Below are 115,343 nucleotides of genomic sequence, written 5' to 3'. Positions count from 1 at the left end.
ACCGCCCGGTGCTCGAACGCCGACCGCGTCGCCGCCAACGACCAGCCCACATCGGCCGCACCCAACCCCGGACGCGCCGACACCCACTCCCGCAGCCGCCCGGCCTGCGCCGACAACGCCTCAGCCGTACGCCCCGACACCACCCACGCACCCGCACCCTCAAGAGCCCCGGCCGCTCCGGGACCGGCCTCGGCAGGCTCCCCGGCCTCGCCGGACTCCACCGGCGTAGCTTCCTCCAGGATCACGTGGGCGTTGGTGCCGCTGATGCCGAACGCCGAAACCCCCGCCCGGCGCGGGTGTTCGCCCACCGGCCACGGCACCGACTCCGTCAGCAACCGCACCTCCCCCGCCGACCAGTCCACATGCGACGACGCCACATCAGCATGCAACGTCCGCGGCAGCTGACCATGCTGGAGTGCCAGCACCATCTTGATGACACCGGCAACGCCGGCCGCGGCCTGGGTGTGACCGATGTTGGACTTCACCGACCCCAGCCACAGCGGCCGCCCCTCCGAACGCTCCTGGCCATAGGTGGCCAGCAGCGCCTGAGCCTCAATCGGGTCACCAAGCGTGGTCCCGGTGCCATGGGCCTCGACCACATCCACGTCCCCCGGCGCCAACCGCGCATTGGCCAACGCCGCACGAATCACCCGCTGCTGCGACGGACCGTTCGGCGCCGAAAGACCATTCGACGCACCATCCTGATTCACCGCCGTACCACGAACAACAGCCAGCACCCGATGCCCGTTACGCCGCGCATCCGACAGCCGCTCCACCACCAGAACACCGGCACCCTCAGCCCAACCCGTACCGTCCGCATCCTCCGAAAACGCCCGACACCGGCCATCAGCCGACAACCCCTGCTGCCGGGAAAACTCCACGAAAGAGGACGGCGTAGCCATTACGGTCACACCTCCGGCCAGGGCCATCGAGCACTCTCCGGAACGCACCGACTGCGCGGCGAGGTTGAGCGCCACCAGCGACGACGAACACGCCGTGTCCACCGTCACCGCCGGACCCTCCAGACCGAGCACGTAGGACACCCGGCCGGACAGGACGCTGGTCGCGTTCCCAGTCATCAGGTGGCCCTCGACGCCGGAGCCGCCTTCCCCAGCCGCTGCAGAGACTCCAAGGCCGTACCCGGTAGTGAAGCCGCCGGCGAAGACGCCGGTCGGGCTGCCGCGCAGGGACGACGGGTCGATACCGGCGCGCTCCAGCGCCTCCCAGGACGTCTCCAGCATCAACCGCTGCTGGGGGTCCATGGCCAGCGCCTCACGCGGACTGATCCCGAAGAACCCCGCATCGAACTCGGCCGCCCTCTGAAGGAAGGCGCCCTGAGCGACGTACGAGGTGTTCTCGCGCTCACCGTCCGGGTCGTAGATGCCCTCCAGGTCCCAACCGCGGTCGGTGGGGAAGCCGCCCACCGCGTCGCCGCCGGAGGACAGCAGCTCCCAGAACTCCTCGGGCGTGCTCGCGCCGCCAGGGAAGCGGCAGGCCATACCGACGATCGCCAGCGGCTCATCCGCAGCGGTGGTCGTGCCGTCCACTGCAGCCGGAGTAGCGGCAGTCGCGGTGTGGGCGGCGGTGTCCGGATGGTCGTCGATCAGTTCGCCGCGCAGGAAGGCGGCCAGCGCGGTCGGGGTGGGGTGGTCGAAGACCAGGGTGGCCGGCAGCCGCAGCCCGGTCGCCGCATTGAGACGGTTACGCAGCTCGACCGAAGTCAGCGAATCGAAACCCAGGTCCTTGAACGCCTGCCGCGCCTGCACCCCGTCCGCCGAATCGTGCCCGAGCACAACAGCAGCCTCGGCGCGGACCACGCCGGTCAGCACCCGGTCCTGCTCCGAGCGGGACAGCCCCGCAACCCGAGCGGCCAGTTCACCCTCCACCGACACCAAGGCCGGCGTACGGCCGGAAGCTGCGGACAGCTCCCGGATCTCAGGAAGGTCCCGCACCAACGGCCGCTTCAGCATCCCCGTGGCGCCGGCACCGGATGCCAGCTGAGCCCAGTCCACCTCCATCACCGTCACCACGGCATCCGGACCATCCAACGCCTCACCCAACGCCCGCACAGCCAACTGCGGATCCATCGGCGGCATCGGCATCCGACGCATCCGAGACCGAATAACCTCGCTCGACTCGCCCAGCCCGCCACCGCCCCACAGGCCCCAGGCCACCGCCAGACCGGCCAGCCCACGACCGCGCCGGTTCTCCGCCAGCGCGTCCAGGAAGGCATTGGCCGCCGCATAGTTACCCTGCCCCGGCCCACCGAGGGTGGAGGCGGCCGAGGAGAACAGTACGAACGCGTCCAGATCCAGGTCCGCGGTCAGCTCGTCCAGCAGCACCGCACCGTGCGCCTTCACCCCCAGCACGCTCTCCAGCCGCGCCGTGTCGAGGCGGTCCACCACACCGTCATCCAACACACCCGCGGTATGCATCACCGAAGAGAGCCGGGGACCGCTCGCATCGATCCGGCCCAGCATCCCGGCCAAGCCGTCCCGTTCGCTGACATCACAAGCAACGATCTCCACGGCGGAACCGGCCGCCGCGAGTTCGGCCGCCAGCGCGGCCGCGCCCACAGCCGCCGGGCCCGAACGGCTGGTCAGCACCAAACGCTCGGCACCCCGAGCGGCCAGCCACTGCGAGACATGCCCGGCAATGGCACCGGTACCACCGGTGAGCAGTACGGTTCCCCGCGGCGACCAGCTCTCGCGCACACCACGGCCCGAGACATGCGCAAGCCTGCGACCCAGGATTCCGGCCGCCCGAATGGCAACCTCGTTCTCACCGCAGCCGGCCAGCACCGCCACCAGCCACGCACCGGAACGCTCATCGAGCACCTCCGGCAGATCAACCAGACCACCCCAACGCTCCGGATGCTCCAGCGCAACCACCCGACCCAGGCCCCAGACCTGCGCCTGCACCGGACGGGACAGCGCCTCGCCTCGCCCGGCCGCGACCGCACCGCGCGTGGCCACCCACAGCGGCGCCTCGACCCCGGCATCACCGAGAGCCTGCACCAAGCCCAAAGTGACGGCCAGGCCGCCGGGCACCACCGGGTGGTCCGGCAGCGGCGTCTCGTCCAGCGCCAGCAACGACAGCACACCGGACACGGCCGACACATCCACCGCACCCGCCAGCAATACCGCAAGCTCAGCCCGGTCCGCCGTCCCAGCCGGAATCTCAACCACGACGGCCTCGGCACCCCGGGCGCTCAGCGTTTCGATGCAGTCCTGTGCCAGGTCCGCCGCAGCCGATTCCACGGGGACGACGACCAGCCACGTACCGGACAGCAGCCGGACATCCGGCTCGGCAATGGCCGACCAGCCCGTGCGATAACGCCAACCGGCAGTGGTCGAACGATCCCGTTCGCGACGCCGCCACGACGCCAGCGCCGGCAGCACCTCATTGAACGGACGCCCGCCCTCCAAGGCCAGCGTGTCACCCAGCCCGGACAGGTCTCCGTCCTCGACGGCCGCCCAGAACGCCGCCTCCGCGTCAGAGCTGGACCCGGCGGAACCGGCGGTCGTGGGACCGGGCATCGGCAGGACCAGCATGCCCTCCGGCCAGTACCGGCGACGCCGGAATGCGTACGTCGGCAGCTCCACCTGCTCGCCGACGGGCAGCACCGAGGACCAGTTCACCGACACGCCAGCGACGAACGCTTCGGCGAGCGAGGTCAGCAGGCGCTCGGCGCCGCCGCCGTCACGGCGGAGCGTTCCGCACACGGCAGCAGGCTCTCCACCCGTCTCCTGGGCCAGGTCCACGAGGGTGTCGTTCATCGCGCCCATCAGCACCGGATGCGGCGTCACCTCGACGAACACCTGATGACCACGACCCGCCAGCACCCGCACCGCGCGGTCGTAATGCACCGTCGCCCGCAGGCTGCGGAACCAGTACCCGGCGTCCAGCTCCTCACCGGTCAGGGTCTCGCCGGTCATCGCGGAGACCATCGGGACCCGGCCCCGGCGCGGGGAGACCTCAGCCAGGACGGTGGTGATCTCTTCCTCCAGCCGGTCCACCTGAGCCGAATGCGAGGCATAGTCGACCGCGACCATGCGGGCCCGGGCGCCCGCCGCCTCGAACTCCGCCTTCAGCTCCTCTAGGGCCTCCGGTTCGCCGGACACCACGGTGGCCGAGGGGCCGTTGACCGCCGCCAGCGCGGCACGCTCCCCGAAGCGGTCCAGGCGCTCCTGGACCTCCGATGCCGGACGGCTCACCGACAGCATCCCGCCCGCGCCCGCCAGCACCTTCAGCGCACGCGACCGCAACGCCACCACACGCGCGCCGTCCTCAAGCGACAGCATTCCGGCCACCGTGGCAGCGGCGATTTCTCCCTGCGAGTGGCCGACGACGGCTTCCGGGGCGACACCGGCCGCCTCCCAGACAGCAGCGAGGGAGACCATCACCGCCCACAGCGCGGGCTGGACGACATCCGCCGCCTCCAACGCGGGGGCACCTTCCGATCCCGCCAGGACATCGGTCAGCGACCAGTCCACATACGGGGCCAACGCCGCCGCACACTCCGCCAGCCGCGCCGCGAACACCGGGGAGGTACGCGCCAGCTCCTGTCCCATGCCCAGCCACTGCGAACCTTGACCAGCGAAGGCAAACACCGGACGGGCATTGGAGCGGGCCACGCCCGAAACGAGCGAGCCCGAGGGCACAGCGGACGTCAGGTCCCCAAGCCCCGCCAGCACCTGCTCCCGATCCCCACCCACGACCACCGCACGATGCTCGAAGACCGACCGCGTAGCCGCCAACGACCACGCCACATCAACCGGCCGAAGAGCCGGACGAAGCGACACCCACTCCCGCAACCGCCCCGCCTGCGCAGCCAACGCCTCAGCAGTCCGCCCAGACAGCACCCACGCACCGGCACCAGTAACCACCGGGGCTACCGGGGCTACCGGAACCACCGGTTCCCCGGACTCCTCGACAGCTCCGGCCTCCTCCGCTGCGGGAGCCTCCTCCAGAATGAGATGGGCGTTGGTGCCGCTCATGCCGAACGCCGAGACAGCAGCCCGCCGCACCCGGCCCCCATCGGACGACCAAGGCACCGGCTCGGTGAGCAGCCGCACCGCACCGGCTGACCAGTCCACGTGCGAGGACGGCACCTCGGCGTACAGAGTCTGCGGCAGCCGCTCATGCTGCAGCGCCAGCACCATCTTGATCACACCCGCCACACCGGCAGCAGCCTGAGTGTGACCGATGTTGGACTTCACCGACCCCAGCCACAACGGGCCACCCTGACCACGCTCCTGACCGTACGTCGCCAGCAGTGCCTGCGCCTCGATCGGGTCACCGAGCGTGGTCCCGGTGCCATGAGCCTCGACCACATCCACGTCCCCCGGCGCCAACCGCGCATTGGCCAACGCCGCACGAATCACCCGCTGCTGCGACGGACCGTTCGGCGCAGTCAGACCATTCGACGCACCGTCCTGATTGACCGCACTGCCCCGCAGCACCGCCAGCACCTTGTGCCCGTTACGGCGGGCATCGGACAGCCGCTCCACCACGACCATGCCAGCACCCTCGGCCCAGCCCGTACCGTCCGCATCCTCCGAGAACGCCCGGCAGCGGCCATCGGCAGACAGGCCCTGCTGACGGGAGAAGTCGATGAACGTACCCGGCGTCGCCATCACTGTCGCTCCGCCAGCCAGCGCCAGCGAGCACTCGCCCGACCGTACGGCCTGCGCCGCCAGATGAAGCGCCACCAACGACGACGAACACGCCGTGTCCACCGTCACCGCCGGACCCTCAAGACCCAGCACATACGACACCCGACCGGACAGAACACTCGTCGCATTCCCCGTCAGCGAATGCCCCTCGGCACCAGAATCCCCCTGATTGGCGAGCGACAGCCCAAGCCCATACCCCGAGGTGAAACCACCGGCGAACACACCGGTGGCACTCTCCTTCAGCGACGCCGGATCGATGCCGGCACGCTCCAGCGCCTCCCAGGACGTCTCCAGCAACAGCCGCTGCTGCGGATCCATCGCCAACGCCTCACGCGGACTGATCCCGAAGAACCCCGCATCGAACTCAGCCGCCTCCCGCAGGAACGCACCCTGCGCAACATACGACGTCCCCTCGCGCTCCCCCTCCGGGTCGTACACACTCTCCAAGTCCCAGCCACGGTCGGCCGGGAAGTCACCCACGCCGTCGCCACCGGAAGCAAGGAACTCCCAGAACTCCTCCGGACTGCCCACTCCACCGGGGAATCGGCACGCCATCCCGACGATCGCCAGCGGCTCATCCGCAGGCGCCGCCACCACGGTGATCACCGGAGCGGCCGTGCCCTTTTGCTGCCCGGTCAGTTCGTCGCGCAGGAAGGCAGCCAGTGCCAGCGGGGTGGGGTAATCGAAGACCAGAGTCGACGGCAGCCGCAATCCGGTCGCCGCGTTCAGGCGGTTACGCAGCTCGACCGCAGTCAGCGAATCGAACCCGAGGTCCTTGAACGCCCGACGGTCCTCGACCACATCAGTCGTGCCGTACCCCAGCACCACCGCAGCCTCGCCGCGCACCACGTCGGTGAGCATCCGCTCCTGCTCCGAACGGTCCAGCCCAGCCAGCTGACGGGCCAGCTCACCTTCCGCAGGCGCTACGGTGACCGTGTTCCCCGCCGCCGCGAGCAGCTGACGAATCTCAGGCAGGTCCCGCACCAACGGCCGCTTCAGCATCCCCGTGGCACCGGCGTCGGATGCCAGCTGCGGCCAGTCCACGTCCATGACGGCGACTGCGGCATCCGGGCCCTGCAACGCCTCGGACAGCGCGCGGACCGCGAGTTGCGGGTCCATCGGCGGCATGGGCATCTTCCGCATCCGGGAGCGGACCGCCTCGTTGGACTCGGCCATGCCTCCGCCGGCCCACGGGCCCCAGGCCACCGCCAGCGCGTTCAGTCCACGGGCGCGCCGGTTCTCCGCCAGCGCGTCCAGGAAGGCGTTGGCTGCCGCGTAGTTGCCCTGCCCCGGGCCGCCCAGGGTGGCAGCCGCAGCGGAGAACAGTACGAAAGCGTCCAGGTCCAGGTCCGCGGTCAGCTCGTCCAGCAGCATCGCGCCGCGCACCTTGACTGCCAGCACCGACTGCAGGCGGGAGACCGAGAGCCGGTCCAGCACACCGTCGTCCAGCACACCCGCGGTGTGCATCACCGAGGACAGCTCCGGACCACTGCGGCCGATCCAGCCCAGCAGAGCCTCCAGCGGGCGGCGTTCGCTGACGTCACAGGAGAGCACGTCCACGTGGACACCCGCGACGGCCAGCTCCGCGACCTGTGTCGCGACATCGGCTGCTGCCGGACCGGAACGGCCGGCCAACACCAGGCGCTCCGCACCCCGGCCGGCCAGCCACTGCGAGACATGCCCGGCAATGGCACCGGTACCGCCGGTGACCAGTACGGTCCCCCGCGGCGACCAGCTCTCGCGCACACCACGGCCCGAGACATGCGCGAGCCTGCGACCCAGGATTCCGGACGGCCGCAGAGCCACCTCGTTCTCACCGCAACCGGCCAGCACCGCCACCAGCCGCGCACCGGACCGCTCATCGAGCGTCTCCGGCAGATCGACCAGACCACCCCAACGCTCCGGGTGCTCCAGACCGGTCACCCGGCCCAGGCCCCACACCTGCGCTTGCACCGGACGGGACAGGACCTCTTCCGCACCGGCCGCCACCGCACCGGACGTCGCCACCCACAACGGCGCCTCAACCCCGGCATCACCGAGAGCCTGCACCAAGCCCAGGGTGGCAGCCAGACCGGCAGGCACCGCCGGGTGATCCGACAGCGGAGTCTCGTCCAGCGCCAGCAGCGACAGCACACCAGACACGGCCGACACATCCGCCGCACCCATCAGCAACGCGGCCAGTTCAGCCCGGTCCGCCGCCCCAACCGGGATATCAATTACCACGGCCTCGGCACCCCGGGCACTCAGCGCCTCGATGCAGCCCTGCACCAGCTCCGCCGCAGCCGACTCCGCCGGGACGGCAACCAGCCACGTACCGGACAGCACACGAGCGTCGGGCTCGGCCACGACTGCCCAGGTGGTGCGGTAGCGCCAGTCGGCAGTCAGGGAGCGCTCCAGATCGCGTCGCCGCCAGGAGGCCAGTGCCGGCAGCACCTCGCTGAACGGCCGGTCGCCGTCCACGTCCAGCGTCTCGGCGAGCCGGGTAAGGTCCTCTCCCTCGACGGCCGCCCAGAACTCGGCCTCCGCCTCGGTGCCCGCGGTGATCCGATTCGCGCCACCGGCTGTCGGGGGCATCAGCGAGACGATCCCCTCGGGCCAGTAGCGCTGGTGCCGGAAGGCGTACGTGGGCAGCTCCACCTGCTCACCGACCGGCAGCACACGCCTCCAGTCCACCGGCGCACCGTGGACGAAAGCACGGGCCAGACCGGTCACCGGGTCCGTGGCGCCGTCCTCGGTGCGCCGCTGAAGTGCGACAAACGCCGCCTCCGCACCGTCCACGCCGGCCACCGCATCGGGCCCCAGCGAGGAAAGCGAACCGTCCGGGCCCACTTCCAGGAAGACCGAGACGCCCTCCCGCGCGAGGGTGGCCACCGCGTCCGCGAACCGGACGGCCTGGCGGGTCTGCGCAGGCCAGTAACCGGCCTGCGGGTCGGACACCAGCTCACCGGTGAGGGCGCCCGCCCACATCACCTCAGGCCGGTGATAGACCAGCCCCTGCGCCACACCATCAAGCTCGTCCAGGACCGGGTCCATGGCTGGGGAGTGGAAGGCGTGCGAGACCCGCAGGCGCCGTACTCGGAAACCCCGGTCCCGCCACAGCTCCACCACCGCATCGACTGCCTCGGCCGCACCCGAGATCACCACCGACTCGGGGCCGTTGACCGCCGCGACAGCCACCTCACCCGACACCGCAGCCGACACCTCGTCGAACGAGGCGACGACCGCCGCTTCCGCTGCGTTGATCGCCGCCATCGCCCCACCCCGGGGCAGCTCCTGCATCAACCGGGCACGAGCCGCCACCAGCGCACAGGCATCCGACAACGACAACACCCCCGCCACATGAGCAGCGGCCACCTCGCCCACCGAATGACCCACCACCGCATCCGGCACCACACCAGCAGCCTTCAGCACCGCCGCCAGAGCCACCTCGAAGGCGAACAGACCAGCCTGCGCATACAGCGTCTGATCCGCCAGCCCAGCGTCCACCCCCTCCGCACCCAAAACCACGTCTCGCAGACGCACCCCGGCCCCGAGTTCCAGCTCCAGCAGCCCGCACACCCGGTCAAAGACCTCGGCGAACACCGCACTGCCCGCATACAGACCACGGCCCATACCCGCCCACTGCGCACCCTGACCCGCAAAAATCAGACCCACCCGGACATCGGGCCGAGCCACCCCCGACATCACCACAGGCGAGGACGTACCGGCCGCCAGGCTGTGCACGCCATCGAGAAGGGCATCACGTTCCGTACCAAGCACCACCGCCCGGTGCTCGAACGCCGAACGCGTCGCCGCCAACGACCAGCCCACATCGGCCGACCGCAGTTCCGGACGGGCCGACACCCACTCCCGCAGCCGCCCGGCCTGCGCCGACAACGCCTCAGCCGTACGCCCCGACACCACCCACGCACCAGCACCCGCCAGTACCGGCGCCACATCCGCCACCGATCCGGCCGTCCCGGTCGACTCGGCCGCTCCGGGACCGCCCCCGGCAGACTCACCAGCCTCGCCGGACTCCACCGGCGGCGCCTCCTCCAGGATCACGTGGGCGTTGGTCCCGCTGATACCGAACGCCGACACCCCCGCCCGACGCGGACGCTCCCCCACCGGCCACGGCACCGACTCCGTCAGCAACCGCACTTCACCCGCCGACCAGTCCACATGCGACGACGCCACATCAGCATGCAACGTCCGCGGCAACTGACCGTGCTGGAGTGCCAGCACCATCTTGATCACACCCGCCACACCCGCAGCAGCCTGGGTGTGACCGATGTTGGACTTCACCGACCCCAGCCACAGCGGCCGCCCCTCCGGACGCTCCTGGCCGTAGGTGGCCAGCAGCGCCTGGGCCTCGATGGGGTCGCCGAGCGTGGTGCCGGTGCCGTGCGCCTCCACCACGTCCACCTCGGACGCCGAAAGACCCGCACTGGCCAGCGCCGCCCGGATGACGCGCTGCTGGGACGGGCCGTTGGGCGCCGAGAGGCCGTTCGACGCGCCGTCCTGGTTGACCGCACTGCCCCGCAGCACCGCCAGCACCTTGTGGCCATTGCGCCGCGCGTCCGACAGCCGCTCCACCACCAGCATGCCGACGCCCTCGGCCCAACCCGTACCGTCCGCATCCTCCGAGAACGCCCGGCACCGGCCATCCGCCGACAGACCCTGCTGACGGGAGAACTCCACGAACGTCCCCGGGGAGACCAGCACCGTGACACCACCGGCCAGGGCCAGCGAGCACTCTCCCAGCCGCAGTGCCTGAACAGCCAGGTGGAGTGCGACCAACGACGAGGAACAGGCGGTGTCCACCGTGACCGCCGGGCCCTCCAGGCCCAGGGCGTACGACAGCCGGCCGGAGAGCACGCTGGTCGCGTTGCCGGTCATCAGGTGGCCCTCGACACCGGAGCCGCCCTCACCGGCTGCCCAGGAGAGTCCGATGCCGTATCCGGAGGCGAAACCGCCGGCGAAGACACCGGTGGCGCTCTCCTTCAGGGATGCCGGGTCGATGCCGGCACGCTCCAGCGCCTCCCAGGCCGACTCCAGCAGCAGGCGCTGCTGCGGGTCCATGGCCAGCGCCTCACGCGGGCTGATCCCGAAGAACCCGGCATCGAACTCGGTTGCCCCCTGCAGGAAGGCACCTTGGGCGACGTACGAGGTGTTCTCACGCTCACCGTCCGGGTCGTAGATGCCCTCCAGATCCCAGCCACGGTCGGTCGGGAAACCACCCACCGCGTCACCACCGGAGGCCAGCAGCTTCCAGAAGTCCTCCGGGCTGCCCGCGCCACCGGGGAAGCGGCACCCCATGCCCACGATCGCCACCGGCTCCGCCGCCTGCTCCTGCACCTCGCGCAGCCGGGCGCGGGCGTCCTGGGCGTCCGCGATGGCTCGCTTGAGGTAGCTACGAAGCTTGTTTTCGTCGGACACGGTCGGCTCCTTGCAATGATGTTTCAGCAGAGTCAGGGGTGGTCCGCCCCGCGTGGGACGGGGCGGACCGGTTCGGGCCGGGGGCCGTCAGGGCCGGGCGGGTGTCATTCGAGTCCGTCGACGAGGGCGAACAGCTCTTCGTCGGAGGCGGCGTCGATGTCGGCTGTCTGTCGCTTCCTGCCCTGGTCGGCGGCCTGTTCGCCGATGGTGTCCAGCAGTCGGCGCAGTCGGCTGGTGGCCTCCTCCCGCACCGGGTCGTCCACCGGCCCGGAGCGCAGGGCGGCCTCCAGCCTGTCGAGTTCGGCGAGGAGCGGTACCGCTGCCGTCTCTTGAGGGGCGAGCTCGGTGCGCAGCCAGCCGGCGAGCGCGGTCGGGGTGGGGTGGTCGAAGACCAGGGTGGCCGGCAGCCGCAGCCCGGTTGCCGCATTGAGACGGTTGCGCAGTTCGACGGCGGTGAGTGAGTCGAAGCCCAGGTCCTTGAAGGCCTGCCGGGCCTGCACTCCGTCTGCCGAATCGTGCCCCAGTACGGCGGCGGCCTCGGCGCGAACCACGTCGGTCAGAATCCGGTCCTGCTCCGAGCGGCCCGCCCCGGCCAGCCGGGCGGCAAGTTCGCCCCTGCTGTCGCTGCGGGTGACGCTGCCTGCGGCGGCCCGCTCCGCGGCCAGTCGGCGGATCTCCGGAATGTCCCGGACCAGCGGCAGATCCAGCTCGTCCGCCGAACCCGGTGCCGAGCCCAGTTGCTGCCAGTCGAAGTCCATCACCGTCACGGTCGGCTCCGGGCCGTCCAGCGATTCGCCCAGCGCCCGGACGGCGAGCTGGGGGTCCATCGGCGGCATCGGGAGCCGGCGCATCCGGGAGCGGATGGCTTCGTTGGATTCGCCGAGGCCGCCACCGCCCCACAGGCCCCAGGCCACCGCCAGACCGGCCAGTCCGCGGGCCCGGCGGTTCTCCGCCAGCGCGTCCAAGTAGGCGTTGGCGGCTGCGTAGTTGCCCTGGCCCGGGCCGCCGAGGGTGGAGGCGGCCGAGGAGAACAGTACGAACGCGTCCAGGTCCAGGTCCGCGGTCAGCTCGTCCAGCAGCGCCGCGCCATGCGCCTTCACGCTCAACACACTCTCCAGCCGCGGGGTGGTGAGGCGGTCCAGCACACCGTCGTCCAGCACGCCCGCGGTGTGCATCACCGAGGACAGCTCCGGACCATTGCGGCCGATCCAGCCCAGCAGAGCCTCCAGCGGGCGGCGTTCGCTGACGTCACAGGAGAGCACGTCCACGTGGACGCCCGCGGCGGCCAGCTCCGCAGCCCGAGCCGCGACATCGGCTGCTGCCGGGCCGGAACGGCCCACCAGCACCAGACGCTCGGCACCCCGGCCAACCAGCCACTGCGAGACATGCCCGGCAATGGCACCGGTACCGCCGGTGACCAGTACGGTTCCCCGCGGCGACCAAGGTGTGCGGGGGCTGCGGCGCGGCACCCGCGACATCCGCCGGCCCAGGGTCCCGGCCGTCCGGATCGCGACCTCGTTCTCCTTGCAGCCGGCCAGTACCGCCGCCAGCCGTGCGCCGGACCGCTCGTCGAGCACCTCCGGCAGATCAACCAGACCACCCCAACGCTCGGGGTGCTCCAGCGCAACCACCCGGCCCAGGCCCCAGACCTGCGCCTGCACCGGACGGGACAGCGCCTCGCCGCGGCCGGCCGCGACCGCACCACGCGTGGCGATCCACAGCGGTGCCTCGATCTCGGCGTCGCCGAGAGCCTGCACCAGACCCAGGGTGGCAGCCAGTCCGGCGTTCACGACCGGACGGTCCGGCAGCGGCGTGTCGTCCAGCGCCAGCAACGACAGCACACCGGAGACGGCCGACGGGTCCGCCGCACCGGTCAGCGATGCCACGAGCTCGGCCCGGCCCACGGTACCGGCCGGTACCTCGATCACCAGGGTCTCGGCGCCACGGGCGCTCAGCGCGGCCGCGCACTGCTGCGCCGCACCGCCGTCAGCCCCGGCCGCAGCCACCATCAGCCACGTACCGGACAGCACACGAGCGTCAGGCTCGGCGATGGCCGACCAGCCCGTGCGATAACGCCAACCGGCAGTGGTCGAACGATCCCGTTCGCGACGCCGCCACGACGCCAACGCCGGCAGCACCTCATTGAACGGACGCCCGCCCTCCAGAGCCAGCGCGTCACCCAGCCCGGACAGGTCTCCGTCCTCGACGGCCGCCCAGAACGCCGCCTCCGCGTCAGAGCTGGACCCGGCGGAACCGGCGGTCGTGGGACCGGGCATCGGCAGGACCAGCATGCCCTCCGGCCAGTACCGGCGACGCCGGAACGCGTAGGTGGGCAGCTCCACCTGCTCGCCGACGGGCAGCACCGTCTGCCAGTCAACCGGTGCGCCATTGACGAACGCCTCGGCCAGGGAAATGAGCAGGCGCTCGGCGCCGCCGTCGTCACGGCGGAGCGTTCCGCATACGGCGGCAGGCTCTCCACCCGTCTCCTGGGCCAGGTCCACGAGGGTGTCGTTCATCGCACCCATCAGCACCGGATGCGGCGTCACCTCGACGAACACCTGATGACCACGACCCGCCAGCACCCGCACCGCGCGGTCGTAATGCACCGTCGCCCGCAGACTGCGGAACCAGTACCCGGCGTCCAGCTCCTCACCGGTCAGGGTCTCACCGGTCATCGCGGACACCATCGGGACGCGGCCCCGGCGCGGGGAGACCCCGGCCAGGACAGAAGTGATCTCCTCCTCCAGCCGGTCCACCTGAGCCGAATGCGAGGCGTAATCCACCGCCACCATCCGGGCCCGGGCGCCCGCCGCCTCGAACTCCGCCTTCAGCTCCTCCAAAGCCTCCGGCTCGCCGGACACCACAGTGGACGAGGGGCCGTTGACCGCCGCCAGCGCGGCACGCTCCCCGAACCGGTCCAGACGTTCCTGGACCTCAGCCGCCGGACGGCTGACGGACAGCATCCCGCCCGCACCCGCCAGCACCTTCAACGCACGCGACCGCAACGCCACCACACGCGCACCGTCTTGAAGCGACAGCATTCCGGCCACCGTGGCAGCGGCGATTTCTCCCTGCGAGTGGCCGACGACGGCTTCCGGGGCGACACCGGCGGCCTCCCAGACAGCGGCGAGGGACACCATCACCGCCCACAGCGCGGGCTGGACGACATCCGCCACCTCCAACGCGGGGGAACCTTCCGTTCCCGCGAGGACATCGGTCAGTGACCAGTCCACATACGGGGCCAACGCCGCCGCACACTCCGCCAGCCGCGCCGCGAACACCGGCGAAGCCTCAGCCAGCTCCCGGCCCATCCCGGCCCACTGCGAACCCTGGCCGGCGAAAGCGAACACCGGACGGGCGCTGGAGCGGGCCATGCCGGACACCACCGACCCAGCCGGAACACCCGACGCCAGGCTCTCCACCCCACCGAGCAATTCGGCACGGCCCGTACCCACCACGACGGCCCGGTGCTCGAAGACCGAACGGCCGGCAGCCAGCGACCAGGCCACATCGGCCGATGCCAGCTCCGGACGCAACGCCGTCCACTCCCGCAGCCGGCCTGCCTGCGCCGACAACGCATCAGCACTCCGCCCGGACACCACCCAAGCGCTGGCGCCGATAACCACCGGGGCCACCGGTTCCCCGGAGTCCTCGACGGCTTCGGCGTGCTGTGCTGCGGGGGCCTCTTCCAGGATGAGGTGGGCGTTGGTGCCGCTCATGCCGAACGCCGAGACAGCAGCCCGCCGCACCCGGCCCCCATCAGACGACCAAGGCACCGGCTCGGTGAGCAGCCGCACCGCACCGGCCTCCCAGTCCACGTGCGAGGACGGCACCTCGGCATGGAGAGTCCGCGGCAGCTGCTCATGCTGGAGGGCCAGCACCATCTTGATCACACCGGCAACGCCGGCCGCGGCCTGAGTGTGACCGATGTTGGACTTCACCGACCCCAGCCAGAGCGCATCCCGCTCACCACGGTCCCGGCCATAGGTCGCCAGCAGCGCCTGCGCCTCGATCGGGTCACCCAACGTCGTACCGGTCCCGTGCGCCTCCACCACATCCACCTCGGCAGCGGACAGCCGGGCGTTGGCCAACGCCGCACGAATCACCCGCTGCTGCGACGGACCATTGGGGGCAGTCAGACCATTCGATGCACCGTCCTGGTTGACCGCGCTGCCCCGCAGCACCGCCAGCACCTTGTGCCCATTGCGGCGGGCGTCGGACAGCCGCTCCACCACGACCATGCCGGCACCCTCGGCCCAGCCCGTACCGTCCGCGTCCTCCGAGAACGCCCGGCAGCGGCCGTCAGCCGACAGGCCCTGCTGACGGGAGAAGTCGATGAACGTACCCGGCGTCGCCATCACCGTCGCTCCGCCCGCCAACGCCAGCGAGCACTCCCCCGACCGCACCGCCTGCGCCGCCAGATGAAGCGCCACCAACGACGACGAACACGCCGTGTCCACCGTCACCGCCGGACCCTCAAGACCCAGCACATACGACACCCGCCCGGACAGAACACTCGTCGCATTCCCCGTCAGCACATGCCCCTCGGCGCCAGAGTCGTCCTGACTCAGGGATACGCCGAGCCCATAGCCGGAGGTGAAACCGCCGGCGAAGACACCAGTGGCACTCTCCTTCAGGGACGCCGGATCGATGCCGGCACGCTCCAGCGCCTCCCAGGACGTCTCCAGCAACAGCCGCTGCTGCGGATCCATCGCCAGCGCCTCACGCGGACTGATCCCGAAGAACCCCGCATCGAACTCAGCCGCCTCCCGCAGGAACGCACCCTGGGCGACGTACGACGTCCCCTCGCGCTCCCCCTCCGGGTCGTACACACTCTCCAAGTCCCAGCCACGGTCGGCCGGGAAGTCACCCACGCCGTCGCCACCGGAAGCAAGGAACTCCCAGAACTCCTCCGGATTACTCACCCCGCCAGGGAAGCGGCACGCCATACCAACGATCGCCAGCGGCTCATCCGCAGGCGCCGCCACCACTGTGACTGCCGGAACGCCAGAGGTGTCAGGATCCCCACCGGTCAGCTCGCCACGCAGGAAAGCGGCCAGTGCCAGCGGAGTGGGGTAATCGAAGACCAGAGTTGACGGCAGCCGCAACCCGGTCACCGCGTTGAGGCGGTTGCGCAGTTCGACGGCGGTGAGTGAGTCGAAGCCCAGATCCTTGAACGCCCGACGGTCCTCCACCGCATCGGCCGAGCCGTACCCCAGCACCACCGCAGCCTCGCCGCGCACCACGTCGGTGAGCATCCGCTCCTGCTCCGAACGGTCCAGCCCGGCCAGCTGGCGGGCCAACTCGCCCTCGACATGTACGGCGGTGGCTGAACCGCTACCGGCCGCGGCCATGTCTCGAATCTCGGGCAGGTCCCGCACCAACGGCCGCTTCAACAGTTCCACGGCCCCCGGACCGGAAGCCAGCTGCGGCCAGTCCACATCCATGACGGCAACGACGGCATCCGGGCCCTGCAACGCCTCGGACAGCGCACGGACCGCAAGCCGCGGATCCATCGGCGGCATCGCACCCCGCTCAACCCGCGCCCGCACCGCACCACTCGACGCAGCCATACCACCACCGGCCCACGGCCCCCACGCCACCGCCAGGCCCGCCAGCCCACGACCACGCCGCTCCTCCGCCAACGCATCCAGAAAAGCATTGGCCGCCGCATAGTTACCCTGCCCCGAACCACCCAAAGTGGCAGCCGCAGCAGAGAACAGTACGAACGCATCCAGGTCCAGGCCCGCAGTCAGCTCATCCAGCAGCACCGCACCCTGCACCTTCACCCCCAGCACAGTCTCCAACCGCGCAGTGTCGAGGCGGTCCACCACACCGTCATCCAGCACACCCGCGGTATGCATCACCGAAGAGAGCCGGGGACCGCTCACATCGATCCGACTCAGCAGCCCGGCCAGGCCGGCCCGTTCGCTGACATCACAAGCAACGATCTCCACGGCGGAACCGGCCGCCGCGAGTTCGGCCGCCAGCGCGGCCACACCCTCCGCCGCAGGACCCGAACGGCTGGTCAGCACCAAACGCTCCGCACCCCGGCCAGCCAGCCACCGCGAGACATGCCCGGCAATCGCACCGGTCCCACCGGTGACCAGCACAGCCCCCCGCGGCGACCAGCTCTCCCGCACACCACGGCCCGAAACATGCGCAAGCCTACGGCCCAGGATCCCGGCCGCCCGGATGGCAACCTCGTTCTCACCGCAACCGGCCAGCACCGCCACCAGCCGCGCACCGGAACGCTCATCGAGCACCTCCGGCAGATCAACCAGACCACCCCAACGCTCCGGATGCTCCAGACCGACGACCCGGCCCAGACCCCACACCTGCGCCTGCACCGGACGGGCCAGCATCTCACCACGGCCGGCAGCAACCGCACCGGACGTCGCCACCCACAACGGCGCCTCAACCCCGGCATCACCAAGCGCCTGCACCAAGCCCAAAGTGACGGCCAGGCCGCCGGGCACCACCGGGTGGTCCGGCAGCGGCGTCTCGTCCAGCGCCAGCAACGACAGCACACCGGACACGGCCGGCACATCCACCGCACCCGTCAGCAACGCCGCCAGCTCGGCCCGGTCCACCGCCCCAGCCGGAACCTCGACCACCACAGCCTCAGCACCACGGGCCGTCAATGCCGCCACACACTGATGCCGCAGCTCCTCCGCACAACCAGCCGGCGCAAGCAGCACCCAAGCCCCGGAAAGCACACCAGCATCCGGCTCGGCAACCGGCGACCAAACGGTCCGGTAACGCCAGTCAGCAGTAGCCGAACGATCCAGCTCACGCCGCCGCCAAGACGCCAACGCCGGCAACACCGCACCCAGCTGACCCTCATCCTCCAAAGCCAGCGTCTCCGCGACCCGCCGCAAATCACCGCCCTCAACAGCCGCCCAGAACCCAGCCTCCGCCTCGGAGCCAGACCCGGCAACCGTCGCGACCGCCGATGGCATGAGCGGGAGAACACCCTCGGGCCAGTAGCGCTGGTGCCGGAAGGCGTACGTGGGCAGCTCGACCTGCTCACCGGCGGGCAGCATCGACGCCCAGTTGACCGGGGCACCGTTGACGAAAGCACGGGCCAGACCTGACAACAGGGCCGCAGCACCTTCGTCATCACGCCGCTGAAGTGCGACAAACGCCGCCTCCGCACCGTCCACGCCGGCCACCGCATCCGGGCCGAGGGAGGAGAGCGAACCGTCCGGGCCAACTTCCAGGAAGACCGAGACGCCCTCCCGCGCGAGGGTGGCCACCGCGTCCGCGAACCGCACGGTCTGGCGGGTCTGCGCGGGCCAGTAACCGGCCTGCGGATCGGACACCAGGTCACCGGTGAGGGCACCGGCCCACATCACCTCCGGGCGACGGAACTCCAATCCCTCGGCAACGGTACGGAGCTCGTCCAGGACCGGGTCCATCGCCGGGGAGTGGAAGGCGTGTGAGACCCGCAGGCGCCGTACTCGGCAACCCCGTCCCCGCCACAGCTCCACCACCGCATCGACCGCCTCGGCCACACCCGAGATCACCACCGACTCGGGGCCGTTGACCGCCGCGACAGCCACCTCACCCGACACCGCAGCCGACACCTCGTCGAACGAGGCGACGACCGCCGCTTCCGCTGCGTTGATCGCCGCCATCGCCCCACCCCGGGGCAGCTTCTGCATCAACCGGGCCCGGGCCGCCACCAGCGCACAGGCATCCGACAGCGACAGCACGCCCGCCACGTGGGCCGCGGCCACCTCACCCACCGAATGGCCCACCACCGCATCCGGCACCACACCAGCAGCCTTCAGCACCGCCGCCAGAGCCACCTCGAAGGCAAACAGACCAGCCTGCGCATACAACGTCTGATCCGCGAGCTCCGCCCCGTTGCCGTCCAGGACCACGTCCCGCAGGCGTACCCCGGCCCCGAGTTCCAGCTCCAGCAGCCCGCACACCCGGTCAAAGATCTCGGCGAACACCGCACTGCCCGCATACAGGCCACGGCCCATACCCGCCCACTGCGCACCCTGCCCCGCGAAGACCAGACCCACCCGGGCATCGGGCCGGGCCAGCCCCGACACCACCTCGGGCGAGGACGTACCGGCGGCCAGCTTGTGCAGACCGGACAGCAGCGCGTCGCGCTCCGTACCGAGCACCACGGCCCGGTGCTCGAACGCCGACCGCGTCGCCGCCAACGACCAGCCCACATCGGCCGACCGCAGTTCCGGACGGGCGTTCATCCACTCCCGCAGCCGCCCAGCCTGCGCCGACAACGCCTCAGCCGTACGCCCCGACACCACCCACGCACCCGCACCCTCAAGAGCGACAACCGGCTCCCGACCGGCACTTTCGCTCCGCGCCTCGATCGCGGGGGCCTCCTCCAGGATCACGTGCGCGTTGGTCCCGCTGATACCGAACGCCGAAACCCCCGCCCGGCGCGGACGCTCCCCCACCGGCCACGGCACCGACTCCGTCAGCAACCGCACCTCCCCCGCCGACCAGTCCACATGCGACGACGCCACATCAGCATGCAACGTCCGCGGCAGCTGACCGTGCTGGAGTGCCAGCACCATCTTGATCACACCCGCCACACCCGCAGCAGCCTGAGTGTGACCGATGTTGGACTTCACCGACCCCAGCCACAACGCATCCCGCTCACCACGATCCCGGCCATACGTCGCCAACAACGCCTGAGCCTCAATCGGGTCACCCAACGTCGTGCCAGTACCGTGCGCCTCCACCACATCCACGTCCCCCGGCGCCAACCGCGCATTGGCCAACGCCGCACGAATCACCCGCTGCTGCGACGGACCGTTCGGCGCCGAAAGACCATTCGACGCACCATCCTGATTCACCGCCGTACCACGAACAACAGCCAGCACCCGATGCCCGTTACGCCGCGCATCCGACAGCCGCTCCACCACCAGGACACCGGCACCCTCAGCCCAACCCGTACCGTCCGCATCCTCCGAAAACGCCCGACACCGGCCATCCGCCGACAACCCCTGCTGCCGGGAAAACTCCACGAAGGAGAAGGGGGTGGCCATTACGGTCACACCTCCGGCCAGGGCCATCGAGCATTCCCCGGAACGCAACGCCTGAGCCGCCAGGTTGAGCGCCACCAGCGACGACGAACACGCCGTGTCCACCGTCACCGCCGGACCCTCCAGGCCCAGGGCGTAGGAGACCCGGCCGGACAGGACGCTGGTGGAGTTGCCGGTCATCAGGTGACCCTCGACGCCGGAGCCGTCCTGGCCGGTGAGCGCCATGCCGATGGCGTAGCCGGAGCCGAAGCCGCCGGCGAACACGCCGGTCGGGCTGCCGCGCAGGGACGACGGGTCGATACCGGCGCGCTCCAACGCCTCCCAGGACGTCTCCAACATCAACCGCTGCTGCGGATCCATCGCCAGCGCCTCACGCGGGCTGATCCCGAAGAACCCCGCATCGAACTCGGCCGCCCCCCGCAGGAAGGCGCCGGAGTCGGTGTAGGAGGTCCCGGTGCCGTGCCGGTCCGGGTCGAAGAAGCCGTCCAGGTCCCAGCCGCGGTCGGTGGGGAAGCCGCCCACCGCGTCGCCGCCGGAAGACAGCAGCTCCCAGAACTCCTCGGGCGTGCTCGCGCCGCCAGGGAAGCGGCAGGCCATACCGACGATCGCCAGCGGCTCGTCCGCAGCGGGGACGGCGGAGACCGGCGCAGTGGCTGCGGTCTGTGACACCTGCCCGGTCAGTTCGCCGTGCAGGAAAGCGGCCAGCGCGACCGGAGTCGGGTGGTCGAAGACCAGGGTGGCCGGCAGCCGCAGCCCGGTCGCCGCATTCAGCTGGTTACGCAGCTCGACCGAGGTCAGCGAATCGAAGCCCAGGTCCCTGAAGGCCTGACGGGCCTGCACCTCGTCCGCCGAGTCGTGCCCCAGTACGGCGGCGGCCTCGGCTCGGACCACATCGGTCAGGATCCGGTCCTGCTCCGAGCGGCTCAGCCCGGCCAGCCGGGCGGCGAGTTCACCCTCGGCGCGGAAGGCCGGGCCGGTGCTGTTGTTGTCGGCGCGGGCGGCGGCCAGCCGCCGGATCTCCGGCATGTCCCGGACCAGCGGCATCTCCAGGACGTGCGCCGTACCCGGCGCCGCGCCCAGCTGCTGCGGGTCGAAGTCCATCACCGTCACCGCGGCGTCCGGGCCGTCCATGGCCTCGATCAGAGCTTCCACCGCAAGCTGGGGGTCCATCGGCGGCATCGCGGTCCGGCGCATCCGGGAGCGGATGGCCTCGTTGGACTGCGCCAGGCCGGCGCCGCCCCACAGACCCCAGGCCACCGTCAGGCCGGCCAGTCCGCGGGCCCGGCGGTTCTCCGCCAGCGCGTCCAGGTAGGCGTTGGCGGCTGCGTAGTTGCCCTGGCCCGGGCCTCCGAGGGTGGAGGCAGCCGAGGAGAACAGCACGAACGCGTCCAAGTCCAGGTCCGCGGTCAGCTCGTCGAGGAGCGTCGCGGCGTGGGCCTTCACCTCCAGAACGGGCGCCAACCGGGCCACCGAGAGTCGGTCCACGACGCCGTCGTCCAGAACGGCGGCCGTGTGCAGTACGGAGGAGAGCCGGGGACCGCTTGCGTCGATCCGGCCCAGCAGTCCGGCCAGCCGGGGCCGTTCGCTGACGTCGCAAGCGACGATCTCCACGGCGGAACCGGCCGCCGCGAGTTCGGCCGCCAGCGCGGCCGCGCCCTCAGCCGCCGGGCCCGAACGGCTGGTCAGCACCAGGCGTTCGGCGCCCCGTCCGGCCAGTCGCCGCGCGACGTGTCCGGCGATCGCCCCGGTTCCACCGGTGATCAGCACAGTACCGCGAGGCGTCCAGCCCTTTTCCGGGCCGTTGCTGTGCGGGACGCTCGACAGCCGGCGGCCCAGGATTCCGGCCCGCCGGACGGCGACCTCGTTCTCACCGCAACCGGCCAGCACCGCCACCAGCCGCGCACCGGACCGCTCATCGAGCACCTCCGGCAGATCAACCAGACCACCCCAACGCTCGGGATGCTCCAGCGCAACCACCCGGCCCAGGCCCCAGACCTGCGCCTGCACCGGACGGGTCAGCGCCTCGCCTCGCCCGGCCGCGACCGCACCACGCGTGGCCACCCACAGCGGCGCCTCGATCCCGGCGTCACCGAGAGCCTGCACCAGACCCAGGGTGGCAGCCAGTCCGGCGTTCACGACCGGACGGTCCGGCAGCGGCGTCTCGTCCAGCGCCACCAACGACAGCACACCAGACACGGCCGACACATCCACCGCACCCGTCAGCAATGCCGCAAGCTCCGCCCGATCCACCGTCCCAGCCGGAACCTCGACCACCACGGCCCCCGCACCACGGGCGTTCAGCGCCTCGATGCAGTCCTGTGCCAGGTCCGCCGCAGCCGACTCCGCCGGGACGGCAACCAGCCACGTACCGGACAGCAGCCGGACATCCGGCTCGGCAATGGCCGACCAACCCGTGCGATAACGCCAACCGGCAGTGGTCGAACGATCCCGTTCGCGACGCCGCCACGACGCCAACGCCGGCAGCACCTCATTGAACGGACGCCCGCCTTCCAAGGCCAGCGCGTCACCCAGCCCGGACAGGTCACCCCCTTCGACAGCCGCCCAGAACGCCGTCTCCGCATCAGTGCTCACGCTGTCCCCGGCAGCGGCAAGCGAGCCGCCCGTCGGCAGCGCCAGCATGCCCTCCGGCCAGTACCGGCGACGCCGGAACGCGTAGGTGGGCAGCTCGACCCGCTCACCGACGGGCAACACCGACGCCCAGTTCACCGACGCCCCGTTGACGAAGGCCTCCGCCAGCGACGCCACCAGACGATCCGCACCGCCGTCGTCACGCCGCAGCGTCCCGCAGACAGCTCCCGGCTCTGCCCCCGGGCCGGCCTCCTGGGCCAGGTCCACAAGGGTGTCGTGCATCGCACCCATCAGCACCGGATGCGGCGTCACCTCGATGAACACCTGGTGACCACGACTCGCCAGCACCCGCACCGCACGGTCGTAATGCACCGTCGCCCGCAGGCTGCGGTACCAGTACCCGGCGTCCAGCTCCTCACCGGTCAGGGTCTCACCGGTCATCGCGGAGACCATCGGGACCCGGCCCCGGCGCGGGGAGACCTCAGCCAGGACGGTGGTGATCTCCTCCTCCAGCCGGTCCACCTGAGCTGAGTGCGAGGCATAGTCGACCGCGACCATGCGGGCCCGGGCACCCGCCGCCTCGAACTCCGCCTTCAACTCCTCCAGGGCCTTCGGTTCGCCCGAGACGACAGTGGCCGAGGGGCCGTTGACCGCCGCCAGAGACAGCCGGACGCCGAACCGGGCCAGACGCTCCTCAACCTCAGCCGCCGGACGACTCACCGACAGCATCCCGCCCGCACCCGCCAGCACCTTCAACGCACGCGACCGCAACGCCACCACACGCGCGCCGTCCTGAAGCGACAGCATCCCGGCGACCGTCGCAGCGGCGATTTCTCCCTGCGAGTGGCCCACCACCGCATCCGGGGCGACACCGGCCGCCTCCCAGACAGCAGCGAGCGACACCATCACCGCCCACAACGCAGGCTGAACGACATCCGCCGCCTCCAACGCGGGGGCACCTTCCGCACCCGCCAGGACATCGGTCAGCGACCAGTCCACATACGGCTCCAACGCCGCCGCACACTCCGCCAGCCGCGCCGCGAACACCGGCGAAACCTCAGCCAGCTCCCGCCCCATCCCCACCCACTGCGAACCCTGACCCGCGAAGGCAAACACCGGACGGACATTCGATCGGGCCGTACCGGCGACCAACGCACCCGAGGGCACGCCAGATGCCAAGCCCCCAAGCCCCGCCAGCACCTGCTCCCGATCCCCGCCAACGACCACCGCACGATGCTCGAAGACCGACCGCGTAGCCGCCAACGACCACGCCACATCAACCGGCCGAAGAGCCGGACGAAGCGACACCCACTCCCGCAACCGCCCCGCCTGCGCAGCCAACGCCTCAGCAGTCCGCCCAGACAACACCCACGCACCGGCACCAGTAACCACCGGGGCTACCGGAACCACCGGTTCCCCGGACTCCTCGACAGCTCCGGCCTCCTCCGCTGCGGGAGCCTCCTCCAGAATGAGGTGGGCATTGGTACCGCTGATGCCGAAGGAGGAGATGCCCGCGCGGCGTACCCGGTCGCCGTCGGACGGCCAGGGCACCGGCTCGGTGAGCAGCCGCACCTCACCCGCCGACCAGTCCACGTGCGTGGACGGTTCCTCGGCGTACAGAGTCTGCGGCAGCCGCTCATGCTGGAGCGCCAGCACCATCTTGATCACACCAGCAACACCGGCCGCGGCCTGGGTATGACCGATGTTGGACTTCACCGACCCCAGCAGCAGCGAGCCGCGATCGCCGCGGTCCTGGCCGTAGGTGGCCAGCAGCGCCTGGGCCTCGATGGGGTCACCGAGCGTGGTCCCGGTGCCGTGCGCCTCCACCGCGTCGATGTCGGCGGTGGTCAGGCCGGAGTTGGCGAGTGCGGCGCGGATGACGCGCTGCTGCGAGGGCCCGTTGGGGGCGGTCAGGCCGTTCGAGGCGCCGTCCTGGTTGATGGCGGAGCCGCGGAGCACGGCGAGCACCGGGTGTCCGTTGCGGCGGGCGTCACTCAGACGTTCCACCACGAGCATGCCGGCGCCCTCAGCCATGCCCATGCCGTCGGCCTGGTCGGAGAACGCCTTGGAGCGGCCGTCCGCGGCCAGGCCCCGGGCGTGGGAGAACGCCAGGAAGCCGTCCGGGCTGGCCATGATCGTGACGCCGCCGGCCAGGGCCAGCGAGCACTCCCCGGTGCGCAGGGCCTGGGCGGCCAGGTGGAGCGCGACCAGCGAGGAGGAACAGGCGGTGTCCACCGTGACCGCCGGGCCCTCCAGGCCCAGGGTGTAGGAGACCCGGCCGGACAGCACGCTGGCGGCGTTGCCGGTCATCAGGTGGGCGCCGAGGTTCTCCAGTTCTTCCTCGTCGGTGACGCTGACGGCGAGGTAGGAGGAACCGTAGCCGCCGACGAAGGCGCCGGTGCTGCTGCTGCGCAGGGTCGCCGGGTCGATGCCGGCGCGTTCCAGTGCCTCCCAGGACGTCTCCAGCAACAGGCGCTGCTGCGGGTCCATGGCGAGGGCTTCGCGGGGGCTGATGCCGAAGAAGCCGGCGTCGAAGGCACCTGCGTCCTGCAGGAACCCGCCCACCTGTGTGTACGAGGTACCGGCGTGCTCGATGTCGGGGTCGTAGAGCGCTTCGAGGTCCCAGCCGCGGTCGGTGGGGAAGGTGGACAGGCCGTCGGTGCCGTCGGCGAGCATCTGCCACAGCTGTTCGGGGCTGGTCACCCCGCCCGGGAAGCGGCAGGCCATGCCGACGATGGCGATCGGCTCGTCCGCGGTGTACGCGAAGGTGGACTGCGGGGCGGCGGGGGCCGCGCCCTGCGGCAGGTCGTCGGTCAGCTGCTCGTGCAGCAGCCGGGCCAGAGCCGTCGGGTTGGGGTGGTCGAAGACCAGGGTGGACGGCAGCCGCAGCCCGGTCGCCGCGTTGAGGCGGTTACGGAACTCGACGGCGATCAGCGAGTCGAAGCCCAGGTCGGTGAAGGGCCGACCGGCTTCGATGGCGTCGCCCGAGGGGTGCCCCAGTACGGCGGCCGCGTGGCTGCGGACGAGATCGAGCAGGAGCCGGTCGCGTTCCGGGCCCAGCTGCGCGGCCAGGTGTGCGCGCAGTTGGTGGGAGGTACCGGCGCCGGGTGCGGCGGCGGAGGCGGCGGCGGCCGAGGTGACGGCGGCCCGGCGCGGGGCGAGGTCGTCGGCCAACTCCGTCCAGAGGGCGGGGATGCCGGTGGCGGCTGCCTGGGCCCGCAGCGCGGCCTTGTTCAGCCGGGCCGGGACGAGGAGCGCCTCGGTCCGTTCGAGGGCCAGGTCCAGCAACGTCAGACCCTGGTGCTCGTCGAGGGCGGTGAGGCCGGAGCCGGTCATCCGGCGCAGCATCACCTCGTCGAGGTCGCGGCCGATGCCGGCCTGCGGCATCCACGGGCCCCAAGCCAGTGCGGTACCGGCCAGGCCGGCGGCCCGCCGGTGGCCGGCCAAAGTGTCCAGGAAGGCGTTGGCCGCCGCGTAGTTGCCCTGACCCGCGCCGCCGAAGGCAGCGGCCACCGAGGAGAACAGGACGAAGTGGTCCAGGTCCAGGTGCCGGGTGAGCTCGTGCAGGTGCCAGGCGGCGTCCGCCTTGGGGCGCAGGACGGCGGCCAGCTGCTCGGCGCTGAGGGAGCCGATCAGGCCGTCGTCGATGACGCCGGCGGTGTGCACGACGGAGCGCAGCGGGCGGTCGGCGGGGATCGTGTCCAGGACGCCGGCCAGGGCGTCCCGGTCGGCCGCGTCGCAGGCGATCACCCGGACGTCAGCGCCGTGGGCGGCTATCCGGGCGGCCAGGGCGGCGGCGCCGGGGGCGGCCGGACCGGAACGGCTGAGCAGCAGGGTCTCGCTGGCTCTGCCGGTGGCGGCCAGGTGCCGGGCGACGACCCCGCCCAGGGTTCCGGTGCCGCCGGTCACCAGTACGGTGCGCGGGTGCGCCGCGGCGGGTGCGGGGGCTGGTGCGGTGCGGTCGGTGATGACGGGGCGGACCATACGCCGGGCGTAGCCGCTCTGTTGCCGTACGGCCAGTTCCGGTTCGCCGGTGGCCAGTGCGGCGGGCAGCGCGGCGGTGTCGTCGGCGCTGCCGTCCGCGGGGAGGTCGGCCAGCACGAAGCGGTCGGGGTTCTCCGTCTGGGCAGAGCGCAGCAGGCCCCAGAGGGCGCCCGCGGCCGGGTCCGCCACCTGCTCGCCGGGGAGCACCGGTACGCCGCCCCGGGTCACCAGGACGAGCTTGGCCGCCTCCAGCTCGGGGGTGGCGAGCCAGTCCTGCGCGAGGGTCAGGGCTTCGGTGGTGACCTGGCGGGCGGCCTCGGCGATGCCTTGGGCGTCCGTCCCGGCGGGTCCGCTGTGTGTGGTGGTGCCGCTGAGGCAGGCGAGCACGGTGCTCGGTACGGTCCCGCCCGCGACGACGGCAGCCACGAGTTCGGCGATTCCGGCATAGCCGCGCACCGGTGTACCGGCGGCGGTCAGCTGCTCGGCCACGGCGAAGCGGTCGGCGCCGATCAGCGCCCACGGCCCGTCCGGGGCCTGGGCCGGGGCCGGCCCCTGGGCCTGGGCCTGAGCCGGGGCCTGCGGGGAGTTGGGGGAGCCGCTGCGGTGCAGCGGAAGCCATTCCACGGTGAACAGGGCGTCGCGGGTCCACGCGTCGTCGCTCTGGAGCTGGTCGGCGGAGAGCGGCCGGGTCCGCACCGATTCCACCGAGACCACCATCGCTCCGGTGGGGTCGGCGGCAGTCAGTGCCAGGGTGTCGTCGGGGTTCCGGCGCAGCCTGACGCGCAGTACGGACGCGCCGGCAGCGTGCAGTTCCACGCCGCTCCAGGCGTGCGGCAGGCGGATCCGGTCGGGTCCGTCGTCCGTGTCCCGCCCCTGGGCCTGCCCGGCCACGCGGTCGGCGAGCAGGGCCGCGTCGAGCAGCACCGGGTGCAGAGCGTACGGGTCGGCGGCGCCGGCGTCCGACGGCAGTGCCACCTCGGCGAAGATGTCCGCGCCGCGCTGCCAGACAGCCCGCAGTCCCTGCTGGGCGGGGCCGTAGACGTCGGCCAGCTGGACGGTGTAGAGGTCGTCGATGTCCAGTGCCCGGGCGTTGCGCGGCGGCCAGGCGGTGAGGTCGGCCGGCGTCCGGACCGCGTCCGGTGCGGGGGTGCGGGCCGGGGCGACGACGGCGGTGGCGTGCCGGACCCAGCTGTGTTCCTCCTCCGAGCGGTCCGGGCGGGCGAAGACGTCCACCTGGCGGTGGCCGTCCTCGTCGCCCTCGCCGACGACCACCTGGAGCTGCATCCCGGGGCCTTCGGCGGGCAGCACCAGCGGCTCGTGCAGGGCGAGTTCGGTCAGCAGCGGGCAGCCTGCCTGGTGGCCCGCGCTGACGACCAGCTCCACGAAGCCGGTGCCGGGCAGCAACGTCACGCCGCCGACCGTGTGGTCGGCCAGCCAGGTCTGGTTGTGTGCGGACAGTCGTCCGGTGCACACCAGCTGGTCCTCACCGGCCAGCTCGACGACGGCGCGCAGCATGGGGTGGCCCACTGCTTGCAGGCCCAGCTCGGCGGGGTCGCCGGCGCCCGGCTTCACCGTGCCGGGCAGCGCCATCATGCCCTTGGGCCAGTACCGCTGGTGCCGGAAGGCGTACGTGGGCAGCTCGACCTGCTCACCGGCGGGCAGCACACACGTCCAGTCCACCGGCGCACCGTGGACGAAGGCGCGGGCCAGACCGGCCTCCAGGTCGGTGGCGCCGTCCTCGGTGCGCCGCTGGAGGGGGACGAAGGCGGGCTCGGTGACCTCCACGTCGGCCACCGCGTCCGGGCCGAGCGAGGAGAGTGAACCGTCCGGGCCCACTTCGAGGAAGACGGAGATGCCTTCCGCCGCGAGGGTAGCTACTGCGTCGGCGAAGCGCACGGTCTGGCGGGTCTGCGCGGGCCAGTAGTCCGCCTGCGGGTCGGACACCAGGTCACCGGTGAGGGCACCGGCCCACATCACCTCCGGGCGACGGAACTCCAACCCCTCCGCAACGGTACGGAGCTCATCCAGGACCGGGTCCATTGCCGGGGAGTGGAAGGCGTGTGAGACCCGCAGGCGCCGTACTCGGCAGCCTCGGTCCCGCCACAGCTCCACCACCGCATCGACCGCCTCGGCCGCACCCGAGATCACCACGGATTCGGGCCATTGACCGCCGCGACAGCCACCTCACCCGACACCGCAGCCGACACCTCGTCGAACGAGGCGACGACCGCTGCTTCCGCTGCGTTGATCGCCGCCATCGCCCCACCCCGGGGCAGCTCCTGCATCAGCCGGGCACGGGCCGCCACCAGCGCACAGGCCTCCGACAGCGACAACACCCCAGCCACATGAGCAGCAGCCACCTCACCCACCGAATGGCCCACCACCGCATCCGGCACCACACCAGCAGCCTTCAGCACCGCCGCCAGAGCCACCTCGAAAGCGAACAGACCCGCCTGCGCATACAGCGTCTGATCCGCCAGCCCAGCAGCGGAACCGTCACCGTCGCCGTCCAGGACGACATCCCGCAGACGTACCTCGGCCCCCAGTTCCAGCTCCAGCAGCCCGCACACCCGGTCAAAGACCTCGGCGAACACCGCACTGTTCGCGTACAGGCCACGACCCATACCCGCCCACTGCGCACCCTGACCAGCGAAAATCAGACCCACCCGGACATCAGACCGGGCCACCCCCGACACCACCACAGGCGACGGAACACCGGCCGCCAGGTCTGCCACTGCAGACAGCAGTTCCTCGCGCTCCGAACCAAGCACCACAGCGCGGTGCTCGAACGCCGACCGCGTAGCCGCCAACGACCAGCCCACATCAGCCGCACCCAGACCCGGACGCGCCGACACCCACTCCCGCAACCGTCCAGCCTGCGCCGACAACGCCTCAGCCGTACGGCCAGACACCAGCCAGGCGCCGGAGTCCGGCAGCAGCGGCTCGGCGGTGTGGCTGCCGGTGTCCTGAGGTGCGGTGTCCGTGCCGCCCTCGCCGTCCGTCCCGGCCTGCGCCTCTGCGGGCTCCTCCGCCGGGGCCTCCTCCACGATGACGTGTGCGTTGGTGCCGCTGACGCCGAAGGAGGAGACGCCGCCACGCCGGACCCGCTCCCCCAGCGGCCAGGGGTGGGCCTGGGTCAGCAGCTCGATGTTTCCGGCCGACCAGTCGATGTGCGGTGAGGGCTGTTCGGCGTGCAGGGTCTGCGGCATCTGCTGGTGCTGGAGCGCCAGCACCAGCTTGATCACGCCGGCGATGCCGGCGCCGGCCTGGGTGTGGCCGATGTTGGACTTCACCGAGCCCAGCCGGACCGGCTGGTCCTCCGCGCGGCCCTGACCGTAGGTGGCCAGCAGGGCCTGAGCCTCGATGGGGTCACCGAGCGTGGTGCCGGTGCCGTGCGCTTCCACCAGGTCGACATCGGCGGTGGACAGGCGGGCGTTGGCCAGAGCGGCGCGGATGACGCGCTGCTGGGAGGGGCCGTTGGGGGCGGCCAGCCCGTTGGAAGCACCGTCCTGGTTGATGGCGGAGCCACGGATGACCGCGAGCACCGGGTGTCCGTTGCGGCGGGCGTCGGAGAGCCGCTCCAGTACGACCATGCCCGCGCCCTCGGATATGCCCATGCCGTCGGCATCGGCGGAGAAGGCCTTGCAGCGGCCGTCCCCGGCCAGGCCCAGCTGCTTGGAGAACTGGGTGAACATGACAGGGACGGTGGTGACCGTGACGCCGCCGGCCAGCGCCAGCGAGCATTCCCCGGACCGCACCGACTGCGCGGCCAGGTGGAGCGCGACCAGGGAGGAAGAGCAGGCGGTGTCCACGGTGACCGCCGGGCCCTCCAGACCCAGGGCGTAGGAGACCCGGCCGGAGATGACGCTGGTGGAGGTGCCCGTCATCAGGTGGACGTCCAGATCCTCGTCCGTGCCGAAGCCGTAGCCGGACAGCGAGGCACCGGCGAAGACGCCGGTCTGGCTGCCGCGCAGGACGTGCGGGTCGATGCCGGAGCGCTCCAGCGCCTCCCAGGCCACCTCCAGCAGCAGCCGCTGCTGCGGGTCCATCGCCACCGCCTCGCGGGGGCTGGTCCCGAAGAACGCGGCGTCGAACCCGCTGGCATCCGTGATGAACCCGCCCTCGGGAAGCCGCGTACTGCCGTCCGGGTCCTGGACCCGCAACTGTTCGAGGTCCCAGCCGCGGTCGGTGGGGATGTCGGCGATCCCGTCGCGTGCGGTGGCGAGCAGGTTCCAGAAGTCCTCCGGAGTGTCGACTCCTCCGGGGTAACGGCAGCCGATGCCGACGACCGCAATGGGCTCGTGGCTGCGTTCCTCGACCTCACGCAGGCGCTGCCGCGTGTTGTAGAGGTCCGTGGTCACCCACTTGAGGTAGTCGCGGAGGGCCTCTTCATCTGCCATCGGATCTCACCATTCCAGTTCGTGAAACGCGCACGTGCTGTCCGCACCTGAGGGGGGCCGGTTACCGGCCGAGTTCTCGGTGGATGAACTCGAATATCTCGTCGTCCGTTGCGGATCCGATCTTGTCCGCGACTGCTTGGCTCTCTTGCGGGGCGCCGCTCTCCTTCCACTGGGCGAGGAGGTGGTGCAGGCGCTCGGTGACCATGTCGTACGTCTTCTCGTCCGGCGCCGCCCCGGTCAGCAGCGACCCGAGCCGGTCGACCTCCTCCACCAGGGACACCGCACCCGTACCGTCCTGGAACTGCTCGCTCCACAGATGGTCGGCCGCCGCTTGCGGGGTGGGGTGGTCGAACAGCAGGGTGGCGGGCAGTTGCAGGCCGGTGGCGCTGCTGAGCCGGTTACGCAGTTCGACCGAGGTCAGCGAGTCGAAGCCGAGGTCGCTGAAGGCGCGGGTGGCCTCGACGTCGCCGGGTACGGCGTAGTCGAGTACCGCGGCCGCGTGTTCCTGCACCAGCCGGACCAGCGCCCGGTGCTGCTCGGCACTCGGCAGCCCGGCCAGCTCCTCGCGCAGCGAGGCTCCCGCGGCCGGGTCGGTCGCCGGGACGGCCGCCTCCGCCGCCAGGGCCGCGGCGGCCTCGGGCAGGCCGGCGATCAGCGGGCTGGGGCGGCGCAGCGTGAACGGCACGGCGAATCGCGACCAGTCGACGTCGACGATGGTCAGCGGCCCCTCCCTGCCGTCCACGATGTGCGCCAGAGCCTGGACCGCGCGGTCCTTGTCCATCAGCGCCACGCCGCCACGGGCCAGCCGTCCGGCGGTCTCCGCGTCGGTCATACCGCCACCGCCCCAGGGGCCCCAGGCCACCGAGGTGGCGGGCAGGCCGCGGGCCCGGCGCTGCTCGGCGAGGCCGTCCAGGTAGGTGTTGGCGGCGGCGTAGGCGGGCTGCACGACGCTGCCCCAGATCGCAGAGATGGAGGAGAACAGCACGAACGCGTCCAGTTCCAGGCCGAGTTCGCGGGTGAGCTCGTCCAGGTGCCGGGCTCCGGCCGCCTTGGCCGCCAGTACCGCGTCCGTCTCGGCCAGGTCGGCCTCGGCCACCGTCACGGCCTGCCCGATACCTGCGGTGTGCAGCACCGTGGTCAGCAAGGGGCCCTGTGCGACGATCCGGCCGAGCGTCCCGGCGACCTGAGCACGGTCACTGACGTCGCAGGCCACGATGTCCACCCGGCTGCCCGCGGCCGCCAGTTCGGCGGCCAGGGCGGCCGCTCCGGCAGCGGCGGGCCCGGAGCGGCTGGTCAGCACCAGCCGCCGGGCGCCACGGCCGGCCGCCCAGCGCGCGACGTGTCCGCCGATGGCGCCGGTGCCGCCGGTGACCAGGACACTGCCGCCTGGAGTCCACGGCCGGTCCGGCAAGGCGGGCTGCGGGGCGTGGGTCAGCCGTCGGCCCAGGATGGCGGCCGCTCGGATCGCCACCTGGTCCTCACCACCGTAACCGGCCAGCACCGCGCCCAGCCGCGCCGCGATCTGCCCGTCCGGTCCGTCGAAGTCGGCGGGGAGGTCGATCAGTCCGCCCCAGCGCTCGGGGTGCTCCAGACCGACGACCCGGCCCAGGCCCCAGACCTGTGTCTGCAGCGGGCGGACCGGCGGCTCGCCGGGTGCGGCGGCCACCGCCTGGGACGTGGCTACCCACAGCGGGGCATTCACGTCGGCGTCGCCGAGGCCCTGCACCAGGGCGAGGGTGGCGGCCAGGCCCACGGTCAGCGACGGGTAGTCGGGCATCGGCGTCTCGTCCAGCGCGAGCAGGGAGAGGATGCCGGCGAACCCGTCCGTCGGCAGCGCCGCACGGGTCTGCTCGGCCACCGCCTCACGCGCGGCGGCCCCGGCCATCTCCAGCACCACCACGTCCGCTCCACGGGCGGTGAGCGCCGCACGGCACTGACGCGCCATCGGACCATCGGCCTCCGAAGCCGGTACGAGCAGCAGCCAGCGGCCGGTCAGCCGGGCCGGTGCCGGGTCGGCCACCGGCGCCCAGGTGATCCGGTAACGCCAGCCTTCCGTGGCCGAACGTTCCTGTTCGCGGCGCCGCCAGGACGCCAGCGCGGGGAGGACGCCGCTGAGTTGCTGCTGGTCCGTAAGGGCCAGGGTGTCCGCGACGCCGGACAGGTCGCCGCCTTCGACGGCGGCCCAGAACTGCGCTTCGGCGGCCGAGGACCCGCCGGCGGCAACCGCGGCGGCAGCTGTGGTCGCGGAGGCTTCCAGCCAGTAGCGACGGTGTTGGAAGGCGTAGGTCGGCAGCTCCACCACCTCACCGGTCGGCAGAACCTTGCGCCAGTCCACCGGCAGCCCCGCCACATGCGCCTGCGCGAAGGCGCGCAGCAGACCGGCCGCGCCCGCGTCGGACTGGGACAGGGTGCCGATGCTCAACACCTGCGCGGCGCCCGCATCCGCATCCTCAGCGGTTTCGGACACCGCAGCGGTCAGCACCGGATGCGGCGAGACCTCGACGAACGCTCCGTAACCGGCCTCCAGCAGACTCCGGACGGCATCCTCAAAGCGCACCGTCTGCCGCAGGTTCGCGAACCAGTACTCAGCGTTGACTTCCTCACCGGCCAGCCACTGACCCGTAACGGTCGAAACCATCGGGATGCGGCCAGCCTGCGGGACAACGCCCGACAGTTCCGCTTCGAGCTGGGCGGCAAGCGGCTCCACCGCCGCCGAATGCGCCACAAAATCCGTCGCCGGAATCCGCCAGCGCAGCACCTTGCGCGCCGCCAGCTCCCGCTCGAACGCCGCCAACGCCTCCGCCTGACCGGAGACCACCACCGACGCCGGACCGTTGACCGCAGCCACCGACAACCGGCCGTCGAAACCCGCCACCAACTCACGCACCACACCGGCCGGCATCACCACCGACACCATCGCCCCCGCCACATCCAGCCCCGACAGCGCACGCGAACGCACCGCCACCACCCGCGCCGCATCCTCCAGCGACAACATCCCCGCCACCGTCGCCGCAGCAATCTCCCCCTGCGAATGCCCCACCACCGCATCCGGCACAATGCCAGCCGCCTCCCACACCGCAGCGAGGGAGACCATCACCGCCCACAACGTCGGCTGAACAACCTCAGCCGCCTCCAACGCAGGGGCGTCCCCGGCACCCGCCAGCACCTCCGTCAGGGACCAGTCCACATACGGCGCCAGCGCCGCCTCACACTCCGCCAACCGCGCCGCAAACAACGGCGACGAGCCCAACAGCTCCCGCCCCATCCCCACCCACTGCGCACCCTGCCCAGCAAACACAAACACCGTACGACCAGTAGCCCGAGCAACACCCGACACCACACCCGGCGCCGCCGACTCACCAGCCGCCAGACCCCGAGCCCCGTCCAACAACCCTTCCCGACCACCGGCGACAACCACGCCACGGTGCTCCAGCACCGCTCGCGTAGCCGCCAACGACCACGCCACATCAACCGGACGCAGCGCCGGACGCTCCGCCGCCCACTCCCCCAACCGCCCCGCCTGCGCAGCAAGACCCTCCGCAGACCGACCCGACACCAACCACGCGGACGCCCCACCCACCGCAAGAACAGCAGGTCCATCCTCAGCCGGCTCAGGCGCTTCGCCAGCGTCAGCAGTCTCCGCCGGAGCCTCCTCCAGGATGAGGTGGGCGTTGGTGCCACTCATGCCGAACGACGAGACGCCGGCCCGGCGTACCCGGTCCTTGCCCGGCCACGGGGCCGCTTCGGTCAGCAGTCTGACGTCGCCGGCCGACCAGTCGATGTGCGGGGAGGGCTCGGCTGCGTGCAGGGTGCGCGGCAGCTCGCGGTGCTGGAGGGCCTGAACCATCTTGATGACACCGGCGACACCGGCAGCAGCCTGGGTGTGGCCGATGTTGGACTTCACCGAGCCCAGCCACAGCGGGTCGCCCTCGCCGCGGTCCTGTCCGTAGGTTGCCAGCAGGGCCTGGGCCTCGATCGGGTCGCCCAGCGGGGTGCCGGTGCCGTGTGCCTCCACCACGTCCACGTCAGCAGGGGTGAGACGGGCGTTGGCCAGCGCGGCACGGATCACCCGCTGCTGGGAGGGACCGTTGGGGGCGGTCAGGCCGTTGGAGGCACCGTCCTGGTTGACGGCGCTGCCCCGTACGACGGCCAGGACCTTGTGCCCATGGCGCCGCGCGTCGGAGAGCCGCTCGACCACCAGCATGCCGGCGCCCTCGCCCAGTCCCATGCCGTCGGCACCGGCCCCGAACGGCTTGCACCGGCCGTCCGGGGAGAGGCCCATCTGCCGGCTGAACTGGTCGAACAGCAGCGGGTTGGCCGCCACCATGACCCCGCCTGCCAGGGCCAGCGAGCACTCCCCGGAGCGCAGTGCCTGGCAGGCCATGTGCAGCGCGACCAGAGAGGAGGAGCACGCGGTGTCCACCGTCACTGCCGGACCCTCCAGGCCCAGTACGTAGGAGACGCGGCCGGAGACCACGCTGGTGGAGATGCCGGTCACCAGGTGGCCGTCGAGCTCCTTCTGCACCCCGGAACTCCAGCCGTAGCCGGAGGCGGAGGCACCGGCGAACACGCCTGTCGGGCTGCCGCGCAGCCCGGACGGGTCGATGCCGGAGCGCTCCAGCGCCTCCCAGGCCACCTCCAGCAGCAGCCGCTGCTGCGGATCCATCGACACCGCCTCGCGCGGGCTGATCCCGAAGAAGCCTGCGTCGAAGTGGGTCGCGTCGTAGACGAAGCCGCCGGAGCGGACGGGGCCCTGGGGGTCTCCCTGGCGGTCCTCGATGTCCCAGCCGCGGTCCTCGGGCAGTACGGAGATGGCGTCGGTCCCGGCGGTGATCAGGTTCCACAGTTCCTGCGGGCCGCTCGCGCCGCCCGGGTAGCGGCAGGCCATGCCGACGATCGCCAGCGGTTCGTCCGCGGCCGCCGCCAGAACGGGGGCGGTGCGCGACGCGTCGGCCTGCGTGCCGTCCGGTGTGCCGGTCAGCTCGGCCAGTTCGGCCAGCAGGAATTCGGCGGCGGCGCTGGGCGTGGGGGCGTCGAACAGCAGGGTGGCGGGCAGGTGCAGGCCGGTGGCACTGCTGAGCCGGTTACGCAGTTCGACCGAGGTCAGCGAGTCGAAGCCGAGGTCGCTGAAGGCGCGGGTGGCCTCGACGTCGCCGGGTGCCGCGTAGTCGAGGACCGCGGCCGCCTGGGTCTGGACGAGGGTGAGCAGGGTCCGCTTCTGCTCGGTGCGGGACAGACCCGCCAGTTGTCGGCGCCAGGAGGCTCCGGCCTGCGGGCCGGTTGCCGTGTCACCGTTGCCCGGGGTGGGCTGCCCGTCTGCGGCCAGCACCTCCTGGACCTCCGGCAGGTTCTCGATCAGCGGGCTGGGGCGGCGCAGCGTGAACGGCGGCGCGAACCGCTGCCAGTCCACGTGGGCGACGGTCATCTGGGGTTCGCCGCAGTCCAGGATCTGGGCCAGCGCCTGCACGGCGTGGTCCGGATCCATGACGATCAGGCCGCGGCGGATGCCTTGCGCCGCGCCGACCTCGTCGGTCATGCCACCGCCGCCCCAGGAGCCCCAGGCCACCGAGGTGGCGGGCAGGCCGTGGGCGCGGCGGTGCTGGGCGAGGCCGTCCAGGTAGGTGTTGGCGGCGGCGTAGGCGGGCTGCAGGCCGCTGCCCCAGGTGGCGGAGATGGAGGAGAACAGGATGAACGCGTCCAGTTCCAGGCCTAGTTCGCGGGTCAGGTCGTGCAGGTGCCGGGCGCCGGCCGTCTTGGCCGCCAGTACGGCGTCCGTCTCGGCGAGGTCGGTGTCCTGCACCAGGGTGGCCTGGTTGACGCCGGCGGTGTGCAGCACCGTGGTCAGCGAGGGGCCCTGCGCGGCGATCCGGCCGAGCACCGTGGCGACCTGGGCGCGGTCACTGACGTCGCAGGCCACGATGTCCACCCGGCTGCCCGCGGCGGCCAGTTCGGCGGCCAGAACGGCCGCTCCAGCGGCGGCGGGACCGGAACGGCTGGTCAGCACCAGCCGGGCGGCGCCGCGGCCGGACAGCCAGCGGGCGACGCGTCCGCCGATGGCGCCGGTGCCGCCGGTGACCAGGGCGCTGCCGCCGGGCGTGTACGGTCCGGCCTCGTCGCGGGGGCGGCCGGCCCTGCTCAGCCGGCGGCCGAAGATTCCGGCCGGCCGGATCGCGGTCTGGTCCTCGCCGCAGCCGGCCAGCACCGCGCACAGGCGCGCCGTGATCTGTCCGTCCGCGCCGTCCGGTCCGTCGAAGTCGGCGGGCAGGTCGATCAGTCCGCCCCAGCGGTCGGGGTGCTCCAGGGCGACGACCCGGCCGAAGCCCCAGGTCAGGCTCTGTGCCGGGGTGACGGGCGGCTCCTGGGCGGTGGTGGCGACGGCGCCGCGGGTCAGTACCCACAGTGGGGCCTCCACCCCGGTGTCGCCCAGCGCCTGCACCGCGGCCAGTGTGCCGGCCAGGCCGCCCGGGACCGCGGGGTGCCCCGGCACCGGCGTCTCGTCCAGGGCGAGCAGCGAGACGATGCCCGACGGCGCCGTGGTCTCCTGCAGTGCCTGACCGAGGACGGCCGCCATCGCGGCGCGGTCCACGGTGCCCGCGGGCACCTCCACGATGGTGGTGTCGGCACCACGGGCGGCGAGCGCCTGGGCGCAGGCCTGGGCCGGGCCGGTGCCCTCGGGGCCGGTGAGCAGCAGCCAGCGGCCGGTGAGGACGGCGGCGGCCGGGTCGGCCACCGGTGCCCAGGTGATGTGGTAGCGCCAGTCGGCGGTGGCCGACCGGTCCTGTTCCTGGCGGCGCCAGGAGGTGAGGGCAGGAAGTACCTCGCCCAGCGCGTGCGCGTCGTCCAGGTTGAGCACGTCGGCCATGTGGGTCAGGTCGCCGCCTTCGACGGCGGCCCAGAACCGTGCCTCGGCGGCCGAGGACCCGCCGGCGGCAACCGCGGCGGCAGCTGCTGCGGCGGAGGGCTCCAGCCAGTAGCGGCGGTGCTGGAAGGCGTAGGTCGGCAGCTCCACCACCTCACCGGTCGGCAGAACCTTGCGCCAGTCCACCGGCAGCCCCGCCACATGCGCCTGCGCGAAGGCGCGAAGCAGACCGGCCGCACCGGCATCGGTCTGCGACAGGGTGCCGATACTCAGCACCTGCACGGCGCCCGAATCCACGTCCTCAGCGGTTTCGGTCACCGCGGCGGTCAGCACCGGGTGCGGCGAGACCTCGACGAACGCTCCGTAACCGGCCTCCAGCAGCGTGCGCACGGCCTCCTCGAAGCGCACCATCTGCCGCAAGTTCGCGAACCAGTACGCGGCATCCGCCGCCTCACCGGCCAGCCACTCCCCCGTAACGGTGGAGACCATCGGGACGCGGCCCGCCTGCGGGACAATGCCCGACAGCTCCGCTTCGAGCTGGGCGGCAAGCGGCTCCACCGCCGCCGAATGCGCCACAAAATCCGTCGCCGGAATCCGCCAGCGCAGCACCTTACGCGCCGCCAACTCCCGCTCGAACGCCGCCAACGCCTCCGCCTGACCGGAGACCACCACCGACGCCGGGCCATTGACCGCAGCCACCGACAACCGGCCGTCGAAGTCCGCCACCAGCTCACGTACCGCGTCAGCCGGCATCACCACCGACACCATCGCCCCGGCCACATCAAGGGCTGACAGCGCACGCGAACGCACCGCCACCACCCGCGCCGCATCCTCCAGCGACAGCATCCCCGCCACCGTCGCCGCAGCGATCTCCCCCTGCGAGTGACCCACCACCGCATCCGGAGTGACACCCGCCGCCTCCCACACCGCAGCCAGCGACACCATCACCGCCCACAACGCAGGCTGAACGACCTCAGCCGCCTCCAACGCCGGAGCACCCTCAACACCCGCCAGCACCTCAGTCAGCGACCAGTCCACATACGGCGCCAGCGCCACCTCACACTCCGCCAACCGCGCCCCAAACAACGGCGACGAGCCCAACAGCTCCCGCCCCATCCCCACCCACTGCGCACCCTGCCCAGCAAACACAAACACCGTACGACCAACAGCCCGAGCAACACCAACAACCGTATTACCGGCAGCCGTTGCGGCAGCCAGGTTGTCCAGGCCGGACAGACATGCGGCGTGCTCGTCGGCGACAACCACGCCACGGTGCTCGAAGACCGACCGGGTGGCCGCCAGTGACCAGGCCACGTCGGCCGGACGCAGGGCGGGGCGCTCGGCCGCCCACTCCCGCAGCCGTCCCGCCTGCGCGACAAGGCCCTCCGCAGACCGGCCCGACACCAGCCAGGCCGTGGGTCCGCCGTCGGCGAGCAGCGCCGGGGCGGGGGCCGATCCGGCCTGCTCGTCCGGCCCGTGCTGCGCCGACTCGGCCAGGGCCTGCGCCTCAGCCTCACCTTCGCCTGCGTCCGTGGCCGGTCCGTCCGGTCCGGCCGGATCCATGGCCTCCTCGGCCTCTTCGGCCGGGGCCTCCTCCAGGATCACGTGCACATTGGTGCCGCTCATGCCGAAGCCGGAGACACCGGCCCGGCGCACCCGCTCGCCGCTGGGCCACGGCACCGGCTCGGCCAGCAGCCTGACCTCGCCCGCCGACCAGTCCACCTCGTCGGTGGGCTTCTCGACATGGAGGGTGCGCGGCAGGTTCTGGTGCTGCAGGGCCAGGACCATCTTGATGATTCCGGCCATGCCCGCGGCCTGCTGGGCGTGGCCGATGTTGGACTTCACCGAGCCCAGCCACAGCGGGCGGCCCTCGGGGCGCTCCTGGCCGTAGGTGGCCAGCAGTGCCTGGGCCTCGATCGGGTCGCCCAGCGGGGTACCGGTGCCGTGCGCCTCCACCACGTCCACCTCGGACGCGGTCAGGCGGGCACCGGCCAGGGCGGCGCGGATGACGCGCTGCTGCGCGGGGCCGTTGGGGGCGGTCAGGCCGTTGGAGGCACCGTCCTGGTTGACGGCGCTGCCCCGTACGACCGCGAGTACGCGGTGGCCGTTGCGCCGGGCGTCGGAGAGGCGCTCGGCGACCACGACGCCGACGCCCTCGGCGACGCCCATGCCGTCGGCGCCGACCCCGAACGCCTGGCACCGGCCGTCCGGGGAGAGCCCCAGGGAGCGGCTGAAGTCGGTGAACAGGACCGGGGTGGCCGCCACGTAGGCGCCGCCGACCAAGGCCATGGAGCACTCTCCCGCGCGCAGGGCCTGGCAGGCCAGGTGCAGCGAGACCAGCGCCGAGGAGCAGGCGGTGTCCACGGTGACCGCCGGGCCTTCCAGGCCCAGGGTGTAGGCGAGGCGGCCGGAGAGCACGCTCATCGCGTTGCCGGTCATGACGTGCCCGTCCAGGTCGCCCTGGGCGCCGCTGGCCCAGCCGTACCCGGAGGCGGAGGCGCCGGCGAACACGCCCGTCGGGCTGCCGCGCAGCGCGGACGGGTCGATGCCGGAACGCTCCAGCGCCTCCCAGGCAACCTCCAGCAGCAGCCGCTGCTGCGGGTCCATCGACACCGCCTCGCGCGGGCTGATCCCGAAGAAGGCGGGGTCGAAGCCGGTGGCGTCGTGCAGGAAGTTGCCTGCCTGGACCTCGGCGGCGTCCTGTCCGGTGCCGTCGTCACCCAGGTCCCAGCCGCGGTCGCGCGGCAGCGCGGCCACCGACTCGCGGCCCGCGTCCAGCAGTTGCCACAGGTCCTGGGGGCTGCGCACCCCGCCGGGGAAGCGGCAGGCCATGCCCACCAGGGCGATGGGCTCGCCGCCGGCCGCCTCCATCTCCTGCAGGCGCTGCCTGGTCTCGTGCAGGTTGGCGGTCACCCGCTTGAGGAAATAGCGAAGCTTCTCCTCGCTCATTTAACTCACCTCGTCGAAGAAGTCGCGGCGCTGGCCGGTTCAGTAGATTCCGAGTTCTTTGCCGATGAAGTCGAAGACTTCGTCGTCGGACGATGATTCGAGCTTCTCCGCGACTTCGGTTTCGGCGTTCTGGGCCTGGGTCTGCTTCCAGCGGGAGAGGACGAGCTCCAGCCGGCTGGTGATCTGGGCGGCGTCGCCGCCGGGCACTCCGGTGAGCATCTCCTCCAGCCGGTCCAGTTCGGCCAGGACGGGTCGGGCGGGGCTGCTCTCCTCGGTGAGGCGGTCCCGCAGGTGGCCGGCGAGTGCGGCCGAGGTCGGGTAGTCGAACAGCAGGGTGCTGGGCAGGCGCAGCCCGGTGGCGCGGCCCAGCCGGTCCCGCAGTTCCACGGCGGTCAGCGAGTCGGCCCCCAGGTCGCTGAAGGCCCGTTCGGCCTGTACCGACTCGGGGCCGGGGTGGCCCAGCACGGTGGCGGCCTCGGTCTGCACCAGTGTGATCAGCAGCCGGTCCTGTTCGGTCGGGGACAGGGCGGCGAGCTGTCGGGCCAGCGCGTTGCCTGCGGCCGACGCCTCGGGGGCGTCGCCGTCGTCGCCGCGGGCGGCCAGTGCCTGGACCACGTCGGGCAGGCTCTCGATCAGCGGGCTGGGGCGGCGCAGCGTGAACGGCGGCGCGAAGCGTTCCCAGTCCACGTCGGCGACGGTGAGCGTCGGCTCGTCGGCGTCCAGTGCCCGGGCCAGGGCGCCGAGCGCTGCCTGGGGGTCGATCAGGCGCAGGCCGCGCCGTTCCATGTGGCCGGTGGCTTCCTCGTCGGTCATGCCGCCGCCGCCCCACGGGCCCCAGGCCACCGAGGTGGCGGCCAGGCCGCGGGCCCGGCGGTCCTGGGCGAGGGCGTCCAGGTAGGCGTTGGCCGCCGCGTAGCCGGCCTGCATCGCGCTGCCCCAGGTGGCGGCGACGGAGGAGAACAGGATGAAGGCGTCCAGTTCCAGGTCGGCGGTGAGCCGGTCCAGGGTGGCCGCGCCGGCGGCCTTGGCCGCGAGGACCGCGGCCAGTTCCGGTACCGAGGCCTGGTCCAGCGGGGTCATCTGGCCGAGGCCGGCCGCGTGCAGGACGGCGGTCAGCGGCGGGCCGCCGACGCTGATCCAGTCGATCGCGCCGGCCAGCGCGGTCTCCTCGGCGGCGTCGCAGGCCAGGATGTCCACCTGTGTCCCGGCCGCCGCCAGTTCGGCGGCCAGCGCGACGCTGGTGGCGGCGCCGGGGCCGGAGCGGCTGGTGAGCACCAGCCGCTCGGCGCCACGGCCGGCCAGCCAGCGTGCCACGTGCCCGCCGATGGCGCCGGTGCCGCCGGTGATCAGGGCGGTGCCGCGCGGCGCCCACTGTTCGGCGCGTTCGCGCGGCTGCGCGGCGCGGGTCAGCCGGCGTCCGTGAATGCCGGACGGGCGGAGGGCGACCTGGTCCTCGGCGCAGCCTGCGAGTACGGCGCGCAGGCGCTGTGCGGTGTTCTCGTCCCACTGCTCGGGCACGTCGATCAGGCCGCCGCCGTGGTCGGGGTGTTCCAGGACGACGACCCGGCCCAGTCCCCATGCCTGTGCCTGCACCGGGCGGGCCGGTGCCTTTTCGGGCGCCACGGCGACAGCGCCGCAGGTGACGCCCCACACCGGGGCGAGCACGTGCTCGGCGACCAGGGCCTGCGTCAGGTTCTGGGAGCCGGCCAGGCCCTGTGTCAGCGCCGGGTGGCCGGGCAGCGGGGTCTCGTCGAGGGCCAGCAGGGAGACGACGCCGGCGACGCCGTCCGGGGGAAGCACCGCGGCGATCTGTGCTGCCAGCCGCTCGGGGTCGGCTGTCTGCGTGGCTTCCAGGGGAACGACCCGGGCGCCCCCGGCGGTCAGTGCCTGCGTGCAGTGCTCGGTCAGCGCCTGCGCGACCGGTCCGGCGGGGAACACCAGAAGCCAGGTGCCGCTCAGGTCTGCCGGGGCCGGGTCGGTGACCGGCTCCCAGTTCACCCGGTAGAACCAGTCGGCGGTGGCCGACCGGTCTTGCTCGCGGCGCCGCCAGGACGCCAACGCGGGCAGTGCCTGGGCCAGTTGCTGCGCGTCCTCCGCGGGGAGGGCGTCGGTGATACCGGTGAGGTCGCCGTCCTCGACGGCCGCCCAGAACCGGTCCTGCCCAGGGGCGGACGCGCTGTCGCCCCAGGCGTGCGGGAGGGTCTGTATGCCGTTGGGCCAGTACCGCTGGTGCCGGAAGGCGTACGTGGGCAGCTCAATCTGTTCACCGGCAGGCAGCACACGCGTCCAGTCCACCGGGACACCGTTGACGAAGGCACGGGCCAGACCGGTCAGCAGGCCTGCGGTGCCTTCGGTACTGCGCCGCTGGAGCGGGACGAAGGCGGGCTCGGCCCCGTCCACCGCTGCGACCGCGTCCGGGCCGAGGGAGGAGAGTGAGCCGTCCGGGCCCACTTCGAGGAAGACGGAGATGCCTTCCGCCGCGAGGGTAGCCACCGCGTCGGCGAAGCGGACTGTCTGGCGGGTCTGCGCGGGCCAGTAGTCAGCCTGCGGATCGGACACCAGCTCACCGGTGAGGGCACCGGCCCACATCACCTCCGGGCGACGGAACTCCAGCTTCTCCGCAACGGTACGGAGATCGTCCAGCACCGGGTCCATGGCCGGGGAGTGGAAGGCGTGCGAGACACGCAGGGGCCGCACCCGGCAGCCTCGGTCCCGCCACAGCTCCACCACCGCATCAACCGCCTCGGCCGCACCGGAGACGACCACGGATTCCGGACCGTTGACCGCCGCGACAGCCACCTCACCCGACACCTCGTCGAACGAGGCGATGACATCTGCCTCGGCGGCGTTGACCGCCGCCATCGCCCCACCCGACGGCAGCTCCTGCATCAGCCGGGCACGGGCCGCCACCAGCGCACAGGCATCCGACAGCGACAACACCCCAGCCACATGGGCCGCGGCCACCTCGCCCACCGAATGGCCCACCACCGCATCCGGCACCACACCAGCAGCCTTCAGCACCGCCGCCAGGGCTACCTCGAAGGCGAACAGACCCGCCTGCGCATACAGCGTTTGATCCGCCAGCCCAGCAGCTTCCGCATCACCCTCCAGGACGACATCCCGCAGGCGTACCTCGGTGCCCAGTTCCAGCTCCAGCAGCCCGCACACCCGGTCGAAGACCTCGGCGAACACCGCACTGCCCGCATACAGACCACGGCCCATACCCGCCCACTGCGCACCCTGCCCCGCGAAGATCAAGCCCACCCGGGCATCCGGCCGGGCCACGCCCGACACCACCTCGGGCGAGGATGTACCGGCCGCCAGGCTGTGCACGCCATCGAGAAGGGCACCACGCTCCGTACCGAGCACCACAGCGCGGTGCTCGAACGCCGACCGCGTCGCCGCCAGCGACCAGGCCACATCGGCCGCGCCCAGTTCCGGACGCGCCGACACCCACTCCCGCAACCGTCCAGCCTGCGCCGACAACGCCTCAGCCGTACGACCCGAAACCACCCACGCACCAGCACCAGCACCCGCAAGAGCCGCAACCGGCTCCGAACCGAAGCCCTCGCCCCCCGTCTCGGCCTGGACCTCGACCTCGGCCTCGACCGCAGGAGCCTCCTCCAGAATCACATGCGCGTTGGTACCGCTGATCCCGAACGCGGACGTACCGGCCCGGCGCACCCGGTCGCCACCGGAGGGCCACGGCACCGACTCCGTCAGCAACCGCACCTCACCCGCCGACCAGTCCACATGCGGCGAGGGCTGTTCGGCGTGCAGGGTGCGCGGCAGCTGTTCGTGCCGCAGCGCCAGCAGCATTTTGATCAGGCCTGCCATGCCGGCGGCGGCCTGGGTGTGGCCGATGTTGGACTTCACCGACCCCAGCCACAACGGCCGCCCCTCCGGACGCTCCTGGCCGTAGGTGGCCAGCAGCGCCTGCGCCTCGATCGGGTCGCCCAGCGGAGTGCCGGTGCCGTGCGCCTCCACCGCGTCCACCTCGGCGCAGCTCAGGCCCGCGTTGGCCAGGGCTGCGCGGATCACACGCTGCTGCGACGGTCCGTTGGGGGCGGTCAGGCCGTTGGAGGCACCGTCCTGGTTGACGGCGGAGCCGCGGATGACGCCCAGGACCCGGTGGCCGTTGCGCCGGGCGTCGGAGAGCCGCTCCAGTACGACCATGCCGGCGCCCTCGCCCATGCCCATGCCGTCGGCGTCGGCGGAGAACGCCTTGGAGCGGCCGTCCGCCGCCAGTCCGCGCTGCCGGGCGAAGCCGACCATCTCCCAAGGGGTGGCCATCACCGCGACCCCGCCGACCAGGGCCAGCGGGCACTCCCCGGAGCGCAGGGCCTGGGCGGCGGTGTGCAGCGCCACCAGCGCCGAGGAGCAGGCGGTGTCCACCGTCAGCGCCGGGCCCTCCAGGCCCAGGACGTAGGAGACGCGGCCGGAGATGATGCTGGTCGCGTTTCCGGTGACCAGGTGACCCTCCACCTGGGCCGCGCCGTCCTGGCCGCCGAGCTGCATGCTGGCCAGGCTGTAGTGCGAGGAGTAGCCGCCGATGAACACGCCGGTGCGCGAACCGCGCAGGGTGGCGGGGTCCAGGCCGGCGGATTCCAGTGCCTCCCAGGACAGTTCCAGCATCAGGCGCTGCTGCGGATCCATGGCCAGCGCCTCACGCGGACTGATCCCGAAGAAGCCGGCGTCGAAGCGGGTGGCCTGGTGCAGGAATCCGCCTTCGCGGGTGTAGGAGGTGCCGGCGTGCGAGGGGTCGGGGTCGAACAGGGCGTCGGCGTCCCAGCCCCGGTCCTGCGGGTAGCCGGAGATTCCCTCGCCGCCGGCGGCCAGCAGGGCCCACAGCTCCTCGGGGGTGTTCACGTCGCCGGGGAAGCGGCAGCTCATGGCGACGACGGCGATCGGGTCGCGGTCGGCGTGGCCCGTGAGGTCCGGGGCCGGGGCCGCGGCGGGGCCGGTGTCCGGGGAGCCGAGCAGCGTGGTGCGCAGGTGTGCGGCCAGGACCGTGGGAGTGGGGTGGTCGAACATCAGCGTCGCCGGGAGGCGCAGTGCGGTCCAGGTGGCGATGCGGTTGCGCAGTTCGACCGAGGTCAGCGAGTCGAAGCCCAGCTCGCTGAAGGCGCGGCCGGGTTCGACCTCGTCGAAGCCGGCGTGGCCGAGGACGGCGGCGGCCTCGGTACGGATCCGGTCCACCAGCAGCCGGTTCTGTTCGGCCCGCGACAGCCCGGCCAGCTGCCGGGTCAGTTCGCCCGCGGCCGGCTGGGCGCCGCCGTCGGCGTGCCGGGCCGTCTTGAGCTGCTGCACCTCTGCCAGGTCACGCAACAGGGGTGCGTCGAGGGCCTGTTGCTGCCCGGGGGCGGCGGCGAAGGCGGCGAGGTCGAGGTCCATGACGGTCAGTACGGTGTCCGTGCCGGCCAGGGCGGTGCCCAGGGCCTGGACGGCCAGCTCGGGGTCCATCAGGACTTCCCAGCGGTTGCGGCGCAGCCGCTGCCGGGCCGCCTCGGTGGCCTGGGAGACGCCGTCGCCGGACCAGGGGCCCCAGGCGATGGACAGGGCGGGCAGGCCGCGGGAGCGCCGGTTCTCGGCCAGGGCGTCCAGGAAGGCGTTGGCCGCCGCGTAGTTGGCCTGCCCGGCACCGCCGAAGGTGGCGGCCGCCGAGGAGAACAGGACGAAGGCGTCCAGGTCGCGGTCGGCGGTCAGGGCGTCCAGGTGGGCGGCGCCGGTGGCCTTGGCGGCCAGGGCGTTGGCCAGCCGGTCCGTGTCCAGCCGGTCGAGCACGCCGTCGTCCAGGACGCCGGCGGTGTGCATGACGGCGGTCAGCGGCGGTCCGTCGGCGGCGATCCGGTCCAGGAGCGCGGCCAGCTGGGTACGGTCCGCGCTGTCGCAGGCGCGGATCTCCACGGTGGTGCCGGCGGCGGCCACGTGCGCGGCGAGGGCGGCGGCGCCCGGGGCTCCGGCGCCGGAGCGGCCGGTCAGCACCAGCCGCTCGGCGCCGCGGCCGGCCAGCCAGCGCGCCACGTGCCCGCCGACGGCACCGGTGCCGCCGGTGATCAGGACAGTGCCGCGCGGTGTCCACGGCCGGCCGGTGGCGGGCCGCGGGGCCCGGGCCAGCCTGCGGGCGAGGATGCCGGCGGGCCGGATGGCCACCTCGTCCTCCCCGCAGCCGGCCAGTACCGCGCACAGCCGGACGGCGGCCCGCTCGTCCAGGGTCGCGGGCAGGTCGATCAGACCGCCCCAGCGTTCGGGCTGTTCCAGTGCGACGACCCGGCCCAGGCCCCAGGTGGCCGCCTGCACGGGGCGGGTCAGCCGGTCGCCGGGGGCGGTGGCCACCGCGCCGGTGGTCGCCATCCACAGGGGCGCGCTGATGTCGGCGTCGGACAGTGCTTGCAGCAGGGTCAGGGTGCCGGCCAGGCCAGCGGGTACCGCCGGGTGGTCGGCCAGCGGTGTCTCGTCCAGTCCGAGCAGCGACAGCACATCGGTCACCGGCGGCGGGGTGGCGGCGGGGTCTGCTTCGGACGGCGCGATGCCGACGGGGCGCAGGGCATCGGCCAGCGTGGCGCGCTCGGTGCCCGCGGCCACCTGGACCACCTGAGTCAGGGCGCCGCGCGCGGTCAGTGCGTCGGTGCACGCCTGGATGAGGTCCATGGTGCCGGGGGCCGGTGCGGCGGGGACCGCCACCAGCCAGGTACCGGACGGGCGGGCCGGGGCCGGGTCGTTCAGCGGGCTCCAGCCGACCCGGTAGCGCCAGCCGGCGGTGACGTCGCGGTCCCGCTCGCGGCGCCGCCAGGCCGCCAGCGAGGCGAGCACCTCGCCGAAGGGCTGGGCGGCGTCCACGGCCAGCGTGGCGGCGAGGCGGGATGCGTCGCCGTCCTCGACCGCCGCCCAGAAGCGGGACTCGGCCTCGGTGGCCGCGCCGGGCTGGGCGGGGGCGAGGGCGGTGGGGCCGGCCGGGAGGTCGGCGCCGAGCCAGTATCGCTGGTCGGCGAAGGCGTAGGTGGGCAGGTCGATACGGCGGCCGGCGGGCAGCACCCGGCGCCAGTCGACGGCGGTGCCGGCCACGTGCAGCTGCGCCAGGGCCGCCAGCAGCCGCCGCGGGCCGCCGTGCTCCCGTTCCAGCGTCGCGGCGACCACCGGGGTACCGGCCGTGGCCAGTTCCTGGAAGGTCTCCTCGATGGCGGCGGTGAGCACCGGCTGCGGGGAGATCTCGACGAAGGTGGCGTGACCGGCCGCGGCCAGCTCCTGCACCGCCTGTTGGAAGCGCACGGTGTGGCGGAGGTTGGCGAACCAGTAGCCGGCGTCCAGCTGGGGGCCGTCCACCCAACGGCACTCGACGGTGGAGTACATCGGGATGTTCCCGGCCTGCGGCCGGATGCCGCCCAGCCGCTCGGCCAGCGCCCCGGACAACTGGTCCACCTCGGTCGAGTGCGCCACGAAGTCACCGGCCGGGACCGGCCAGCGCATGGCGCGCCGGGCCGCCAGGGCGGCCCCGAACTCGGCCAGCGCCTCCGGCTGCCCGGAGACCACGGTGGTGGCGGGCCCGTTGACCGCGGCGACGGCCAGCCGGTCGCCCCAGGGCTCCATCAGTTCACGTACGGCCGCGACGGGCAGCACCACCGACAGCATCCCGCCGCTGGTGCCCAGGGCGGACAGCTCCTGGCTGCGTACGGCCACGACGGCGGCCGCGTCCGGGAGGGAGAGGATGCCGGCCACCGTGGCGGCGGCGATCTCCCCTTGGGAGTGGCCGACCACCGCGGCGGGGGTGACGCCCGCGGCCTCCCACACCGCGGACAGCGCCACCATCACCGCCCACAGCAGCGGCTGTGCCACCTCGGCGCGCTCCAGTCCCGGCGCGCCGTCGGCACCGGCCAGCACGTCGGCCGGCGACCAGTGCACGTGCGGGGCCAGCGCTTCGGCGCACTGGGAGAAGCGTTCGGCGAACACCGGGGAGGTGGCCAGCAGTTCGCGGCCCATGCCGGCCCACTGGGCGCCCTGTCCGGGGAAGACGAAGACGGGACCGGCCTCCTCGGCGCCTTCGGCGGCCGCGGTGGTGCCGGCTATCACCTGGGGGCTGCTCAGTCCGGCGGCCAGCGTGTCCAGTCCCGCGGTGAGTTCCGTACGGTCCGCGCCGCTCACCACGGCCCGGTACTCGTGCACCGTACGGGTGGTCGCCAGCGACCAGGCGATGTCCGCCGCCTGAGCCTCGGGGCGGGCCGCCAGGTGCTCCGCCAGTTGGGCGGCCTGCCGGCGCAGTCCGTCCGCCGTCCGCCCGGACACCAGCCAGGCGACGGGGCCAGGCGCCGCCCACAGCGCGGGCGGTGCCACGGCGTGTCCGCCGTCACCGGACGCGCCGGCGGGCAGGGCCTGCGGGTCCGGCAGGGCCTGCGGGTCCGGCAGGGCCTGGGCTGCCTCGGGGGTCTGTGGGGTCTCGGGGGCCGACGAGGTCTCAGAAACCTCAGCGGCCTCAATGGCCTCGGGAGCCTCTTCGAGGATGAGGTGGGCGTTGGTGCCGCTGACGCCGAAGGAGGAGATGCCGGCCCGGCGTGTCCGTGCGCCGCCGGCCGGCCAGGGCTGCGCCTGGCTCAGCAGCCGTACCGCGCCCGCGGTCCAGTCGACGTGCGGCGAGGGCTGCTCGGCGTGCAGGGTCTTCGGCAACTGCTCGTGCTGGAGCGCCAGCACCATCTTGATCAGGCCGCTGATGCCGGCCGCACCCTGGGTGTGGCCGATGTTGGACTTCACCGACCCCAGCCACAGCGGGTCGCGTTCGCCGCGGTCCTGGCCGTAGGTGGCCAGCAGGGCCTGTGCCTCGATCGGGTCACCCAGCGGGGTGCCCGAGCCGTGCGCCTCCACCGCGTCCACCTCGGCGCAGGTCAGCGAGCAGCCGGCCAGCGCCTCGTGGATGACGCGCTGCTGCGCGGGCCCGTTGGGCGCGGTCAGCCCGTTGGACGCCCCGTCCTGGTTGACCGCCGAGCCGCGCACCACCGCGAGCACCGGGTGGCCGTTGCGGCGGGCGTCGGAGAGCCGCTCCAGTACGACCATGCCGGCGCCCTCGGCGATGCCCATGCCGTCCGCGTCGGCGGCGAAGGACTTCGAGCGGCCGTCCGGGGCCAGTCCGCGCTGCTTGCTGACCCAGACGAACAGCTCCGGGGTCGAGGCGACGAACACGCCGCCGGCCAGCGCCAGGGTGCACTCACCCGAGCGCAGCGCCTGCGCGGCCAGGTGGACCGCCACCAGCGCCGAGGAGCAGGCGGTGTCCACGGTCATCGCCGGGCCCTGGAGGCCCAGGGTGTAGGCGAGGCGGCCGGAGAGCACGCTGGTCGTGGTGCCCGTCAGCAGGTGCGCCTCCAGGCCCTGGGCCGCCTCCGGCTGGGCGAGGCCGTAGCCGGAGAAGCTGGCGCCGGCGAACACGCCGGTGCGGCTGCCGCGCAGCGAGCCGGGGACGATGCCGCTGCGCTCCAGCGCCTCCCAGGAGGTGCCCAGGAGCAGCCGCTGCTGGGGGTCCATGGCGAGGGCCTCGCGCGGGCTGATCCCGAAGAAGCCGGCGTCGAAGCGGGTGGCGTCGTGGACGAACCCGCCCTGCCGCACATAGGCGGTACCCGGCGCGTCCGGGTCCGGATCGTAGAGGGCGTCCAGGTCCCATCCGCGGTCGGCCGGGAAGGCTCCGATCGCATCGGTGCCGCCGGCCAGCACCTGCCACAGGTCCTCGGGGGTCTTGACCCCGCCGGGGAAACGGCAGCCCATGCCGACGACGACCACCGGGTCGTCCTCCTCCGCACCGGCCCGCACCGGGACCGCGACGGCGGCGTCGGCCCCGGCGTCCGGGCTGCCCAGCAGCTCGGCGGCCAGGTAGCCGGCCAGCACCCTGGGGCTGGGGTAGTCGAAGAGCAGCGTGGCGGGCAGCGCCAGGCCGGTGGCGGCGGCGAGCCGGTTGCGCAGCTCCACCGCGGTCAGCGAGTCGAAACCCAGCTCGCTGAAGGCCCGGCCACTGCCGACGGCCTGTACGGAGGAGTGTTCCAGCACGGCTGCCGCTTCGCCCCTGACCAGGTCGGTCAGGGTGCGCTGCTGCTCGGCGGCGCTCTGCCCGGCCAGTCGGCGCAGCAGCGAGCCGCGCGCCTCGGGGACGGTTTCGGCCTCCTCGGCGGTGCCGGCTGCCAGCGCCGCCGCGACCTCGGGCAGGCCGGCGATCAGCGGGCTGGGGCGGCGCAGCGTGAACGGCGGCGCGAACTGCGCCCAGTTGACGTCCACCACCACTGGCCGGCTCTCGCCGCCGTCCAGGATCTGTGCCAGCGCTCCGGTGGCCGCCGGGGGGTCCAGCAGCCGCAGCCCGCGCCGCTCCAGCTGGACGCCGTCGTCTCCGGTGGCGGTGGTGCCCGCGTTCCACGGGCCCCAGGCCACCGCGAGAGCGGTCAGGCCACGGGCGCGCCGGTGCTCGGCCAGCGCCTCCAGATAGGCGTTGGCCGCGCTGAAGCCGGGCTGCCGGCCGCCGCCCCACACGGCGGCGACCGAGGAGAACAGTACGAACGCGTCCAGGTCGCAGTCGGCGGTCAATTCGTCCAGTATCGCCGCCGATCCGGCCTTGGCCGCCAGCACCTCGGCCAGCTGCGCCGCGTCCAGGTCGTCCACCGGCACGCTGTCGACGATCTCCGCCAAGTGCAGCACCGTGGACAGCTCCGGTCCCCGGGCCCGCGTCCACGCCAGTACCCCGGCCGTCTCGGCGCGGTCGCTGACATCGCACGCCACGACGTCCACCCGGCTGCCCGCGGCGGCCAGTTCGGCGGCGAGCGCCGCGACCCCCTCGTGCTCGGGAGCGCCGGTCAGCACCAGCCGCCGGGCGTCGCGCCCGGCCGCCCAGCGCGCGACGTGTCCGCCGACCGCCGTGGTGCCGCCGGTGATCAGGACACTGCCGCCCGGCGTCCACGGCTGGTCCGGCAAGGCGGGCTGCGGGGCGTGGGTCAGCCGTCGGCCCAGGATGGCGGCCGCTCGGATCGCCACCTGATCCTCACCGCAACCGGCCAGCACCGCACCCAGGCGTGCCGCGACCTGCCCGTCCGCGTTGTCCGGTCCGTCCGATCCGTCGAAGTCGGCGGGCAGGTCGATCAGTCCGCCCCAGCGCTCGGGATGCTCCAGGGCGACGACCCGGCCGAAGCCCCAGACCTGGGCCTGGAGCGGGCTGTTCGGCGCCTCGCCGGAGCCGGTGGCGACAGCGCCACGGGTGGCTACCCACAGCGGGGCGTCCACCTCGGCGTCGCCGAGGCCCTGCACCAGGGTGAGGGTGGCGGCCAGGCCCACAGTCAGCGACGGGTGGCCCGGCATCGGCGTCTCGTCCAGCGCCAGCAGGGAGAGAACGCCGGCGAACCCGTCCGACGGCAGTGCCGCGCGCACCTGCTCGGCCACCGCCTCACGTGCGACGGCCCCGGCTGTCTCCAGCACCACGACGTCCGCTCCACGGGCAGACAGCGCCGCACGGCACTGCCGGGCCGCCTCGCCGTCGGCCTCCTGGGCCGGTACGAGCAGCAGCCAGCGACCGGTCAGGCGAGCCGGTGCCGGATCGGCCACCGGCGCCCAGGTGACCTGATAGCGCCAACCCTCGGTGGCCGAACGTTCCCGCTCCCGGCGCCGCCAGGACGCCAGCACCGGCAGCACCTCAAGCAGCTGCCGACGGTCCTCGACGGCCAACGTGTCCGCGAGATCCGACAGGTCGCCACCTTCGACGGCGGCCCAGAACCGCGCCTCCACCTCGGTGGGTGCCCCGTCCCCGGCGCCGACGGCAGCAGAGGTCTCCAGCCAGTAGCGGCGGTGCTGGAAGGCGTAGGTGGGAAGATCCACCACCTCACCGGTCGGCAGAACCTTGCGCCAGTCCACCGGCAGCCCCGCCACATGCGCCTGCGCGAAGGCGCGCAGCAGACCGGCCGCACCGGCATCGGACTGGGACAGGGTGCCGATGCTCAACACCTGCGCGGCGCCCGCATCCGCATCCTCAGCGGTTTCGGTCACCGCAGCGGTCAGCACCGGATGCGGCGAGACCTCGACGAACGCTCCGTAACCGGCCTCCAGCAGACTCCGGACGGCATCCTCGAAACGCACCGTCTGCCGCAGGTTCGCAAACCAGTACCCGGCATCCGCCTCCTGCCCGGCCAGCCACTCGCCCGTAACCGTGGAGACCATCGGAACGCGACCCGCCTGCGGGGCTATCTCCGACAGCTCCTCCCGGAGCCGGTCGGCAAGCGGCTCCACCGCCGCCGAATGCGCCACGAAGTCCGTGGCCGGGATACGCCAGCGCAGCACCTTGCGCGCCGCCAGCTCCCGCTCGAACGCCGCCAGCGCCTCCGACTCACCCGACACCACCACGGATGCCGGACCATTGACCGCAGCCACCGACAACCGGCCGTCGAAACCCGCCACCAGCTCACGCACCGCACCGGCCGGCATCACCACCGACACCATCGCCCCGGCCACATCCAGCCCCGACAGCGCACGGGACCGCACCGCCACCACCCGCGCCGCATCCTCCAGCGACAGCATTCCGGCCACGGTGGCCGCAGCAATCTCCCCCTGCGAGTGACCCACCACCGCATCCGGGGCGACACCCGCCGCCTCCCAGACAGCAGCCAGCGACACCATCACCGCCCACAACGCAGGCTGGACAACCTCAGCCGCCTCCAACGCGGGAGCGCCCTCCGCCCCCGTCAGGACATCGCTGAGCGACCAGTCCACATACGGCGCCAGCGCCGCCTCACACTCCGCCAACCGCGCCGCGAACAACGGCGACGAAGCCAACAACTCCCGTCCCATACCGACCCACTGAGCACCCTGCCCAGCGAACACAAACACCGTCCGACCCGTGGCCCGAGCAACCCCCGACACCACACCCGGCGCGGCCGACTCACCGCCCGCCAGATCTCGCACGCCATCCAACAACCCCGCCCGGTCGCCAGCCACGACCACACCACGATGCTCCAACACCGCCCGCGTAGCCGCCAACGACCACGCCACATCAACCGGACGCAACGCCGGACGCTCCGCCGCCCACTCCCCCAACCGCCCCGCCTGCGCAGCAAGACCCTCCGCAGACCGACCCGACACCAACCACGCCGTGGGACCACCATCGGCGAGCAGCTCAGGCGCGGGGGCGGTGGCCACCGGGGCGGGGGCCCCGTCGGTGTCCGTCTCCTCGGTCTCCTCGGCCGGGAGCTCCTCGGCCGGGGCCTCCTCCAGAATGACGTGCACGTTGGTGCCGCTCATCCCGAACCCGGAGACACCCGCCCGGCGTACCCGCTCACCACCGGGCCACGGCACCGACTCCGCCAGCAGCCTGACCTCACCCGCCGACCAGTCCACATGCGGCGTCGGCTCATCCACATGCAGCGTACGCGGCAACCGCCCATGCTGAAGAGCCAGCACCGTCTTGATGACACCCGCAACACCAGCGGCTGCCTGCGTGTGACCGATATTGGACTTCACCGACCCCAGCCACAACGGCCGCCCCTCCGGCCGCTCCCGGCCATAGGTGGCCAGCAGGGCCTCAGCCTCGATCGGGTCGCCCAGCTTGGTCGCCGAGCCATGCGCCTCCACCACGTCCACATCACCAGGAGTGAGACGGGCATTGGCCAGCGCGGCACGGATCACCCGCTGCTGCGCGGGACCGTTGGGCGCGGTCAGCCCGTTGGACGCACCGTCCTGGTTGACCGCGCTGCCCCGCAGCACGGCGAGCACGTGGTGGCCGTTGCGCCGCGCGTCGGAGAGGCGCTCGACCACCAGCAGGCCCACCCCCTCGGCCCAGCCCGAACCGTTCGCGTCCTGGCTGAAGGACTTGCAGCGTCCGTCGTCCGACATGCCCCGCTGCCGGGAGAAGCCCACGAACACGGACGGCGCGGAGATCACCGTGGAACCGCCGGCCAGCGCCAGCGAGCACTCCCCCGCGCGCAGCGCCTGCGCGGCCATGTGCAGGGCCACCAGCGAGGAGGAGCACGCGGTGTCCACCGTCACCGCCGGGCCTTCCAGGCCGAAGGTGAAGGCCAGGCGGCCCGAGGTGACGCTGGTGGAGACGCCGGTCAGCAGATGCCCCTCCAGCCCCTGGGTCTTGACCGAGGGGCCGGTGCCGTAGCCCTGGCCGTAGGAGCCGGCGAAGACACCGGTGGAGCTGCCGCGCAGCGCGTTCGCGTCGATACCGGCCTGCTCCAACGCCTCCCAGGCAACCTCCAGCAGCAGCCGCTGCTGCGGGTCCATGGCCGCCGCCTCGCGCGGGCTGATCCCGAAGAAGTCCGCGTCGAAGTCGGTCGCGTCGTAGACGAACCCGCCGTGCCGCGCGTAGGAGGTGCCCGGACGGTCCGGGTCGGGGTCGTAGAGGTTCTCCAGATCCCAGCCGCGGTCGGCCGGGAACGGGCCGATCGCGTCGGTGCCGGAAGCCAGCAGCCGCCACAGGTCCGCGGGGCCGTTCACCCCGCCGGGGAAGCGGCAGCCCATACCGACGATCGCGATCGGCTCCTGGCTGCGTTCCTCCACCTCGGTCAGCCGGCGGCGGACCTGGCGCAGATTGGCCGTCACGAGCTTGAGGTAATCGCGGAGCTTGTCTTCGTTGGCCATCAGAAACCCGCCGTCCTGCCTGCCGAGATACGCCGCTCCGATCTCTGTGACCGCGATGCGGACTGCCCAGGAATTACGCCATACTTCGGTGCGCGGGCAGCGCGGGGGAAAACACCCGGGCCCGGCAGTGGAATACCTTCACGCTCTCTCTGCGGGAAGGACCCGTGGGCCCCTGCCGCTCAATGCGCCACCTCACGATTACCGTCAATACGTCCGGACGAAGAAACCGGGTGACGCTGAGAATTCCCTGAAGGTCGAGCCCACCGGTGACAGGAACCTATCCAGGGCCCACAGGGGTCGCAACGTGTCAGTTGAACGCCCCGTCAGGCAGCACACCAGCACCGACATCAGTGCCGGCACCAGCGCCGGCACGACGCCCGGCCGGGCACGGACAGCCCCTCACATCCGACCGCCACCCCGTCGAAGAGCGCCCCACGAAAAGCACCCACGCAAAAACCCGGCCCGGCCCGGAACGGCAACGGCAACGGCAACGGCAACGGCAACGGCAACGACAGACCGACAGCCCGACAGCCCGGCCGCCACCGCGGGAAAGAACGCCTCGCGGAAGGGAACCGGGCTGGGGGGTGGCGACGGCCGCTCCGCGGCATGAATACCGGCGCGGGGCGGCGTGACGGCTTTCCGCCGCCCCGCCGCCCCGCGCCGGTCTTGCTGCGCGATCCTGCTTCAGCTCTTCTCCGCAGCGCCGTTCTTGGCGTCCTCGCCGCGCAGCCACCGGCCCAGCGTCCGCCGCGGGTGGCGGACCACCACGTCACCGCCCTTGAGGAGCCCGGTGACGTACACCTCGTGTTCGACCGGCGCCTGCGCGTCGGAGGCGGGATTGCGGTACTTGACCTCGCCCACCTTCACGGTCAGGTCGTCGGTGTGCACCACGATGCCCGGCCGGACCACCAGGACCAGATTCCCGCCGACGCTGATCTGCACGTCGAGGTCCAGCCTGGCGTGGCGGAACTCGGCCTCGGTGAGGTCGAGTTTGACGTCCCCGCCGTGCATCCGTACCTCCAGGTGGCGCGGGACCTCCCAGGCACCGGAGCGGTGCAGGGTGCCCCACCGCTGGTCGATCTGCACGACGTCCCGGCCTCGCCCGGGCTGCTGCTCCCCGGAACCGGCCGGCACCGGGGATACGGGCAGATCACGGGTCAGCCGGGCGAGTTCGCCGACCGTACGGGCGCGCAGCGCGCTCTCCACCCGTTCACCGACCTCCTCCAAGGTCAGGCGTCCGTCCCCGGCGGCGTCCCGCAATATCTCCGCCACCTGCTCCCGGTCCGCGTCCGAGGCCCGCATGGCCGCCTGCTCGTCCTGCGTGCCGTCGTCGGTCGGCACCTTCTCATCGCTCATACCCCCACCCTCTTCCTCCCCCGGCGCAAACTCAAGGCACACCGGCCCGACGCCGCTGCCGGCCCGGCCACAACGGCAGCACCCCTCGGACGTTCAACTGCCGACCAGGCGCGCGTGAACGCCCCCGGACCAGGCAGGCCGCCCCCGGACCAGGCAGGTCCGTCACAGGTTGAACAGCACGTCCGCAGCGACGGTCCGTCTAGCGTGTGCCGCACAGACTGCGCCCGCACAGCAGCACCACCGCGCCTGGCCCGTACACCGCCCGGAACATCACCGCCGCCCGCAACGGCGGCGCCGCGTGCACCGGCCGCCCCGCCCCGCCACAGGCCGCCACCGCCCGCTCCGCCCGCGCTCGTACCGCCGGGACGGCACCAGACGGCCCACGGGACGGCCTTGGCGGGGCAGGGCGGCCGGGACACCGGCCCGGCATCGGCCACCTGCCGTGACGGCCATGACCGATTGGGGAACCGGAATGTCGTTGATGAACCTGCTCATGGGAGCCATGGCCTCCTCGGCCGTCGGCACCGCCGCCGAACTGGGCATCGCCGACGCCCTGGCCGACGGCCCGGCCACCGCCGACGAACTGGCCAAGACCGTCGAGGCGGACACCGACTCCCTCGACTCCGTCCTCCAGGCCCTGACCGCACTGGGTGTCTTCACCCGCGACGCGGACGGCCGCTACGCCAACTCCCCGATGTCCGAACCGCTCAGGAGCGACCACCCCGATTCGGTCCGCCACCTGGCGACCCTGCTGTGCGGCCTCTACGGGCAGGCCGCGACCGGCGGCCTCACCCAGGCCGTACGCGCCGGCACGTCCGTGATGCCTTGCACCTTCGGCGTCGGACTCTACGAGTACCTCGACAGCCACCCGGACACCGCCCGGATCTTCGACCTCGCCATGCAGGACTGGACCCGTCCGATCGCCACCCTGCTGGCCGACAACCTTCCCCTCGACGACGTGCACACCGTCGTCGACGTCGGCGGCGGCAACGGCACCCTGCTCCAGGCCCTCCTGAGCGCCCACCCGCACCTGAACGGCATCTGCGCCGACCGCCCCGACACCTGCGACCGCGCCGAGCACACCCTGGCCGAATCCCAGCAGGACGACCTCGCCCGCCGCCTCACCTTCCGGCCCACCGACATCCTCCAGGACGTCCCCACCGGCGGCGACCTCTACCTCATCAAGAACGTCCTGCACGACTGGAACACCACCACCAGCGTGCAGATCCTGCGCAACATCCGCACCGCCATGACCGCCACGCCCCGCACTTCCGCCGGAGCCCCGCCCAAGCTCCTGATCATCGACCCGCTGGCCGAGCACGACTCCGGAGCCGCGTTCCGCAACGTCATCAAGATGGTGGTCGGCGAGCCCCGGACCCGCTCCCGCAGCGAGGCGGACATCCGCCGCGAAGCCACCGAAGCCGGTTTCGACGTCCTGTCCATCACCCCGTGCCCCGCAGACCTCAGCGTCATCACCTGCGTCCCCACCTCCTGACCTCCGCACCAGCCGACACCACGCCCCGGCCGCAGCGGTCCCGGCCGCAGCGGTCCCGGCCGCAGCGGTCCCGGGCAGGCACAGCCCGGCCTCCGGCCCCCGCGCCAACCCACCAGCCCTGCCGTTCGTCTCACATGGCGAGACGAACGGCAGGGCTGGCTGCTGTCCGCCATGGCCTCTCGCCGTCGCCGGAATGCGTCGACGCGCGTCCGGCGGCTCACTAACTTTGCCGGGGCCGGGTGGTTCACCGGCGCGTTCGTGTGCCGGAGGTGCCCGTGGCTCCCGGCCCCTCCGTGGCGTTCGGCCGCGGCCCGAGCGTCCGTCATCAACGTTGAGCACCGTGCGGCAGCGCCCGTGCGGAGCGTGCGGGAGGAAGCAGTGACAAGCACCCCAGGCGTCGGCACGCTGACCGGGCTCTTCAGCCGCTCGGTGCGGCTCCACCCCGGCCGGATCGCCGTCAGTGACGACCGGCGGTCGCTCACCTACGCGGAGCTGGACCGGGAATCCGACGCCGTCGGCGCGCTGCTGCGCAGTCACGGTGTCGGCACCGAGGACCGGGTCGGCCTGTACGTCGACCGGTCCGTCCAGCTTCTTGTCGCGGTGCTCGGGATCCTCAAGGCCGGGGGCGTCTACGTGGCGGTGGACACCCGCTATCCGGAGGCCCGCAGGCACATGATGCTCGGCAGGAGCGGCGCCAAGGTCGTGCTCACCGAGGGCGGCTGGGAGGACCGGCTCGGCGGGACCGCCGCCAAGATCGTCGCCGTCAGCGACCGGTCGGCGTTCGAGGGCCGGCGCGCCGAAGCCGTCGTCGAGCCGCAGCACGCGGCCAGTGTGCTGTTCACGTCGGGGTCGTCCGGGGAACCGAAGGCGATCGTCCTGGAGCACCGCAACCTCGTCTCCTTCGCCGGCAACCCGGGCATGCCCGTGCTCCGGCCGGAGGACCGGACCGGGCAGGTCTCCAGCGTCTCCTTCGACGCCTTCCACTTCGAGATGTGGAGCACCTTGGCGGCCGGCGCGCGGACCGTGATCCTGCCGACGGTGCCGGAGTTGCTCGCCGCCGGCTTCCGGCAGCAGATGGAGCGGTACGGCATCACCGCGATGGTGGTCCCCACCATGGTCGTCAACCACGTCGTGCACGAGGACCAGGACGCCTTCGCGCCCTTGCGGGTCCTGGGCGCGGGCGGTGACGTCCTCCTGCCGTCCGCCTGCCGCTCGCTGCTGAGCGGCAGCTTCACCGGCAGTCTCTACAACTGCTACGGCCCCGCGGAGATCACCACCGGGTGCACCGCGCACCTGGTGACCCGGGAGGACGCCGAGAGCGACGTCGTGCCGATCGGCCGCCCGATCGAGGGTGCGACGGTCCGGGTCCTCGACGCCGGGCTGCGGCCGGTCGCCCCGGGCGAGACCGGCGAACTGTTCGTCGGCGGGCCCGGTGTGGCCCGCGGCTACCAGGACCAGGACGACCTCACCCGGGAGCGCTTCCTCGACGTACCCGACGAGGACGGCGCCGTTCTGCGGATGTACCGTACCGGCGACCTGGCCCGGCAGCGGGCGGACGGAGTCCTGGTCTTCGTCGGCCGCGCCGACGACCAGGTGAAGATCCGCGGCTACCGGGTGGAGCCCGGCGAGGTCGAACGCGGGCTGCGCCGCTACCCGGAGGTCCTGGAAGCCGTGGTGCTCGCCGACGGCGAGGGCAACGACCGCAGGCTGGTGGCTTTCGTGGTCCTCGATGCCGCGCTGGGCGTCGAGGAGCTGCGCGCCCGCGCCGAACGCGACCTGGCCGACTTCATGGTGCCCAGCCGGTTCGTCGTCCAGGACGGGATTCCGGTCACCGTGAACGGAAAGCGCGACGTGGACGCGTTGCGCGAGGTGCTCGCCGCGCAGCAGGCGGGCGGGACGGCGTACGCCGAGCCGCGGAGCGAGACCGAGCGGTACCTGACCGGGCTCTGGGAAGAGCTGCTGAATGTCGAGCAGGTCGGCCGGGACGAGGACTTCTTCGGCCTGGGTGGTCACTCTCTGCTGGCGTTCCGCATGCACCACCGCATCAATCGGGAGCTGGACGCGCGGCTGACCTTCCCCACGCTGCTGGACAACACCGTTCTGAAGGATCTGGCGGTGGCTGTCGACGCCACGCGTTAGGCACTGCCGTCACCCTCCCCCTGCCGTACGGGCCGTCATCGGCCGCTGTCCCCCTCCGTTCCCCCTTCCCGTGGCTCGCTCCGGCCTTCCCGCCCCCACGTCCAGAACACGGTGATCTCCCCATGCCCTCTTCCCCGCCCTCCCGTACACGTACCGGTCCGAATCCCTATGCGCACGGCGAGCGCATCGAGCAGGTGGTCGCTCATCACGCACGGCTGCGGCCCGCGGACATCGCGGTGCAGCAGGGGGACCGGCTGCTCACCTACGGCGAGTTGGTACGGCGGGCGGATCGCGTGGCCGCCGCTCTGCACGGGCGGGGCGTCAGGGCCGGCGGGCGGGTCGCCGTGCGCATGGAGCGTTCTCCCGAGCTGGTGGTCGCCCTGCTGGGTGTGCTGCGGGCCGGCGCGGCCTATGCCGCCACCGATCCGGAGTGGCCGCACGCCCGTGTCCTGGACAGTCTGCGGGGAACCGGTCCGGATCTGTTCATCACCGACGATCCCGTTCCCGGGGTGGACGGAGAGATCCCCGTGACGCCCTTCGAGGCGCTGCTCACCGGCGATCCGGCCGCCGCGCCCCCGCCGGAGGCCGACGGCACCCGTACCGCCAGCATCTTCTACACCTCGGGCTCCACGGGGAAGCCCAAGGGCGTCCTCTCCCCGCACCGCGGCACGCTGCGCACCCTGGTCGACTGCCCCGCCGTACCGCTGGACAGCGGCACGGTCTTCCTCCAGGCGGCGCCCCTCCCCTGGGACGGTATGTCGCTGGAGCTGTGGGCCCCTCTCCTCAACGGGGGCCGCAGTGTCCTGCTGGATGCGGGGTCGGCGGCGCTGGACGCCGAGCAGCTTGAACACGTCATAGGGCTTGGGGTCAACAGTCTGTGGCTGACCAGTTCGCTGTTCAGCGTGCTGGCCGAGGAACGGCTGGATCTCTTCGGCGCGTTGCGGCTGCTGCTGGTGGGCGGCGAGCGGGTCTCCGTCGCCGGCGCCCGGCGCGTGCTGCGCCGGTTCCCGGAGCTGCACATGGTCAACGGCTACGGGCCTGCCGAAGCGACCATCTTCGCCACCCACCACGTCATCCGCCCCGCGGACGTGGCCGAGGACAGCACCGAGATCCCCATCGGCACCCCGCTGCCGCGCACCCCGGTCATGCTGCTGGGCCCCGACGGCCGGGCCGTTCCCGACGGCGGGCCGGGTGAGGGGGAACTGGCGATCGGCGGCGACGGCGTGGCACTGGGGTACGCGAACAACCCCGAGGAGACCGAGCGCCGCTTCTTCAGCGCCGGCGGCAACCGCTACTACCGTTCCGGCGACATGGTCGTACGCGACGCGGCGGGCCTGCTGCGGTACCGGGGCCGGATCGACCACCAGTTCAAGATCCGCGGGATACGGATCGAGGCGGGCGAGGTCGAGTCCGTACTGGAGGCGCACCCGGACGTCACGGCGGCCTGTGTCCTGCCCGTGGAAGCCGTCCCCGGCCGCAGGGAACTGGTCGCGGCGTACGCCACCGGTGACGGGCGGCCACGGGACGCGGCGGAGTTACGTGCCTTCGCCGGCGAGCATCTGTTGGACGCCATGGTGCCGACGGTGTTCCACCACGTCGACCGCCTTCCGCTGACGGGTACCGGGAAGACGGACCGTAAGGCGGTGGAGCGTTCGGTGCGGGAGGTGCCCGGCCTGCACCCGGCACCGGAGCGCCCTCCGCGGGAGAAGGGCCCGGAGGCGGGCCCGCAGACAGACCCGCTCCTTGCCGAGGTGCGCGGCCTGCTCGGGCTGGCCGCACTCGGCATACGGGACGATCTCGTACTCGCCGGGGCGAACTCCCTCGACGTCATCCGGCTGGCGGCCCGGCTCGGCCGCCGTCTGGACGCCAGGCTGACGGCCTCGGACGTCTACCGGCTGCGCACGGTGGAGGACATCCGCGCCCACTGCTCGGCAGCCACCACCGTGGCCGCCGACGTGCTTCCGCAGCCCACCGGGCAGGAGGAGAGCGACGCACCGCTCTCGCACGCCCAACTGCGTTTCTGGCTGGGCGAGATGAGCGCTCCGGGTACTGCCGACAACCTGATCGTGCTGGCTTACGCGCTGTCGGGTCCCCTCAAGACGGAAGCACTGGCCGAGGCCCTTCAGGACACCGTCCGCCTGCATCCGGCGCTGCGCACCATGTATCCCTGGGTTGGAGATGCTCCTGTGCAACGGGTGCTGCCACCCGACGAGGCGGGCATCGACATGGAGCTGACCGAGGCCCCCGCCGACGCGGCCGGGGCCGGGCTCCAGGAATTGGCGGAGGCGGTGACCGCCGACTGGTGGGACCGGCCGTTCGCTCTGGAGACCGAAGTGCCGCTGCGCGTCCGGCTGTGCCGGCTGGAAGCGGACCGGCATCTGCTCTGTGTCCAGGTGCACCACATCGCTTTCGACGGCTGGTCGGAATCCGTGCTGGTGGCGGATCTGCAAGCCGCGTACCGGGCCCGGCTGGCCGGACGGCCGGCGGAGCAGCCCGGGGAGCGGCTCCCGTACGGCAGCTACAGCGCCTGGGAGAAGACCCGGCTCGCCGAGTGGGCCAAGGACGACATCCCCTTCTGGGAGCGCGAGTTGTGCCCGGCCCCGCCCCCCTTCCTGCCCGCCCCCACGGGTTCCGGAGAGGCCCGGCGGCTGGAGGCCGTGCTGCCGGTGGACGCCGGGACGGTGGACCGCCTGGTGCGGGTGGCGGCCCGGTACGGCGGCCCGGCCGTCACCGCGCTGGCCGCCGGAGCCGCACAGGCCGTCGCCGAAACCTTCGGGACCGGGTCCTGCACTCTCGGCTCGGTCACGGCGGGCCGCTTCGACCCCGCCCTGGAGACGGTGCTCGGCTACTTCGTCAATCCCTTCGGCATCCGTGTCCGTGACGCCGGGAGCGAGGACATCGCCGCGCTGGTGGGCCGGACGGCGGAGGGAATCGTGGCCGCCCTCGCCCACACCCGTACGCCTTTCGACGAGGTGGTGCGCGAGCTGGGCCCGGACCGCAGCCGGCACCCTTGGTTCCAGGCGTTCGCCGTCCTCCAGGCCGAGCCGCCGAGCGGCCGCCTGAGCGACGAGGTGACGGTGGAACCGGTGCGGGTGCGGCCGCCGCGTACCGCCGTCGAGCTGATGCTGGAAGCCGTTCCGGAACCCGGCGGATCGTGGCGGCTGGTGGTCGCGTGGCGGGCGGACGGCGTCGCGGAGAGCAGCGTCCGGCGTCTCGTGGAAGCGCTGCGTACAGCGCTGAACCGGATCGCGGTCCTCGCCGAGCGGCCGTCCCCCACGCGTTCCTGAAAGGTCCCCCCATGAGCTCCTTCCCCGCCCCGGAGGCCGTCGAACGCTGGCTCCGGCGATTCCACGCCCCGCCGCGCCGCCCCGCCGCCCGCCTCGTCTGCCTGCCCCACGCGGGCGGCTCGGCCGGCTTCTTCTTCCCCTTCTCCCAGGCCCTCGCCGGAGACCTCGACGTGCTGGCCGTGCAGTATCCCGGCCGCCTCGAACGGCACCACGAACCGCCCCTGACCGACATCGCGGAGCTGGCCGGCCAGGTTGTCGCCGCGCTGACGTCAGCCACCGCCGGCGCGGACGGCCTCCCGCTGGCGCTGTTCGGACACAGCATGGGCGCCCTGATCGCCTACGAGGCCGCGAGTGAACTCCAGGACCGGGGCACTCCGGTGCAGGCGCTGTTCGTCTCCGGGCGGCGCGCGGCCGGCTGCCCCGACGCCATCGTGCCGCTGCACACGCTGGACGACGACGCCGTGGTCGCCGAGTTGCGCGCGATGGACGGCACCGAGGACGAGCTGCTCTCCGATCCGGACATGCTGCGGCTGATCCTGCCCGCCGTCCGCGCGGACTACCGGGCGGTGGCGAACTACCGCTACCGGCCCCGTCCGCGGCTGACCTGCCCCGTGGTGGCCCTGACCGGGGACGACGACGCCCGGGTCAGCCTGGAACAGGCCGCCGCCTGGGCCGGCCACACCACGGGCCCGCACGAGCTCCGGGTCTTCCCGGGCGGCCACTTCTACCTCTCGTCGCCGCCGCAGCAGTCCGCGGTGACGGCTCTGCTGCGAAGCCGTCTGGTCGGCGGACACGCCGCCGCGGTACCGCTCTGACCGCCGGCGCCACCGATGCGTCCGGGCCGGACCTGCCCGCGGGGAATCGCCCCGACACCGCTTGATCCCAGGAGACAGACCATGCCACCCCGTTGGTCAGGAGCACCCTCATATGCCTGAGCCGCGCGCCTCGTCCCTGCGCCTGCTGTGGGGCGAGTCACGGCCCGTCCGGCTGATCGCGGCGGGCGCCCTGTCCGTCCTCATGGTCAGCGTCCTCGCCACCCTGGCCGGCCCCTGGCTGGTCCAGTACTTCGTGAACCAGGCGACCGCGGGCAGCGCCCAGTCCGTGCTGGTCACCGCGGCCCTCGGCTATCTGGCCGCCGCGCTCGTCGCCGGAGCGGCCCGGATCTGGGCCAGTTACCTGGCGGTCCAGGCGGGCTGGCGCATCGCCGACAGCCTGCGCGTCCGGCTGCTGCGCCACGCGGCGGTCGAGCAGCCCGTGCTGGACGTGGAGAGCCGGCCGGTCGGCGAGATCCTGGAACAGGTCGAGGGCAACGCCAACATCGTCGGCAAGGCCGTCGCCGAATCCGGTTTCCGCATGCTCAGCAACATCGCGCTCGCGGTCGGCACCGTCGCCGCGCTGTCCGTGGCCGTGCCGGCCGCCGGCCTCGCCATCTCGGTGCTGGTCGTCGCCGTGTGCTTCGTGCTCACCCGGCTGACCCGGCGGTCGATACGCCGCTGGCAGGCCGCGCGGGAGCAGCAGGCGGATCTCTTCGGCTTCGTCGGTGACTCCCTCAGCGCCCGGGACGACCTGCTGCTCGCGCGCGAGTCGGACTGGGCCACCGAGCGGACCCGTACCGATCTCGAAGCGCTGCTGCGCACCGAGGGCCGCGCCTACATCAGCGGCCGCGCTTTCTGGCCGTTGACCCAGTTGTGCTTCGCGGTCGCCTTCGGCCTCGGTTTCGGGTTCGGCCTCCAGCAGTTGCAGGCGGGTGCCATCACCATCGGCACGCTCACCATGATCTATCTCTACGTCGATCTTCTGCAGCGCCCGCTGGAGGAGATGTCATCCCAGCTCGGCCAGTTGCAGCAGATGATGGCGGTACTCAAGACGTCCGCGCGCAGACTCGGCCCTGAGGGACGGGCGAAGTCCACGCCGCCGGACGGGCAGGTGTCGCTTCCGGAGGGGCCGCTGGAGGTCGCTTTCGAGGGCGTCTGCTTCGGTTACGGCGACACCCAGGTGCTGAGCGAGGTGTCCTTCACGGTCGCGCCCGGCAGCAGTCTCGGCATCGTCGGCCCCACCGGCGCGGGCAAGAGCACGGTCGTCAACCTGCTCTGCGCGCTGGCCGAGCCCGGTGCGGGCCGGGTCCTCATCGGCGGTGTCGAGGCCGGCCGTCTCACGCCCGCCCAGTTCGCCGAACGCGTCACGGTGCTCAGCCAGCGCGCGCACGTCTTCTCCGCCACGGTCCGGGAGAACATCACCCTCTTCGACGATGCGGTGCCTGCCGAGCGTGTCTGGGAGGTGCTGGAGCAGCTCAACGCCGCCGACCGGGTGCGTGCCCTGCCCGAGGGGCTGGAGACCCGGGTCGGCGCCGGGGCGCGAGAGCTCTCGGACGGCGAGATGCAGGTTCTGGCGGGCGCCCGCGCGCTGACCCGCCCGTACAGCCTGCTGATCGTGGACGAGGCGGCGTCCCACTTCGACCCGGAGACCGAGAAGGCCTGGGCGGACATGCTGGACACGGTCATGCGGGACCGCACGGTCGTCATGGTCGAGCACCGGACCGGCACCCTGCGCGGCGTGGACCGGATCATGACGATGGAGAGCGGCCGGGTCAAGGAGATCACCGAGGCCGGCGTCACGGTCGACGGCGCCGGACGTTCCGGCGCTCTCACGCGAGGGGGGAAGCGGTGACCACCGGACAGGAAGCCCGGTTCGAGACCGTGGCGTTCAGCCGTTTCCTGCACCACTGCGGGAGCAGGCTGCGGGCGCTGTACTTCACCGCCATGGCGACCTGGAGTGCGATCTACGGTATTCCGCTGCTGATGGGCGCGGTCACCTCGGCCATGCTGGACAGCGCGGCCGGACCGCTGGAGGGCAGCGGCGTGTGGTGGCTGCTGGCCGCCGCCGTCGCGCTGATGGTGCTGCGCGCCGCGGCCTTGTGGGGCGGTCTGCAACTGACGTTCGTCCTGATCTTCCGTACCAGTGCCTGGATCAAGGTGACGGCGCTGGGCCGGCTGCTGCGGCGGCCCGGGTCGCGCGCCGCCGTACGCGGCAACGGAGAGATCCTCAACCGGCTGCGGGACGACAGTGACGAGATCGGCGGTCTGCTGGAGTGGACCACCGACCTGGTCTACCGTTCGGTCCTCCTCGTCGTCGCCGTCGTCGTGCTGGCCGTCACCGACCTCACGATGACGATCCCGCTGCTGTTGCTGCTGCTCGGCCTGTGGGCGTCCGTCGCCCTGAAGAACCGCGTCGCCCTGCTCCAGGCGGAGACGCGCGTGCGGCAGGGGGTCATCGGCTCGGAGGTCGCCGACACCCTGACCGGCATCCGCGACCTGCGGCTGTCCGGCGCGATCGAGGGGCGGCTCCACGGTCTGGAGCGGCGGTTCGCCTGGCGGCGCGGGGTGCAGCTGCGCCATCAGGTCTACCTCGACCTGCTGTCGGACCTGTTCCGCAACCTGGTCATGGTGGGCACGGCGGTGGTGCTGCTCACCGTCAGCGTCCGCGTCTCCAACGGCGACTTCTCCGTGGGCAAGCTGGCGCTGTTCGTGACGTACACCGGCTGGCTGGGCCAGCAGATGTACTTCTTCGGCAAGATCCTGGCCCGCTACCAGAGCGGCAAGGTCTCCTACGCCCGGCTTGGCGAACTCGCGCCTCCTGACGAGCCGTTGACCACCCGGGACAGCGGCCCCGCCGCGGGCCCCCTGCGCGAGCTGACCGTGACCGCGCTGAGTTGCGCCACCCCGGCGGGCGTGACCGCGCCCGAGCCGGTCAGCTTCCGGGTGCGCCCCGGTCAGCTCGTCGCCGTCACGGGCGACATCGGCTCCGGCAAGAGCACGTTCGTCCGCAGCCTGCTGGCGCTCCAGCCCGGGGTGCACGGCCAGGTGTGCTGGAACGGCGTCGATGTGACCGGGAACCAGGACTGGCTGAGCGCGCCCCGCGTGGGACACGCCCGGCAGCGGTCCCTGTTCCTCCGGGGAACCGTCCAGGAGAACCTGCTGCTCGGCGCCACGGAAGTGCGCACCGAGCACCTGGAGCGGGTGATGAACGCCGTGCATCTGCGGCCCGGCTCGCCCGAACTGCCCGACGGGCTCGGCACCCGGCTCGATTCGGGTGCGGCCAGCCGGCTGTCCGGCGGCCAGCGGCAGCGCCTGGCGCTGGCCCGCATGCTCTGCCGTCCGGCCGAGCTCTACGTCGTCGACGACTGCGACTCGTCCCTGGACGGCGCGACGGCCAGGTCCATCTGGCAGACCCTGCCCAGGCAGTGGCCCGGCGCGTGGGTCGTCGTCTCGCACAATCCGGACCTGCTGAAGGCAGCCGACACCGTGGTGACCCTACGGGCCGGCACCCATGAGGTCACGTCAGTCAACGGAGCAGAGAAGGAGGCCGCGTTGTGAGACCGACATCCGCCCTGCAGGAACTGTCCGACCCGGACATGTTCATCGACCTGTCCCCCTACCTCGGGCACGCGCTCCAGATGAAGTGCGAAGGCCTGAACCTCGGCGGCTCGATCAAGGTGCGGGCGGCCGCCTCGATGGTCGCCGCGGCCGAGCGCAGCCGCCTCCTCCGCGAGGACTCCGTGCTCGTCGAGTCCTCCTCGGGCAATCTGGGCGTCGCGCTGAGCGTGATCGCGGCCGGCAAGGGGCTGCGCTTCACCTGCGTCACCGACGCACGGTGCAACGCGGCCACGGCCGCCACCATGCGGGCCCTGGGCGCCGAGCTGGTGGTGGTCGAGACGCCCGACCCCGAGGGCGGCTATCTCAAGGCCCGGCTGGACCGGGTCCGTGCGCTGTGCGCCGAGGACGACCGGTACTTATGGCTGAACCAGTACACCAACCCCGCCAACTGGGGTGCGCACTACGAGTCCACGGCGCCCGCCATCCTGAAGCACCTGCCCGACGTGGACGTGCTGTTCGTGGGGGTGGGCACCGGCGGGACCGCGATGGGCTGCGCGCGCTACTTCCGCGACAGCGGCAGCCACGCCCGGCTGGTGGCCGTGGACGCCGCCGGATCGGTCACCTTCGGGCGGGACCCCGCCCCCCGGCTGATCCCGGGGCTCGGTGCGAGTGTGCCGCCGCCGCTGTTCACCCCGGAAGCCTTCGACCATCTCGTCCAGGTCGGTGAACTGGACGCCGTGCGGCTCTGCCGCACACTCGCCTCGCACGGCATGCTCTTCGGCGGCTCGACCGGCACGGTGGTCGCGGGCGCGCTCCAATGGCTGGATCGGTACGACCCGGGCCGGACGCTCAACTCGGTGTGCATCTCCCCCGACATGGGCGACCGCTATCTCACCACCGTCTACGACGACCGCTGGGTGCTGGACCACTTCGGCCCCGAGGCCCTGCGCCCGCTGCAACCCCTGCATCCCATCGGCCCGGTGGAACTCGTACGGAGCGGGGCGGGCGCGCCGGACCTCGGCTGAACGACGGGACACCCGACCGCATCAAGGAAGGACACGCATCATGTTCGAATTCACCGTTGTTCCGGGGCCGGCCGTACGCGACGTACTGGACGCGGACCGCCCCGCCGTCATCGACCTGGTACGCCGCACCTACGTGCACCATGAAGCCGGAGACTCCGTCAACCCGGACAGCTATTTCCTGCGGTTCCCCGACAAGCCCGACGCCCGCATCATCGCCCTGCCCGCCTTCCTGGGAGCGGACGTGCAGCGCGCCGGCATCAAGTGGATATCCAGTTTCCCGGCCAACACCGCCGCGGGGCGGCCCCGGGCCTCCGCGGTGCTCGTCCTCAACGACTACGAGACCGGCTACCCGACGGCCTGCCTGGAGGCCGCGACCATCAGCTCGGCCCGCACCGCCGCTTCCGCCGCCGTCGCCGCCACGGCGCTGCGCCCGGGCGGGTACGCGGGCAGCACGCTCTCCGTGGTCGGCGCGGGCATCATCGCGCGCAACATCTGCGACTACGTACATGCCGCAGGCATCCGCCCCGACACATACCTGGTGCACGACCTGGACCCGGCGTCCGGGCACGCACTGGTGCAGCACATCCGGGAGAACCTGGGGGTGCCGGCCGAGTTCGTGGCCGGCCTGGATGCCGCGCTGACGGCCGACACCGTGGTGTTCGCGACCACCGTGGCCACCCCGTACGTGCACACCCCCTTCAAGCCGGGCCAGCTCGTGCTCAACATCTCGCTGCGTGACCTCGCCCCCGAGGTCATCACCCAGGCGGCCAACATCTTCGACGACGTCGAGCACTGCATGAAGGCCAACACCTCGCCTCACCTCGCCGAACAGGCCACCGGTGGACGGGATTTCGTCACCGGCACGCTGGCCGCCGTGCTGAACGGCGAGGTGAAGCCGCCCACCGACGTGCCCGTGGTCTTCTCCCCGTTCGGGCTGGGTGTGCTCGACCTCGCGGTCGGTGCCCACGTCCTCGGCCGCGCGCAGGAGGCGGGCACCGCGGTGGAGATCCCCGGCTTCTTCGCGGAGACGCACCGCTGGTGACGGCGCCTCGCGGCCGAACGGCCGCGCCGACCGACCAGCCGGAATTCTCCTGAGGTGGACCATCAACATGATCACGCACTGGTGGCTCAACGAAATGCCACCGATTCCAGGTGTCCTGCGAGCCGTCTTCTACGCGGGCCTCCTGGTCATCTGTCTCGTCGACCGGCCGTCGCCGCTCGCCACCGCGCAGGTCGTCGGCACGACCCAGCCGGCGTTCTACACGCCGGTCGGCGTGCTGCGCCTGCTCGGCGTCCAGCAGGTCGGCCCCGGGCTGCTCACCCTCGTCACCCGGCTCACGGTGGTGGTGTGGGCCGCCGCCGCGGCCGGACTCCTCCAGCCGGCCACCGGCGCGCTGACGTTCCTGGGGTTCGCCTTCCTCCACGCGGTCAACGCCGGTGCGCTGGGCGCCAACCACTCCACACACTCGGCGCTCTACGCGCTGCTGTGCATGAGCTTCTCCGTCTCGTACGACTTCTCCCTCGACGGCCTGCTCGCCCAGCACACCGCCTGGCCCCTGCTGGTGCCGGAGAACTCCGTCCTCACTTCGGGTTTCGCCCCGGCGCTGCTGCTGGTCTGCCTCGCGTACACCATGTTCGCCGGCGGCGTGGCCAAGATCCGCTACGGCTGGTCCGGCTGGCGGGACGGCACCGCGCTCCGCTTCTATCTGGAGCAGTCGGCGCCCGTCGCCCGCGTGCCGTGGCTCTCCCGCCTGATGCTGGACAGCCCGGTCCTGTGCAGGCTCGCCGCCTGGGGCACGCTCGTCATCGAACTGGGCGCCGTCGTCGCCGTGTTCAGCAGCGAGGCGCGGATGCCACTGATCCTGAGCTGGGTCTGCCTGCACGTCGGCATCCTGTGCATGATGATGCCCGCCTACTGGGTGCAGATGTGGTGTTACCTGCTGCTCCTCGACTGGCCGTGGCTCACGTCCCTCGTCACCGGCGAGGAGACCGCCCGTCCTGTCTTCCCGGACGGCGGAGCCGGAGCGGTGGTGCTCACGGCCGTCGGCTGCCTCGTCGTCGCGGCCCTGGTGTACGTCCTGCTGTCCGAGTCCGAGCAGTGGCCTTTCACCAGTGTGCCGATGTACTCCAACGGAACGCGGGGCGCCGACCGGATCGTGCTGCCCGGCCGCTCCGAACTGCGCGCCCGTGCGCTGCGGGCCGCGCGCGGCCGCCACCGCGCCTGGCAGCGCGCCTGGGTCGACCAGGAGTACATGGAAGACATCTGGGTCCGCCCGGCGGACGACGGGGCCGAGCCCCAGCGCCTGTTCCACCTGATGCACGAACGCGGCGCCGTGCCCCCCGCGCGCTGGTCGCAGTACGCCAAGGTGGTGCGCGAGAACGCCGTCGAGGACATCGTGGCCAAACCGGCGGACCGCCCGGAACACACCGAGGAACAGGAATACCCCGCCGCCCGGTTCCTCCGCGAGGTCGTGCCCCTGGTGCGGAACGCGCTGCCCGGCTGGGAGCAGTACCGGGCCCTGGAACTGATCTGCCGTACCGAGTGCGGAGGCGTGGTCATCGCCCGCGCCGAACTGGCGGACCGGCCTGTCGGGGAGCCCGTCCGGTGAAGCCTTCATCCCTCCCCGGACCGCAGCCGACCGTCCCCCCGAAGAGTGAGGAAGCCCTGCGCGTGGACAGCAGCCCGAGCCCGCACGAGATCACCCGCGCTCCGACCGCCGACTGGTACCCGCTGTCGTCGGGACAGCTCTCGATCTGGCTGACGACGCAGGCGGGCGGCGCCCACGGCGCCTATACGGTGCCGGCCGTCTACCGGCTGAGCGGCGCTCTCGACGCCGACGAGCTGCGGCGGGCCTTCGAGGCCCTGCTCGCCCGCCACGAGTCGCTGCGCACCGCGTTCGCGGTGGTGGACGGGATTCCGCGGCAGCGCCCCGTCCCCGACGCCCCGCTGGACTGGACCCATGCGGTGGCCGAAGGTGACGCGGAGCACCTCGTCGAGGCGTTCACCGCCGGGGCGTTCGACCTCGCGGCGGGCCGTCTGCTGCGCGTCCTTCTGGTGCGCACGGGCGTGGACGAGCACGTCCTGGCGGTCGCCGCGCACCACATCGCGGTGGACGGCTGGTCGATGACGGTACTGCTCGACCAGGTGACCTCGGCCTACGACGCGCTCGTCCGCGGCGAGGAGCCGGAGTCCGGGGCACCGCAGCTCCAGTACAAGGACTATGCGCGCTGGCAGCAGGCCCACCTGCACGGCGGGTCCTTCGACGCGTCACGCGCGTACTGGCAGGAGCGGTTCCAGGAAAGCGTCGTCCCGCTGGACCTGCCTGCCGACCGGCCGCGCCCCGCCTCCCGCAGCTACCGGGGAGCCGTGACCGGCCGCGACATCGGGCAGGACACGCTCCAAGCACTCAAGGCGCTGTGCCGGCAGGAGCGGGTCACGCTCTTCGCGGGGCTGTCCGCCGCGCTCCGCGTCCAGCTGCTGCGGTACACCGGCCGGCGCGACATCGTGCTGGGCACCCCCGCCGTGACACGGCCGGTGCCGGAGCTGTACGACCAGATCGGCTGCTACATCAACAGCATCGCGCTGCGCGACACCGTACAGCCGGGTACCAGCTTCCGCGCACTGCTGCGCACCGTCCAGGACACCCTCCAGGGCGCACTGCGGCACCACGAGTACCCGTTCGACCAGGTCGTACGGGACGCCGGTGAGGCCACCGAAGCGGGCCGCAACCCGCTGTTCGACGTCATGGTCATCTTCGACCACGGCTGGGGCCGGCCGACGGAACCCGCGGCCGGGCTGCGCTTCGACGCCCTCAAGGCGGGCAACGGGCACAGCAAGATGGACCTGACCGTCTTCTTCGAGGAGACGGCCACGGGCCTGCGGGTCACGGCGGAGTACTCCACCGAGCTCTTCGACGCCGACCGCGTCGAGCGGCTGCTGGAGCACTTCGGCGTCCTGCTGGAGGACGCGTCGGCCCGCCCCGACCGAGCCGTGGAAACCGTCAGGCTGATGGGCGAGCAGGAACGCCACCAGGTGGTGCACGGCTTCAACCGCGCCGGGACGCACTACGACCTCGGCACCCCCCTCCCGCAGCTCTTCGAGCAGCAGGCGGCCCGCACCCCCGCCGCCGTCGCGACGGTCGACGAGCACGGATCGCTGACCTTCGCCGAGCTCAACTCCCGCGCCAACCAGCTCGCCTGGACCCTGCGGGAGATCTACGGAGTCGGCGCCGGCACCCTGGTCGCCCTGTATCTGGAACGCTCGGTGGACCTGACCGTCGCCGTTCAGGCCGTACTCAAGGCAGGCGGCGCCTATCTGCCCGTCAACACCGCCGACCCGCTGGACCGGGTGCGGACCGTCCTGGAGGACAGCGGCAGCAGGCTGGTGCTGACCCGAGGCGGCGGGGCTGTACCCCTGCCCGACGGCCTGCCGGAACTGGACATCACCGGACCGGCCGCCCTGTCACCGCGTACGGACGATCCGCCGCCGCTGGCGGGCCCCGGCGACCTGGCGTACTGCATCTACACCTCCGGCTCGACCGGCCGCCCCAAGGGGGCGCTCATCGAGCACCGCGCGATCGTCAACCGGCTCCGCTGGATGACGGACGACCTCGGGCTGGGCACGGACGACGTCTTCCTCCAGAAGACTCCCTACTCCTTCGACGTCTCCGTGTGGGAACTGCTCCTGCCGGGGCTCCTCGGCGCCACCCAGGTCATGCTGCCGCCGGGCGGTGAGTCCGACCCGCGGCTCATCCGGGCGACCGTCGAGCGGCACGGCGTCACCGTCGTGCACTTCGTTCCCTCGATGCTGAGCCAGTACCTGGCAGCCGTGCCCGACGCCTTCGCCGGCGTGCGCAACTGCGTGTGCAGCGGCGAGGAACTGGATCGCGACCTCGCCGGCCGCTTCCACTCCGCCACCGGCGGTACGGGCACGCGCCTGTTCAACTACTACGGTCCCACCGAGGCCGCCGTGGACGTCACGACGCTGCACGTCGAGGACGGGGAGCGGCCGGTCACCATCGGCCGCCCCGCTCCCGGCAACCGCCTCTACGTCGTCGACGAGGCGGGACAGCCCTGCCCCGTCGGCGTCACGGGCGAACTGTGCATCGGCGGCGTGCAGCTGGCCCGCGGCTACCTCAACCGCCCCGAGCTGACCGCCGAGCGGTTCGTCACGGCCGCCTTCCTCCCGGACGAGCGGATCTACCGCACCGGGGACCTGGCGCACTGGCTGCCCGACGGCGAGGTGCGCTACCTGGGACGGCGCGACAACCAGGTGAAGATCCGCGGCCACCGCGTCGAACTGGGCGAGATCGAGCAGGCACTGCGCGACCAGCCGGCGGTGACACGCGCCGTCGTACTCCCCCGGCGCGACGCCCTCGGCACGGACCTCCTGTACGCGTATGTGGAGGCCGGCCAGGACTGCCCGCCCGCCGACCGGCTGCGGGACGCACTGGAGCAGCGTCTGCCGCGCTACATGGTGCCCTCGCACTACATCCGCACGGACACCTTCCCCGTCACGCGCAACGGCAAGGTGGACCGCGCGGCGCTCGTCCAGCTTTCCGGCGCGGAAGTCGCGACCACCGAGTACGTCGCGGCGTCCACGCCGACCGAGCGGACCCTGACCGGTATCTGGCAGTCGTTGCTGTCCGTCCAACGGGTCGGCGTCACGGACGACTTCTTCGTGCTCGGCGGGCACTCCCTGAGCGCACTCCAGCTCAACAGCCGGATCAGCGAGCACTTCGGGCTGGACCTGCAAGCGGCGGCGATCTTCACCCACCGGACCGTAGCCGCGCAGGCCCGGCTCGTGGACGGTGCGGCCGCGGGTGCGCGGGCGGCCCTGGAGCCGGTGGCCCGCGCCGGGCGGCACGTCCTGTCGTACGCCCAGGAGCGCATGTGGTTCCTGTACATGCTCGACCCGGAGAGCACGGCGTACCACATCCCCACGCTCGCCACGTTCCACGGCCGGCTCGACACCGAGGCGCTCCGGGCCGCGTTGTCCGACCTGTTCGAGCGGCACGAGATCCTGCGGGTCGTCTACGACTCCGAGGACGGGCAGCCCTTCCAGCGGCCCCTCGACGGCCTGGCACTCCCCTTCTCGCAGACCGACCTGTCACACCTCGGCCCGCAGGAGGCGGAGGAGGCCGTCGCCCGTGCGGTACACGAGGACGGTGCCCGGCCGTTCCGGCTGCGGGAAGAGTCCCCGGTGCGCTTCCGTCTGTTCAAGGTGCACGAGACCGAACACCGGCTGCTGACCACACTGCACCACATCGCCGGCGACGGCTGGTCGACGCGGCTGATGATGCGGGAGCTGTCGGCCCTCTACACCCGGCGTACGGGCGGGGCCGGCGAACCGCTGCCCGATCTGCGGGTGCAGTACATCGACTACGCCACAGCCGTACGTGACGAGGGGCACCGCCAGGCCGTCGACGCCGATCTCCAGTACTGGACGGAGCGGCTCGCCGGTGCGCCCACGCTGGAGCTCCCGACCGACGTTCCGGGCCCGGAGGCCGCCGACAGGTCCTGCGGCAGGACCGCGCTGGCCCTCCCCGCCGCCACCGCCCGCAAGCTGCGCGAGCTGGCCGTACGGACCTCGACGACCCCGTTCGAGGTGACCATGGCGGCCGTCAGCCTGCTGCTGTCCCGGCTCGGTGACCAGCAGGACGTGAGCGTCGGCTACCCGGTGGCCAACCGGCAGAGCGTCGAACTGGAGGGGATCATGGGTCTCTTCCTCAACACGCTGGTACAGCGCACCGACCTGTCCGGCGAGCCGGTCTTCACCGACCTGCTGAAGCGGGTGAGCACCGGCGTCCAGGAGGCGTACGCACATCAGTCGGCGCCCTTCGAGCTGCTGGTCGAGCGGCTCAACCCGGCCCGGCAGCTGGACCGCACCCCCGTCTTCGACGTGCTGCTCAACTATCTGGGCAGCCTGCGCGAGGAGGCCCGGATCGAGGGACTGGAGGTCGAGTTCGACGACCAGCTCTTCGAGCCGGAGGCCAAATTCCCGCTCACTTTCTACGTGTGGGACGAGCCGGACGACGCGGGCGGCGAGCGCCTGCACATCGAGCTGGTGCACAAGTCCAGCCTGTTCTCCACGGCCCGCGCCGAGACGATGGTGCACCAGCTCGGCGCCCTGCTGGCGCAGATCGCCGACGCACCAGAGCGGCCGCTCGCCGCGTACTCGCTGGTCCTGCCCTCGCCCGCCGGTGCGGAAGCGGCCTTGCGCACCGCGATCGAGGAGCCCCCGCAGCCGCCGGTCACCGAACTGATCGCGGCGCAGGCCGCGCGCTCCCCCGGGCGTCCGGCACTCGTCCAGGGAAGCCGCTCCCTGTCCTACACGGAGCTGGTGCGGCGCTCCGAGGATCTGGCCCGGCGTCTGGTCGCCGAAGGGTGCGCGCCCGGCCGGGTGGTGGCGGTGACCGGACCGCGCGGCCCCGGGTTCTACGTGGCGATGCTGGGCGTGCTGCGCAGCGGCGCCGTCTTCTTCCCGCTGGACCCGGCGTTGCCTCCGGGCCGCCGTGACCACCTGCTGAGCGCCGGCCGGCCCGAGCTCGTGGTGCGGGCCACCGATCTGTTCGCCGACAGAGCCGACGGAGCCGACACTGCCGTCGGCACCGACGACAGCGGCCTGCCGGTGGTCCTGGTGGACGCGCACACCGGAACGCTGACGGAGGAGGCCCCGGACGCGGAGCTTCCCGCCGTCGCCCCGGACGCGCCCGCATACCTCTTCTTCACCTCCGGCACCACCGGCACTCCACGTGGCGTGCTGGGGCGGCACGCGTCGCTGAGCCACTTCCTGCGGTGGCAGAGCGGCGAGTTCGGCATCGGAGACGGGGACCGGTGCGCCCAGCTGACCAGCCCCTCCTTCGACGTGATGCTCCGCGACACGCTCCTCGCCCTGGTGTCCGGCGGCACCACGGTGGTGCCCGAGCCCTCGGACCTGCTGGGCGGCAAGGCGGTGTTCGCCTGGCTGGAGCGCGAGCGGGTCAGTGTGCTGCACGCCGCGCCCACAGTGCTCCAGTCCTGGCTCCTGGACGTACCGGCCACGACCCGCCTGCCCGGACTCCGGCTGGCCTTCCTGGCGGGCGAACCGCTGAAGGCGGCCCTGGTGGAGCGATTGCGGCAAGTGCTCCCGGAACACGGGGAGATCGTCAATCTGTACGGCCCCACCGAGACCACGATGGCGAAGTTCGCCCATCGCGTCCCGGCGGGCGAGACGCTGCCGCCGGTGCTGCCGGTCGGTACGCCGCTGCCGCAGTGCCAGGCGTTCGTGCTGCGCGGCGACGTCGTCTGCGGTGTCGGCGAACCCGGCGAGATCGTCATCCGTACGCCGTACCGGACCCTGGGCTGTCTGAACGCTCCCGATTCCGCGGCCTTCTACCCGAACCCGTACCGTGCCGACGAACGGGACCTCCTGTACCGCACCGGGGACGTGGGGCGGCTGCGTCCCGACGGACTGCTGGAGATCGTCGGGCGGGCGGACCACCAGATCAAGATCAGTGGCGTCCGTATCCACCCGGCCGAGATCGAAGCGGCGCTGGTGGGCCACCCCCTGGTGTCGGGGTGTGTCGTGACGGCCCACAAGACCCCGCAGGACGAGTACCACCTCGTGGCCTACGTGGTGCCGGACACCGGTGCCGAGGGCGACGGGCTGGGCGGACGGCTGCGGCAGTACCTCACCGGACAGCTTCCGCAGGCCATGGTCCCCGGCGAGTTCGTCGTGCTCGACCGCATCCCCACGAACGCGAACGGCAAGCCGGACCGCCGGGCCCTGCCCGCGCCCGCGTTCCTCGACGACTCGCCCGTCGCCGGCAAGGCCCCCCGGACCGCGGCCGAACTGCGGATCCAGGAAGCCTGGCAGTCGGCCCTGGGCCGCCGGGTCTCCGGTGTCGACCAGGTCTTCTTCGAGCTCGGCGGCACCTCGCTGAAGCTGCTGAGGCTCCACGCACTGCTGGAGGAGGAGTTTCCCGCCGCCTTCCGGGTCGCGCAGTTGTTCAGCCACCCCACCATCGCTCTCCAGGCGCAACTGGCCGAACCGGCGGCTGCCCGGGAGACCCAGGACCCCACGGAAGACGAGGTTTCCGAGCATGACTTCTGATCAGTTCCCGGCGGCCGCCGGTGCCCGGGACATCGCCGTCGTCGGCATGGCCGTACGGCTGCCCGAGGCCGACGACACCCGTCAGTTCCTGGCGAACCTGCGCGACGGGCGGGACAGCGTCCGCGAGATCTCCGCCGAACGCCGGGGTCGCACCTCGATGCCGCTGGACGAGAACTTCCAGCTCAACGGCTACATCGAGGACATCGACTCCTTCGACCACGCCTTCTTCGGCATCTCGCACGGCGAGGCCCAGGTGATGGCCCCTGAGCACCGGCTGCTTCTCCAGACCGCCTACCAGGCGGTGGAGGACGCGGCCCAGCGCCCGGCCGCCCTCAACGGCCGCCGCGTCTCGGTGTACGTGGGCGACACCCGGATCGCGTACCACCAGCTCGTCCGCGCCATCGAGGCCCCGATGGTGATGGGCGTGCACGTGGCCGCCGCGGCCGGCCGCATCGCCCGCTTCTTCGGGCTGTCCGGGCCGGCCGCCATGGTCGACTCCTCCTGCTCCTCCGGGCTGCTCGCCGTGCACCACGCGGTCAACGACCTGGTGCTCGGCGACGCCGAGATGGCGCTGGTCGGCGGGGTGAACCTGAATCTGTTCGGCGACCCGGTCCAGGACGACGCCGGCCTGGACCTGGGCATCCGGTCGGCGGACGGCAAGACCCGGGCCTTCTCCGCCGAGGCGGACGGCACCGGGTCCGGCGAGGCCGTGGTCGCCGTCCTGCTCAAGCCGCTGGACGACGCCCGGCGCGACGGCGACCCCGTGCACGCCGTCATCAAGGGCATCGCGGCCAACAACGTCGCCGACCGGTCCAGTTCCCTGACCGCTCCCGACAGCTCGGCGCAGGCGGAGGTGATCACGCGGGCCTGGCGCAAGGCCGGCGTCGACCCCGCCACGGTCTCGTACGTCGAGGCCCACGGGACCGCCACCCGGCTCGGCGACCCCATCGAGATCGAAGCCCTCGACCTGGCCTTCGGCCCGACCGCCGCGGCGAAGCACTCCGTCGCGCTCTCCTCGGTGAAGAGCAACATCGGCCACACCTGGAGCGTCTCCGGGCTGGTCGGCCTGGTGAAGGCCGTGCTGGCGCTCCGGCACCGGCAGCTCTTCCCCAGCCTGCACACCGAGGCACTCAGTCCTCTGATCGACTTCTCGGAGTCGGCCGTCTCGGTCACCCGGCAGCTCACGCCCTGGGAACGCGAAACCGGGATACGCCGGGCCGGGGTCAGCTCCTTCGGCGTCATGGGCACCAATGTGCACGCGGTCCTGGAAGAGGCACCGGCGCCTGGCGAGGCTCCTGCGGACACGCCGCCCGACGGTTACTGGATCCCGTTCTCCGCCAGAACCCCGACCGCGCTGGCCGCGAACATCGCCGCGCTACGCGCCCGGATCGAGAGCGACCCGCAGCTGCGGATCGCGGACATCCAGCGCACCCTGGCGGAGGGACGCGACCACCACCCGTACCGGTACGCGGTGACCGCCGACGATCTCGACAGCCTCTCCCGGGCCCTGGCCGAGCCGCCGACCGGCCCGTCGGCCGTCGGCCCGGTGACCGTTCTGCTGGTCTCCGGGCGCTGCCCCGCCAACCCCCGCCAGGTCTCCGCCTTCCGCGCCGCCCATCCCCGTTTCGGCGAGCTCTACGCACAGTGCGAGCGGGCCGCGGAAGCCGACGGCACGGAAGCCGACGGGCAGTTCGCCTTCCAGTACGCCCTGCACGGGCTGCTGCGCGAGATCGGCTTCGACTTCCGCCACGTGGTGGGAGAGGGTGCGGGCAAGCACGTGATCGACGCCGCGGCCGGCCGGGTGCCGCTCGCCGAGGCACAGCGCCTGGCGCACGCGGAACGCGCCGCGCAACCGGCCGAACCCGCCGATCTGGACGCGCGCGTCGACCGGCTGCTCGGCAAGCTGGTGGGCGCGCAGCCGGTGCTCTTCGTCGAGGCCGGCCCCCTGTCCACGGTCTCCGGCGCACTCGTCGCACGGGGCGGGGCCGGGTACCGGGTCGTGTCCGTGACGGAGGGGCCCGCCGCCCTGCTGCGTGATCTCTACACCGGTGGCGCCGACTGGAACTGGGCGAGCACCGCGGGCGCAGGACGGCGGATCGAGCTGCCCGCCTACCAGTTCGACAAGGTCCGCTGCTGGCTGGACGACGCCGACCTGGCGCCCGCGAGGGGCGCCGCGGCTGCCCCGGCCGAGGAGGCCGGAGCGTCGGGAGCAGCCGGGCAGCGGTCCGGTCCGCCCCCCGCCGACGTCCTGGAAACAGTGACGGGAGTCTGGCGGGACGTCCTCGGAACGGAGGCCGTCTCCCCCTCGGACTCCTTCTTCGACCTGGGCGGCGACTCCATCAGCGGCCTCCAGGTGGTCAACCGGGTCCAGAAGCTCTTCGGCGTCGAACTCGACGTCCTGACCCTCTTCGACTACGACACCCCCGAGGACCTCACCGGCCACCTCGGCACGCTCCTGGCCCCGGAGCCGGACACGGCACCGGACGCCGTCGAGGACACTGCCGAGGAGGCCGCCGACGAGGCCGCTGCCCCCGCCGCACCCGGCTTCTTCCCGGCCTCCGCGGCCCAGCTGAACGTCTGGCTGGCCTCCCAGTTCGAGGGCGGCTCGGTCGCCTTCAACCTCACCCGGAGCTTCGAGCTCACCGGCCCGGTGGACACCGCCGCGCTCCAGAAGGCGGTGGACGGCCTGACCGCCCGCCACGACGGCCTGCGCGCCGGGTTCCGGCTGGCGGGCGAGCAGCTCGTCCAGCAGGTGGCACCGGCCGTCCCGGGGACGGTCGCCGTCGAGGTGCGCACCGAAACCTCCGCCTTCCCGGCGGGCCCCGCGGCCGTCGGCCTGGTCAGGGAGTTCGCGGCGCGCCCCTTCGACCTGGAGAACGGCCCGTTGCTGCGCGTGCGGCTCGCCGGCTTCCGGGACGAGCGCCACCTGCTCAGCCTCAGCACCCACCACCTCGTGGCCGACGGCTGGTCCCTGGGACTGCTGGTACGCGATCTGTCCGAGCTGTACGCTGCCGCCGTCGCGGGTACGGAGGCCGCGCTGCCGCCGGTGGGCGCCGACTACCGTGAGCACCATGTGCGGGAGGCGCAGCGCGCGCAGGACCGGCGTGCGCAGGCCGCCGCGTACTGGCTCGACACCTTCGACTCCGTACCCCCGGCGCTCTCCCTGCCCACCCGGGCCGGCGCCGCGGAAGGCCGTGCCTACACCGGCGCGTACCGCGACTACGCCCTGCCCGCCGCCCTGTGGCAGCGGCTCAAGTCCTTCGCCCGGTCCCGTGGCGGCACCCCCTTCACCTCCGTGGTCAGCGCCTTCGCCGCGGTCCTGGCCCGGTACAGCGAACACGGTGACCTGGTGCTGGGCACCTCGGTGGCGGACCGCGGCGAGGAAGCCCTGGAACAGCTCGTCGGCATGCTGGTGCGGACCCTGCCGCTCCGGCTGAGCGTCGATGCCGAAGCGGGCTTCGACGCCCTGTACCGGCAGGTGCGCGGCACCTTCAACGACGGTCTGCGCCACCTGTCCCACCCGTACGAGGAACTGGTCCGCGACCTCCAGGAGCGGGGGCGGACGCATACGCCGGACCTGTTCGACGTCCTGATCGAGTTCGAGCAGTTCGCCGGTGCCGGTACCGGGCCGCTGGAGGCGATGGCCGCCACCGGACTGGGCGTCGAGCAGGTCGACGTGACCCTGGAGACGAGTGTCTTCCCCCTCAACATCATGCTGGCCGAGCAGCAGGGCACGCTGGGGGCGGCCGTCCGCTTCGACACCCGGCTCTTCGACCCGGCCACCGTCGACGGGCTCTGGGAGGCGTTCGAAGCCCTGCTGGACACGGCGCTGGCCGATCCGGACACTCCCCTGGGCCAGCTCCCACTGCTGACCACCCGTGAAGAGCAGCGGGTACGCACCCTGGGCCACCGAGAGCTGGAGTTCGACCGCGGTTTCCAGATCCACCGGGCCATCGAGCACTTCGCGGCGACGACGCCCGACCGGCTCGCCCTGTCCAGTGCCACCGATCCGGCCGGCCGGCGCACCTTCGCCGAGCTCAACACCCGGGCCAACCGGCTCGCCCGGTACTTCACCGACGAGCTGGACGTGACCAGCGGCGAGGTCGTCGCGCTGGTGATGGACCGTTCGGTGCTGATGGTGGAGTCCGTCCTCGCCCTGTGGAAGTGCGGTGCGGCCTACCTCCCGGTCGATCCCGGTTACCCGGCCGCCTTCGTCCGCGGGATGCTGGAGTCCTCGGACGTACGGGTCGTGGCCCTGGATCCCCGGCAGGCGCCGGAGGGGCTGGCGGCGCACATTCCCACGGGATGCCGCCAGGCCGTGCTGACCGAGGAGACCGGTCAGCACGGTGACAGCAGCGATCCGGGGCTGGAGGTCGACGAGTCCGGGCTCGCCTACGTGATCTACACCTCGGGTTCGACCGGGAAGCCCAAGGGCGTGATGGTCGAGCACCTCGGCATGCTGAACCACCTGCACGCCAAGATCGCCGACCTGGGGATCACCGAGGACAGCGTCGTCGTCCAGAACGCCTCCAACAGCTTCGACATCTCGCTGTGGCAGATGTTCGCCGCTCCGTTCACCGGCGGCCGCACCGTCGTCGCGTCGGAGGCGCTCCAGCTAGACCCGGTCCGCTTCGCCGAGCGCGTCGAGGCCGAGGAGGTCACCGTCCTGGAGGTGGTCCCGTCCTATCTCGAAGCGATGCTCGACGCCTGGGACCGCGCCGACCGGCCGGTCACGCTGGAGCACCTGCGGCACCTGATGGTCACGGGTGAGGCGTGCCTGCCGCGTCAGGTGAACCGGTGGCTGCGGGCCTACCCGAGGATTCCGGTGGTCAACGCCTACGGCCCGACCGAGGCGTCCGACGACATCACCCACCACGTGATGGACCGGCCCGTGACGAGCGAGACCGTGCCCCTGGGCCGTCCCGTTCCCAACACCCTGATCTACGTGCTGGACGAGCATCTGCGGGTCGTCCCGCAGGGCGCGCGGGGCGAGATCTACGTCTCCGGCATCTGCGTGAGCCGTGGATATCTGAACGCGCCTGAGCAGACGGCCCGCGCGTTCCTGACCGACCCGTTCGAGCCGGGGCGGCGGATGTACCGGACCGGTGACAACGGCCGCTGGACGGAAGAGGGGAACCTGGAGTACTTCGGCCGGACCGACAGCCAGGTCAAGGTGCGCGGCTTCCGCGTCGACCTCGGGGAGATCGAGCGGCGGGTGGACGGAGCGCCCGGCGTCAAACAGGCGGCGGTGGTCGTCAAGAAGCTCGCGGGGACGGGGCAGGACAAGCAACTCCACGCGTATCTCGTCCTGGAGGACGACGGCACGGTGGACGGCTGCCGCGACCACGTGCGGCGCGAACTGCCGCACCACATGGTGCCGAGCGAGTTCATCGTGCTGGACCGGCTGCCGCTCACCTCGAACGGCAAGGTCGACCGCCCGACGCTGGCCGGTCTGCGCGCCGAGCGGAGCACCGAGGTCGCGGTCGCTCCCCGTACGGACGCCGAGCGGGTGCTGGCCGAGATCTGGGCGGAGGTGCTGGGGCTGGACTCGGTGGGGGTGACGGACCGCTTCTTCGACATCGGCGGCAACTCGCTGCGCGCCATCCAGGTGCTGGCCAGGATCCGCGGCCGGCTGGGTGCCGACCCCGGACTGGAGCGGTTCTTCTCCCGTCCTACCGTGGCCGGGCTGGCCGCACTGCTGGACGGGGCCGCCGGTACCGGCGAGCAGGGGACGATCCGGTCCCTCGGCGGCCCCGGCACTTACGCGTCCGCGCCCACCCAGGGCCTGCTGCTGGCCGTCGAGGAGCGCTACACGCACGCCCAGCGCGCCGCGTTCAACCGCAACGACCTCATCGAGCTGTACGGCCCGGTGGACGAGACCCTGCTGGAACGCTCCTTCGCCGCCTTGGCGGACCGGCACGAGAGCCTGCGGACCACCTTCGGCACGAGCGTCCAGCCACCGGTCCAGACCGTGCACGCGGCAGGTGCGCTCACCCCGGCGTTCCGGGTGCACGACCTGACGGGCCGGCCCGACCCGGACGGCGCCGTACGGGAGTTCGTCGCGGCGCGTGTCCACGTGCCGTTCGACATCACCGCGGAGCCTCTGGTGCGGGCCGATCTGCTGCACACCGGCGAGGACCGGTACGTCCTGCTGACGTCGGTGCACCAGCTGGTCTCGGACGGGATCTCTGCCGTCGTGCTCCACCGGGAGTGGCAGGAGCTGTACGACGCGCTGGTCACCGGCCGGCCGGCCGCGCTGCCGGAGCTCCCCGTCCAGTACAAGGACATCGCGGCCTGGCGTGACGAGCGGCTGACAGCGCAGGTGCGGCGCGAGCACCTTGAGTACTGGAAGCGCGAGCTGGACGGCGCCTCGCCCGACGTACCGCTGGTCACCGACTTCCCCCGGCCGCCGGTGAGCGCCCTGTCCGGTGTCCGGCTGCGGCGTCCCCTGGACGCCGGCCTGGCCGAGCGGTTCGCCTCCCTGGCGAGCCGGCAGGACGTCACCGAGTTCGTGGTCGCCCGCGCCGCCGTCGGCCTCCTGCTGCTGGGCGAGACCGGGCAGTCGGACATCACCATGGGCACCTACACCAGCGGCCGCGACCGGCTGGACCTGGAAGGCCAGATCGGGTTCCACGTCAACACCGTTCCGCTGCGGTTCCGGCTGCTGCCGGGCGACAACATAGGCAGCGTACTGAGCCGTACCCAGCAGGACATGCTGCGGGCGTTCGAGCACCAGGAGTACCCGTACGGCTGGATCATGCGCGACCTCGGCTGGGAACGCGGTCGTGACCGCAGCCCGCTGTTCGACGTGATGGTGGCGATGGACCAGCTGGACGGCGAGGAGGAGCCGCAGCGCAAGGGCGGCGTCCTGTTCCAGGCACGGGACCTGCCGCGCCGCTCGAAGGAGGCGGACCTGCAGTTCGTCTTCATCCGCTCCGGCCGTGGACTCGAACTCGCCTTGACCTACAACAGCGAGATCCTCACCGAGGAGCGCGCGCAGGGTCTGCTGGACAGGCTCTGCTCTATTCTCGACTCCATGATCGACGAACGGCCGATCGCCGGCATGGTGACGTGCGAAGGGAACGCGACCGCGTGAACAGCGAGAACATTCTGGCGGGGCTCGACGAGGAACGCCGGGCGTCAGGTGAGGATTCCGGGAAGGGCGTCGTCCGTGAGCTCGCGACGGACGGCTCCGAGTGCCGGATCGTGTACGCCCGCTGCGCTCCCGAGGAGCTGGACGACGTCATCCGGGAGGAGACCGCACTGGCGCGGTCGGGCAACTACACCCTGGAATGGAAGTTGTACGGCCACGACACCCCGGCGGACCTGGCCGGCCGGCTCACCGCCGCCGGGTTCGAGCCGGACGACCAGGAGAGCGTGCTGGTCCTGCCGCTGGACGGCACGGACCTGGCCTCCTTCGACTCCGCGACCCGGGACATCCGGCCCGTGACGGACGAGCAGGGGCTGGCGGACTACGCGCAGATCGCCCGCGCGCTCGGCCGCAAGAACGCCGAGGAGGAGCGGCAGCGGCTCGCCGCCGAACTGCGGGACGACCCGGAGGCGTTGAGCATCCACATCGCCTACGTCGACGGGCAGCCGGCCTCGTGCGGCCGGGCCTACTTCCGGCCCGGCGGCAGCTACGCGGAGCTGGCGGGCGGCCGGACCGTCCCGGAGCACCGGCGGCAGGGGCTGTTCACCGCACTGGTCGGCAGCAGACTGCGGCAGGCGCGGGAGCGGGGCCGTACCCATGTCTTCGTGGACGCGCTGCCGACCTCCGAACCCACCTTGCGCAAGCTGGGTTTCGAGGTCGTGACCTGGACCAGGCCCTTCGTGTACGAACCCGGCTCCTGAGCCGGCCCGGAGAGCGGGAGAGGCAGGGCGCAGACACATGACAGCGGATGTCGTCGTGGTCGGCAGCGGGCCGAACGGCCTGTCGGCTGCGGTCACCATGGCACGGGCCGGCCTGAGCGTCGCGGTGTACGAGGCGGCGCCGGACGCCGGGGGCGGACTGCGGACCACCTCCCTCTTCCAGGAGGACGTGGTGCACGACATCTGCTCCGCCGTGCATCCGATGGCCACCGCCTCCCCGTTCTTCCGGGAATTCGACCTGCGCGCGCGGGGCGTGGAGCTGCTCCAGCCGGAGATCAGTTACGCGCACCCGCTCGCGGACGGGCGGGCGGCGCTCGCCCATCACGACCTGGACGCCGCCTGCGCGGGCCTGGGGCGGGACGGGCGGGCCTGGCGGTCGCTGATGGCACCGCTGCTGGCACACAGCGGGCCGGTGGTGGATTTTGTCCTCAACGGGCAGCGCCGCCTCCCGGAGAACCTGCTGGCGCCGTTGCTGCTGGCACGGGGCATGCTCGGGCACGGCACACCGCTGGCCCGGCGGGCCTTCGCCACGGAAGAGGCGGCGGCGCTGCTGGCCGGCGTCGCGGCCCACGTGGTGGGCCGGATGCCCACCCTCGCGTCGGCCGGGACCGCTCTGCTGCTGGGCCATCTCGCGCACGGCACCGGCTGGCCGGTGCCGCGGGGCGGCAGCGTCCGGATCGCCGAGGCGCTGCTGACGGACGTGGCGGCGCACGGCGGTACGGTCACGACCGGGCAGCGGATCACCGATCTGCGGGAACTGCGGGGGGCACGGGCCGTGCTGCTCGACCTCGGCCCGAAGGAGTTCCTGGCGGTGGCGGGCCCGCTGCTGCCGCGCGCCTACCGGGCGGGGCTGCGTTCCTTCCGCTACGGCCCCGGCGCGGCCAAGGTGGACTACCTCGTGTCGGGCCCGGTGCCGTGGGCCGAGCCGATGGTGGGCCGGGCCGGAACCGTCCACCTCGGCGGGCGGCAGCAGGAGGTTTTCCGCCAGGAGTCGCTGACCGCGCGGGGCCGGCGCGGGCCGGCTCCGTTCGTCCTCGTGGTGGACCCGGCCGCCACCGACCCGGGCCGTACCGGGGCGAACGGGTACCGGCCCGTGTGGGCCTACGCGCATGTGCCCAACGGTGACCCGACCGACCCCGGCGACCTGGTGACGGCACGGATCGAGCAGTACGCGCCGGGCTTCGCCGACACGGTGGTGGAGCGGCGGTCCATGAGCGCCGCCGCTCTGGAGCGGTACAACCCCAACTACGTGGGCGGTGACATCGCCGCGGGGGCCATGACGCTGAAGCAGACGGTGTTCCGCCCGGTGCCGCGCTGGGATCCGTACCGCACTCCGCTGCGCGGGGTGTATCTGTGCTCCGCGTCCACCCCTCCGGGGCCCGGCGTGCACGGCATGGCCGGCTACCTGGCCGCGCGCTCGGCACTGCGCAGGGAGTTCGGGTTGCGCGCCGCGCCCCCGCTGTCGCCCGCCGGCCCGCACGGGAGCTGTCGGGCGCGAGCGGCCTGACGGGTCAGGCCGCTCCTTCTTGTGCCAGGTCGTCGTCGCCGAGCCAGCCCCGGCGGCTCAGTTCGAGAGCCGCCTGGAACCGGGTCTGTACGCCCAGCCGGTCGAGCAGGGTGGAGATCAGCCGGCTGAGGGTGCGCGGGGAGACACCCACTCGCCGGGCGATGGTCTCGTCCTTCATGCCTTCGGCCAGCATCCGGATCACCGCTTCCTCCACAGCGCTCAGCCGCTGGGACGAAGCGCCCTCCGCCGCGTGTGCGCCGGCCGCCGAAGCGGCCATCCAGCAGTGGTCGTACGCAGCGCGCAGGGCGGGCACCAGCTCGGTTCCGTGCACGGCCCAGAAGCCCTGCGTGCTGTTCTCCGGGTCCACCGGGACGAGCGCGAGATCCCAGTCGATGATCAGCATGCGCTGGGGCAGGTGGGAGGCGAAGCGCACCTGGGCACCCGCGTGCGCCAACTCCTTCACATGGCCCGAGACCAGGCGGTCGCCCGCCTGCTGGTGCAGGAACAGGGCACGGACGGCGACACCTGAACTCAGCATGCCCAGGCACCGCAGGAGCATTTCGTCCAGGAACTCGGCCGAGGACGTGGGGCCCCCGTGCATCAGCCAGACCTCCTGGCGCGCCACGTCGGCCGCACGGTCCAGGAAAGACTCCTCGTGCTCGGCGGTGGGAAGCGCTTCGATGGCCAGCGTACGGGCCGGGGACGAACGGACGCCCAGGTAGTCCCGTGCGACGGAGATCATGGCCTCACGTGTGTGCGCCAGTTGTTCCTGGTGCCGGGCGATCTGGTGGCCCTCCTGCGCGAACAACCGGCTCAGCGCGACCTCCGGCGCCACGACGGCATAGCCGCTGGACTTGCGGGGAGAGGGGCGTAACAGCCCGACGTTCTCCAGACCGTCCGTGGCCTCCTCGATCTCCTCCTCCGCGGCGCCCAGCAGGGCGGCGGCCTGACGTGTCGTCCAGCTTCCCTGCTGCAACGCGAGTTCGTAGAGCCGCTGTTGCAGCTCCTCGGGGGTCGGGTTTCCCCTCACCATCCTCGCTCCGATCCACAATCACGGCCCACCCCGGACAGTGGGGGACGGACTCAGCAAGCGATCATGACCCGAATGGAACCTTTCATGGCACACACATTCAGACAAGGCGGGATCCGGACACGTTCATGTTGAATCGCAAACAACAATACGTAATACGGTGTTTCGCCTCTGTGAATTGCCGTTCGCAACTGTTACCCTGCCCAGCCGCTCCGGGTGAGACACCCGGCCTGCCTGGCGGCCTGGCGCCATGGCCGGTCCCCGTAGCCGAAAGCCCTGCTCACCTCCCTCGGCAGCCAGAACAATGCGGGCAACGATCGCCGCTCACGGCAACACGGGCGGGCCCGCCCCTGCCGTGGCGCCGGAACAGGAAGTCAACTACGGAAGGGCTGTACCTGTGAACCGAGTCGGTGTTGCACTGGTCGGCCCCGGAGGCTTGAACCAGCGGCACGTCGAAGCCATCTCCCGCGTGGACGGCGCGGAGTTCCGCGGCGCCCTGCAGCAGAGCCCCGGAACCGGACTCCCCGGCCCCGCCGCCGAGTACCTCTCCTGGGAGCAGTTGCTCCGCGACAGCACCGTGCAGCTCGTGTCCTTCTGCGCCCCGGGGAGCACCCAGAGGCGACTTGCCCGGCAGGCCCTCGAAGCAGGCAAGGCAGTGCTGCTGGAGGGCATCGCGACCCACTCGACCGCCGAGCTGGACCAGCTCGTGGCACTGTCCGAGCAGGCCGGCCAGCCGGCCGGAGCCATGCTGCCCCTCCGGTACTGCCTCCCGCCGGACGTGTGGCACGGACGGTGGCGGAGCAGCGCCACGGCCACCGTGACGGTCTCGCGCTACCGTCCCCCCGCGCCTCCCGGGCAGTGTCCCCAGTGCGGTACGGCCGAGGCCTTGTCCAGGCTCGTCACCCGCCCGGGCACGCACTACCTCGACCTCGTCTGCCAGTTGCTCGGCCCGTCGGCCGACGTGCACGTCGAGGGCCTGCAAGGACCGGCAGGGGGCACCGGGGGCCGGGTGGCCGGAGTGGTGCGCTTCGCTTCCGGCGGCGTACTGAGCTTCTCGCTCACCTGCGAGTCCCCCACCCGCCTGGAGCGGGTCGCCGTCCTCGACGTGGACCAGAGCCTGATCATCGAGGACGGCCGCCTCGTCACCGACGGAGCCGACGGGCCCGTGGACCGGCCTGCCCTGCGCCTCCCGGAACTGCGCACCGAGGTGTACCGCGACATGACCGAGGCCATCCGCACCGGCCGGCCACCCCACCGGTGCCGGCTCTCCCGCACCCGGGCGGTGACCACGATCCTCGAACCGATGCACCGGCAGTTCGCGACCGTGCCAGGCGGTTCCGGCCAAAGTGCGGAGGCGATCCCGCCAGAAGACACGCACCGTCAGTACGTCGACCGGCGGCCCTTGTGATCACTAACCCGCCCATTCCGCCCTCTTCGACGACGCACGCTCCGGGCGGACGCCCGGCCGCCTCAGGCAGGTTGAGGCGCGGTCGTGGATGACTGAACAGTTGCTGCAGCACATCCGCCGCCGAGGCGGGGCGGGCGCGGGGTAGGCGGCGAGGAGCCGACAGCAGCAGGAGGAGGACGCGCATGGTCTTCAACAGCAGCCCCGTGGGCTGATCCTCCACAGTCACCCCGAGTCCGGAACGCGTTCCAGCCTCTCGTAGCAGTCGTAGTTCCGCTGGGCGCGGATCCTGCCGTCCCGGAACTCAAGGAAGACCGCGATGTGCGCTCGCAGTACATGGCCGGCCGGCAGGGTTCCCATCGGGACGGCGAGGGTTCCGGACCACGTCACCTCCACGGCTACCTGGTCGCCGGCCGCGACCGCGTTGTGGATGTCGAACCGCTGATGGCTGAGAAGCGCCCGGCCCCGCTCTGCGCTCTCCAGTACGTCGGACAGGCCGCGTCGGACGCCATCGGGGAACAAGGCGTTGGGAAACTCCTCCTGCACCACGTACTCGTCGAAGAAGCGGGCGAGTTCCTCGCCCACCGCCCCGTGGGCGACGGCTTCGTGGTAGCGGACAGCGGTTTCGACATGGGGGTGCGGTGGCAGACCCGGCATGGTGGACAGGGTAGTTGAGCTCGCCCGGCGAGGCAGCGGTCCGCTCAGCCGGTCAGGCCGGCGTCGTGGGTGAGGATGGCCAGCTGGGTGCGGTTGTCGAGGTCCAGCTTGGTCAGCGTCGAGGAGACGTGGGCTTTGACGGTGGCCACGCTCAAGAAGAGCGCGCGGCTGATCTCGGCGTTCGAGCGGCCCTGGCCGACCGCGACGGCCACCTCCTGCTCCCGGCGGCTCAGCCGGGTCGGTGCCGCCGGACGTGGGACCCGGTGGCGCCCACGTGCGCGATGAGCTGCCGGGTGACCGTCGGGGACAGGATCGGATCGCCGGCGGCGACCCGGAATGCGGCGTGCAGGATCTCGGCAGCCGGGGTGCCCTTGAGCAGGAATCCGCCGGCTCCGACGCCCAGCGCACGCAGCACGTGTGCGTCGGCGCGGAAGGTGGTCAGCACGATGATCTCGGGCGCTCGGGGCCGGGCGCGCAGCGGCTTTCACCTGGTCCTGGGCCGGCAGGTCTGCCGGCGCGCCGCCTCCCGCCAGGAGAGCCCCGCACGGTCGGTGGTCTGCGACAGCGGCTGACACCGGCGGCTACGCGAGGCCACCGTTGCTCATCAGCAGCTGACCGTTGATCCACTCACCCTCTCTGGAGCACAGGAAGTCCACCAGGTGCGCGGTGTCCTGCGGAGTGCCCAGCCGGCCGAGCGGGGCACTGCGGACACAGTGCTCCCGGACGTCCTCGGGCATCCAGCCGGTGTCGACCGGCCCCGGATTGATCACGTTGGCGGTCACTCCGAGATGGGCGAGTTCGTGGGCGGCGGCCAGGGTGATGCGGTCCATGGCCCCCTTGCTCGCCCCGTAGGGCAGGTTGCCGACGGTGTGATCACTGGTGAGGCCGATGATCCGGCCGGTTCCCCGTTCCGCGGCGAACCGGCGCCCGAACTCGCGGATGAGCAGCCAGGTGGCGCGCGCGTTGACGGCGAAGTGCCGGTCGAAACTCTCGACGGTGGTGTCGAGCAGTCCGGAGTCGACGGATTCGCAGTGACACATCACCAGCGCGGTGACGTTGCCCATCCGCTGCTCGACCTCGTCGAAGACGCGTGCCGGGGTGGCAGGGTCGGCGAGATCCGCCTCGGTCGCGAAGGTGGACGCGCCCTGTTCGGCGAGAGCTCGGCCGATCGCTTCGGATGCGCCCGGCTCCCTGCCCCAGCTCATACGATCGTCATAGGGACTCCAGCAGGTGAAGGCGATGTCCCAGCCGGAAGCAGCCAACCGGCGGGCGATGCCTGCGCCGATACCGACGGTGCGGCCCACGCCGGTGATCAAGGCGAGTGGCCGGCCGGCCGCAGGGCCTTGCCGACTGGCGCGTTCGTCATGGTCGGTGCTGGTCGTCACGGTCCGGAATCGTCCACGAACGTCACCGGACCGTCAATCGCTTTCCGCGTCCGCGCGTCTTCGTACCTCCGCGGCTTCGCACCTCCGCGTCTTCGCACTTCCGCCAGAAGCGAGGCCGAGGGGTGTTGCGATATGCGTTCTACGAGTGTTGTCCTCGGCTTACGGCGACCGCTCTTGGGATCCTGACGTGGTTGTATCGCCCACCCTGGAGCACGCATGCGCCATTTCGTCACCGCGTCAGCCTTCGTCACAGCTTTGGCCCTGTCCACGCCGTCCGCGATCGCGACACCGTCGACACCGATCCAAGGCGACGGGAAAGTCTGCTTCTACGCGGAGCCCCGGTACCGGGGCACGTCCTGGTGCTACCGCCCGTCGGGCTACGCCGAGGTACCGGATCGGCTCCACGGCCGTGTCCGGTCTTTCAAAGCCACCTCCAGTGTGATCGTGTACGCGATCGACCACGGCCGCGGCGGCCGGTGTTCCGCCCGGAGGATCTGGGTCGACTCCTGGTCCCCCGACTGGGCTTGGGGCAGCAGGATGGACGGCGTCGGTACGGACGATCAGGGCTGCCGAACCGGCTGAGGCATCGGCTCCGGCAGCGGGGCCAGATGCCGTTCGGTTCGGGGTTCGGGGGTCGTAGGCCCACAGTGAGCCGCCGCCTTCCGTGGACGCTTACGACGTCGTGCTGCGACGCTGCCGAGAAGCGGGGGCGACCGCCCTGTTCCAGCCCTGTTCGTCCACTCCGACAGCGGGGCCATCGACCTGCTGGGGCGGGCACGGGACCGCGGTCTCACCGTGCCCGGCGACCTGGCCGTCCTGCGGCGGCGAGGACCGGACGCGGGTGCGGTGACGGCCGCGCCGGCCGGAGCGGCCGTGGCGGCGGCCACCGGCAGGAAGGTCGCGACGGCCGCGGCCCCCGCGGCGGAGCTGCTGGCTGCCCGGTCGGCGCCATCGCCAACAGCCTCGTCTTCGAGGCCGACGGCGCACCGCTGCTCATCGTGGCCGGCGGCGGTCACCGGGTGGACCTGAAAAGGCGGCGGCCCACGTCGGCGTACGCAAAGTCCGCCGCGCCGACCCGGAATTCGTCCTGCAGGCCACGGGCCAGGAAGTCGGCGGCGTGGCCCCCGTCGGCCACCCCGCGCCACTGCGGACCCTGGTGGACACCGCGCTGGCCGACCACGACCGGGTGTGGGCGGGCGGCGGGGTGCCGCACGCCATGTTCCGCACCACTTTCGCGGAACTGCTCGCCCTGACAGGTGGCGAGGCCGTCGCCGTGGGCGCCTGACCGGTGCGGTTCGGGGGTTCGCTTACGTGCGCCCCCGTACCCGGGCCGAGTCCGGCGAGATTTCCGCGGAGAAATGATGTGGAGCACCGGTGGCAAGGACGTCGTGAAGGAGGAAGGCAACGTGCTCGCGACGTTGAGGAAATCGCTCAATTACGTGTACTCGGTGAAGCCGGAAGAGAGCTGCTTCTCCCTCACCCATGATTTGGCCTTCCCGGCGGCCGAAAGCGGCCTCCAGTTCTCGGCCCTGCCGTCCCGGTAGGACCGAGCCGGTTCCTCTCATCCCAACACACGGCGCCACAGGCAGCGTTGAGCGCCGGACCGAGAACGGCAGCCGGATCGCGTCATCTTCAATTACCTCATCGCCCGTCGGCCGAACAGACGACCTGCGCTGTCTCAAGGGGCGGTTGGTGCCAGTGTGGCTAGTTCGCTCTCTTGCGATGCTTACGTTCATGGGTCGGTGGCACGTGCAACTGCACACCGCAAGCAGCAAGGGAGACTCATGCACAGCAGTGTTGCGTCACCGAAGCACGAGTCCGCCAGCGACGGCCTGTACGCACCGGGCGTCGACCACTACACCTCGCCGCACCGTCGTGATCCCGTCAAGAAGCTCTGGGAGGAGCCGGTCACTTTCGCCATCCTGCAGGCCGCGCTCGCCGAGGTGCCGCAGCGGCAGGACCTGAGCGTGATGGACATCGGGTGCGGCGCGGGTGAGGGACTGCACCTGCTGCGGGCCCTGAGCGCGACCCGCGACCTGTCCGGTCTGCCCCGTCTGACCTACCGCGGACTCGACCTCGACGAGGGGCTGCTGAGCCTGGCGGCCCGCACGCATCACGAGGAGGACGACGCCGAGTTCTGGCACGGTGACGTCCGTACCGACCTGCCCGAGACGCCGTTCGACCTCTATCTGTCCTGCGGCGTGCCGTACTCGCACCTGACCGAGGACGAGCTGCGGGCCACCTTGACCCGGCTGTTCGACATCGTACGGCGCAACCACACCCGGTCCGTGGCCGTCATCGACGTGCTCGGCCGTCACTCCCTGGAGTGGCTGCCCCAGTGGGGCCGCAGCCGCTGGCCGTACCGGATGAGCTTCTTCCAGAGCGACCAGCAGACCCAGGACGTCCCCATGACCTTCTGGGACGCCCACCACCTCAACGCCTGCATCAGCGCGGCGGCGGCGGACGCGGGCTGCCGGGTCCAGCGCCGCCGGCTGTTCGACCGTTCCATCATGGTCGGCCGCCACACCGCCACCGGCCACTTCAACCCCGGGCTGCCGCCGTACCGCTCGCTGATCAACCAGTTGGAGTCGGGGACGATGGTGCCCTTGGAGCAACTGCGCGCCCCGCGGGTGCCGGACGACTCGCCCGAGGCGGTGCGGGCGTTCTTCGGCCGGTTCCGTGCCCAGTGGAACGCCGTCCTGGACGCGGCCGCGTCGCAGGCCCCCACGAGACTCCTGCCGCCCGACGTCGCCGGGCCGATGCTCGCCCGCGGGCTGCGGGCCGTCGAACACCGGCTGGCCTGCGGCCTGGGCGTCGGGCACTCACTGACCGCCGTGATCACCGTGAGCGAGAGGACGTGACATGCACCGCCTGCTCGAACGCCGCGAGCTGAGCAGCATCACCGGCCACGCGTACGACGTCGACGCCGTGTGCGACCTCGGGTACGCCCGCTACGAGCACGGCTACCCGGCGGACCTGCTCGCCACCGTCCTGGACGAGGCCCGCGCGCTGGCCCGTACCGAATGGGAGGCGCAGAGCTCCGACCGCTACCTGGGGCTGCGTCACCTGCGCGCCGCCCACGAGGCCATTCCGGCGGTGAAGACGCTGATGCACGACCGGGACCGGTTGCGCGCGCTGAGCGAACTGGCCGGTACGGAACTGGAGCCGTACCCGATCACCCGGGCCGCCTCGCACATCAACTTCTACCGTCCGGGCGAGGTGCCCATCGACCACCACACGGACGGGGCCGCCCTGGTCGAGCTGATCCCGCTGCACACCGCCGGCCCGGACCGGGGCGGCTCGACGCTGATCTTCCGGGGGAGCCCGGAGCGCGGCCGTCAGCTGCTGGCGCAGGGACGTCGGCTCGCCTGCGAGGAACACGCCGCCGTGCCGCAGCGCACCGGGCACGCGGTGCTCATGCAGGGGCGGCGGCTCCTGCACACCGCCCAGCCGCTCCACGACGGGGAGCGGATCACGTTGGTGCTGGTCATGCGCTCGGTCGCCGAGCCGTGGAAGGACGGCAACAGCCTGGCCCGGCTCCTGCTCGACGACCCGCTGGCGGCCGTGCACGACGAATGGGTGCGTGACCAGGAACATCAGGCGGCACGTTTCCGCGCCGCCGCCCGCTGACGTACACCGAGGAGGAGCAGTGACGACCACACTCGCCACCGAAGAGACACGCGTCGCGACGATCACCACCGGCCTGGACCGGCTCCGGCGGTCCCTGCACACGGGGTCCCGCATCGCGGCGCCGTACCGGGCCGCGGCGGAACCCGCCTGGCATTCGTCCTATGTCGCTCCCGCAGCGGAACGGCCTCCCGTCACGGCCCGGATGGCCTCGTTCGGCTACCGGGAACGCGAACTGCACGGCCGCGCGGACCTGGTCGACGACCTCGCCATGACCGGTCCCGTACGGCTGCTGACCCCGGACGGCGCCGCGGCGCTGCGCGGCATCTGCCAGAACCTCGAAGCCAGCGCCGTCCACAACGACTACGTCGTCTCCCGGCGCCTGCGCGGGGTCGAGTCCCTGTCCCCGTTCGTGCACGCCATGGTCCGCGACCCGGTCTTCCTGGACACCGTCTCGCGCCTGGTCGGGGTACCGCTGATCCCGCACCCGCTGCGCGACGCCGGCGTGCAGATCAACTACTACGAGGCGGCCGCCGACGCCTCGCGTGCGCCGCTGGTGGCCAAGTGGCACCTGGACGGCATGAACTACGTGTTCACCATGACCCTGTCGGACCACGCGGAGCACCAGGGCGGTGACTACATCTACTACCGCGGGCACCCGCGGGACTTCGCATCCCGGCGGGAGGAGATCACCGCGCAGGGGGCCCGGCACCCCGATGTGCACATCGCGCCGTTCCAGCACGTCGGCGACACCATGTTCACCCGGGGCAGCAGGGTCTACCACGCCGTCACCCCGGTCACCCGCGGCCACCGCATCACGCTCGCCGTCTCGCTGTTCTGCCCGCTCCTCGGTGACCAGGACGAGAACCGGTTCTGGCACAGCGCTCCCGACGACGGGCTGGTCCGCACCCTGAACAACTGGAACGCGCTGCGGCGCGCCGTGCGCCGCCCGGCGTCCTACTGCCGCCGCGAGGACATCCCGATCCGTCCGCTCGCCCGCCGTTCCGCGGCGCGCGACTGACCTTCCTCCCCGAGCGGCCCGCGCCCGCGGGCCGCTCACCGGTTCTCCGTCGCCAGCCAGCCGGCCAGGCCCCACATCGCGACGGCGGTGACCAGGTCTAGGCGCCGCCGGGTGCCGCTGCCGATCCCCGCTTTCTTCAGCCGGCCCCCGAGGGCGGCATATCCCCAGGCGCAGCAGAATTCCACCGCGATATAGGCGAGGCCCAGGGCCAGCAGCGGAGCGGTGACCCGGTGGGCGTCGCGGGACAGGAACTGCGGCAGGAATACGGCGAACAGGATCAGCGCTTTGGGATTCGTCACCGCCACGATGAACTCCTGCCGTGCGAGCCGCCAGCCCGGCGCCCTCCGGTGCGTGTTCTGTTCCTCTTCGGGGCCTTCCGATTGTCCGTTCCCGGCGTTTCCGGCGTTTCCGGGCCCGGGTTCCGGATTGTTCTTCGCGCGCAGTGCCGTGCGCAGGGTCTGCAGCCCCAGCCACAGCAGGTAGACCACCCCGCACCACTTGATGACGTTGAATGCCACCGCTGACCTGGTCAGGACGGCGCCCAGCCCGGCGGCCACGGCGATCACCATCAGGGTGAACGCGGTGAACCGGCCGAGCGAGGCGCCGAGCGCCGGACGTAACCCGTGCCGGACGCCGTTGCGCAGCGCCAGCAGCTGATTGGCCCCGGGCGTCGCGGCCAGCAGCAACGCGGAGGGAAAGAAAGCCGCCCATGAAACGTCGGAAAACATGAAGGACGTATACCCGTACCGGCTCGTGTCTCTCACCCGGGTGTTTTCCTTGCCCGGGGCGCCGTGACGGTTTTCGCCGCACCGATCCGGCGCAGCAGTTCCGGCGCGTCGAAATCCGTGTGTTCAACGGTCAGCAGCCGCCCCGAACGGACGGCCTGCGGACACCCGCGGGCGGCCGCGCCGGTGACCGCGATACAGCGCATTCCCGCCCGTAGAGCCGCGACGACCCCCGCGGTGGCGTCTTCCACGACCACACACGCGTCCGCCGGAACCGACAGCCGCCGTGCGGCCTCCAGGAAGACGGCCGGGTCCGGCTTGCCCCGGGGAACGTCCTCGGCCGAGACGCACACGCTGAAGAGCCGGTCCAGACGGCCGGCCGTCAGCACCGTGTCGATCACCTGGCGCGAGGACCCCGACGCCACCGCCAGCGGCACCCCCGCTTCGTGCAGGAGTTCGGCCAGGTGCACGGTCCCCCGGTGGAGCGGCACCGAGCGCCGCATCCCGGCCAGGTACAGCCGGTTGCTCAGCTCCAGCAGCTCGTCGGCGCCGGCCGCCACGCGGCGCGTCGCCACGACACGCTGCCACATCTCCCGCATGCCCACCCCGACGAACTCCGCGTGGTCGGCGGCGGTGAAGTGGTGATACCCGAAGTGCGCGAGGGCCTGTTGCTCCGCCGCGAGGTACGCGCTCTGGCTGTCGACCAGCGTGCCGTCCAGATCGAAGATCACCGCCGCCGGGGAGTCCGGTGTCGTCGCCATCGGCATCGCGCTGCCTTCCTTGTCGGTGACCGCGGCCGAGCCGCTGTTGCGCGTATGCCCGCGTGCACCCGACGCCCTCCCCCGTCCGCACCATGGCGAGAAAATTGGCGTGAACATGCCGTCCGAGCCCTGGCGCCTCCGCCCGCCGGGGGCACCGTCGGGCACACCGGTCTCCCTCCTGCGAGCGGAGCGCGAGCGCACGCTGACCGGCACACCGCCGCAGCACAAACGGCGGTAACCCTGACGGGCTACGCCGACGGCGCGAAAACCCGGATTCTCGGATCGCCGGACTGTTATCCTCTGCCGCTGTCTCCGGGCGTGGCCGCGTTTCCCGGCCGCCGAAATATCACCACGCCGGGCCTTCGCCCGTACACCAAGGGCCCGTTGCGCGTAACGCCTCGCCCGCACGGAACCGGAATGGGGCCCCGGTGCGCCGATTGTTCTCCGCCGCCTTCCTGGTGATTGCCATGACCGCACGCAGGAAGGCACAGGACATACAGGTGTGGCCGTCACCGCAGCGCCCGGCGCCGGCAGGAAGGCCGCTGCGGTGCACAGAATCAGGGTGCGGGTCCAGAAGCGCGCCGGGGCAAAAGTCAGCTTGTCATGCCTTCCGGTGTGTCACCGCGCGGTATTCTTCGGGTACTTGCCGTGCGGCAAGGTCACGAGGTGTCGGCGTGAGGCACAGGTGTGCGCGCCTTTGAGGCAGGGACCACAGCGCCGTCGTGCCCTGCGCAGGGGGTCCGGTAAGTGGAACGAGGTCGGGGCATGGCTGCAGAGACGGCGGACGACAACGCACGTCCGGTGTCGCGGACGAGGTCGGGGCGTACGGGAGGCAGGGTCGGGGAGCCGGATCTGCGGCAGCTGCTCGCGGGGCTGACGGCCGTTCGCGACGGGAACTTCGGGACGCGGCTCCCGGAGGACGACGGGCTGCTCGGCGAGATCGCGACCGTCTTCAACGGCATGGTCGACCAGCTGTCCCGGTTCACCTCGGAAGTGACCCGGGTGGCGCGCGAGGTCGGCAGCGAGGGCCGGCTCGGCGGGCAGGCCGAGGTTCCGGGCGTCTCCGGCACCTGGGCCGATCTGACCGACTCGGTGAACGTGATGGCCGGCAACCTGACCACCCAGGTGCGCGACATCGCGCAGGTGGCCACCGCGGTGGCCCGCGGCGATCTGTCGCAGAAGATCGACGTCGATGCGCAGGGCGAGATCCTGGAGCTGAAGAACACCGTCAACACGATGGTCGACCAGCTCTCCGCCTTCGCCGACGAGGTCACCCGCGTCGCCCGCGAGGTCGGCAGCGAGGGCCGGCTCGGCGGACAGGCCGAGGTGCCCGGCGTCGGCGGCACCTGGCGGGATCTGACCGACTCGGTCAACTTCATGGCCGGAAACCTCACCTCACAGGTACGCAACATCGCCCAGGTGACCACGGCGGTCGCCCGGGGCGACCTGTCGCAGAAGATCACCGTGGACGCCCGCGGCGAGATCCTGGAACTGAAGACGACCATCAACACGATGGTCGACCAGCTCTCCGCCTTCGCCGACGAAGTCACCCGCGTCGCCCGCGAGGTCGGCACCGAAGGGCGGCTCGGCGGCCAGGCTCAGGTGCCCGGCGTCGGCGGCACCTGGCGGGATCTGACCGACTCGGTCAACTTCATGGCCGGAAACCTCACCTCACAGGTGCGCTCGATCGCGGCGGTCGCGACCTCGGTGGCCCAGGGCGACCTGTCACAGAAGATCACCGTGGACGCCCGCGGCGAGATCCTGAAGCTGAAGAACACCATCAACACGATGGTCGACCAGCTCTCCGCCTTCGCCGACGAGGTCACCCGGGTCGCCCGCGAGGTCGGCACGGAGGGACGGCTCGGCGGACAGGCCGACGTCAAGGGCGTCTCCGGTACGTGGAAGGACCTGACCGAGTCCGTCAACGTGATGGCGGACAACCTCACGGCGCAGGTGCGGTCCATCGCCGAGGTCACCACCGCGGTGGCGCAGGGCGACCTGTCGCAGAAGATCCGCGTGGACGCCCGGGGCGAGATCCTGGAGCTGAAGAGCACCATCAACACGATGGTCGACCAGCTCTCGGCCTTCGCCGACGAGGTCACGCGGGTGGCCCGTGAGGTCGGCACGGAGGGCAATCTCGGTGGCCAGGCCACGGTGCGGGGCGTGTCGGGTACGTGGAAGGACCTGACCGACAACGTCAATGTGATGGCCTCCAACCTGACCGGCCAGGTGCGGTCCATCGCCCAGGTGGCCGCCGCGGTCGCCAAGGGCGACCTGTCGCAGAAGATCATGGTGGAGGCGAAGGGCGAGGTCGCCGCGCTGGCCGGCGTGATCAACACGATGGTCGACACGCTGTCGGCGTTCGCCGACGAGGTGACGCGGGTGGCGCGCGAGGTCGGCACCGAAGGGATGCTGGGCGGCCAGGCCCGCGTTCCGAACGTGGCCGGTACCTGGAAGGACCTGACCGACAACGTCAACTCGATGGCCAACAACCTGACCGGTCAGGTGCGCAACATCGCCCAGGTCACCACGGCCGTGGCCAACGGTGACCTGTCGAAGAAGATCGATGTCGACGCCCGGGGCGAGATCCTGGAGCTGAAGACCACCATCAACACGATGGTCGACCAGCTCTCCTCCTTCGCCTCCGAGGTCACCCGCGTCGCGCGCGAGGTCGGCAGCGAGGGGCGGCTCGGCGGACAGGCCGAGGTCGAGGGCGTGTCGGGCACCTGGAAGCGCCTGACGGAGAACGTCAACGAGCTGGCCGGCAACCTCACCCGGCAGGTACGGGCCATCGCCGAGGTGACCAGCGCGGTCGCCGAGGGTGACCTGACCCGCTCCATCACGGTGGACGCCTCGGGCGAGGTCGCGGAGCTGAAGGACAACATCAACTCCATGGTGCGGTCGCTGCGCGAGACCACCCGTGCCAACCAGGAGCAGGACTGGCTCAAGAGCAACCTGGCCCGCATCTCCGGGCTGATGCAGGGCCACCGGGACCTCGCGGTCGTCGCCGAGCTGGTCATGGACGAACTGACGCCGCTCGTCTCGGCCCAGTACGGCGCCTTCTACCTGGCGGAGGAGAACGGGCAGGGCACCGTGCTCCGGCTCGTCGGCGCGTACGGCCGGCCCGCCGGCAGCCCGGGGCACGACCGCTTCGGGCTGGGCGAGTCCCTGGTGGGCCAGGCCGCCCGCAGCCGCCGGACGATCGTCGCCGACGGCGTGCCGGCCGGCTACATCAGCATCTCCTGCGGCCTGGGCCAGACGGCGCCGGGCAGCCTGATCGTGCTGCCGATCATCGTCGAGGACCAGGTCCTCGGCGTCATCGAGCTGGCGTCCTTCACCCACTTCACACCGGTGCACCAGGACTTCCTCGAACAGCTTATGGAGATGGTGGGCGTCAACGTCAACACCATCGTCGCCAACGCGCGTACCGACGAGCTGCTGGACGAGTCGCAGCGGCTGGCCGGGGAGCTGCAGGCCCGCTCCGGGGAGCTGACCCGGCAGCAGGAGGAGCTCCAGCGCTCCAACGCGGAACTGGAGGAGAAGGCGGAGCTGCTCGCCTCGCAGAACCGCGACATCGAGACCAAGAACCTGGAGATCGAGCAGGCCCGGCAGGAGCTGGAGGACCGGGCGCGGCAGCTGGCGCTGGCGTCGAAGTACAAGTCGGAGTTCCTGGCCAACATGAGTCACGAGCTGCGGACGCCGCTCAACAGCCTGCTCATCCTGGCGCAGCTGCTGGCGCAGAACCCGACGCGCAACCTCACGCCCAAACAGGTCGAGTACGCGGGCATCATCCACTCCGCCGGCTCGGACCTGCTCCAGCTCATCAACGACATCCTCGACCTGTCGAAGGTCGAGGCGGGCAAGATGGACATCACCCCGGAGCGGGTGGCGCTGCGGCAGCTCCTGGACTACGTCGAGGCGACGTTCCGGCCGCTGACCACACAGAAGGGTCTCGATTTCAGCATCAGTGCCGCGGCCGGGGTGCCGGTGGACCTGCTGACCGACGACGCGCGGCTGCGTCAGGTCCTGCGCAACCTCCTGTCCAACGCGGTCAAGTTCACCGAGCAGGGCGGCGTCGAGCTGCGGATCGAGCCCGCCGCCGACCGGGAACTGCCCGACACCGTCCTGCGCGGCGGCCCCGTGGTCGCCTTCCGCGTCCAGGACACCGGTATCGGCATCGCCGAGCAGCAGCTGGACGTGATCTTCGGGGCGTTCCAGCAGGCGGACGGCACCACCAGCCGCAAGTACGGGGGCACCGGCCTCGGCCTGTCCATCAGCCGCGAGATCGCCCACCTCCTGGGCGGTGCCGTGACCGCCGAGAGCACGCCCGGTCAGGGCAGCGCCTTCACCCTCTATCTGCCGGTCGCGCGCGCCGACTTCCAGGAGCAGACCGGCGCGGTACCGGCCCAGGAGGCGGCGGCGCACGCGCAGGACGAGGAGCGCGAGAGCCAGCCGCGTACCCCCGTCGCGGCCCCCGCGCAGCCGCGCCGACTGCTGGTGATCGAGGAGCGGGCCCGCGGGCTGCTCTCCCATGTGGCCGACAGCGCGGTCGCCGAGTTCACCGGCGGCCAGGACCTGAGCGACCGTCAGGAGAACATCGAGGTCGTCTCCGCAGTTGGCGCCCAGGAGGCCGCCGGAGCGCTGGCCGCCGGGCCGTTCCACTGCGTGGTGCTCGACCTGGACATGGCCGACGGCGAAGCCCTGCGGTTCCTGGACGCGATGGACGGTGACGCCGCCGTACGGACCGTCGCCGTCCTCGCGCACAACAGCAGGCGCCTGGAGGCGGAGCAGGAACGCACCTTGCAGGCGCGCGCCAGCGCCCAGCCGCTGGAGCTGCTCTCCAGCCTCGACGAGTTGCGTGAGCGCATCGCCCTGCACCTGTCCGCCGAGCAGCCCGGTGACGTCCTGCCGCTGGTACGGCCGGAGGAGCCCGTACAGCACGCTCCGCAGCCCGTCGACGACAGCCTCAGCGGCCGTACGGTCCTCGTCGTCGACGACGACGCGCGCAATCTGTACGCGCTCAGCAGCATCCTGGAACTGCACGGCCTGAACGTCCGCCACGCGGAGGACGGGCGCAAGGGGATCGAGACGCTGATCGAGCATCCGGACATCGACCTCATCCTGATGGACGTGATGATGCCCGAGATGGACGGCTACACCGCGACCGCGGAGATCCGGCAGATGCCGGCCCACGCCCATCTGCCCATCATCGCCGTCACGGCCAAGGCCATGCCCGGGGACCGCGAGAAGAGCCTCGCCTCCGGCGCCACCGACTACGTCACCAAGCCGGTGGACACCAACGACCTGATCGCCTGTGTCCGCCGGTGGCTGACCTCCTGAGGGCGGTGCCCGGCCGACCGGGCGCCTCCCCCGACCTGCTCACGAAACGCACCTCTCGCCTCGAAGAATCGGCAGCATCATGAGCACTTATGAGCACGTCGGCACCCCGTCCGGGGACGGCGTCTCGCCGGGGTCCGGGTCCGGCCGGGACCAGGGCCCGGCCGACGCCCGGCCCGGTCAGATATCCGCTGTCGGCCGTCTGGCCGCCACGGTCGAGCGGCTGCGCAGCGAAGTCCAGGCGGCGCACGCCGCCGCCGACGGGCGGGCGCTGATCGAACTCGCCAAGGGCATCATGATCGAGCGGCTGCACTGCGGGCCGGCCCAGGCGACCCGGCAGCTCGCCGAGCTCGCGGAGCAGGCCGCGGTCTCCCAGCTGGAGCTGGCCGTGGACATCATCAACCAGGCGGCCCGCGACCGCGTGGCGGACCTCGCCGACGCCTTCCTGCGCCGCACCCGGGCCGGGCACGACGAGACGGGCCCGGCCGTCGCGGTGCGGCTGCGTACCGCCGAGAGCGCCGCGCTGGCGGCCGACGACACCCAGGCCGTCGCCGACTCCCTGCTGCAGCACGCGCTGGCTCCGCTGGGCGCGACGGCCGTCGCCATCTGGGCCGCGGGCCCGGACACGTCCCTCACCCTGGCCGGGCACGCGGGGTTCCCCGCCGACGAGGCGGTGCGCTGGCGCTACGTACCCCCCGGCGTGGTCACCGTCGCCCGCCAGGCGCTGACCGAACGGGACACCGTCCGGTTCGTCTCCCTGGCCGAGACGGGCATCCCGTCGATCGGCCGTACGCACCATCCGCACGGCGGCCGGGTGGCGCTGCCGGCCGGCACCGGCGGCCGCATCCACGGCGTCCTGGAGATCTGCTGGCAGCAGCCGCTCCCCCCGCAGCCGCCGGTGATCATGCGTCAGATCGAGGCGCTGGCGCAGCTGTGCGCGCACACCCTCGAAGGCACCCCGGAGGCGCGTGGGCACGGCCTGTCCGCCGCCCCGCACTCCCCCGCCGTGGCCGAGCTGGTGGACTTGGCGGACGGGCTGCACGACCCGGCGCTCGTCCTCACTCCGCACCTCGCGGCCGACGGTCACCTGAGCGACTTCCGCATCCACCACGTCAACGGGCGCTTCATGGACCCGGCGGGCCGCCCCCGCAGCTTCGTCAACGGCGCGCTGCTGCTGGAGGCGTACCCGATGGCCGCCGACGAGAGCGAACTGTTCGACAAGGTCCAGCGCGTCTACGCCACGGGAGAGCCCTTCCGCGCCCAGCGGACGACCCTGACCGCGCTGGTGGACCAGGTGCCGCTGGCCGCCGTCGCCGACATCAGCGTCAGCCGGCACGGGGACAGCGTGCTGCTCATCTGGCGCATCGAGGACGAGACCGCCCGGCTGGCCAGCCTCCTCCAGCACGCCCAGCGCCTCGGCCGGATCGGCGGCTTCGAGGAGAATCTGCTGACCGGCGAGATCACCTGGAACGGGCAGCTCTTCGCCCTGTACGGCCGGCCGGCCACCGACGCCCCCGTGTCCCTGCACGAGCTGACCGCCCACGCGCACCCGGACGACAGCGTCGCCATCGGCCGCTTCCAGCGCGCCGTGCTGCACCACCGGCGCCCGGCCTCGGCCAGCTTCCGCCTCCGGCGTCCCGACGGCGTCACCCGGCACATCCGGGTGATCGCCGAGCCGGTCCTCGACGCCGACGGCGGGCTGCTCTCCGTACGCGGCGCCTACCAGGACATCTCCTCCCAGCACTGGACCGAGGTGGCGCTCGCCGCCACCCGCGACCAGCTCGCGCACACCGAGCAGCAGTCGGCCGAGCGCAACCGCCTCGCGCTCCAGCTCCAGCAGGCCATCATGCCGCCGAGCCGCGGCCCCATGGACGCCCCGGGCCTGCAGATCGCGGTGCGTTACCGGCCCGCGGAGACCGAGTCCCTGGTGGGCGGCGACTGGTACGACGCCGTCGTGCTGCCCTCGCAGCGCGTGCTGCTGTGCGTCGGTGACATCGCGGGGCACGGCATCGAGGCAGCCACCGGCATGGTGGTGCTGCGCAACGCCCTGCGCGGCCTCGCCGTCACCGGGGCCGGCCCCGGCCAGCTGCTGTCCTGGCTGAACATCGTGGCCCACCACCTCACCGACCAGGTGTCCGCCACGGCCGTCTGCGGCGTGTACGACCCCTGGACCCGCACCCTGCGCTGGGCGCGGGCCGGGCACCTGCCGCCCGTGCTGGTCCGCGGTCACGAGGCGAGCAGGCTGCCGCTGGTCCGCGGGCTGCTCCTGGGAGCGCTCCCGGAAGCCACGTACGAGGAGGCGGTGCTCCAGCTGGAGGCGGACGACACCCTCCTGATGTACACCGACGGCCTGGTCGAGCGGCGGGACACCGCCATCCACGAGTCGCTGGCCCAGCTGCTCGCCACCGCGCAGGCTCCGGCCGCCTCTCTGGAGCACCGGCTCGACCGCCTGCTGACCCACAGCAAGTCCGACACCGACGACGACACCTGCCTCATCGGCGTCCAAGTGGTCTGAAAGCCGTGTGGTGGCCGGGGCGGCGGGCGCCCAAAGGTGCCGTCGGGGCCGTCCGGTGAGGAGACCGGCGCCGCCCCGCCCTCCGTCGGCCGGGGCGATGCCGGTCTCCGCCGTCACACCCCCGGGACGGCCGGGAGGCCGAACTGCGCCTCCAGGGTCCGGAAGAGGACCTGCCAGCTCTTGAATTCGATGTTGGTGTGCAGGGCGATCGTCTGTTCGCCGTCGGGGGTGCCGACGGCGGCGAAGTGGGAGCCCTGCATGCTGCCGCCCAGGCCGCGGAGCGTGTGGCCGCCGGTCACCGCCGGGTCCAGTTCGAAGACCCCCAGGCCGTACGAGGCGTGCGGCATCCAGTGGGCGCCCTCGGTGGAGACCAGGGACCACATCGCGCGGTGCTGGGGTTCCGGCAGGAGGCTGCCGGAGACGAAGGCGTTGCACACCTTGATCATCTCGCTGGTCGTGGAGACGACGTTGCCGGCCGACCAGGCCCAGGAGCTGTTGTACTCGGTGGTGTCCAGGAGCGGCAGGCCGGGCTCCTCGAACATCGACTTCCAGTTCTCCGCGGTGACGTCGGCGGGGTCGACGCCGTCCTTCAGGAACAGGCTGGAATACGCCCGCGGGTACGGCTCCGGGTAGCCGGTCTCGTCGGCGGGGCGCACATAGGTGTGGGTCAGGCCGAGGGGCTCGGCGATGGTGCGGGCGACCTCCTCCGCGTAGGTGTTGCCGGTGACCTTCTCGATGATCATGCCGGCGAGGTAGAAGCCGCCGTTGGAGTAGGCGAAGGCCGTGCCCGGCTCGTGGAGGGGAGGCTGGGACACCGTCAGGGCCAGCAGTTCGTCCACGGTCCAGGAGTCGAAGCGGTGCTCGGCGAACTTGGAGCGGGTGGCGTAGCGCTCCGACAGCTCCGGCGCGAGGCCGGTGATGAACAGTCCGCCGGTGTTGCTGAGCAGGTGCCTGATGGTGATCTTGTTGCCGTCGTAGCCGTTCACGTCCAGCGCGCCGGGCAGCCACTTCTCGACCGTGTCCGCGATGCTCAGCCGGCCCTCGGCCTCCAGCTGGAGCACCGTGGCGGCGGTGAACGCCTTGGCGGCGCTGCCGACGTGCAGGTGCTCGCCCTCCTGGCGCGGGCGCCGGGACTCGATGTCCGCGACGCCGGCCGATCCGAACCAGGTGCCGTCCGCGTCCCGGACCTCGGCGACGATGCCGGGCACGTCCACCTCGGCCACCAGCCGGTCGAGCACCTGCTGGAGCTTCTCGCGCCGGATGGTCACGGAGTTCGTCATGTCGGTTCCTTCCCCTCGGGCGCCGCGGTCCCCTCCTGGGGGCCGGCTGTCCGCCCTCTTCTCGGTACGGGGAAGACGGTGCCGCCCGGCGATGACAGGGCTCTGACCGTCCGCTGACAGCGCGGCCGGGCCACCGTCAGGGGCCGTCAGCCGCCGTCGGCCACCGGCCGCAGACGGTCGAGCGCCTCCTGCCGCGGTGTGGCGGCGCCCCGGCCGTACGCCGTGTCGTACGCCGCGCGGCCGAGCCGCCGCACGAGTTCGGCGGTGAGTTCGCGCAGCTCGGGGTCGCCCTCGTCGAAGGCGCCACGGATGGCTCGGCTCGTGCCGAGCGCGGTGGCCGCGCCCGCCGCGTCCCCCTCCGCCAGCAGCAGCTTGGCAAGCTGTTGCGCCGCCGGTGCGACGTCCCGGTGTGCGAAGGCGGCTTGTACGGTCCTGGGCAGCAGCTCCCGTGCACGTACGGCGTCACCGGCCGTCAGAAGGTTCGCCATCCGGGCCGGCACGGTCCAGTCCGCCACCGCCTCGTCGGCCAGGCAGGCCGCGCGGCCGACCGCCGCCATCCGGTCCAGCTGCCGGTCGGCCTCGTGCAGTTCCCCGGCGCGGCGGTGCAGGTCGGCCCGGCAGGCCAGGGCCCCGATGCGCAGGAGGTCGTCGCCGCGGTCCCGGGCCGCCTGTTCGGCGGTGTCGATGTCGTACCGCGCGCTCGTCAGGTCGCCGCCGCGCATCCGCTCGGCGGCGAGCCCGAGCCGGTACTGGATCTCGTCCCGGGGTACGAGGGCGAGTCCGCGCCGGTAGGCGGCGACCGCCTGGTCGTGGTCGCCGCGGACGGAGTGCACCTGCGCCGTGCCGGCCAGCGCCATCGCCGTGCACCAGGGGTCGCCCGCCGCCTCGAACTCGCGCAGGGCGGCAGTCGTGGCGCTCGCCCGGCCTGCCCAGTCGCCGCGGTCGTGCCGGGTGAAAGCCTCCACGAGGTACGTGCACCCGACGGCCCAGCGGTCCCGGCGTCCGCGGACCTCCCGCATCAGCTGTCCCACCAGTTCGTCGAGGCCGTACAGAAAGCCCGTCGGCAAGATCACCAGGAGCAGCATCGGATAGCGCTCCAGCGCCCCGGTGCGCGCGCACTCCTCGATCAGGGCACGCACCCGCTCGGCGTCGGGGGCCGGACCGCCCGTGCCGGTCAGGAGGCGGATCGCGGTGAAGGCGGTACGGGCGTCCTCGGGCAGCGCGTCGCCCAGTTCGCACACCCCGGCCACGAGGGCTTCGGCCCGCGCGTCGTGGCGCAGCGTGTTCCAGTACCAGTACAGCGGGCCGAGGAGCCGGGTCGCGGCGTCCGCGTCCCCTGCGTCGACGGCCGTCCGCAGCGCGAACACCAGGTTGTCGTACTCGGCGGTGAACAGCGCGAAGGAGTCCTGCTGGCGGGCGGAGCGCAGCAGCGGCTCGTGATGCCCGGCCACATCGGCGAAGTGCCGCACGAGGCGGTCCCGGACCGCTTCCCGCTCGCCCGCCCGGAGGAGCCGCTCCGCCGCGTACGCCCGTACGCTCTCCAGCATCCGGTAGCCGTCCCCGGCCTGTTCCACGAGGGACTTGTCGACCAGTGAGCCGAGGACGTAGGGGACGTCCCCGGCCGTCAGCGGCCCGCCCGGACAGACCGCCTCGACGGCCTCGGCGCCGGTCGTCGCCGGAAAGACCGCCATCCGCCGGGCCAGCGCCTGCTCCTGGCCGGTCAGCAGTTCCCAGCTCCACTCGATCACCGCGTGCAGGGTGCGCTGGCGCGGCTGCGCCGCCCGGTTGCCCGTGGACAGCAGCCGGAACCGGTCGTCGAGCCGCCGGGCGATCTGTTCCGCGCTCATCGACCGCAGCCGGGCCGCGGCCAGTTCGAGGGCGAGCGGCAGGCCGTCCAGCCTGCGGACCACCTCGGTCACCGCGCCCAGGGCGGACGCGTCGGGGGTGAAGCCGGGGCGTACGGCCGTCGCCCGGTCGACGAAGAGCCGTACGGCGGCCGACGCGGCGGCCTCGGCCGGGTCCGCGCCCCGGGGCGGCAGGGGCAGCGGGCCGAGGCGGCAGAGCGACTCGCCCATGACGTCCAGGGGTTCCCTGCTGGTGGCCAGGACGGTCAGCCGCGGGCGCCGTTCGAGGATGCCCTGCGCGAACGCGGCGACGGCGTCGACGGCCTGCTCGCAGTTGTCCAGGACGAGCACGGCCTCGCCACCGCCGAGCAGTTCGGCCACCTGGTCCAGCGGTTCCGTACGGCTGTCACCGGACGGCCGTGGCGCGTGCGGGGTGCTGAGCGTCCCCAGCACCGCGTCGGCCACCTCGTCGGCCCCGCGCGCTCCGGCCAGCGGGACGAGCCACAGCCGGCCCTGCCGGTGGGCCCGGTGCCGGGATGCCGCCTCCACGGCCAGCCGGGTTTTGCCCACACCGCCGGGTCCGACGACCGTGACCAGCCGGGACGTCCCCAACAGCCGGTCGAGCAGCGCCGTCTCACGGTCCCGGCCGACGAACGAGGTGAGCCGGGCCGGCAGCCGGCCGGGCGCCGGACCGGACCGTACGGCGGGCGGCTCCGCGCCGCCGCGCAGCACGGCGAGGTGGGCTTCCCGCAGTTCGGGCGACGGGTCGACGCCCAGCTCGTCCGCGAGCCTGCCGCGGACGTCCTCGAACACGGCCAGCGCGTCGGACTGCCGGCCCGCGGCGTGCAGGGCGCGCATGCGCAGGGCGGCGAGCCGTTCCCGTAGCGGATGGTCCGCCGACGCCGCCTCCAGGTCGGCCAGGACCTCGGCGTGGCGGCCGAGCCGCAACTCGGCCTCGCAGCGGTTCTCGAACGCCGTGTTCCGCAGTTCCTCCAGCCGGTCCCCGGCCGGACCGGCGAACGGAGCCTCCCTTACGTCGGCCAGCGCGGGCCCCCGCCACAGCGCGAGCGCCTCGCCGAGCAGCGAGGCCGCTTCCTCGGGCGCCCCCGCGGCGAGTTCGCGTCCGCCGCGGGCCGCCAGCGCTTCGAAGCGGGCGGCGTCCACGTGCTCTTCCGGTACCGCGAGGCGGTAACCGGCTCCCGACGATTCCAGCAGCTCGCCGTCGGGAAGGGCTTTGCGCAGCCGGTAGACCAGTGCGTGCAGCGAGTTGAGCGCGTCGGCGGGAGGCCGCGTGCCCCACAGGCCGTCGATCAGCGCGGCGGGTGTCACCAGGTCGCCCGCCGCCAGCGCAAGTCGGCTGAGCAGCATGCGTGGTCTGGCGCCCCCGATGCCGACCGGTGTCCCGTCGCCGTCGAAGACCCGTACCGGTCCGAGCACCGCTATCCGCATTCCCACCGGCTCAGTATCCCGGACCGGTGGGCGCGCGGTGCGGCGGGGAGCGCCGCCGACGCGGCGGCCGGTGTGCCGTTCACGGTGTCCGCCGGGCCGGCTTTTCCCTGCAATGCCCTCTGGGGAAACATTCACGCAACGCACCCGCTCTCCGGGTTCGCGCGTAACCACTGTTCATGCGGCGGCCTTTCGGCAATGCTGGTCCGGCCGTGTCTTTTCCGGCAGCGAGCCGACTCGGGGGAAGCGTGTTCTACAAACGCGAAGTGATCAATGTCCAGGTGAGCCGGCGGATCCTATGGGTCGGCGCCGCGGCGTATCCGCTGCACAACATCGCCTGCGTGACGACCACCGAGCTGAAGCCCAGACTCTGGCTGATCCTGAAGCGCGTCGGGCCTTGGGGGTTCGGGGTGTGCGCCGTGTTCATGGGAATGATGCTGTACAGCACCGGCGGGCGCGTCGCCCTCGCCACGCTCGTCGGTCCACTCGTGCTCGCCGGAGCGGCCGTGCTGGTCATCTCCGTCCTCATGCGGCTGACCATGGCGGCGACACGCAGTACGCTGCACCGGCTCAACATCGAGACGGCGGGCGCGCCGTACGCCGTACTGACGAGTCCCGACAAGAATCTGGTGGCGCAGATATCGCACTCCATCATGGATGCGATCGACAATCCGCAGGCGGAGTTCCAATTCCAGGTGGAGAACTTCCATGTCGGCGACAGCATCAAGCAGTTCGGCAACCAGAACACGGGCAAGGTGACCCGATGAGCGAAACATCGCCGCACTTCGGCGACAAGATAATCCAGGTCGGCGACGGCAATGCGGGCAAGGTGCAGGGGCCGGTGACGTACGGCGATGTCGTGCGGTCGCAACTGGCCTGGGGCGACGGCGCGGAGAACACCGCCCGGAAGGCCGGGCGGAAGATCGCCCCGGAATTCGAGGACCTGGTCGAAGCCGTCGCCGACACCCTGCGCCGGCTGCCTTCACTGGCCGTCGCGGAAGAGGTTCTGGACGACGCCGCGGCCATCGAGACGGCCATCCTCGACGAGGCGAGCCGGGACCGACCGGACCGCGGCGCGGTACGGCGCGCGGTGGCGGCGCTCAAGGGCATCCTGGCTCCGGTCGCCGTCGGCGCGGTCACGGCCGGGGCCGCCGCGGGCGGTGACGAGACGGCGCGGGTGCTGATCGAGCGCCTCGGTGGCGCGTTCTGACCGGAGGACGTCCAGGCTCCGGCACACGGCGCGGGCGACACCACAGCGGCGACCCGCGCGCCATCGGCCATGGCGCGCGGACCACCAGGACAATCCGGGACTGTCAGGCCTGTCAGGACTGTCAGAGCCAGACATTCGGCTCCCAGTAACTGGCGGGCTTGTCCCAGATGATGCGTCGGATGGCAGCGATCATGTTATTCACCTCCTCTCGTCAGCGTGGGCTGAACGGGGGCCTTGAGGTCGCGGCGCAGGGTGAAGGGCCGGGGCAGGACGGAGCCGGACACCAGGGGCCGGGCATCGCCGCCGCTGACGGTCAGGCGGGCGTCCTGGGCCAGGGCGGCGACCGCCTCGGTGGCCATGCTGTGTGCGACGGCCGCCCCGGCGCAGGTGAACGGGCCCGCGCTGAAGGGGAGGTAGGGGCCTTGCCCGCCTGGTTCGCCCCAGCGTCCGGGACGGAACGTCTCGGGTCGGTCCCAGCGGTGCGGGTCGTGGTGCAGCAGATAGGGGCTGACCGACAGGATCGTGCCCGCCGCAAACGGCAGGCCGCCGAATTCGAGGGCGTGGGGAACGGGCCGGCCGACCATCCAGACGAACGGGCGGTGGCGTGCGGCCTCCCGCACCAGCCAGTCGGCGGGCCACGGCCACGGCGGGCCCGGCGGGTGGTGAAGACAGGCCAGCAGCAGCGACCACGCCACCGCATAGCCGATGTTGCCCACGATCGACTGGAACAGCAGCACATACAGGTTCGCCACGGTCCGGTCGGTGAGTTCCTCGGGTCCGGCTCCGATCACGGCGTCCAGGACGTCCTGGGGCTCGTCCGCCGTGGAGCCCTGCGCCCGGCGGTCGTGGACGTGCTCGATGATCGTGGCCAGCAGCTCGGGACGCAGCAGTTCCGCCCGCGCCCGCCGGCGCATGGACGGCTGGCGGGCGGTCAGGCCGGCCGCCACGGCTTGCGCCAACCGCCGCCGCAGTGCCGGCGGGGCACCGGGGCGCAGCAGCACGTCCGCCGTGCACCGGTGGACCAGCAGCGGCCCCGCTCCCGGCCACTGGCTGACCGGGCCCAGCCCGGCCGCTGCCTCGGCCATCCGCTGACGGTAGGCGGGCAGGTACGCCCGCATCAGGTCCCGGACGGCGCGGCCGAGGGCGATCTGGGCGGTTCGCGAGGGCAGCATGTCCCCGAAGAAGGTGGACATGCCGCGGTGAAAGGCCGGGTCGCGCAGCACGGTGAGCGCCAGCTCGGTGTCCCGCACGCACCAGGCGCCCCACGGGAGCCGGAACACCGCTGCCGGACTCCGGCGTGCGCAGTCTTCGATGTATCGCAGCGGATCACGCCGGAACCGGCGCATTTCTCTCACGCTCACCGCACGCCCTTCCGAGGGCCGTCAGCCGGGGCACCCAAGTCGCCACCGTGCCCGGTGTTTTCCCGGCGGCAATCGCCCCCAATGCCACGAGGACGCCACTCCACCCGTAAAGGTGAACACACCGGACACCGGGCCCCGCCACCCGCCGACGCACCCGCGATGGTTCAGTGCGTGTCAGGGGTGAGGAACAACAGGCTCAGAGCACATCCGCGAGCACCGTCGCGAGTTCCCCCGGATCGTGCGGGCCGACGTGCGGGCGTCCAGAGTGACGACGTCGAAAGGGTGGTGCGGGGTGAGCGCGTCGGCCTCGGTGATCATGTGGTCCTGGAGGGCGGGCGGAATGGCGCGGTCCGCGCCGAAGCGTACGCAGGTGCGCGGGACGCTGCCCCATGTCCCGGCGTCGCAGCGGGCGTCGGGCCGGCCGATGGCGGCGGTCTCGTCCAGCGCGTAGGTGTTCAGCAGGGCGAGGAACGCGGCCTCCGGGTAGCTCGCGGCGTACGCCACGCGGACCGCCGCCTGTGCCCGCCGGTCGCCGGAGCGCCAGTTGCCCCGCATGACGCCCAGTTCCTCCGGAGTCTTCAAGGCCGGCAGCTCCGCCAGCAGGCTCTCTTGCCTCTCCGCGCGCCTTCGTGACGTAGTCGACGGCAGAGGGCAGCGTCACGCAGGCGAGCGCCCCGTACCCGCGCAGGGCCGGTTCCCGTACGACTCCTGCCCAGTCGGCGGACGAGCCGTTGCCGCCGTGGACCAGGAGGAACGTGGGTGAACCGGCGCCGTGGGACGGTGGCATGGCGGACCTCCCTGTACGCGGGGCGCCTGCACGCGCGGGGCAGGCCGGCCTGCCCCGCCCACCCTGCGCTCGTGTGCCCGTGCCCGCTTCCGGAGGCCACCTCACGGTGCGGGGGCTGCCCGTACGGCAGTTCTCAGCCCCCGCACACCCCGTCGCAGTTCTGCTGCCACAGCCACCCGCAGCCCGAAGCTTGCGGGGTGCAGGGCACGGAGTTGCCGCAGGAACTGCAGCCGCTGGCGCCCTTGTGGCAGTCGCAGTTCATCAGCAGGCGGGAGTTTCCGGAGGCGGCCGGTGCGGGCGACTCGGCCGGGCCGAGCACCCCGAGCGCGGCGAACGACACGTCGGGGCCCAGGACCGCCGCCGACTCCTCCCGCAGCCGGTCGATGTCCGCCGCCGGCCAGGCGCCGGACCCGGCGAAGACGGCCGGTACCGCCGCGGTGACCTTCTCCAGCATCGCCGACCGCGGCGCGGACAGCTCGGGGTGCGCCGCCCGGTAGCGCTGTACGTGCTCCAGCCACAGGCCGGCCTTCGCACGGTCCGGGATACGGGCGTACACGGCCCTGCGCTGCGCCATCGGCAACGCGGTCACTTCGCGGTAGCCGGTGGGAAGCCGTTCGAGCCCGGCGGCCCACTCCTCCGCGGCGGCCGCCGTCATCCGGCGCCCGGGCGAGGCCATGGCCGGAGCGGCCAGCCCGCCGGAGACCAGGAACGCGCCCAGGGCCAGGCCCGGCACGGCCTTGAGCAGTCTGCGCCGGTCGCCGTGCACGAGCACGTCGGTCCGGTTCAGGGCCCGCACCACCCGCAGGGAGCCGGCCGGCCCCAGCAGGCGGCACAGCCGTACCGACAGCGCCGGGCCCGTCCACGCCCGTACCCGGTCCCCCTGCACGGCCAGCAGCGTGGGGACGAACGGCGGGTCGTCGCCCAGCGCCTGCCGCCGCAGGGCGCGTACGGGCGCGTCCCCGAGCCCCACCATCGTCAGCCGGTCCGCCAGCAGGCCGCCGATCTCCCCGGCCACCTCGCCGCACGCGCCACAGCCCGCGTCGAACGCCAATAACCACTCCGTCATGGTCACTCCCCTGCTCGCACCGGCACTGCCGCCCCATGCATACCCAGCTTCCCCGCGCGCCAGCCGTGGCAGCACGCACCAGGTTCAGGCCCAGGGGCCACGCACCGGCTTCACGCACGCGGCGCGGTGTCACGGGGTGTCAGGAGCATGTGGATGTCGTCCCGCGCCCAGAGCACGAAGCGTTCGACCGGTGTCACCCGGTGCCCCGGCGCGGGCCGGAAGCGGAAGCGTTTGAGCAGGACAGCCAGG

Annotated in this window: 42 protein-coding genes and 1 pseudogene (2 of these 43 cut by a window edge); 25 read left to right on the top strand and 18 right to left on the bottom strand. The window is 72.2% G+C overall.

Annotation, left to right across the window (positions count from 1 at the left end):
- The 6 genes from OEIGOIKO_RS36810 to OEIGOIKO_RS36790 form a co-directional block, all read right to left on the bottom strand.
- Nucleotides 1-11,096, bottom strand: the start of a protein-coding gene (locus OEIGOIKO_RS36810) for a type I polyketide synthase (protein WP_125057670.1). It extends 12,769 nt beyond the left edge of the window; only the first 11,096 of its 23,865 coding nucleotides appear in the window; the start codon lies at nucleotides 11,094-11,096; its stop codon lies beyond the left edge, outside the window.
- Between the two features lie 104 nt (nucleotides 11,097-11,200).
- Complete coding sequence (locus tag OEIGOIKO_RS36805) at nucleotides 11,201-28,810, bottom strand: type I polyketide synthase (protein WP_281288446.1); 17,610 nt, start codon at nucleotides 28,808-28,810, stop codon at nucleotides 11,201-11,203.
- 32 nt (nucleotides 28,811-28,842) lie between these two features.
- Complete coding sequence (locus tag OEIGOIKO_RS43650) at nucleotides 28,843-31,098, bottom strand: type I polyketide synthase (RefSeq protein ID WP_218040028.1); 2,256 nt, start codon at nucleotides 31,096-31,098, stop codon at nucleotides 28,843-28,845.
- 61 nt (nucleotides 31,099-31,159) lie between these two features.
- On the bottom strand, nucleotides 31,160-40,906 hold the full coding sequence (locus OEIGOIKO_RS36800; protein WP_125057669.1) for a type I polyketide synthase: 9,747 nt from the start codon (nucleotides 40,904-40,906) through the stop codon (nucleotides 31,160-31,162).
- Between the two features lie 39 nt (nucleotides 40,907-40,945).
- The gene (locus tag OEIGOIKO_RS43645) at nucleotides 40,946-55,492 is read right to left on the bottom strand and encodes a type I polyketide synthase (protein ID WP_125057668.1); all 14,547 of its coding nucleotides are present in this window, start codon (nucleotides 55,490-55,492) and stop codon (nucleotides 40,946-40,948) included.
- A 684-nt stretch (nucleotides 55,493-56,176) separates the two neighbouring features.
- On the bottom strand, nucleotides 56,177-56,848 hold the full coding sequence (locus OEIGOIKO_RS36790) for a DUF1707 SHOCT-like domain-containing protein (protein WP_125057667.1): 672 nt from the start codon (nucleotides 56,846-56,848) through the stop codon (nucleotides 56,177-56,179).
- 451 nt (nucleotides 56,849-57,299) lie between these two features.
- Here OEIGOIKO_RS36790 and OEIGOIKO_RS36785 point away from each other — a divergent pair, with 451 nt between their 5' ends.
- The 13 genes from OEIGOIKO_RS36785 (at nucleotide 57,300) to OEIGOIKO_RS36730 (ending at nucleotide 87,637) form a co-directional block, all read left to right on the top strand.
- Entirely contained in the window at nucleotides 57,300-58,343 is a 1,044-nt protein-coding gene (locus OEIGOIKO_RS36785) for a methyltransferase (protein ID WP_125057666.1), read from the top strand.
- A gap of 378 nt (nucleotides 58,344-58,721) precedes the next feature.
- Nucleotides 58,722-60,482 carry a non-ribosomal peptide synthetase gene (locus OEIGOIKO_RS36780; RefSeq protein ID WP_246177782.1) on the top strand — a complete coding sequence of 587 codons (1,761 nt, stop codon included), beginning with the start codon at nucleotides 58,722-58,724 and terminating at the stop codon, nucleotides 60,480-60,482.
- A 122-nt stretch (nucleotides 60,483-60,604) separates the two neighbouring features.
- Nucleotides 60,605-63,769: a non-ribosomal peptide synthetase gene (locus tag OEIGOIKO_RS36775; protein WP_125057664.1), complete on the top strand. Its 3,165-nt coding sequence runs from the start codon at nucleotides 60,605-60,607 to the stop codon at nucleotides 63,767-63,769.
- An 11-nt stretch (nucleotides 63,770-63,780) separates the two neighbouring features.
- Entirely contained in the window at nucleotides 63,781-64,584 is an 804-nt protein-coding gene (locus OEIGOIKO_RS36770) for a thioesterase II family protein (protein WP_125057663.1), read from the top strand.
- A gap of 112 nt (nucleotides 64,585-64,696) precedes the next feature.
- Nucleotides 64,697-66,436, top strand: a complete 1,740-nt coding sequence (locus OEIGOIKO_RS36765; protein WP_125057662.1) for an ABC transporter ATP-binding protein — start codon at nucleotides 64,697-64,699, stop codon at nucleotides 66,434-66,436.
- Nucleotides 66,433-68,142, top strand: a complete 1,710-nt coding sequence (locus OEIGOIKO_RS36760) for an ATP-binding cassette domain-containing protein (protein ID WP_246177781.1) — start codon at nucleotides 66,433-66,435, stop codon at nucleotides 68,140-68,142. The genes OEIGOIKO_RS36765 and OEIGOIKO_RS36760 overlap by 4 nt, the downstream gene beginning before the upstream one ends.
- Nucleotides 68,139-69,167: a 2,3-diaminopropionate biosynthesis protein SbnA gene (gene sbnA, locus OEIGOIKO_RS36755; RefSeq protein ID WP_125057661.1), complete on the top strand. Its 1,029-nt coding sequence runs from the start codon at nucleotides 68,139-68,141 to the stop codon at nucleotides 69,165-69,167. The genes OEIGOIKO_RS36760 and sbnA overlap by 4 nt, the downstream gene beginning before the upstream one ends.
- A gap of 40 nt (nucleotides 69,168-69,207) precedes the next feature.
- Nucleotides 69,208-70,209 carry a 2,3-diaminopropionate biosynthesis protein SbnB gene (gene sbnB / locus OEIGOIKO_RS36750; RefSeq protein ID WP_125057660.1) on the top strand — a complete coding sequence of 334 codons (1,002 nt, stop codon included), beginning with the start codon at nucleotides 69,208-69,210 and terminating at the stop codon, nucleotides 70,207-70,209.
- Between the two features lie 67 nt (nucleotides 70,210-70,276).
- Entirely contained in the window at nucleotides 70,277-71,776 is a 1,500-nt protein-coding gene (locus tag OEIGOIKO_RS41945) for a hypothetical protein (RefSeq protein WP_170251965.1), read from the top strand.
- Nucleotides 71,777-71,838: 62 nt separating this feature from the next.
- Nucleotides 71,839-78,261 carry a non-ribosomal peptide synthetase gene (locus OEIGOIKO_RS36745; RefSeq protein ID WP_170251964.1) on the top strand — a complete coding sequence of 2,141 codons (6,423 nt, stop codon included), beginning with the start codon at nucleotides 71,839-71,841 and terminating at the stop codon, nucleotides 78,259-78,261.
- The gene (locus tag OEIGOIKO_RS36740; protein ID WP_125057658.1) at nucleotides 78,251-85,357 is read left to right on the top strand and encodes a non-ribosomal peptide synthetase; all 7,107 of its coding nucleotides are present in this window, start codon (nucleotides 78,251-78,253) and stop codon (nucleotides 85,355-85,357) included. Before OEIGOIKO_RS36745 ends, OEIGOIKO_RS36740 begins: the two co-directional genes overlap by 11 nt.
- Complete coding sequence (locus tag OEIGOIKO_RS36735; protein WP_218040027.1) at nucleotides 85,354-86,112, top strand: GNAT family N-acetyltransferase; 759 nt, start codon at nucleotides 85,354-85,356, stop codon at nucleotides 86,110-86,112. The genes OEIGOIKO_RS36740 and OEIGOIKO_RS36735 overlap by 4 nt, the downstream gene beginning before the upstream one ends.
- Nucleotides 86,113-86,149: 37 nt before the next feature.
- Nucleotides 86,150-87,637 carry a phytoene desaturase family protein gene (locus OEIGOIKO_RS36730; RefSeq protein ID WP_125057657.1) on the top strand — a complete coding sequence of 496 codons (1,488 nt, stop codon included), beginning with the start codon at nucleotides 86,150-86,152 and terminating at the stop codon, nucleotides 87,635-87,637.
- Nucleotides 87,638-87,641: 4 nt separating this feature from the next.
- Here the strand turns inward: OEIGOIKO_RS36730 and OEIGOIKO_RS36725 are convergent, their stop codons facing one another.
- A complete protein-coding gene (locus tag OEIGOIKO_RS36725) occupies nucleotides 87,642-88,670 on the bottom strand; it encodes a helix-turn-helix transcriptional regulator (RefSeq protein WP_125057656.1) in 1,029 nt (342 codons plus the stop codon).
- A 247-nt stretch (nucleotides 88,671-88,917) separates the two neighbouring features.
- Here OEIGOIKO_RS36725 and OEIGOIKO_RS36720 point away from each other — a divergent pair, with 247 nt between their 5' ends.
- Complete coding sequence (locus tag OEIGOIKO_RS36720; protein ID WP_125057655.1) at nucleotides 88,918-90,075, top strand: Gfo/Idh/MocA family protein; 1,158 nt, start codon at nucleotides 88,918-88,920, stop codon at nucleotides 90,073-90,075.
- Nucleotides 90,076-90,297: 222 nt separating this feature from the next.
- Here the strand turns inward: OEIGOIKO_RS36720 and OEIGOIKO_RS36715 are convergent, their stop codons facing one another.
- Nucleotides 90,298-90,729: a nuclear transport factor 2 family protein gene (locus OEIGOIKO_RS36715; RefSeq protein WP_125057654.1), complete on the bottom strand. Its 432-nt coding sequence runs from the start codon at nucleotides 90,727-90,729 to the stop codon at nucleotides 90,298-90,300.
- A 44-nt stretch (nucleotides 90,730-90,773) separates the two neighbouring features.
- Nucleotides 90,774-91,207, bottom strand: a pseudogene (locus OEIGOIKO_RS36710) (response regulator transcription factor); the annotation flags it as partial.
- On the opposite strand from OEIGOIKO_RS36710, the gene OEIGOIKO_RS43640 reads away from it, so the two are divergent.
- Nucleotides 91,176-91,301: a hypothetical protein gene (locus OEIGOIKO_RS43640; protein WP_281288422.1), complete on the top strand. Its 126-nt coding sequence runs from the start codon at nucleotides 91,176-91,178 to the stop codon at nucleotides 91,299-91,301. The pseudogene OEIGOIKO_RS36710 and the gene OEIGOIKO_RS43640 sit on opposite strands and share 32 nt — an antisense overlap.
- Nucleotides 91,302-91,310: 9 nt before the next feature.
- Here the strand turns inward: OEIGOIKO_RS43640 and OEIGOIKO_RS36705 are convergent, their stop codons facing one another.
- On the bottom strand, nucleotides 91,311-92,114 hold the full coding sequence (locus OEIGOIKO_RS36705) for an SDR family oxidoreductase (RefSeq protein WP_125057653.1): 804 nt from the start codon (nucleotides 92,112-92,114) through the stop codon (nucleotides 91,311-91,313).
- 693 nt (nucleotides 92,115-92,807) lie between these two features.
- On the opposite strand from OEIGOIKO_RS36705, the gene OEIGOIKO_RS43275 reads away from it, so the two are divergent.
- The 6 genes from OEIGOIKO_RS43275 to OEIGOIKO_RS36675 all read left to right on the top strand — a co-directional run bounded on the left by OEIGOIKO_RS43275 (nucleotide 92,808) and on the right by OEIGOIKO_RS36675 (nucleotide 96,762).
- The gene (locus tag OEIGOIKO_RS43275) at nucleotides 92,808-93,143 is read left to right on the top strand and encodes a substrate-binding domain-containing protein (protein ID WP_125059441.1); all 336 of its coding nucleotides are present in this window, start codon (nucleotides 92,808-92,810) and stop codon (nucleotides 93,141-93,143) included.
- Entirely contained in the window at nucleotides 93,049-93,399 is a 351-nt protein-coding gene (locus OEIGOIKO_RS43805) for a YbaK/EbsC family protein (protein ID WP_125057652.1), read from the top strand. The genes OEIGOIKO_RS43275 and OEIGOIKO_RS43805 overlap by 95 nt, the downstream gene beginning before the upstream one ends.
- 73 nt (nucleotides 93,400-93,472) lie before the next feature.
- On the top strand, nucleotides 93,473-93,658 hold the full coding sequence (locus OEIGOIKO_RS36690) for a hypothetical protein (RefSeq protein WP_125057651.1): 186 nt from the start codon (nucleotides 93,473-93,475) through the stop codon (nucleotides 93,656-93,658).
- A 240-nt stretch (nucleotides 93,659-93,898) separates the two neighbouring features.
- Entirely contained in the window at nucleotides 93,899-94,975 is a 1,077-nt protein-coding gene (locus OEIGOIKO_RS36685; protein ID WP_125057650.1) for a class I SAM-dependent methyltransferase, read from the top strand.
- 1 nt (nucleotide 94,976) lies between these two features.
- A complete protein-coding gene (locus OEIGOIKO_RS36680; protein WP_125057649.1) occupies nucleotides 94,977-95,744 on the top strand; it encodes a hypothetical protein in 768 nt (255 codons plus the stop codon).
- A gap of 19 nt (nucleotides 95,745-95,763) precedes the next feature.
- Complete coding sequence (locus OEIGOIKO_RS36675) at nucleotides 95,764-96,762, top strand: hypothetical protein (protein WP_125057648.1); 999 nt, start codon at nucleotides 95,764-95,766, stop codon at nucleotides 96,760-96,762.
- Between the two features lie 35 nt (nucleotides 96,763-96,797).
- Here the strand turns inward: OEIGOIKO_RS36675 and OEIGOIKO_RS36670 are convergent, their stop codons facing one another.
- A complete protein-coding gene (locus tag OEIGOIKO_RS36670; protein ID WP_125057647.1) occupies nucleotides 96,798-97,490 on the bottom strand; it encodes a LysE family translocator in 693 nt (230 codons plus the stop codon).
- Between the two features lie 32 nt (nucleotides 97,491-97,522).
- Complete coding sequence (locus OEIGOIKO_RS36665; protein WP_170251962.1) at nucleotides 97,523-98,254, bottom strand: HAD family hydrolase; 732 nt, start codon at nucleotides 98,252-98,254, stop codon at nucleotides 97,523-97,525.
- A 759-nt stretch (nucleotides 98,255-99,013) separates the two neighbouring features.
- On the opposite strand from OEIGOIKO_RS36665, the gene OEIGOIKO_RS36660 reads away from it, so the two are divergent.
- Both OEIGOIKO_RS36660 and OEIGOIKO_RS36655 read left to right on the top strand, forming a co-directional pair.
- Nucleotides 99,014-103,588, top strand: coding sequence for a HAMP domain-containing protein (locus tag OEIGOIKO_RS36660; protein ID WP_125057645.1), 4,575 nt, complete (start codon nucleotides 99,014-99,016; stop codon nucleotides 103,586-103,588).
- Nucleotides 103,589-103,667: 79 nt separating this feature from the next.
- On the top strand, nucleotides 103,668-106,100 hold the full coding sequence (locus tag OEIGOIKO_RS36655) for a SpoIIE family protein phosphatase (RefSeq protein WP_125057644.1): 2,433 nt from the start codon (nucleotides 103,668-103,670) through the stop codon (nucleotides 106,098-106,100).
- A gap of 113 nt (nucleotides 106,101-106,213) precedes the next feature.
- On the opposite strand, the gene OEIGOIKO_RS36650 is transcribed toward OEIGOIKO_RS36655, so the two are convergent.
- Both OEIGOIKO_RS36650 and OEIGOIKO_RS36645 read right to left on the bottom strand, forming a co-directional pair.
- Nucleotides 106,214-107,380: a serine hydrolase domain-containing protein gene (locus OEIGOIKO_RS36650; RefSeq protein ID WP_125057643.1), complete on the bottom strand. Its 1,167-nt coding sequence runs from the start codon at nucleotides 107,378-107,380 to the stop codon at nucleotides 106,214-106,216.
- Between the two features lie 146 nt (nucleotides 107,381-107,526).
- On the bottom strand, nucleotides 107,527-110,673 hold the full coding sequence (locus OEIGOIKO_RS36645) for a BTAD domain-containing putative transcriptional regulator (protein WP_125059439.1): 3,147 nt from the start codon (nucleotides 110,671-110,673) through the stop codon (nucleotides 107,527-107,529).
- Between the two features lie 263 nt (nucleotides 110,674-110,936).
- Here OEIGOIKO_RS36645 and OEIGOIKO_RS36640 point away from each other — a divergent pair, with 263 nt between their 5' ends.
- Together OEIGOIKO_RS36640 and OEIGOIKO_RS36635 are read left to right on the top strand one after the other, a co-directional pair.
- Complete coding sequence (locus OEIGOIKO_RS36640) at nucleotides 110,937-111,437, top strand: DUF6232 family protein (RefSeq protein WP_125057642.1); 501 nt, start codon at nucleotides 110,937-110,939, stop codon at nucleotides 111,435-111,437.
- Complete coding sequence (locus tag OEIGOIKO_RS36635; RefSeq protein WP_125057641.1) at nucleotides 111,434-111,880, top strand: magnesium transporter CorA family protein; 447 nt, start codon at nucleotides 111,434-111,436, stop codon at nucleotides 111,878-111,880. Before OEIGOIKO_RS36640 ends, OEIGOIKO_RS36635 begins: the two co-directional genes overlap by 4 nt.
- A 194-nt stretch (nucleotides 111,881-112,074) precedes the next feature.
- Here OEIGOIKO_RS36635 and OEIGOIKO_RS36630 read toward each other — a convergent pair whose 3' ends face one another.
- From OEIGOIKO_RS36630 to OEIGOIKO_RS36615, 4 genes are all read right to left on the bottom strand, one after another.
- Nucleotides 112,075-113,160, bottom strand: coding sequence for a cytochrome P450 (locus OEIGOIKO_RS36630; RefSeq protein WP_246177780.1), 1,086 nt, complete (start codon nucleotides 113,158-113,160; stop codon nucleotides 112,075-112,077).
- A gap of 255 nt (nucleotides 113,161-113,415) precedes the next feature.
- A complete protein-coding gene (locus OEIGOIKO_RS36625) occupies nucleotides 113,416-113,823 on the bottom strand; it encodes a hypothetical protein (RefSeq protein ID WP_125057640.1) in 408 nt (135 codons plus the stop codon).
- Between the two features lie 338 nt (nucleotides 113,824-114,161).
- Complete coding sequence (locus OEIGOIKO_RS36620; RefSeq protein WP_125057639.1) at nucleotides 114,162-115,094, bottom strand: bacteriocin fulvocin C-related protein; 933 nt, start codon at nucleotides 115,092-115,094, stop codon at nucleotides 114,162-114,164.
- Nucleotides 115,095-115,204: 110 nt separating this feature from the next.
- A protein-coding gene (locus tag OEIGOIKO_RS36615) for a cytochrome P450 (RefSeq protein WP_125057638.1) crosses the window boundary here: on the bottom strand, nucleotides 115,205-115,343 show its end. Its footprint extends 1,193 nt past the window's final position; the window shows 139 of its 1,332 coding nt (coding positions 1,194-1,332); its start codon lies off the right edge, out of view; its stop codon occupies nucleotides 115,205-115,207.

The organism is Streptomyces paromomycinus, from assembly GCF_003865155.1.
GTDB lineage: Bacteria > Actinomycetota > Actinomycetes > Streptomycetales > Streptomycetaceae > Streptomyces > Streptomyces chrestomyceticus.
This window is presented reverse-complemented; position numbering and strand designations above follow the sequence as displayed.

Bases quoted from the DNA above. Each gene is read 5' to 3' on its own strand.
- OEIGOIKO_RS43650 (WP_218040028.1), bottom strand. From the start codon at position 31,098: ATGGCAGATGAAGAGGCCCTCCGCGACTACCTCAAGTGGGTGACCACG.
- OEIGOIKO_RS36800 (WP_125057669.1), bottom strand. From the start codon at position 40,906: ATGAGCGAGGAGAAGCTTCGCTATTTCCTCAAGCGGGTGACCGCCAAC.
- OEIGOIKO_RS43645 (WP_125057668.1), bottom strand. From the start codon at position 55,492: ATGGCCAACGAAGACAAGCTCCGCGATTACCTCAAGCTCGTGACGGCC.
- OEIGOIKO_RS36790 (WP_125057667.1), bottom strand. From the start codon at position 56,848: ATGAGCGATGAGAAGGTGCCGACCGACGACGGCACGCAGGACGAGCAG.
- OEIGOIKO_RS36785 (WP_125057666.1), top strand. From the start codon at position 57,300: ATGACCGATTGGGGAACCGGAATGTCGTTGATGAACCTGCTCATGGGA.
- OEIGOIKO_RS36775 (WP_125057664.1), top strand. From the start codon at position 60,605: ATGCCCTCTTCCCCGCCCTCCCGTACACGTACCGGTCCGAATCCCTAT.
- OEIGOIKO_RS36770 (WP_125057663.1), top strand. From the start codon at position 63,781: ATGAGCTCCTTCCCCGCCCCGGAGGCCGTCGAACGCTGGCTCCGGCGA.
- OEIGOIKO_RS36765 (WP_125057662.1), top strand. From the start codon at position 64,697: ATGCCTGAGCCGCGCGCCTCGTCCCTGCGCCTGCTGTGGGGCGAGTCA.
- sbnB (WP_125057660.1), top strand. From the start codon at position 69,208: ATGTTCGAATTCACCGTTGTTCCGGGGCCGGCCGTACGCGACGTACTG.
- OEIGOIKO_RS41945 (WP_170251965.1), top strand. From the start codon at position 70,277: ATGATCACGCACTGGTGGCTCAACGAAATGCCACCGATTCCAGGTGTC.
- OEIGOIKO_RS36740 (WP_125057658.1), top strand. From the start codon at position 78,251: ATGACTTCTGATCAGTTCCCGGCGGCCGCCGGTGCCCGGGACATCGCC.
- OEIGOIKO_RS36730 (WP_125057657.1), top strand. From the start codon at position 86,150: ATGACAGCGGATGTCGTCGTGGTCGGCAGCGGGCCGAACGGCCTGTCG.
- OEIGOIKO_RS36725 (WP_125057656.1), bottom strand. From the start codon at position 88,670: ATGGTGAGGGGAAACCCGACCCCCGAGGAGCTGCAACAGCGGCTCTAC.
- OEIGOIKO_RS36720 (WP_125057655.1), top strand. From the start codon at position 88,918: ATGGCCGGTCCCCGTAGCCGAAAGCCCTGCTCACCTCCCTCGGCAGCC.
- OEIGOIKO_RS36715 (WP_125057654.1), bottom strand. From the start codon at position 90,729: ATGCCGGGTCTGCCACCGCACCCCCATGTCGAAACCGCTGTCCGCTAC.
- OEIGOIKO_RS43640 (WP_281288422.1), top strand. From the start codon at position 91,176: ATGATCTCGGGCGCTCGGGGCCGGGCGCGCAGCGGCTTTCACCTGGTC.
- OEIGOIKO_RS36690 (WP_125057651.1), top strand. From the start codon at position 93,473: ATGATGTGGAGCACCGGTGGCAAGGACGTCGTGAAGGAGGAAGGCAAC.
- OEIGOIKO_RS36685 (WP_125057650.1), top strand. From the start codon at position 93,899: ATGCACAGCAGTGTTGCGTCACCGAAGCACGAGTCCGCCAGCGACGGC.
- OEIGOIKO_RS36680 (WP_125057649.1), top strand. From the start codon at position 94,977: ATGCACCGCCTGCTCGAACGCCGCGAGCTGAGCAGCATCACCGGCCAC.
- OEIGOIKO_RS36670 (WP_125057647.1), bottom strand. From the start codon at position 97,490: ATGTTTTCCGACGTTTCATGGGCGGCTTTCTTTCCCTCCGCGTTGCTG.
- OEIGOIKO_RS36665 (WP_170251962.1), bottom strand. From the start codon at position 98,254: ATGCCGATGGCGACGACACCGGACTCCCCGGCGGCGGTGATCTTCGAT.
- OEIGOIKO_RS36660 (WP_125057645.1), top strand. From the start codon at position 99,014: ATGGCTGCAGAGACGGCGGACGACAACGCACGTCCGGTGTCGCGGACG.
- OEIGOIKO_RS36655 (WP_125057644.1), top strand. From the start codon at position 103,668: ATGAGCACTTATGAGCACGTCGGCACCCCGTCCGGGGACGGCGTCTCG.
- OEIGOIKO_RS36650 (WP_125057643.1), bottom strand. From the start codon at position 107,380: ATGACGAACTCCGTGACCATCCGGCGCGAGAAGCTCCAGCAGGTGCTC.
- OEIGOIKO_RS36645 (WP_125059439.1), bottom strand. From the start codon at position 110,673: ATGCGGATAGCGGTGCTCGGACCGGTACGGGTCTTCGACGGCGACGGG.
- OEIGOIKO_RS36635 (WP_125057641.1), top strand. From the start codon at position 111,434: ATGAGCGAAACATCGCCGCACTTCGGCGACAAGATAATCCAGGTCGGC.
- OEIGOIKO_RS36620 (WP_125057639.1), bottom strand. From the start codon at position 115,094: ATGACGGAGTGGTTATTGGCGTTCGACGCGGGCTGTGGCGCGTGCGGC.